This is a genomic window from Xanthocytophaga agilis (assembly GCF_030068605.1).
Lineage (GTDB): Bacteria > Bacteroidota > Bacteroidia > Cytophagales > 172606-1 > Xanthocytophaga > Xanthocytophaga agilis.
In genome coordinates, this window is record NZ_JASJOU010000022.1 from 1 (window position 1) to 115,343 (window position 115,343).

Below are 115,343 nucleotides of genomic sequence, written 5' to 3' on the forward strand. Positions count from 1 at the left end.
ATAGAAAGAGGTCAGATAGAAAGAGGTCAGATAGAAAGAGGTCAGATAGAAAGAGGTCAGATAGAAAGAGGTCAGATAGAAAGAGGTCAGATAGAAAGAGGTCAGATAGAAAGAGGTCAGATAGAAAGAGGTCAGATAGAAAAACGCTCAAACACACCTTCTTTGTATAAGGATAAGACACTATCTGTGAATAAAGAAAAACCGGGTACTGTAAACAGTGATAAGAAAGCAAAGAGTACCAAAGTGCAGAAAGATAAAGAGATGCTGTATACAGAAAATGAAAAGAATAAAAATACAAGTAGTATTGACGCAAACAGAAAAAACAACAGTTCAAAAAAAGGCATTCAGACTTCTGAAAAGACAATAAACGACAGTGAAGAGGAGCCGCAGTCAGAAATGACTGCGCCTATCAGAACGGCGAAGATAAGCAAAAGGGATCGGAGCACTCTATCAGATTCATCCCGTATTCCTGCTGCGGATAAAAAGCTTCGCCGCTTCTTTTCTCCTGAAGAGACTAAAAAGGGAAAGGTTGCAGATCAACAAGAGCCGGAGATTACTTTAAATGGACAACCTGGATCTGTAGAACCGGAAAACGTACTGACTGAAAAAGGAGACAAAAATAAAGGAGAAAAGCAAAAAGGAAGCGGTACCAAGAGAAATCAGAAGAAAACATTGATCGTGAAATCTACAAATGGACAACCTATGGACATGAAACCAGAAGAGACTTCATTTGAAGCAGATACACATATACATCGACTATATACAACTAATTACCTGGCGAATAAAGAGGAGAGATTATATCTGATACCTCTGACCGGAAAATCCATTCAGGTAAACTGGGCGAAAGGAAAGAATTTTGTGATACCGCCACCTGTAGATACTATTAGTAAGGTTGGTAATCAACCGGATATCAAACCATTAGTACCACGAAAACCTTTCCCATTGGGAATCCGGTTTGTGGTAGCACCTGATCTGACTACAGTAGGTTTTCGCAATTTTACGCAACCTGGTACAAGTGCAGGGATTATATTGGAATATAATATCACAGATCGGTTACTCATTACAGCGGGTGGGATTTATTCTAAGAAGATTTATAGTGCAGGAAAAGATGATTATCATGCTACTGGAAGATATATGGACTCTCTTTATAATGCAGGGTACTATTTAAAAAAAATTGATGCAGACTGTAGAATTATAGATATTCCAATCAATATCAGATATAATGTATTTCAAAATAAAATAATAGGAAGTAATTGGTTTGTGAGTGTAGGTGCATCATCATATTTTATGAAACGAGAGGATTATGATTTTCGCCTAACTAAATATGGACATTATAACAAGGATGTAGAGTGGGGAATCAGCAATTCCAATAATCATTTTTTTGCTGTAGGAAACCTGTCTATCGGATATGAACAACGTATGGGAGAACATTTCTCCTGGCAGGTCGAACCGTATCTGAAGATACCACTGGGTGGAGTTGGGTATGGGAAGGTTAAGCTGATAAGCTCAGGTGTGTTCTTCTCAATCAAATACCACCTGTCTAAACAAAAATAATCACCTGATTTTACTGGCGAGCAAGTATGTTTTTCATCGTTTTCGACGATGTACAGCTATCGCTTTGCCTTTTGAGTTGGGTGATTCAAATAGAAAAGTAGATAAGTAATAGAAAATCTTAAAGTAGCGCTTTAAAGTGTAAAACTATAGCTATAGAGAGTTAGATCCGGATTATGTCACACAGACGTGTGTGATTACCATTTTTAGTTTTAACACTTAATTAATTCAGTAACACCATGAAACCTTTATTTAAAAGTAAGGCATTTGCATTTTTGTTTTCTCTGGCTGTACTAGCCGGCCTGATTGTAAGTTGTGATGACAATGATAGTCCTGGCCCCAATAAGGTAACTACTCAGGTTAAGCTGGCTACCAGTAGCACACTGGGAAGTTATCTGGTAGATAGTGCAGGATATACATTATATTTCTTTACACTCGATGCTGACGGAACAAACCATTGTGCATCTGGTAATTGTATGGCTGCCTGGCCAATTTACTATAAAGCAAACCTGACACAGGAGATGCTGGGAGAGGGTCTTTTATTGGCTGATTTTGCAGAAATAACAACTGCAAGTGGAGCCAAACAACTGACTTATAAGGGATGGCCACTATACTATTATTCTCCTACATCAAATGGTATTAAGGAGCAGCCCGGAGAAACCAAGGGCGAAGGAGTGGGTACTGTATGGTATGTCGCTAAAACCGATTATACCATTATGCTGGCTAATAGACAATTGGTTGGCCAGGACGGGAAAAACTACAAGAGCGACTATACAGAAGGTACAGGCGTAACTCAGTTTTTCACAGATGGTAAAGGACGTACATTGTATACGTTTACTGCAGACTCAAAAAATACAACCAGTTGTACTTCCAGTGGTTGTAAATCTACATGGCCTGCCTTTACTGAATCACTAGCCAGTGTTCCTTCTGCCCTGGATAAATCTTTATTTGGAACCATAGATGTAGATGGGAAGAAGCAACTGACCTATAAAGGATGGCCACTATACTATTTCGCTCAGGATTCCGGACGGGGTATGACCAAGGGGGTGAGTGTACCAAATCCTGGCGTATGGCCTGTAGCCATTAAGGATGCAGTAGAAGCTCCTAACTAATCCTTCTCAGCTATATATGATTTATATGCCATTTAATTATAAACCTCTAAAACTAAAATTGATATGAAAAGATCCGAATTTCTTAAAAACCTGGGTTTAAGTAGTGCAGCCCTGATGTCTGTTTATTGTTTGGGAGGGCTTACTTCCTGTGCCTCCGAATCGCCTCAACCCAATAACAATACCGGAGGAAATAATGGCGGTGGCAATACAGTAGCCGGCTTTACAGGCAATGCAAAAACCTCAGCAGGTAAAATCAGTTTTACACTTGATCTTACTACTGACAACTTTAAATCCTTACTGACTGAAGGATCTTATCTGTATCCTAATAGTGGAGATGTAATTGTGGCAAAAGTAAAAGGAGGAGGGTTTGTTGCCCTTTCCAAAGCGTGTACCCATCAGGGAACTACTGTTACTTATCGGTTGAACCAGAATGACTTTTACTGTGACAACCATGGGTCTGAATTTTCCACTACTGGTTCAGTGGAAAATGGTCCGGCAACTGCTGGGTTGACGCTTTATGCTGCCAGTTTGGATGCTACTACCAATATCCTCACTGTTTCTGCTTAAGCTGTAAAGGGTAAAGCTTTACTGCTTTACCCTTCTCTACACTCGTTCAGGTAGTACAGTAAGTAGTAGTTTCAGCAAGTAGAAGCGTCTACATACTATTCATCAGATACAAAACAGGCAACAACAATCGCTTACCTATGAAAAAATACAGTATTTTTTTTCTTCTCCTCTTCTCGGCAATACTATCGACTCCTGAAAATGCATTGGCTCAGGATGATTTATTAGGAATGATGAAGTCTGACAGCAATACGGTCAATTATATGACAGCAACCTTCAAGTCCACCCGGATTATCAATGGCCATTCGGTGGAAACAGTAGCAAAAAACCATATGGATTTCCGTATCTCACACCGGTTTGGAACGCTCAATAGCGGTGCCTATAATCTGTGGGGGCTGGATATGGCTTATATCCGTTTGGGCTTTGAATATGGTATCACTGATCAATGGATGATAGGGGTAGGACGGAGCAATACAGATAAAACTTATGACCTGTTCACAAAAGTGAAGCTCTTGCGGCAGTCATCAGGCACAAGAAATATGCCTTTCACAATGACCTTCTTTGTCAGCAGTGCGGTCAATACGCTGCGCTATACACAGGAAGATCGGTCCTTTGTCTCTCGTTTCGCCTATACCACCCAACTGATTATTGCCCGAAAATTCAGTGAAAATCTTTCCCTGCAACTCACCCCAACACTGCTGCACCGAAACAGAGTGGAAAATGTAGGTGAGAAGAATACGGTTTGGGCCTTAGGTTTGGGAGGTCGGTATAAACTCAGCAAACGGGTATCGTTCAATGCCGATTACTATTATGTATTGCCCGATCAGTTAGATCCGCAGTTCCATAACTCACTGGCGCTGGGTTTTGATATTGAAACAGGTGGACACGTTTTTTCTGTACACTTTACCAACTCGTTGGGCATGATTGAAAAGCAATTCATTGGGGAAACAACCGGACAGTGGGGAAAGGGTGATATTCATTATGGATTTAATGTTTCCCGTACTTTTTCTTTCAATAAAAACGCCCGACGTTCTACTAAATAACAACTTCCATTTTACAACCTACGAAACATATGATGTACCAATCTGTTAGCCTCCGTGTTTTATGGCTATATAAGCCATCTTTCTTATGGACAGTATTGTTTTGTATTGGAGCATCTGTACTCACACAGGCTCAAAATCTTTATACATCCTCTTCTTCAGAGGTTAAGTTCTTTTCGAGTACACCTCTGGAAGATATCGAAGCAGTCAACAAAGCCAGTCAGTCCATGCTGAATGGGGTAACAAAAGAAATTGCTGTGAAAGTGCCTGTCAAATCATTTGTATTTCCCAAAAGTTTGATGCAGGAGCATTTTAACGAGAATTACATGGAAAGTGATAAATATCCCTATGCTATTTTTAAAGGTAAAATCAATGAGGCAATTGATTTTACTAAGCCAGGTACTTATGATGTGTCTGCAACTGGTAAATTAAATATTCATGGGGTGGAAAGAGACCAGACTATCAAAGGAAAGCTGACTGTACAGTCAGGAAAGGCCTTGCTAGATGCAGCTTTTGATGTCTTACTGGTCGATCATAAAATCAAGGTTCCGGAAGTGGTGTTTGCCAAGATTGCTGAAAAGATCGCGGTCACCACACATTTTGTCTATGTGCCGTATGAGAAAAAAGCACAATAGTATTTTGTTTCAACAGTGTGTTAGGATTTCCACATGTTCCTATTACTATAGCCTCGGGATTGGAGTAACGGGAGTTTGTTCTTCCGTTACTCTGTAGATTCAGCTTCTGAAGATTCGGTTATAGTTTCAGACGACTGATAGATCGCTGCCATGTACTGAATCTTTTGTTGAATACGGTTTTGAAGTCTTTGTGGGGCTAGTACTTTCACAGTTTCTCCAAAGCCAAGAATTTCCCGTTCCATTTCATAATTGATCTGCACATCCAGAGATATCACAACTCCATCTTCGCGTGTTTCCACTATCTGCTGACTATGATGAATGGGCTTAGTTAACACATAGGGTGCACTATAATTGTTGAGTAAAAGCAGGATTCTTTCGGTAGGTTGGCCTTGCATAATAGTTACTCCAACAATATCCCGAAAGTAATTCTCAATATCCAATGTTTCGTTATCGCAATACCATTCCTCACTGGGCTTGATTTCAAGAATACGATCCAATGCCAGCAGTGTTTCGAATCTGGCTTTGTGTCGTATTCCCAGCACAAACCAGCGGTTTCGATACTCCTTCAACAGATAGGCATGAAAGATAAATGTTTGAGCAGACTTGGCTTTAAACGATTGATAGGTAATACTCAAACATTGTTTTTGCAAAATAGCCTGATAAATCACTTCAATATATTCCAGCCCTTTGAGATTGTCATTTTTCTCAAAATCAATAATGGCACCTCTCTGAGTCTTAGCTGTACGTATTTTGTCTTCCAGGCGTTGTACCATGCCACTCAACTCCCGAAAATGATCAAAGCCTTTGAACTGCTTCAGAATCTCTGTCACTTCCTTTAATGTATGCAAATCTCCATCCGTCAGCGGAATGTTGGTAATGGAGTAGGTGGGGTCTTCATAGGTATAATACTTTTTATCAAGCACTATAATGGGTGCATTGTAGCCCAGTTTCTCACTCCGCATCATTTGAATATCCATCTGTACGGTACGACGGCTTACTCCTTTGTCAATGCCTTCATATTCATACAACATATCTGAGCACGCCTCAATCAAATCCTCCAGTGTCCATTTACGGTGACGATTGCGCAAACAGGTATCTATAGTCTGATAACGGATCAATGCATTGCGATTGATAGGCATAAAAGGATTATATATTGAGTGTTTTGAGAAAAGTTTTCAAAAAATAGAAAAAAGTTTTTACTACGCAAAAAGACTGCGCATTGGCAGCCCAACTTTGTATCGTTGATTGAATGTAAGATTTAGTACAGGTACTGTTTATGGTTTACCTCATTTGTAAAAATTGTACTAGAAAAATATCTGACTTTCTGGTAAATCAGGTTGACGACTTGAATGCTCTGAACGACGATAACTATTTTGAAGATGAAGAGAATGTATATATAAGCCTTAAGAATGGAAAGCAGGCTTACATGGGGTATCATAAAAACAGAAGTATTTCTTTTGATGGATGTTGTGGCTGTAAAGAAGATGGACCTTTAAATAGGATTTGTGCTGGTTGTGAGGTTGCATTGGGAAGAGAGGTATCAGATTGTGAATCTGTCTATCATTATATACGAATTGTAAAAACTTCAATAGATGTAATTGAAGTGACTACACAACATGAAGACAAGTTATACACTATGGAGAAATCCTTAAAATTTAATGCTGCAACAATAGAAGAATGGCTTGTCTTACTGAAGTGGAAACCCAAAGAATTTGCAAAAAGAGTAAAAAAGATTTGAACTACAACTATGGAAGCTTTATATCAGACAGTAAAACAACGCAAACGCCCTGAGGATGTGGCAGAGATGATTCTTACTTTACTGGAAGGAGAGTTGACACAGGATGAAAAGCGTATGCTGGAAAAAGCAGCGCAGGGAAGTTTGAAGAAACACTTCTATGCATATACTTCCATGGCTCAGGATTTCTTTAAGCCCATAGGTGCTGAAAAGCAGGTAAAAAAAACGGTAGAGTTATTTCGGTTAAACAATGCTAATACTATAGATGCTGATGATCCGGTTGCTGTAGAGGCATTTATTCAGGAAATCTCTCCAATGATTTATAAGGATATGGGTAAAAACCATTACCTGAATGATCGGTTAAACAAAATGCAGCGACAGGCCGAAGGGATGGATATTTCCAAACGACAATACAACAAATTGTTTCGCCGACTGCGGTTTATGGAGAAAAAGCTGAGAAAGATGAATCGTATGGCTCAGAAATCAGAGTATGAGCAAGTGGCTAAACATGGTCTGGCACACCGGTTATCGTATGAAGAGTTCATAAAGGATAAGTACACAGCTTGTTTTATTGCATACTATACTACACGATGTAATCTACGTAGCGAATTTACGATTTCAGGACAACAACGTCCCTATGATGAGATTGCAGATATGCTATATAAAAAGTGCACTCGGGAACAGTCTGTACATCAGATTTTACGGAATCATATTTTTCGAAAAGATGTATCGGCTATTGTCAATACACCTAATTACAAAGCAATTTCCTATGTATATCCGGACCCCAAGGTATTAGCGCATCTGTCGGATGTAGAGAAAGGGGAACTGTTGGGGCAATGGACTAGCGTCTTGCAGGAAATTGCAGAGTTTCTGGCTCAACTATGGGAAGAAAATACCATTAACCGTACCACCATGGTAGTAAAACGGGGAAACGATTCGTCTACCTGGAATCATACTGCTGGGGCCTGGAATAAAGCACGCGATGCCTGGATGAATCTGATTTATGCTTTAGGGTTGGAGTTTATACTGGATCAGATGTGTTTTGGAAAAGTACTGCGACTGATGGCTGCTGATGTAGTTGCCTGGCATTATCGGGCAGGAGGGAAGCTGGATCCTAATACAGAAGTTTGGAGCAAGATTCCGTTACCCTGGGAAGTGTTTCGTGAAAAAGAAATCTGTACACGATCACTAGTAAAAGAGGCTTGTCACAATGCAGGATTGGATGCTGAGCAATCAGGCTGGATTGCTCCCCGACCTCATGGAGTGGTTGCTTTTCGCCCAACACCTGAACTGGTACATGGCGTGAGTGTAGGAAGCCCATTTTTAGCCTCTATATTGAGAAAGCATGGCTATTTCTCAGGAAAGGGGTTGAAAAAAGTGGAAATTGAAGCAGGTTAATCAATAGAAAGTATAAAGGTCTTGAAAGATGTCGTAAACGATGGATACTTCGCAGCTACCCTTGGGGAGGAACGATATAGTTGACTTGTGCAGCAAAATCGTCCGGTTCGACTCCGGCTATGCAATGCCCCGCTTCCATTATTGCTTGTTACTCTTTCATGTATAGTGAAAACCAATCGGGATAGGCTCAGGGGTAGAGCAGTCGGCTCTGGACCGACCGGACGCAGGTTCAAGTCCTGCTCCCGATTCAGATTCTGAATGTAGTTCAGTGGTAGAGCTTCCGGCTCTTAACCGGTTAGACACAGGTTCGAGTCCTGTCTTCAGAATCAAACGAGATAGTTCAGCGGCAGAACGTCTGGCTCTCAATCCGGATCGACGCAGGTTCAAATCCTGCTCTCGTTGCTTATTGTTTTAGAGAGCTAACGGTAGTGGTTAGCTCTCTAATCAATGATATTAGAAAATAATGGGTCCTTCGTACTTTGTTTTTGCTACAGGAGTCAATTTCTTAACTGAGGCATCTGACAGGTTAAATGCTTTCTTTACCTGGTTGTAATCATTGTAATCAATATTTAATGCCTTACGGGCATTAGGTGAAAAATCAGCAGGAATTACTACAATACGGGCTACCCGGTCGTTCATAGCACTAGGCAAATTCTGCCCCACTGTATAAGCATAAATAAATACATCCTGATATGTAAAGTCAAAATCAATAAATGCATCTTCTACAAATGGGTCACCAGCGGGCATTAACTTCCAGATATCCACTCCGTTATCTTGTCCAGTGAGAATATAGGTTAAGGCAACATCCGAAGGCTGTATATTATCCTGGGTTGGAAAGGTATAATAGATGCCATAGTCATTGCTAGATGTCAAATCAAATTCAACCTCATAGGCAAGTGCTAGTGGACCTGGAGCACCTTGGGGGCCAGCAGGTCCTTCTGGCCCTTTACAGCCAACCAAACCCATACATAAAAGTGCGATAAATCCCAAAAAAGACTTTGTGAAAGTGTACATAGTGTGTGTGGTGTTGAACTCTTTATCTATACCAACTTAGTGGATAGTTGTAAAGAGCGTGAAACAAATAATATGTATAAAAGTGATAGGCAATAAATATGCCATTTTAAAGAGAGTAGTATCTCCAGGTAGTAAGATTATTATTTTTTCCTGACTTACCTACTATTGAATCAATGTCAGAGAGATAAAGTATGTAATAATTTGAAAAAAAATATCTGCTACGCAAAAAGATTGCGTACTGGTGTTTCAACTTTGTGCTATCAATACAACAACGAAGACTATCTACTGTTTACAGCTATGAAATTTACACCAACCGGCAATACTACACAACCAACAGTCAACTACATGGGTGGCAAAGCCTATACGCTACAGGCTGAGATGGAGCTATATACTACAGTAGTGAGTGCTATGCTACAGGATTCCTATTACGAGAAAGCAGATGCCCGACTGGAGCGAATCAAAGTATTGATTCCAAAGGTTGATCCATTGTTTGTGGCAAAATTGGCTGTATATGTTCGTGAACAAATGTATTTACGGTTAATGCCTGTAGTATTACTGGGTGAACTGGTGAAGGTACATCAGGGAGATAGTTTAGTCAGCAGAACGGTTGAACGTGTGGTACAGCGTCCGGATGAAATCATGGAGTTGCTGGCCTATTACCAGTTGACCAATGAACGCAAAGAAGCTAAAAAGCTAGGCAAGCTTTCAAAGCAGATTCAGAAAGGGTTGGCAAAGAGCTTTAATACGTTTGATGCTTACCAGTTCGCTAAATACAACCGTGAGACAGCCGTTCGGTTGAGAGATGCATTGTTTCTGGTGCATCCTATGCCTAAGGATGATGCCCAACAGGAGATCTTCACACAGATTGCCAGTGATACACTGCCTGTTCCTTATACCTGGGAAACTGAATTATCTCAGTTAGGACAACAGTCATTTGCCAGCGAAAAGGAAAAACAACAAGCAAAAGCGTTGAAGTGGGAAGAACTGGTATTGAGTGGAAAGCTGGGTTACATGGCATTGTTGCGTAACCTGCGAAACATTCTTACTCAGGGAACAGATCATGCGTTGACAGAAGCACTAAAACAGATCGCCAGTGAAGACAAAGTAAAACGCTCTAAACAGCTACCATTCAGGTTCTTGTCAGCTTATACAGAGATTGAAGCTGTAGCTAATGATACAAATAAAGCAAAGATCAAAGCTACTCAGGATGCTCTTGAAAAAGCTGTACGGTACTCGTGTAACAACATTCCTGTATCCAAAGGAAAAACTCTGATCCTGTCAGACAATTCCGGAAGTATGTTTGGGGATATGGGAGGAAAGTCAGTTGTTTCAGCAATGAGTCGTAGAACAACCGCCGATATCGCCAATCTGTTTGCTGTCTTGTACTGGGCTCAGTCTGAAGATACAGAGATTGGATTGTTTGGTGACAAGCTGGTTTTTCCGGAATTAAAGCGAAACGCTTCTGTATTCGAAAACTTTGAGAGTATCAACAATGCTGCCCGTACATGTGGACCCAGCACAGAGCAGGGAATCTTTAACATGATAGAAAAAATGATACATGAGAAAATTATGGTAGATCGTATTGTAATCTTCTCCGACTGCCAGATTGGAGCCCGATGCAACTGGTTTGATCATAAACGACGGGTAGGGAACGACTTTGGAAAGTTATTTAACGAATACAAAAAACTGAATCCGAAAGTGGTGACTTATAGTGTGGATCTGAAAGGATATGGTAATACTCTTTTCGAAGATGGCGTGATGACTGTGGCTGGGTGGAGTGAGAAGATTTTCGATATGATGGTTGCTATGGAAGAAAAGGAAAGTGTATTGTCCGTCATTGATAAAATTGAGATATAGAACCCTCTGGCCTTTTGCAGGCCAGAAGGGTTTCAAAGAAATAACAGATGCCGTAGATAAGGGATACTTCGCTGCTTATTGTATAAACCTTTAAACCCGATTTAATTTCTTTCTAATTAAAACCTCTCTTATTGCCTGTCGCTCTGTTATAACACAACTAGTCAGCACTAAACTGACTTATAAATTCCAGGTGCCGTAGAAAAGAGTTACTTCGTTTGGGACGATGTGGTCGCAGGTTCGAATCCTGCTCCTGCTTAGGCAGGATAGCTCAGAGGTAGAGCACATATGTTCTCTTTTCGCTTGTTGCCCTTGTTTTTGATCCTTTAAAATTGGTAAATCAGATGAAAGTCTATTGCAAAGCCTGTCATACAGCATTAACTCCTGATTTACGTTATTTGCCTTATGCCTCCCTAACTAATGAAGAGGATGATAGGCCTTTTTTGCCACAGGGATATTACTGGATTAGTGATGGTAAGTGTTTTGCTAATACGGGAGGCAGAGTTGTAATTCATATAGATGATCTGATTAATACAATGAGGCATTCAGATCCGGAACGATTACAAGGATGTTGTGGTGTATCGGGTTGTTATGGTCCCAACCGTATTTGTATGCAAAAACATGAAGTGGCTAGTGAATATTCAGATTGCTGGATGCCTCATGCCATCATATTTGAGAAAAATGCAGTATATACTATAGATTACTAACATCCTCCTCTAGCTCAAAAGGCAGAGCTACGGTAAACCGAAACCGTGGAGTGTTGGGAATATGCCGTTTTGACTACGCGTTAAAATGGACAGAGTTTGCAGTGCACCGAAAAACGAAGAGTGGAGTAGGGAAGCGCGTTCACAGCCCGACTGTCCTGTAAAAGGAAATCCCGGTTCGAATCCGGGGAGGGGGACAAAATGGAATTAAAGTTATGTTCAAATTTATTCAGCGCCAGGGGTGTCTCCTATCAGGACTTGGTATCGGTTTACTGGGAGGTGTTATTGGACACTTTTATACTACCTACTGGCTGATAACGTTGGGTGTATTCGTTGTTTTTAGTGCGATAAAGATATTTATAGAGGAATATCGTTCCTACAGAGTAATGATGCGATGGCTAAAAGCCAATGAAGGAAAAAGACTATTGTTTTATGCAGGTCGCAGAAAACGTCAGAAGCTAGTTGAAGATACGATTATCCCTGCTTTATCAGACCAGCTTCTGAAAGTTTATTATGATGGTCCTTCGTTGGCAGGAGATATACCTACTGATGTAGTTCTAGAGTTAATGAAAACATTTGAATGGCGTTTTAATCAGCCTGTTCTGGCTAAAGTAGTGAACAGATCAATTCGTCAGATAGAGATTCGTAGTGAATTGGGTGGGTTTGTTGGGAAAAATATAGGCGAGGAAGGATTGAATAAGCGAATAAGTATGAAGAATAAAAGCTTGGATAATTAACGATTAAGAAAATATAGTACAATTTGTTCAATAAAGTGAAAAGTCTCTATTGAGATGTATTTACTTAATGTGAATCATTTTTTGCCTTTGAATAGACGAATATACCATATAGCAATAATAAGATAAGGCTCAGCATTCCACGTACTATTCGAATCCAATTTCTACAAGGAGGACAATCACTATTCTCCAGGCAAGGCTCACATGCCATTGAGCTCGTATTATAAATCCAGAATAGAAGAATTTCAAAACATATAAAACATAGAATATGCTTAAATATTTTCTTATAAAGCCAGATGTAAACATAAATCAAAATATCTTACAAGTTACTCTATTAATAACTATCGTTAAAGCGAAAATATAATTCTAATAGCCATCAAAGTAGCTATGGCTAGGTTTATGCATATTATTCACTAGCATTAATTTACAGGATAATATTGGATTTTTTTATGCAAACATCGTAAGTAGGAATTACTGAATAAATGTAAATATCTTCATAAACTGGAGCTCTAAAATTGTGTAAATAAGTTGATTTTTGTATCTTTCAAAGATCTAACAATAAATAAAAATCAACTTTTTATATGCCTCGTTACCATACAAATTCAACAGCCATTCGTAAATTCAGATCAGAATATTATCGTCTTAGATCCTATGAAGCACGTCTTAATGAGCAACTGCATCATATGTTCAAACGCATTAAGCAGATCAAAGAAGACGAAGAACTTTCTCTTGCCAAACATATCCTTCTGACAGCGTTACTAGCTCAGGCAGAACAACAAAAAGCTGAACTCGAGGCTCAATCCGTCTCCAAACAAAGAGATAAACAACTCAAAAAAGCAGAAAAAGAGTTGAAGGAGTTGCGTGTTCAATACAAACGCATTGACCTTCATCTAGCTGTGTTGGATAGGAAGAAGGACAAAGACAATATGGCTAACTATATCCTCAAAGAAGCCAAGCGTGATCAGGTAACAGTTCGTATCCAGTCTGCTTATACTTCCTGGAAGAAAATTGAACAACTTCAGGCTGAAGAGCAACAATCTCAGGCTATATATGAAGCACAGGTTATAGAGTTGGTAAAAGCCTCTTTATCTGAGCCTCAAACTGTATACAACCTTACTATACAAAGGCTCTCAGATACATTTGTGATTACTGCTTCCAACACTTTACATCTGACATCTTCCAATACCCTACAGGTACTTTCTGGCGATGCCAAAGTCTGGCTTTTCTGTCCGGGACAAGAAGCTGCTGCTTAACCTTCTAGTGTTCTTACTAAATTCTACATTTTGTGTATTGCAGGCTTTGCAGTGCCTGCTACTGCTTTACCCGTTTATCATCAGCTTTTTATATTTGAAAGATATTTTTGAGCTTTTGACCTTTTGTGTGATACCTTTGCTTATGTAAGGTGTAGCCTGACTATATCCATCCCTAATCCCTTAGTTTCACTTTGTCATGAAAATTCAACTTATCCGTAATGCTACACTTAAATTTTACTATGGCGGTAATACCTTTCTCATTGACCCCTACTTTGCATCAAAACATAGCCAGCGTTCTTTTGCCGGTAAATCCCCAAATCCAACAGTAGAGTTACCCGTTTCAGTAGAGAATATTTTGAGTGGGGTAGAAATGGTACTTGTATCACACCTGCATCCGGATCATTTTGACGAAACTGCACAACTCGCTCTACCAAAGGAATTACCTCTGTTCTGCCATCCTACACATTTGAATACCATTCTTGGAATGAACTTTACCCGCATTACGTCAGTAGAGGATCAACTGTACTGGCGTAATCTGGAGATCATACGTACGCCCGGTGAACATGGAGTAGGAGAGATTGGCCAGCGGATGGGCGATGTAGCAGGCTTTATACTAAAGGCTGCCGGTGAACCTACTATTTATTGGATGGGAGATACAATCTGGTACCCCAAACTGGAACAAATTATTCAGACGCATAAGCCACAGATTATCATTACCCACTCTGGTGGCAATCGTTTTTCTGATGATACACCTGCCATTGTAATGGATAAAGAACAGACTATAGACCTTTGTAAATTTGCTCCTGATAGTATCATTATCGCTACCCATCTTGATGCATTGGATCATGGCAGTGTAACTCGTGACGAACTACAAGCCTATGCTGAGAAACATGGAGTGCCTGCTTCTCAATTACGTATCCCCACAGATGGAGAACTGATGGAGTTTTAATTGTTTTAGTATATACAAATAAATAAGTCTGGACAGGCCATGTATCAGTATATACATTGTATTTTATAAGACGTAATCTGGTTTATAAATTTTGTAATCTTACAAAATAGAGTTTGTTATCTATGAAAGAATTTGATAAGAATGTGGAAGGGCTTAGGGGGATTGCTGCCTTGTCGGTTGTTTATCTCCATTATATGAATTTTGACTATTTCATCAATCTGGGTTATCACCCAGATACATTCTTAAAATTTATCGCTTTCGGACATCAGAGTGTATTGATATTTTTTATTTTATCAGGATATGTGATAGGATTGACTAATAAAGTTTCTGACTTCTCTTTAGCTTTTGTTGGAACATATATGAAAAAGCGTTTGGTGAGATTGTACCCCATTTATCTGATTGCAATTGGGTTGAGCTTGCTAGCTGTGCCTGAAATACATGCATCAGTAAAGATAACTATCGCCAAGATTGGGGGGAATTTATTGTTTTTGCAATATGGGAGGTTCAAAACATTGGATGGTAATTTTGTTCTCTGGACTTTAAACTATGAGATGTTGTATTATATAATATTCATAGGAATACTATTTTTTAAGCCCAACCTCAAAAAGCTCATTGTGTGTGTCTTTCTCTTCTGTAATGGTATTTGGTTATACCCTAAAGTACCCGGACTGCTGATTAGCTATGCTGTTGGTTGGGTATTTTGGTTGATAGGCTTATATATAGCCTGGCTTTGTCCGGTAGACATACATATAAAAGTAAAGAATCAGAGAGTAATCGGATTTTTATTTTTAATGATTGCAACAGGATTATTTGCTCCTGGTACCTTATTCTTAAAGGCAGTGAATCTGGAAAGCAAATTACAATTAAAAATAGTGAATATTGTTGATCTACTATATTTACCTGTGTGTGTCCTATTGTTTATTGAGGCCTGTCAGCGTAAAGTTCCCTATAAAAATATAGTAACTGGATTGGCGTTTGCTATACCCGTTGTGACATGTCTGATATTGATAGCAAAAGGAGATTTTCTTCTCAAAGAAGAATGGATTGCTGCAGGTATAATACTACTTATTGCGATGATAGTATTTTGGCTACCTATAAAGGGTAATATGCTTGCTGCTATGGCTTTTACAGGTAGTATTTCATATGCTATTTATGTTTTACACATGCCTGTAGGATTTCTCATGCAGAAGGTTGATTTTGGACTTCCAGCACCTTACTCGTTTGTTTTTAAATTTATTGTATGTGTGGGACTAACTATCGGTATATCGATTTTATTGGAACGGGTTATGCAACCGTTAATTAAACGATTGTTTTTTAAACCAAAACAATCCGCTTCTGTCTCTGCGGGATAAGATGGATATGAATCCATCAGTCATCCCAAATTTTAGAGCTGTATTTGGTTGATATGAAATTAAAAAAGAACGGCTACGCTTTTTAAAAGTGTAGTCGTTCTTTTTTAACATACCTAAAATTATTTTAGCTTCATTTTTACCAGAATAGGAAAATGATCAGATGGATACTTACCCCGATAGGTGTCCGTCAAAACACCCCACTTGCTTACCTGAAAATCTTTGGTGGCGAATACATGATCGATGATATCATTGCCTACCGGACCTTTTCCAAATGAATTGAAAGAAGGATTGCCACTGGTATAAGGTTCTTTTACCTGGCTGAAAGTATCTTTTAATAAACCGGAGTTGGCCAGTGTCAGATACCATTCGCTTTGATGTCCGCCATTTAAGTCGCCAGTAAATAAGGTAGGTTCGTTACCTGCCATTTCTTTGATTTTTTTCAGAATCAACTTGCCGCTTTCTACACGGGCAATTTTACCCTGGTGATCAAAATGTGCATTGAAGAAATAGAATTTCTTTTTGGTCAGTTTATCCTGAAGATATACCCATGAACAAAGACGCTTACAGCAGGTAGCATCCCAGCCAAGAGTTGGTTTGTCAGGTGTTTCAGACAACCAGAAGTCTCCTTTTTTCAGTATGGTAAAACGGTCTTTTCTGAAAAAGATTGCAGAGTGTTCGCCAGCTTCTTTGCCATCATCGCGTCCTACACCATACCGTTCGTATTCAGGCAATGCTTTACTAATATCATCCAGTTGATTTTTCAGACCTTCCTGTGTGCCAAAGATATCAAATTCATGAAACCGGATAAGCGAAGCTACGACAGGGGCTCTGTTTACCCATAGATTACCTGTATCTCTTGGGTTGTCAAAGCGAAGATTAAAGCTTCCCACAATCATATCCTGAGCCCAGCTATTTTCTGTTCCTGTCAGCATTAGGAGAAATAAAATGAATAAGGTAATGTGTTTTCTGGAATTCATAAATGGTTACTTAAAAGTAATATAGGTTGTGATCGGCAATTATACTATGAAGTTTGTTGTAAAGTAAATCTGTTTTAGGCAAAACAGTAGCAAGACATAGTGAAAAGATGGAGTACTGATCTGCAATAAGAAAAAATCCGTCCATCTGCGTATCAGTGACGGACGGATTGGTTCGTGAGTTATTACCAGCCTGGATTCTGACTCAGAGCAGGATTCAGAAGCCGGTCATTTTCAGGAATAGGATACAGGTAGTGTTTTGTTTCCCATTTGCGAGGCACATTCGCCAGCCAGGTAAGTTCGCCATAGGTGTCATGGGAGAGACGTTGTGGATTGGGTCCATTGCTGATCGTCTCTGCTACATTCACATAGGTAACGCCTGCAATCTGTGTGGCTGGTTTCTCTTTGTAGAAGCATACATCCAGAATACCATCTTCATTCAGATCCATAGGCTGATTCAACGCAGGTACATAGAAACCATTCCAGGTCTGTTCCATCAGTTCACCCCGTTTCCAGCGTACAATGTCATAAAAGCGGAAACCTTCCAGTGCCAGTTCAATTCCTCTTTCTCTACGGATTTCCATTAAAACCGGATCAGTTATAGCAGGGAAGTAATTTGTCTGCATGTAAGGGTCTACTACTGTTGGCAATGTATTGGCATTGGCAATGCCTGCACGAGTACGTAGTGCACCTACTGTTTTAGTCCAGTCGTCACCTGCAAAGGTACCAAGTTCAGCTTTAGCTTCTGCATAGTTTAATAACACCTCTGCCAAACGAATCACACAGATAGAGTTGATATTGCGGTTTCCTCCATCATAATACACATCATCCAGTGTCCACTTGATTGGTTGATAGCCTGTATAGGTATAGGAAAATACAGGAGGAGCAGGTTCAGTAGAACCCCCATTTACTCGTTTGTAATCGCCCATACGGATGGTTTGTTGCAGGCGTTTGTCTCTGTTCTTTACCTCTTCCATAAACGTCATGGTTTCATACCCTGGCTTGGATGTAAAGGGAGTGCCATCAATAGAAAGATAGGTATTAACAAACGTACGGATAAAGCTTACACGAGATCCATAAGTAGCGCTGGTCCACCACCAGTTGGCATCATTGAATACACTCAGGTTGGCATCCATTACAACAGAAAGCAACACTTCTGATGTGACAGGCGTAGTGCTTGTAAACAGCTGACGGTACGATTTATCTGTGCCAAGACCATTGTAAAGCGAGTAGCCTCCCGTGTTTATTACTTTCTCTGCTGCATTTACTGCTTCTGTCAGCCATTTTTCAGCGGTAGATCCCAGATTCAATTCATCATGGTATTTGCGATAGGTTCCTTCAAACAAACACACGCGAGACTTGAATGCATAGGCAACATTTTTGGAGATCAGACTACGTGAGTTATCGTTGGCGGCTGTGATATTGGCTGCTGCATAGTCAAGATCAGCCAGTACTGAATCCATTACCAATGTACGGGAATCACGGCCTTTGAACAAGTCAGGATCATTTACCTCAAAGGTTTTATTGATCCAAGGTACATCACCAAAACGTTTTACTTTTTCAAAGTAAAAAAACGCTCTGAAAAAACGAGCTATTCCAATGTAATTGCGTCTGACGGTTTCGGATACGCGTGGGTCTGTACAGTTTTCAATGAAATAGTTAATATTGCGAAGTTGTGACCAATCCCATCCGGAACTTTGTCTGGGGCCAAATGCACCTTCCCGTAAGAAATCAGGTACCTGTGTGCGTGCTGCATAGTCAGCCATTGCATCACTCTGATGAATAGAACTGGCTGAAGGAATGATCTCGTAAAATGAATTAGTATACAGGGACAAGCCTGTTTCGTTTCCAAAAATAGCGTCTCTGGTGGCTGTATCTTCTGGTACCTGATCCAGTTTTTCGCAAGCTGAAAAAAGGATAGTCAGACCAAGAAGTAGTATCAAATATTTTTTCATGAATACAAAGAATTAATAAACAGTTTTTAATAGGGTAAATCCATAACCGAGGCTATTCACCTGTTTCTCTCTTTAGAAGGTAACAGACAATCCCATCGACATACTTTTCAGGATCGGATAGTTATTGCCATTTCCACTAGTTCCATCAGTCAATACACGGTCAGATCCATTGATACTTTCCACATCGATATCTCTGGTAATCTTATACAATGGAGACCATGACCAGATATTCTCTGCAGATAGATAAATCCGTGCATTGCTCATGTATGCTCTTTTTACCAGTTGCTGAGGGAAGTTGTATCCTATCTGAAGGTTTTTAAGGCGTACATAGGCTACATTTTGCAGGTACTTGGTTTGTGCCTGTGTTAACTCACCCGAACCATTTTGTGCTGAGTATCCTCTTAACCGTGGGAAGTATGTATTGGGATTCTCTTCTGACCAGATTTCATTCAGCTGAGATTTAGGTATTTTATTGTAAGGTCTGTTATATTGTCCCCAGAAGATTGCGGCTTCAGTACCCGGATACCAATCTTGTTTACCCACACCTTGAAAGAAAGCAGATAGGAAGAAACCATTCCAGTCAGCGCCCAGATTGATCCCATAGGTATAGCGTGGTGTTGCATTTCCTATCACTTTGCGGTCACCTGGTTTGTCAACTGTATTGTCACCATTATTGATTACATTATCACCATTCAGATCTGCAAACTTAATGTCTCCAGGCAGAAGCTGACCACTGGTAGATGCTTTGTACAAGGTTTGTTTAGGCGAGTTATTGATCTCTTCCTGTGAGTTAAAGAATCCATCTGTTACAAATCCCCAGATCTCACCTACTGTTTGACCTGTGTAGTAATCTGTCAGCCTTTTGTTGGGGTTGTTGTATTTGGTGACCTTACTGGTATAATCTGCAATTACAAATCGGATGTTATATCCAAACGGTTTATTCCGAACTTTAAACTGATCGCTCCAGGCCAAAGAGGCTTCCCATCCGGTTGTTTTCAGATCCGCATAGTTGCCTTTTGGGACATCTGTTCCAAATACAGCAGGCAGTGTCATACCAACAGTAAACATATCGGTAGTTTTACGGATGTAAGCATCTCCTGTCAGATTCAGACGATTGGACAATAAACCCAGATTGACACCCAGATTCTGAGTAGTAGAGGTTTCCCAGGTTAGTCCATCCGGAAGCACACTAGGCTGATTAGTTTTCTGAGGTTTTACTCCATTTAAGATACGACCTGACTGAGAAATACCAAACTTCTCTTGGAAAGCATATGAACCAATACTTCCATTACCTAGTGATCCATACGAAGCACGAATTTTTAGATCCGAAATAATTCTTTCAGGAATTGTCCAGAACGATTCTTTACTTACCCGCCATCCTGCGGAAACAGATGGGAAGAATGCATACCGCTGACTGGAAGGAAATTTGGACGAACCATCATAGCGGCCATTAAATTCTACCAGGTACTTATCCTTGAATCCATAATTTAATCGATAAAATCCTCCTACAATGGCCCACTGTTCATATCCACCTGAAGTAGTGATGGATTGTCCCAGACCCAGGTTAATATCTGTAGCATCCGGAGAGATTAATCCATTACGTACTACTTCAATGCGTTTGTAAGTAGATTGTTCATAGTTAAATCCTGCCAAAGCTTTGAAATAATGATTACCAAAGAAGTTCTCATACTCGCTGTAAATATTGGTAGCCATGTATTTGGTATTGCGTTGCAGGACCTGCATGTCATTGTAGTTAGTTCCCACATACTCAATTACCCCAGGTTTGCGGCTGTAAGGAACTTGTACTCGTCTGCGATTCTCATCATTGTCGGTATTCTGGAAGGTAAAATCACCCTTGATGCGTAACTTGTTCTCAAAGAAGTGACTGCTTAAGCTGGTTGTATTTCGGATTACGGTTCGATTCATGTCAATCCCGTTTTTTCCATATACAAAATCTCCCACTGTATAAGCTGCCGAGTAGGTGAGGGTACCATCCGGGTTAAACATAGGAGCCATGTTATGACCTTCGTCTGAAATGTTCCGCCAGATACTGCCACCTTCACCTACATTCAACGGGTTGTGGTACTTGATAAATGAATAATCAACATTGTTAGTTGCTTCCAGCCAAGGAGTTAACTGTAGTGATCCTTTGGCACGGAGGTTATACATTTTGTAATCATCCGAGTTGTAACGGAACAATCCATCTTGTGTATAAGCACGTCCGGATACGTAGAAGTCACTTTTATCATTACCACCAGAGAAAGAAATGTTATGCTCGGTAGAGGTTGTATGTTTTTTATAAAGTTCTTTGTACCAGTCTGTATTGGCATAGTAGACGTATTCTCCATTTGAGTTTACCTCCACCTGAGGAAGACTGGGATCTTTGGAATGTCTCTCTAACTGTGCTAGATAATCCTGTGAGAACTTTACTGTTTTGTTAATATTCTGGGGAGTCTGAGAGTAATCATTCCAGGCTGACCAGGCTTCATTAAACAGCTTGGCAAACTGATAGCCATCTGTAACCAGATCAGGCACTGTAGTAGGCGATCTGAATGCATGATTGACAGAATAGTTGATACTGGTACGTTCCTTATTGGCTTTTTTGGTGGTGAAAAGAACTACACCAAATGCACCACGTGCTCCATAAATAGCACAAGAGGCCGCATCTTTCAATACAGTAACACTGGCAATGTCATTGGGGTTAAGCCGGCTTGGATCACCTTCTACACCATCTACTAATACTAACGCACTACCACCTTGACCGATGGAAGTTGTACCACGCACATTGAAGGTGGGTGATTGAATTGGCTTACCATCCTGTGGGATAATGTTCAGGTTAGGAATAACCCCTTGTAACCCTTGTGCAACGTTAGATACTGAGCGATTTTCCAGTACTTTACCATCTACCTGTTCTACAGAGCCTGTCAGGTCTCGTTTCTTGATAGAACTATAACCCACTACCACCACATTTTCCAGCGACTGAACATTAGGTACCATAGCTACATTGATCACAGTTTTGCTGCCTACAGGAACTTCTTCTGTGTTATAGCCTATGAAAGAGAATACCAGAATACCATTCTCATCAGAAACAGTGACACTGTAATTCCCTTGTGCATCACTGATGCTGCCTGTAGTAGTGCCTTTGACGCTAACACTTACACCAGGTAATGGCTGGCCTTTTTCATCGGTTACTTTTCCTGTAACAGTATTTTGAGGTTTATTGGCAGAAGTGCCTGTACTTTTTGGTTTTTCTTTGATAAAGATATATGAGTCCGAAGATTCGTAGATAACATAATAAGGCTTGAGCAAATCATCCAGAATAGTGCGGAGTTTCCGGTTCTCGTAGGTGACAGATACTTTTTTGTCAGCAGGCAGCAGACTGGGAGAATAAATAAACTCACAGTTCGCTTTTTCGCTGAGTATGGTCAGGCTCTGGCGAAGTGTTACATTTTTTAAAGAAATTGAAATAGTATTATCCAATATGTTCTGACTAGTAGCTTTGGCATAGGAGGTAGTGGTGGTAAACTGCAAAAGCAAGGCAAACAGAGCTGCGTATCTCATAAAATATATGAAAGATACGAACCCTCGTTTTTGGGATTTTTTCATATTTTTGGGTTTGTTTTCAGGTTAAACTGAATACGAAAGGTCTCTTGGTTATTTCTTTGATGTGAACTAAGGAATACATAAAAACCGGGGACAGTCAGACCGGAGATGCTCGCAACATCTTCGGTTTTTATCCGGAATAGGTGTAGACGTAGAGTTTGACTGTTACATAGGCAATACGATTGTTGGTTTAACAGTGGTTTAGTGTATATGCATTATTGACAGGTGTTTCCTTTGATGATAATCTGATTTCCGACTTTCTTGTATCGAGCCCCCAGATACAGACATATCTTCTCCACGATTCGGGGTAACGGCTCGTTTTTAAACCGGGCATTTAGTTTACACTGACTCAGTTCCTTATTCTCCAACTGTATCGTTACATTGTATTTCCGGTTCAGGATCTGAATAATTTCAGGCAGGGTTTTGTCTTCAAATACCAGATTACCCTCCATCCAGGCTGTATAATTTTCCAACTGTGTTACATTGGTCTGAGTCAACAGTTGCTCTTTTATCGAATAACTGGCTTTCTGATTCGGTGTCAAGAATACGGTTTGTATACTATCTCCAACCTGTACCTTTCCGGTACGTACCGCAACCTCAACCTGTGGCTCATCTTTGTAGGCCTTTACATTAAAGCTGGTACCCAGGACTCGTGTGTTGATTTTTCCAGAAGTGATTACAAAAGGCTTTTTAGGGTCTTTGGTTACTTCAAAAAACGCTTCTCCCTCTAGATAGACCTGCCGAATATTTCCTGAAAAGGACTTGGGTGCTTTGATTCGGGTATCAGCATTCATATACACCAGTGACTTATCTGATAGCTGAATCACCTTCTGACGGCCCGGAGGATTGTATATCTCCATATATGCAACAGAAGTTTTCAGAAAATGACCTTTGCCGATCCATATCCCTACTCCAGCAGCCAGGGCTACCAGTAAAATAACAGAGGCAACTCGCCATACGGGAAATTGTCTGACAGGTAACGCAATAATATTCTCTTCTTCTTTAATGGCTGTATCAATTCGCTCCTGAAGGCTGGCTTTGATTCGTACTTCTTTGGTTGCTGATAAATCTTCTGACTGTGTATGCAGCGAATCAAGCCAATGTTCTACCCATTCTTTTTCCTCGTCTGTGCATTGGTCAAGTTTGTATTTCGTAATCAGATTTTTTAGTTCTTCAGGAGTCACTGTGATGGTAATGTAATGTCAGAGAATAGAGCGTTTACAATGAGGTGACGGGCGAGAATCCAAATGGTACTATGCGAAATGAAGATTTTTTTGAAAAAAATTAAAATAGGTAAAATGAAACAAATATAGCCCTCAAATACAGGCTATAGGAGTAGGAGTAAGGAGGAATAGTATATTGTCAGGTTATCTGATACTTAGGAAATCCAGATACAGAATAGAAGAATAGATACAATATAATCACTCAGACTTAAGCGAAGTCTTCTTAAGGCACCTGTAAGTTGATTTTTTACAGTCTGCTGAGACAAGTCCAGTTGTTCCGAGATTTCGGCAATGGATTGATCCTGACGTCGGCTCAGTTCAAATATCTCTTTCATACGGGAGGGCATACTGGCCAGGGATGTATCCAGCAAAGAATAGATTTCACTTTCAGCTATTTTTTCGGCAGTTGATTCCCGAAAAGGGAGAGTTGTGTTTTTCAGTGACGCCAGATAATCTTCCCGTGTATAGGTAGCAGCTATATGATCCAGTATTTTATTTTTCAGACTTTTGAACAGATAACCGGAAAGAGAAGTAGTAATAAGCAACGTATCTCTTTTGGTCCAAAGCTTTACAAAGATATCCTGTGTGATATCCAGTGCTTCATCTTCAGACCGTAGTTTATTACGGGCAAACAAGTATAGGTTTTTCCAATAGCGGTCGTATATCTCGTTAAACGCTTTTTCGTTTCCGGCTCGTAATTCCCGTAAGAGCTCTTCTTCGTCAGCAGAAAGATAAGACATAGCTTGTGTAAAAATTCTTTCTGCAAAAGTAGATTTCTGAAAAGACAAGCTTATTAAGCCAGTGTTAAATGAAAAAAAAGCTTAGGAAACATATTGTACTATACAGAGAAGTGTAATGAGTCATTGGTTTTTTAATCCTTCCGAAAATGCACCTCATTTTAGTAGTTGAAAATTACATGTCTATACTTGAACTGGCAAGTGAATAGGTTTGAGTTTCTTGTTTTTTGAGGATATTGTATCGGTTTATGTGGAATGACAAAGATGTAATTAGTTTCGGTGAAGCAGAGAAAAAGAAGCTGTTTTAGAAACACAAGACAAGATTGTTAAAGACGAAGTATGGCACTTGTTGAATCCAATAGATCCTGAAGACAATAACAAATAAGTACTTCATTCTAATTAGTTTCTAATGCTTTAGAAAGTAGATGTTTATGAGATCTAAGTTATTCCTCTTTTTGTGTTTCTTTTTTCTTGTTTCAAGTATTTGCTTTGCTCAAAAACATATAAGAGGTATACATGATACTACTGTGTTCTCTCCAAAGTTATGGAAGCAAGATACGCTAGGTAAATATGGATATAAATACAATATAGTAACACATACACAGATCATCTACGATTTATATGGTAAGACTATTGAGGAGGTTGAAAAATATTTGGGATTACCTGACTACTTCTGTATGAAGGAACCATGTGAAGAATGTATGGCATATCTTTATCACTATGAATTTTATAGTGACAACTTGCCCCGTGGATATGTATATGTTCCTAAACAGAATTGTAAAAAATACATTGATACAGGTTCTGCTTTTATCGTAGTATTTAGTGTAGAGACCAAGAGAGTTACTTCTGTTCAGGTAACAATAAAAAATTAGATTTAATTGAATCATAAATACAAATAATAGTAAAGATTTTCATACCCTCTGGGTAGATATAGGACCAGACCAACGATGAAAGAAAAAGCTGATTGATTCAGATATAGAGTAATTTAACGTTCATACTTACTAAATTAAGCAAGTTTTCTGTCTCACTTTGCTAAACCGCCTCATACCGCTATTATTTCATTTGTAAGTGATTTATCTCACTAAAGTAGACCATCTCACTCTTTTAGGAAAGTATTAAAACAGGACATTACTAAATAGTTAAATGAGAATAATGAAATCTTAAAAGACCTTAAAGAATAAAAAACTTTTCTCGATGAAAAATCTAGATCATAGTAAGATCTATCGTATACTTTCTGTTCTGTTATTAGTATGGATAGCATTTACAAAGAATTATATATTAGTTTATATTTATGCATTTACTTCGTTCATATATGCTGTAATAGTTATAGGATTTGTCCAACAGAGGCTTACTATACAGATTCGAGACCACTATCCTGATTTATACAAAAAATACCAGATGGGGATTGGGGATTTGTTGCGTTCAGATAGGTTACAGAAAATAGATTTAACAGGTTTTTCAAAAGAAGATTTAGATTTAATGAAAGATCCGGATTTGCGTACTGAAATTGAACAGCTCAAATCCAATCAGATTAATGTATTTACATTCTTTTTTCTAACAGTTACCTTAGCTATAATTATTCTCTCTATCTAAGACAATAAAATTAGTTTCTAATATATTAGGTGGGCTTTGAGAAAACGCTGATTGATTTAGCTATAGCTGATTGATTTAGCTATATAAGAATCTATGAGTTCTGGTATTTATTGAATTTCTGATAGGAGAATGAGACATAAAATTTCATTAAATACCCTAAAAAAGGCCCTTTTTGCTGGATTCGTATTTATAGTACTCAGCTATTTTCTAACCATGCTTTACCAACTCTTATATTTTAAAGCAATCCGAAATGATGGGAAAGAATGGATTTTAGTGCCTATTGCAACTACCTATACGTATTGTGTTATATCTATAGTAACATGTATATCTGTGTTTGTTATATGGATACTAAGCAATCCGGATAGATGCAGATCAATAGTATTATTTAGTCAACCTATACTGTTTTTATGTCTCGTAATAAGTAAATTTTATATCGGACTGAATAGTGGAGAATCTATAATATTAGTGACGGTTCTTTTGGCTTACATATCCGCATCCGCTTTTTTGTATTATCTGTTTGAAGGTTGAGCTATTCCGGTTTACCCATAGATAAATTACTTGGTTTAAATTTCTCTCCTCAGACAATGTCTTTTTTTCACTTGCTAAAAAATACCAGCTTTTTCAGAATTATTGTTTTACTACATTCTGTGATATCGTTGATGTATTGATTTGCAGATGAGGTATCTAAGTATGGAAAGTTTATAGAAGCGCTTGGTTTTTATTCTTTGATATTAACAGTTTATGTTACCTGTATATATGTAAATCCAGAGTCAACCTCAAAGAGAATAAGTATTTTGATAGTAGCAAATATTTTGGCAGGTTGTATATTATTTCTTTTTAGAGGTTCTCTATCCAGATTAAATGATTTGGGGTCACTTATAATTGGTGCTCCGGTTGCTCTTTTGTTTGTAGCATATATCTTGTTGACTTTTTGGGAGATTGCAAAGTGTACTTCCAGATCGTTTTTGTTCATACTTCTTATTTTTTCGTTTTTACCTGTTACTGTTTGGTTTGTTCTTAATCTCAGAGAAGAGGCTGATAATGTTAAGGATACAAGTCTATGAAAATACCTATACTACTATTTGCACTGCTATTTTTGAGCTTGGTGTACTCCTGTGCATCTCATAAAAGTGATATGTCCTCGCATACCTCTCAATCCAATGTTGCATTGAATCAAAATTCTGATTCACTTATAGTAGCTAAATATAGACTAGAACTAATAAGAGAATATATGGAAGATGATTCCCTGGTAACAGAATCTGAGATGGATAGTATTTTACAGGAAATGAGAATCATCCTATCCAGTGGAGAAGTATTTTATGCTCCTGACAGTACTTTTAAAATCTATGTTATAGAAGGCGAATCATGTGGAGGTTATTGCAATCCTTTATGGAGTTCATACATTCATTATAATCTAAAAAGTAAGCAGGTTATAAAAGAAGCTGATTTCACTAGTATTACTTCAATACATAAACTTCCTGATGAGAAATATTTAATAATGGAACATAGTTACGGACGACCTGCATCTGTAATGAGTGTTGTATGCAATCAGGCAAGAGTTATCTCTTTTCAAAATGACTCCATTTTAACACACTCAATAGGTAATAATTCAGAAGGTAAATTTGAGTTTTGCCAGCAAAATACAGTTGAACTTGAAGAGGGGCCTTATATCCGGTATGATCCGAAAAGCAAACGTTTAACCTATCTCTATGGCAATAATTATGGTTATAGCCATGACCTTGATATAGACACAATTAGACAAGGCCAATTCCAATATGTTAAAGGAAAGTTTATCCTAGAAAAGGAAACAATCACTGTTAATGACAGAAGTCAAACAGAGGATAAATGAAAACGTGAGCATACCATTAACTAATACGATAATTGTGGGTTTTGCGACTGGGGTAGTCCTAAAATCGGGATACATAGCGTATGAATGATTTTTGAAAACAGGTGAACGAAAATATAGCGTGATCAAAGAAATCTTTGTCGATTTCAAGGGAAACATGCTTACTTTGTGCTTTTACTAATTGTCTGCATTATGCAGGTCAGAGCATCAAAATTAATAGCATGATTGGAATTGACAACTTCCTGGTTTTTAGTATCACAGCCCTCATTTTTATCATGAGCCCCGGCATTGATACCATTTTCATATTAAACAAATCAATCAGTCAGGGCAAACGGGCCGGCATATTTTCTACCATTGGCACTAACAGTGGCGTACTCTTGCATACACTTTTTGCTGCCTTAGGTTTATCCCTTATTGTGGCTCAATCTGCCCTTGCCTTTTCTGTTGTTAAGTATGCAGGTGCTCTCTATCTTCTGTTTCTTGGGATTTCAGCACTTCGATCCAGAGATAAGAAACTAGATTTTGATAAGAAAGAGCCTGTCAAGGAAAGCGACTGGAAAAACTTTCGGACGGGGTTTATGACCAATATTCTGAATCCAAAAGTTGCCTTGTTTTTTCTATCTTTCTTTCCTCAGTTTATAAAGAAAGAGTATATCGAGTCACCTATTCCTTTTATTATCCTGGGATGTACCTGTGCCTTGTTGGGTATGGTGTGGTTTCTGACGCTTACATTTTTTTCTGCTTTATTCTCCCAGAGACTGAAAAATAATCCTGGATTTAATCAATACCTGAACAAAGCATCCGGGATGGTGTATTTCGGTATGGGAATAAAAGTTGCCATAACAGAAAAATAGAGTTTTAGTACCAGCAGATATGGGCTACACTCTGTAAGTCAGATCTGCTGGTCGAGCGTTTGCGCCAGATAGTTAGACCGGCTAGTTTCAGAGAAAAATGTAAGTGATTGTTAACAGGATATATCAATGAAAACAGATACTCTACCTCCTTCAAACACTAGTTTTTCAGATTCTAAAAGCCATTATGAAATATTGGATGCGCTGCGTGGTGTAGCTGCCATTATGGTGGTTGTATTTCATATCCTTGAAGCCTTCTCTTTCGGAGATCATCGGAAGCAAATCATTAATCATGGCTATCTGGCGGTTGATTTCTTCTTTCTGCTCTCAGGTTTTGTCATTTCACACGCCTACGACGACCGATGGAATACAATGACCTGGCAAGATTTCTTTAAGCGACGCCTAATCCGGCTTCATCCAATGATTATTATGGGGATGATCATTGGCGTAATTGGATTTCTATCCTATACTTTTCCGGAAGTATATACTCTGAGCCGTGACGTTTCTTTTGGGAGGGTTATGTTGGTTATGCTGATCGGGTTTACCTTATTTCCGTTACCAGTCTCAATGGATATCAGAGGCTGGATCGAGATGCACCCTCTTAATGGCCCTGCCTGGTCTCTATTCTTTGAATATATCGCCAATATTTTATATGCTTTCCTGCTGAGAAAAATCTCCAATACAGTTCTTGCTGTGCTGGTAGCTTTGGCTGGTTTTGCTTTGGTACATTGGGCTGTTACAGGTCCCAGTGGAGATCTCATCGGGGGGTGGTCACTAGACCCGCTACAATTTCGGATTGGTCTTACACGTCTGCTTTTTCCGTTTCTTGCGGGGATCTTGTTAGCCAGAGTCTCTAAACCCGGATACATCAAAAATGCATTTGTCTGGTGTAGTCTGTTGCTTATCCTTGTGCTTGCTTTTCCTCGTGTGGGTGGAGATCGGTTGTGGCTAAACGGAATCTATGATTCGCTCTCTGTAATAGTTGTATTCCCTGTGATAATCTATATGGGTGCCAGTGGTACTATTGAAGGAAAAGGTTTGTTACGTATCGGTAGATTTCTGGGAGATATTTCTTATCCAATCTATATTATTCACTATCCGCTGATCTATATCTTCACAGGCTGGGTTATTGAAGATAAAATACCTCTGGCAGAAGCCTGGCCTGTTGGATTGCTTGTATTAGTCGCTTCTTTGCTGATTGCTTATAGTAGTTTAAAATGGTATGATATACCTGTGCGAAAATGGCTCACAGAACGATTTATGAAGAAAAATAAGAAGGCCATAACGAATGCTTCCGGTTTGCCTCCAACCTCAAATCAAAATGGCTAAGTAGATAATAAATTTGTTAGTACGTAGAATATCTCTCATGTAGATACATTGATACCAGAATATACTTACTTTGAAAAAAATATTGTTTTTCCGTTTTATTTTATCACCATTGCAATCATATTGTTTGTAGAAATTTTAATGAATGTATGAAAAAAACACTGACTAAACTCCTGGCATATGTAAGTATTGCCACTTTTGTAATGATATCTTGTTCAGAGGAAAAAGTAGGCAATAACCAATTGACTGGAAAAGAAAAAGAAGAAGGATGGGTTGTGTTGTTTGATGGAAAGACTACTGATGGATGGCACTTATATAACAAAGGAAAGGTTCCTTCTGCCTGGATTGTACAGGGTGATGAATTGTATTGTAAACCTGATACCTTTGATATAGCACACGGTGATCTGATCTCTGATAAAGAATTCAAAAACTTTGATCTGAAGTTTGAGTGGAAAATATCAGAGGCTGGTAATAGTGGTGTATTTTTTAATGTGGTGGAAAAAGATAGTCTGCCCACTGCCTGGTCTTCCGGTCCTGAATATCAATTGCTGGAGAATACCCATCCTGATTATGCCATGAATCCTGTGAAGAGAGCGGGCTGTTTATATGGTTTTGCCCCACAAAAGAATGCTGTAACCCCTTTGCCTGCCGGACAATGGAATCGATCAGAAATCAAACAGGTTGATGGCAAAGTAGAATTTTATTTGAATGATACACTAACAGCTCAGCAGGATTTGAATTCAGCAGAATGGAAAGCTATGATAGCTAATAGTAACTTTAAATTTTTTCCTGAGTTTGGAAAGTCTACCAAAGGACATATTGCCTTACAGGATTGGTCCAAAGGTATCTCTTTTCGTAATATTAAAATTAAGGAGCTATAAGCACTTAATTTCTGCATAAAAGATATGGAAGCACAGCAGTTGTAAATAGGTGAACTGCTGTGCTTTACCGATCCATTATAAAGTTCGGATACCTCCATCGATCAGTAATTCACTACCAATCATAAAGCTTGACTCATCAGAAGCCAGATAGAGAGAGGCCTTGGCCATTTCCAATGGCATGCCTACACGTTTAACAGGTGCAAACTGTCCCATACCTGCTTTCATAGCTTCTGCTTCTTCTTTACTGGAAGCTACAGACTCAAAAACAGGTGTATCAATCGGACCAGGAGTTAAGACATTTACACGTATTTTTCGGTCCAGTAGTTCAGCCGAAAAGCTTCGGGCAAGAGATCGTACTGCTGCTTTAGATGCTGCATAGGCTGCATGATTAGGAACTCCTTTTTCTGCAACAGTTGATGATGTTAATATAACAGAAGCTCCATTATTTAAGTATTTCAGCGCTTTTTGAACAGTGAAGAATGTCCCTTTGAAGTTGATGTCATTTACTTTGTCAAACATCTCCTCTGTAAACTCTGACAAAGGCCCCAACACATATACGGCAGCGTTGACTACCAGAATATCTATTTTGCCCCATTTCTGAAATACTCTGGTATATAGTTGGTCCAGATCTGCTAAAGTGGTGACATCTCCCTGGACACCTAAGGCGTCATACCCGATTTCATTAACAGCATTTGCGAGATTCTCACGGTTACGAGCTGTTATAGCTACTTTTGCCCCTTGTTGGGCAAATAATTTGGCAGTTGCTAATCCAATACCGCTACTACCACCTGTAATAACGGCTACCTTGTTTTCTAATTTTCCTGACATACTCTTTACTTGTTTAAAATTTACTCTGCAAAGTTGCCAGTACTTTTAGTGGAGAAAAATGAACCAGATCAAGAAATATGATTGATCTGGTTCAACTTTTGGACTTCTTTTTTTGATTGCGGAGCCTGGAGATAAATTCTGTTGTCATACCCAGGTAGGAAGCAAGAGCATATTGAGGTATACGTTGAACAAGAAGAGGATATTGTTCTAAAAAATAATGGTATCTTTCTTCTGCTGTTTGAGTAAGATTGGCAATAAGTCTTCGTTGCTGAAAGGCGGTAGAACGTTCAGCCATTATTCTAAAAAACGTCTCAAATGTAGGGCTATACCTTTTTAAATATTGCTCACGGGAATAGTCAATCTGGGCTACTTCGCTGTCTTCCAGTGCAACGACAAACATGGTTGCAGGTTGTTGAAAAATATAACTATTATAGTCAGATATCCACCAGTCTTCAATAGCAAGTTGAATAGTATATTCCTGACCTTTGCTGTCGACGACATAAGCTCGAAATGCTCCTTTGAGTACATAATTGCGATGCGTAGCAACAAAGTCAGGCTGAATGATAAACTGACGTTTTTTGATCTTTTTCAGTTTAAAGCTTAAAAGTGTTTCTCTAAGTTCTTCAGAACTAAGAGAAACTTTTTTCCGGATATGTTCTATCAGGGGATCTAGTGTTGGCAATGTAGTTTGATCCATCTGTATAATTTTCATCAAAAGAGTTGAAAATAAAATGGACAAGTATATCAAATTTCTTTGATAGTATACTGTAATCAGGAAAATAGGATTAGCCTTATGGGCTACAGCGAACAGCTAGGCTGCAACTCGGGGCAGAGAAATTGTGAAAACACTGCCTTTGCCTACTTCACTATCAACAGAGATGGTTCCTTTGTGTTGCTGAACATACTGTTGTGTTAGCAAAAGTCCCAAGCCACTGCCTTTTTCTCCCTGTGTACCCAGGGTGGTGTGTTTCGAATCCAGATGGAATAGTTTATTCATAACATCCGGGGTCATACCAATACCCGTATCTGCAATAGCAAAAGAGATATTGTGCTCTTTCTGAATAGTATAGATACGAATTGTACCGCCGGGAAGCGTAAATTTCATAGCATTGGATACCAGATTCCGTACAATAAGCTGGATCATGGCTTCATCTGCATATAAACTTACACTTGAATCCGTATCATTTTGAAGTATAATCTGTTTCTGATCTGCCAGAGGGGTAGACCATTCCAGTACCTGTTGTGTTATCTCATACAAATTTACTTTCTGAGGCTCAAAACGGGTGTGTTGCATAGCGGCTCGTGACCATTCCAGCAGATTATCCAGCAAATGAGCTGTTTGATCAACCGTATGTTTGGAAGCTTTCAAAAATGTCTGTTGCTCTTTTTCACTGAGTGGTCTATCTTCATTTGTCATCATATCAATAAGCATACGCACAGAATGTACGGGCCCTCGCAGATCATGAGCGATAATGGAAAAGAAACGATTTTTTTGTTCATTGAGCTCTTTCAGGTGACGATTGAGCTTTTGATGGTTTTTAATGTATTTAAAGACAATAATCCCAATCTGAATACTAACCCAAATACTAGCCAGGGCCGATAAAATAATAATAATCTGAGAGCGATCAATGCTATTTTTAGCCCGATTATGTCTGATCGTTAACAGGGCCTGTTCATTTTTCTGGATTCTCTCCTGTGTTTGATAGATACCCTGCATGATTAATCGTGCTTTTTCCAGATGGGCAATTCTGGCCTGGGCATTGGGATAGTGAAATTTTCCAGTTACATAAGCCATGGAGGTATCAAACACTCCCAGACGTTGTTTAATAAGGTTACCAAGTAACCGTGCATCTATTTGTCTGGAAGGGTTATCTGCTGTAAGTTTTAGGAGTTTATCTGTTTCAGAATGAATAGTTGAGACTAATTGAGGAAAATTTCTTACAAATTCTTTATTGTGAGTAAGCGCGTATCCTCTGACATTTCCTTCGCATTGATTGATGTGTTGTACTAGCCGATCAGTGGTATTGATAACCTGATAAGTATGTTCTACCCATGTGAGATCGTAGTAGAGATTTTTGCTATGTCGGTAAGAATAGATAATAAATGCTGTCAGAAGCAACGTAGAGCAGGCTAAAGAGATTGTTAGCCAGTAAAATAGGGTGGAACGTTGGCCCAAAAAGCGAACGAAAGAATTAAAGCTTTGCACAGCAGGAAGACATAACAAATAGAAAATTGATTTTCAGGTCAAACAAAAATAAAAATTTAGCACTCTCTCAATCGTGTAATAAGAGTTTGATTCTTACATTGCTGATTCTAAGCTTATTTCATAAGGTTATAAAAAAGGAGCTATATAACTAGCTCCCTCTTAATCCTAAGTGAAATACATTCTTTTATCGAATATAGTCAGCAAGCGCTTCGTTCCAGCGTTGGGTTTTTTCCTGGTAATCATATTCGCTTCGCTTTGCTCTTGCCTCAGGTAAGAGTCCCTGTGTTACCAGAAATTCATATTTAGCCGGATTGCTGCCATAAATCAGGGAAACAATATTGTAATATCTTTGAATATCCAGTGGGTGCTCATCCGAGTACTGAATTACATTAGTTCCAGGTTGTTGATTCTGATTCTGATAGTACATAGAGAAAAAAGTAATAGCTGCTATCAATGCTTTGTCTCCCTGTCCCGTTTGTAGTAACTGAAGGGTGGCAAACTCATCTGCTGCCTGTTCCTCATTCCCCAAAGCCGGCAGGCTAAGCAGATCAATGAATGCATGTCCGGTTTCATGTAATGCAATGAATGTACTGATATTCTCAACCGCTTCGATCAGATCTTCATCGCTTAGTGGCGTCATATTATAAAGTGCATTAGCAAAGTAGGCAATTACCCAATAGTCCATGGTAATATTCTTCTCCTGTGGATTGTAATAAGCATTGTACACCTTGAGATCTTTAAAAACGACAGGTAAGTCCTGAGGCATACGAATACGTGAACTCAGCGCATCTGATAATACTTCAAGATCTTTTCCTTCTTTCACAATCTGAAAAATGGCATCACCAGTTGTGGTTTGTGCTGTTTCATAGCTGACTACGATTTTATGTCGGGCATCTACTGTATCTTTTTCAAGTAGTGCACAGGATTGTAGGCTGAAGATCAGTAGTGTGATCCATACAGCATGTTGTAGTTGTTTGTATGACATAGAGGATAAGTAAAAATATACATAGCATAGAAAGGGAGGGCAATAGCCTGTTTTGAAACAGGCTATTGAGGAATCGAAAATTCAGTTCCCATAAGGGATTTGTAAAAAGCCAGACCTTGTCGTTTCATTTGTTCCTGTGTCTTGGCATCCTTATCCTGTTTGGCTTGTTCATATAGCATATAGTTAACCAGTTGTGGGCCAACAAATGCCTCATAGATCAATTGACGTTGTTGATTAGATGTCTTCTGAAATTGTGCGTTTTTTGCCAGGCTCTGATTGATGACAGCTGCCATATCCAGTATCTGCTGATCTTCCAGATGTTTTCCGGAAGAAAGTGCATAAGTAGTTTCCATGAAAAAAGCTACTGCAAGTCCCAGATTAGCCGGGTTTTGTTTTTTCTCACGGGCTATCTTTTCGTATTGTGTTAATCCTACTTCGAGCAACTGGCTGTATACCTGTAGTCCCTTTTTCTGTTCTTCGCTGGTACCTGCTTTAGCCTTGACCATTTCAATAAACAAACGCTTGCCAGTTGGTTGAAACAGCACGGGTTTTACATTGGCCAAGTCAGTTTGTTTCTTTTGTGATTTGGTGTCAGTTTCACTATAGGCCTTCTGCATTTGCTGCATGTTTATGGTATTTGTCTGGATAAACATAGACATATTGGTATAGTCACGTATATCACTAGCCCATTCAGACGAACCGAAATATTGAGCCTGACACAACCCGGTTGTGATCAGGCATAAGCATAGAGCAATGATTTTGTTTTTCATAGCAATAGTTGAAAGAGGTTGGGAATGTAAAGGTGGTAGGAGAGTGATACTATTATTTGTCGAGTACATACACCCGATCACCCACTCCGAAAACAGTTTTGGAATCCGGATAAAAGTAAAAGAACTTTATTTCTTTTGTTCCATTATTGAAAGTATACTCAATGCTGTATCCATTGAGCTTATAGGTTCCTGCTTTGGCTTGATTGCTGTAGGCAGTCACACTGGTATTCCCACCTCCACTGGTGGACTCATAGGTGAATCTGGAACCATCAAAAGATAGGTTCTTCGCATTTACAATCATAATATCACCGCCTAATGCCGTATTGCCACCACCACTGATTGAATTATATGATCCTGTGATCAGTTCATTCTTTCCTGCTGGCAGTGCTTTGTGCCAGGATTTATCATCCCAAGTTTCCGAATCTCCTTGATTCCATGCAAGGATAATGGTACTACCAGACTTTTTCCAGGTTCCCCATTCTTTGGGTTCTTGTTGTTTGGATTGTACTACATCCAATTTTTCAGGACTGGTAGCCATGTTTTTGTATACGCTGCCATCTGTAAAGAACAGATAGGGATTATAGACAGGATAGATGCCGCCACCAACACCTGCCTCATATTCAAGATGTATATAAATACCATCTACATTACTTATACCTGCAATGGTTTCTGATGCGTTGACCTCACTGTCTCTTCGACAGCCTGCAGAACTAACTAGTATACCAATACATAGCATACTGAATAGAAAAATGATTTTCGTTTTCATAGATATGTTGTTTGGGTTTGTAAATCATACAGAGTGTAATCCTTATCTCTGCCTGTTGGTCAGAGATAAGGATAGGTCCTAGATCAGGATTCAGCTATGCCAAGGATCAGACATACCAATCCGGCAATCATAAACAACAATCCTACAATGGCTATGATAAACAGGAAGAGAAAACCTGCCCCCAACAGAATAAGGCCAATGAGTGTTAGTTTATTCAAAGCCTGAGCAGCAAGTGAAGATTGATCTTCTGTAGCCTCCAGAAACTGATCTGGGTTTTCGATACCTGATTTTTGTAACTTCTTCTCTATCTTACGCATGGCAATTTTTGCTGCTGTTTTCTGGAGCTTTGTGGGTTCTTTTACCTGGCCATTTTCTGCAGCTTCTGCTTGTTTGGCTAGTGCCTGATTTAGTTTTTCAAGCTTGCGGGCTTGCTTTTTGGTGGCATTCTCCGGAATTGCTATTTGTGGAACAGTTTCGTTTTTCTTTGGAGATGCTGTTAGTGTTTTTTCTGTAGAAGCGGTTTCTGGCAATGTTGATTCCAATGTCATTTGGGCTCCCTGTGCTGGTTGTAAAGAGTCAGCAGCTATATTTTGAGCTATACAAAGATTTGTCAGGAAAGCAGATCCCAGAATCAAAATGCCTTTCAACGTTTTGTGCGATTTTTTCATGTGTTTTGGCTGATTGTGTTTGTATTATGATTATAAATGGCAGAGATGTTTTTTTACTACTCTCTGAGGCTTGTGTACTACAGTCATTTACTCCTGAATACCAATGCCGTTTGTTGATTACAAATTTCCTTGATTGTCACATGCAAAACCATCGCTGAAAACCTGTGTTTTTCTCTACTGGTTTTCCAGTATTTTGTATAAAATCGATACAAGATTGGTTTGATTGCTGTAACTTGAACCCATGAAATCAGGAGTACATATCGTTTTCGCTATCTGTTGCTGCTTCCTGCAGAAGGGCTATGGACAAACTTTATCCTGTCTGGCAGAGGTAGAAAAATATGCTCAGGCAGGTATGACCAATACCAAAGAAACACTGCCTCAGATCAAAGTCTTTTATGAAAATCATCAGAAAGATTTTCCTGTGCCCTGTGTGATACAGCTTGAGTATACAATTGGATTTCTGGAATTACAGAATCTGCGTATTGATTCAGCCGATAGATATATGAATCGCTTTCTGGAACATTCTTTACAAACAGGAAAGGATTCTACTGTGGTAGAAGGCTATCTGTGGTATAGCACTTTCATGCGAATTACCAATCGATATGAGCAAGCCCATAAATGGCTGGATTCAACCCAATCGTATTTAAAAAGGAAACAAATTGAAGATAAATACCTGAATGGTAAATACTATACGGCAAAAGCTGATTATCTGAATCTGGTGACTCATGATGTAAAAGGAGCAGAGAGGTATTATATGCTGTCATTGGAGACTCGTAAGACAGCACATGGATGTGATGAATGTCATGTGACATTAAATAATCTGGGGTATATGTTTATGAATGAAGGATATCTTCAGAAAGCTGCCCACTACTTCTATCAGTCATTGCTTGCGACAGAAAAGATTACCAAGAGTGATGAGGAGAAAAAATACCTTCAATCCAATACCATGCTGAACTTGAGTTTCTGTTACCGGATGCTACACCGTCCGACTGAGGCTATTGAGTATGCGCAGCAGGTATTTGATAATTCCCGCAAGATAGAAAGCAATACATTTTTATTGCGGAGCTATCGTCATCTGGCAGCAGCCCTGATGGAAAACAAACAATATGATAAAGCTTTGAAATTATTAAAAGAAGCAGAAAAGATATGCCTTCGTTTTAAACAGAAAGATGAGATGGGATATACCTATCGCTATCTGGGTGAGTTGTATGCTTTATACCTGAACAACGAAACAGAAGGCAAATGGTATCTGGAGAAAAGCAAAGCATTGATTGAGGAAATTCAGGATTCTGACTCCTATCACCTGCATAATTATTCATTGGGGAGGTTTTATCTACATGAAAAAAACTATCCGGAAGCATTGAGGTTACTAACGCTTAGCCTGGAACAGGGTCGTAAGGTACATGATAGAGTATATGAGCCGGTTATACTGGAGTTGTTATACAAAGCCTGGCAGCAGGAAGGAAATTATTCAAAAGCCTTAGGCTATTATACACAGTTTGTACAGTTACGGGATAGCATTGCCAGTGATGAAACACAACTAAAGTTAAAAGAATTAGAAAAAAAGTATGACGAGCAGGTAAATCAACTGGTTATTAATAAACTTCAGAATACCAATCAGAACCAGAAAGCAGAGCTGGATCGTAAAGAACGAACTATCCTATTCATATTAGGAATTGGTTTTCTTGTCAGTGCCATACTGTTTCTATTGTATACTACACAGAAAAGTAAGAAACGTATAGCACAACAAAAAGAACAACTGGCCGCGCAGCAGTTGAGAGAGTTACAGCAGCAAAAACAGCTGGAAATTTATACAGCCATGCTGAACGGACAGGAAACCGAACGATCCCGACTGGCTCGTGATTTACATGATGGATTGGGTGGGATGCTGGCTGGTACCAAACTGTACTTGTCACAAATCAATCAGAAGGTTATGAACGGCCAGGCTGTTTATTTACAGACTGCGGTAGTTCAGATTGATAACTCTATGCAGGAGTTACGACGGATTGCCCGAAATATGATGCCTGAAACCTTAGTGAAGTTTGGACTGAAAACAGCTTTGCGGGATCTTTGTGAAAGCTTACAGAATAGCCAGTTGCAGATTCGATGTCAAACAATGGGGCTTTCTTCGGATCTTTCTAAGTCTATTCAGCTCACTATTTATCGGGTGATTCAGGAATTGATTACAAATGCCATCAAACATGCCAATGCCCAGCAGATTCTGGTGCAATGTTTGCAAAATGAAGGCAGCATCCATATTACGATTGAAGATGATGGACAGGGATTTGACACAGCTTCCATAAAGGGGAATGGAGTAGGTTTATCGAATGTCAGGAATCGGGTAGAGTATCTGAATGGAAGACTGGAAATTCAATCGGAACCTGGTGTAGGAACTACTGTGACTGTAGAGATACCTGTTTGATGTAGAGCAGATTTGTCAGCTAGATTATTGTATTATATTCTTTACTAATCAATTATTGGAATGAGTGTGATATCCGTTATCATTGTGGATGATCATCCTATTGTAGTGGAAGGGTTACGTTCACTGTTACAGCACAAGCCGGAAATTACAATTCTGAATAGTTTTATCAATGGAAAGGATGTTCTTCCTTATCTGAACGAACATCCTGCGGATGTAGTGCTGCTGGATATTAACCTGCCTGATATCAGTGGAATAGAATTGTGTCGCCAGATTAAGCAAACCTATCCGCAAACGAAAGTCCTAGCATTGAGCAATCACAGTGAGCATAGTATGATTGCCCAAATGTTACAGAGTGGGGCAAGTGGATATTTACTGAAAAATGCCCCGGCAGATGAACTGCTCAAAGCCATTGAAGAGGTAACTGTTAAAACGGTTTTCCTTAGTTCGGAAGTGCAGAAGGTATTGCTGGATGCCTATTCCAATACGCAGGATACTATACCTGTACTTACTAGGCGTGAACTGGAAATACTCAAATGGCTGGCTGATGGGCACACAACCAATGCTATCGCCGATAAGTTGTTTATTAGCCCTCTTACGGTTGAAACACATCGCCGCAATCTGATGCAGAAGTTTGAAGTAAACAATGTGGCTGCTCTTATCAAAAAGGCTGTGGATTGTAAAGTTTTGTAGTAGGTATCCAGTATCTTTGGTTACTTACATTACTGGAAAATGCTGCAAACGCCACACAATCTTTCGGATATAAAAATAGACTGGGAAAATCATCGGCACCTGTATGAAGAGATAACAGTACCAGCAAAGACTACTTTGCTGAATGAAGGTGATATATCCCGTAAAGCATACTATATCAAACAGGGATGCATACGGCTTTGGTTTAACAATCATGGAAAAGATATTACTTTTCAATTCTTCTTTGAGAACGAAGGTGTTTCATCTTTTGAAAGTTTCCGGTCCGGCCAGCCTAGTCTGTTTAGTATGGAAACGATTGAGCCCTGCACATTGCTGATGATTACAAAAAGCAACATGGAGGAGATCTTCGCCAGTGTGCCAGGCTATAAAGAATATGTGCAGGAACATATGTTTCAGCGGGTGGCACACTATTCAAAGTTGTTTCTGTCCCGTATCAAAGACAGTCCCAAGGAACGATACCTGGAATTATTGCGGACACAACCTCACCTTATACAACGGGTACCTCAACACTACATTGCCTCCTACTTGGGTATTACTTCTGTTTCTTTGAGTCGTATCCGCAACCGGATCTAGAAAAGTCATTTCTTAACAATTGTTATCGTCTAAAGGATAGCAGGCATACGACATTTGTGCCAAAAAGAAGCACTATGAAAGTCGTTATTGTTTTTAATCATCCTTATGAAGGAAGCTACTGTAATGCTATCTTACAATCTGTAGTAACAGGACTTCACAGAGCCGGACACATAACAGACCTGATCCATCTGGATAAAGAGGAGTTTGATCCTGTGATGCGGGCCAAAGATCTGGAAGCATTTGTCAAAGCAAAATACAACAGCGAGGATTCTCAGACATTGCTGGACCCTAAAGTACTTGAATACAGAGATCGTTTACAGGAGGCCGATCATCTGATTTTCATTTTCCCTATCTGGTGGGAGTTAATGCCTGCCATGACCAAAGGATTCATTGATAAGGTAATTTTTCCGGGTATTGCCTACCATTATGAAAACAATGGAAAAAAGATGGTAAAAGAATTTCTTCGCCTAAAAGGCATTACACTGATTACCACTATGAATACTCCTTCGTTTCTATACCGTTTGCTGTTTGGCAATGCCATTCGCTATGCATTTTTTACAGGTACCTTCTGGAAATTAGGGTATAAAAACAGAAAGTGGATTAGCCTGAATATGGTTAAATTTGTCTCGGATCAGAAACGGAAAAAATGGCTGACAAAGCTGGAAAGCCACTTTGAGAGAATGAAGTGAAGAAATACAACAGGAAACACACGGCTACTATAATTACTTTCAAAAGCCGTGTGTCTTAGGCTCTATATATTATTCTCTTTCAATCGATTAATGCGCATAGATGCTTCTTCTTCTTTCATGGTAGACATAATCATCCAGTTTACGTCCAGGATTTCCAGTGGGGCATAGGCATTGAGCATTTTTTCGTGTTGGAGATTTGTTTCTATCTGAGTGCCCGTTTTTCCCTGTAGGGCTTGTGTGACAGAATCCAGTTTCATCTCTTCCAGCAAGATGCTGGTATTAGACTTCTGTATCTGTCGGATAAGCGTATCGCTGTAGCCAGCTTTCCTTAAGGACGCCAGGTGCTCAGCTTCGTTTTCAATCAGTTCCCGAACTATAGAGCGTAACTTATAATCACTTCCTACTATAAATGTTTCTCCACTGTCACCCAGTCCATCTTCCCTCCATTTATTATCGCCTGTCAGAATCTGGTTGATTTTGTTGATAGGCATTTGAAATACCAGAATACCTACTTTCTGATCATTATCATATACCGGACAAGCAATGAAAGAGGCAGGAGCTTTATAGGAGGGGTCATATGGTTCAAAATCGATCAGCTTTACAAAGTTTCGGTCTGTACTTTGAACTGCCTCTTTAACGACTGTGCCAAAATTAGTAGTATGATATAGTCCTGTGGTGAGGCTGGTGGCAAAGTCCACTTCTTTGAATACACTATAAAGCATATCACCAGTTTCCGGATCAATGAGGAAGATATCATAATAGCCGAACTTTTCCAGAAAGCTTCGCATAACCGGATGATAGTGGGCATGAATGCGGCTGTATTCACTATTATCTCCTACATTGTCGAGTAGCGATTTTTGTCCGGTAGGATGGGTGTTATTGGAGATATAGTGATATTGCAGGATAAGAGCTGTTTTTTGGTCGGGGAGATACTCGCCTGCAAAGGCTTGCTGACTTGTGTTGTCGTTTAGTCTGGGAATAAATTCATCTATATAATACCCCTTTACACTTCGTTTCATTTGTTCCAGTTCTGCATCTGAAACCGTTTTCTGTATATCGTAAAAGGCTGATTTAAATTCCTTTACAGCACTGATAAGCATCTTGTTTTCGGCAAATGTCTGAATTTGGCTCCGGATAATATCAAAGTAATACTCAATGTTTCGTTTTTTTGTGGAGGTAATAGATCTCAGTTGCTCAAATCTGGATTGATAGTTGAGTTCGTGTAGTTGTTGAAACAGCGAATTATATCGTCTGCTGATTTCTTCCTGAGTAGCCTGAAGTTCTTCCTGATTTTGACGTAGTTCTTCTTCCTGTGACCGCATACGTTCGGCCTGTTCCTGTGATTCTTTGAGGAGCACTTTGGTGTGCTGATTGATGCGAAATGCAATAACAGTATGGGCAATATTTTCTCCCAGTTTTTCTACAAAGGCAATTTCGTGTTTTTCAAATTCATGGAAGGATGCCAGTTCTACAATACCTATGGTATCATTATTTACTTTGAGCGGAACCAGTAAGATATTTCTGGGATTGGCATCTCCCAGACCGGAAGTGATACGTACAAAGTCTTCCGGAATTTCTTTCAGATAGAGTGTTTCCTTTTCCAGATAGGTTTGCCCTACCAGACCTTGCCCAACAGCAATTTCGTGAGTCAGGTGCTTGGTTCGTTTATAGGCATAACAGCCTGTCATCTCAAGAATCGGCTCCTGCGATTTCTCTGTATTAAGTAAAAACAGGGCTCCCTGAGTTGCATTCAGTGTTTGAACAAGATTCTTAACAATTTCATTGGAAAGATCTTTTATATTTTCATGCATGCGTAATATTTCAACAAATTTCGCTAACCCCTCTGTAGCCCAGTTGCGCTTCAGTTCCTCTCTCTTCATACTTGCCAGATTGTCTCTCATTTTCAGTAAGCTATGGCCCAAAATGTCACTTTGTCCCACAGGAGTGAATACTGCATCACTATTTCCGTTACCAATGTTTTCTGTAAAGTGAGATGCCTGAGCCAGTTGATTGGCAATAGTATTTACAGCTATTTCAATATCTGCCAGTTCATTGTTGCCTTCAGGCTGTAATGTCTGGTTGAAATCACCTGCTGAGAGTGCTTGAATTGCCTTCTTTGTGTTTGATAATCTGTTAGTTATCTTTTTGATGTAAAAAGCAGCAATGCCAATATAGAAAATGAGGCACAGAATGGACGTCAGCATTAGCCAGTTTCCATGTTCTGTTATGAGAATACCTTCTTTATAAGAGATTAGTCCAAACCAGGTAAGCAATAGAAATGTAGGGAACAGTACTAATGCAAACCATAGTTGTGGAGAGAGTTTTAGATTACGGATAAATGAGTACAGGGTCATACATTTATAAAGCGAGTGCGTGATGAAGTCGTGGAATTAAATATAAACGATTTATAATCATTGAGTTAGTAGGGTAATTATACTAGGCGGAACTATTCTTTAAATGGATGTAAGATTTTAGGAGCTCAATGCTAAAACAGAGGAAATCACTAATATCATATAGGACAGTAGTTTCTGTTTTTTGGGTACTTCATATTCTTTTTGGTTACCTGCTGCAATTGTTTACTAAAATTGTGTTTGGGCTTCCTTCTAAAAAAGTGTACTATTAACCTCGCATAGATATTGCATAGTACTCTTCAAAAACACTACTCAAATGATAAACAAACAAAATAACCTATACCGGATTTTTTTTCTCGTGTTAGCCATTGCTCTCTATGCCTGTATGCCTGCTACCAAATCAGAAAGTGATAACAATAGTGAATTATTACAGAAAGAGAATGAGCTATTAAAAAAAGAAAATGAAATATTAAAGAAAGAGAATGACTCCAAAGCATCTGCCAGTACTCAATCAGACAAGGCTAGCTTATCTTTTTTGACAGAGCTAAATGGCAAGTATCCTCATAATATAAAACTGCTGGATAATGAAGTGTTAAAACCCCGACTACAGAAATTATTGGGATCACAATATGATTATATGGTAAGTATCTGGGAGGTAGAAACACCTATTGAAATAGAAAATGGACTGTTATATACCAGTGCCATGCAGGCACATAGTGGTGGTGATCCGGGAGCTGTGCTGATGGCTGATATGACAAAAAATGTATTGTATGTAGCTATCCGTCAGGATGGGAATGCCAAAGTGTATTCGGAAGATGGTAGCGCTGCTCCTCAACGTTTACAGGATTGGGCAAACTAAGTTGCCAGAGAGTTTGTAGAAATAGGATATTACTAACTAAAATGCCCCAGCTCTATCTGTAAGCTGGGGCATTTCTATACTAAGGCTGCAAAGAATTATGACAAAAACATCTTCTCTGCTTCTTTCCAGTTATTTACACGGGTATACTGATCCAAATGCATATTGTGACCAGCTGTAAACAGAATCGGTTTGCCTGGGAAACGAATCAGGTTTTTTTCATGGTCATCAATCAGGTAGTCTGTCTGAATCATGTATTTGTGCCCACAAAAAACAGTATGTGTCCAGCTAATAAACGGAAAGTGTTCATTTAACCATTCCAGCTTTTCTTTTAAGGAGTTGGGAAACTCTGTAGCGGCTGATACAATGAATATTTCATATTTTTCTGAAAGCTTTTTGATGACTTCCTGGCTGTCGGCAATTACTTTCATCCCACGAAAAAATCCTTCTTCAAAGAGCCACGCCCGTACGATCTCTGGTTGTACTCCTGCTACTTCTGCCCAGGTACGATTGTGTAAATCAACAGGAGCTATTGTTTTGCCGAGACGAAGCTGGGCATATTCAATAAACCGACCTGCTGCATCGGCAATTACGTCATCCATGTCAATGGCAATTCGTTTCATAAATTAAGCTAGATTTAAGAATGAAAAAAACCTCACCTGCTTGAGGATGAGGTTTTAAAAATATAATTGAAAGTGTGAATCGTTTTGCCAAGGTACTTTTAATTCATTTAGATTGCTTTGGCCGTTTTTTTCTTGAGTTCCTCTTCTTCAGGAGTTGCGCAGGCTTTCCCATTGTTTCCTCCATTAATGAGTCTTCGGGTTACGCTACCATCCGGATTGTGATAGATTCGGGTCAATAGCACATTCTCTGCCGGACGGATAACCAGCGGTACTTTCTCCAGTTTTACGGAACTGGTATCCAGACCAAACCATTTGTCATCACCTGGTGTAAACTCTTTGATGAAGAAGTATGCATTCATGATCAGGCGTTCATTGAATGGTAGTTCGTTCTCAAAGGACAGGAAGCGTTCAAATACCACAAAACGGAAGTCGCCAATCACATGTTGCTTACTCAATGACTCATAACGGCTGGTAATATCTACTTCCCGGTTACGTACCATATCTTCTACCACTTTACGGAAAAACAGGTTAATCCGCTGTTCTACCCGGAAGCCTAAACGGAAAGTAATTTTGATCAGATCTTCTGGTGCCTTGATGTCTACTGTATATTCCATTGTATACGGATCATCTGCTGTATCTACGTGAACGAACCAGTAGATATCTGCCCGTTTAGGCCTTTTCTGGAATATCGAATAAATAATCGTTTGCTCTATTTCATTTTCAGTGCGGGCATTGGTCATAAACACCAGGTGAGTGGCATATTTAGGTACACTCTGGTCAATGCTTAGCATTTGCAGTGGTTCAATATATTCATCAACCCGGACAAACTGAGTCAGACGTTGTTTAATGCGGTTAGAGTTGATCCACACATACATTACTGTGAGTAGCAGTCCACTAATAATCAGAGAAACAAAACCCCCATGTCTGAATTTGCTTAGGTTGGCTATCAGAAAAGAACACTCAATAGAGAAATATACCAGAAATACGAGCCACACTACTAACTGAGGTACATGACGTGTATAAAGCCAGTAAGTAAGCAATACAGTAGTAGATATCATCGTAGCCGTAATGGCCAGACCATATGCTGCTTCCATATTGGCAGATTCACGGAAATATAGTACAACTCCAACACAACCTAACCATAATAACCAGTTGATACTGGGTACATAAATCTGACCACGCTGATCGGTTGGGAATTTGATACGTACTTTAGGCCAGAAGCTAAGACGAATAGCTTCGTTTATCAGAGTAAATGAACCCGAAATTAATGCCTGACTGGCGATAATGGCAGCTAATGTAGCAATGCAGATACCTGGTAAAATAAACCAGTTTGGCATAATAGAGTAGAAAACACTCTTATCCAGAAACTTTCCCTCATGTGTAATCAACCAGGCTCCCTGTCCGAAATAGTTCAGTAGCAGACAGGATTTAACAAATATCCAACTTATTCGGATATTACCTCTGCCGCAGTGTCCTAAGTCAGAGTATAGTGCTTCAGCTCCCGTTGTACACAGAAATACTGCTCCCAGCAACCAGAATCCACCCGGATAGTTGACCAGCAAGTCATATGCATAATATGGATTTAAAGCTGCCAGAATATGCCAGTCTTCAACCAGATTTGCAACTCCCAGTATGGCCAGCATGCTAAACCATAGCGTCATCAGTGGTCCGAATGATCTTCCTACCAGTTGTGTACCCAATGCCTGTAACAGGAATAAGAACGTAAGGATGATGATCACAATGGTGATAATCATGTTTGACGAGATGTCGGGTTTGATCAGACGCAATCCTTCAATAGCGGAAGATACCGAGATTGGCGGAGTGATGATACCATCTGCCAATAGTGTACTGCCTCCAATGATGGCAGGTACTGTTAGCCAGCGCTTATAGCGACGCACCAGGGCATATAATGAGAAAATTCCTCCCTCGCCGTTGTTATCAGCCCGAAGGGTTAAAATCACGTATTTAATAGTCGTTTGGAGAGTAAGTGTCCAGAAAATACAGGACAGACTTCCGAATACAACGTGACTATCAATGGAATTTTTGCCGATGATAGCGTTAAAAACGTAGAGGGGAGAGGTTCCGATATCACCGTAAATGATACCTAGTGCGACTAATAAGCCTCCGGCAGTTACTTTATCGAAGTTATGTTTATTATCCATGTTTTAGGATGAAACAACCGCTGCTTGACTTCATGGATGGGAGAGAAGCAGATATGTAATTTTTGCAAAGTTACGACACTTTAATTGTAATCTACTAACTATTAACGTAGATTTTTTATGATGAATTGTGTTTATCTCATAATAAATACAATGTTTTATAGTGAGTGTGTTGTTTTTCTTATGTGGCCTCGAAGGAAGGACATTTTGTCTTAAAAAAATCTATCTTATAAAACCTTCTGTGCATAGGTATTTTCTTTTTATCTTCACGCCGTTTGTTACCCCTCATCTGTTGTGTACATGTATTACAGACTGGTAGATGGGATATGTTTTACCTAATACAAAGAGGAATATATATCCTGTCATGATCAGTATCTGCATGTATATGCAGTGTTAAAATACTAAACCTTATCGTTCATTTAATATGTCATTGAAAGAAGTTGCCCTTGGCGTGGATATTGGTGGCACCAATACCAAATTAGGATTTGTAGACCAGGATGGTGTTTGCCTGGCAGATATGTCTATTCCTACAGGAGAGGATGATGCAGATAAGTACTTGCCACGACTATACCGGGCTGTAGATAAGCTGATGTTACCCTTGCGGGATAAGATTAAAATTGTAGGTATTGGCATAGGTGTACCCAATGGAAACTATTACAAAGGAACAGTAGAGATGCCTACCAATCTCCAATGGAGCGATTATGTTCCGCTGGCGCAATGGATTGAAGACCATTATAAGTTACCATGCCGTCTTACCAATGATGCCAATGCTGCAGCACTGGGTGAAATGAAGTTTGGTGTAGCTAAAGGGATGAAAAACTTCGTGATGATTACCTTAGGAACAGGTTTAGGAAGTGGATTTGTGGTAGATGGCAAACTGGCCTACGGTCATGATGGTTTTGCTGGAGAGCTGGGACACGTTGTGGTAAACCCTAACGGACGGATGTGTGGATGTGGCAAAAAAGGATGTCTGGAAACGTATGTATCTGCTACTGGTATTCGCCGTACCGTGTATAAACTATTGGCTGATCACACAGAGGAGAGCGAAATGCGTCGTATTAGCTTTGAAGATTTGGATGCCAGTATGATTACAGATTCTGCTACCCGTGGTGATAAGATTGCGATTGAAGCCTTTGAATATACAGGACGTATTCTGGGAATGAAACTTGCCGATGTGATGGCAATTCTGAGTCCGGAAGCATTTATCCTGTTTGGTGGACTGACTCGTGCACAGGATTACCTGTTTGAACCTACCCGTCGGTATATGGAACAGTTTATGATGCCTATCTTCCGGAACAAAGTAAAATTGCTGACTTCCGGTTTGACAGGTGCCAACACTGCTGTATTGGGTGCTGCAGCTCTGATCTGGCACGAACTGGAGAATATGCCTCTACAATCATAATATGCTTTCAAGAAAATAAAAGAGGCTGTCAGAATTTTTTCTAACAGCCTCTTTTATTTTAGTGTAGTATGCTTCCAATTACCAGCCTATTCCATAATCTTCTCCATGATTGCTTGATCCTCCCCAGAACGTACCATGCTGCCAGTCAAACCAGATTGCATTGATAGGGCCGGAAGTTCTTTCCTGATACGAAAGACTATAGCCCATACGAGTCAGATCTTTGCGAACCCATGTTGGCATGGCTGAGTTGAGTACAAGTCCTCCGGGAACTTTCTCATGAGCGCCAAAACTGCTATACATTTGTAATGTTTTGAAGCTGGGCGCTTCACAGGCTTCCTGTACGGTCATATTAAACTCGACTATATTCAGGAAGAACTGTAGCAGTAACTGATCTTGTTCATCACCTGCTTGTTTGGCAAATGAAAGAAAAGGTTTGCCATCTTTGAGCGCCAGTGTAGGAGTAAGCGTAACACGTGGACGTTTACCTGGTTCTACTACATTGAACGGATTTTCTTTAGGATCTAAAACAAAGCTCTGCATACGCTGACTCAAACCAACTCCTGTATTTCCCGCAATACAAGCTGGTACCCAGCCGCCACTGGGAGTAATGGATACAACCCAGCCTTCTTTGTCTGCTGCTTCTACTGAAGTAGTTCCTGCCTGGAAGCGTTCAAAGTATTTTTCATCCAGAACAGGATTACCAGGTGTATACAACTGACTTTGCAGATTGCCCCATTTTTGCAGTACATCTTTGTATGGATTTTGTTTGCCTTCAAACGGATATGGATCTCCAGGACCAATCTTAGGATCGTTCATTTCAAAGTTGATCAGCTTGCTGCGTTCTTTTGCATACTCTTTAGATAATAATCCTTTGATAGGTTCTTCCGGAGCAAATGCAGGATCACCATAATAGAAGTCCCGATCCGCAAACGCCAGGTTCATAGCCTGATAAAGCGTATGTATGTAACGAGTTGAATTATATCCCATGCTTTTGATATCAAAGTTCTCAAGGATATTCAAGGTTTGTAACATCGCTGGTCCTTGTGTCCACGGTTGAAGTTTATACACATCAATACCCCGGTAAGATGTCATTGTTGGTTCTTCAATTTTTACTTTCCAGTTAGCCAGATCCTGTTCAGTGATTAATCCACCCTGTTCTTTGCAACCACGTGCAATTTCTTTGGCAATATCTCCTTTGTAAAAACGGTCATAAGCAGCATAAATCGCATCTTTTCTGGATTTCCCTTTTTTCAGTGCCTGTTGTTCCGTTTCTACCAGCTTCTTCAGGGTTTCCAGCAGGTCTTTTTGAACAAATACTTCACCTGCATCCGGAGCTTCTCTTTTTTCGCCCAGGTGAGGTAAGAACACCTTTTTGGAATAAGGCCATTGTTTGATCATCTCTTTATTCCGTTCAATTTGATTCGCTGTTTGGGCTTCGATGGGATATCCTTCAGCCATTTGCATAGCCGGAGCCAATACATCTTTGAGGCTCATGGTACCATATTCAGCCAGAATGGTCATTAGTCCCCCAGGAGTGCCGGGAGTTACAGCAGCCAGTGGACCGTATTCCGGAGGATATTTCATTCCCTTATTTTTGAAAAAATCAGCTGTTGCACCTGTTGGCGCTACTCCCAAGGCATTGATGGCAATAACCTTCTTGGTCTTGGGATTGTAAATCAACGCTTGAGTTTCACCTCCCCAGCTTAATACATCCCACATGGTACAGGTAGCTGCAAGCATAGCACATGAGGCGTCTATGGCATTCCCGCCTTTGTTAAATATCATAGCGCCAGCAGTGGCAGCCAGAGGTTTACCAGTGACCGCCATCCAGTGCCGACCATGTAGAGGTGGTTTCTGTGTGATTACAGGAAGATTGTTAAATGACTGAGCCAGAATTATCTGAATACAACCCAGCAAATAACCCATGAGTAGTGTAAGTTTCTTCATAATGAAAATGTTTGGTCTGTCCCTTAAAGATAGAGTAAAACACAATTGGTTAAAGCAAATGAAGGTAAAAATGGTTAGATGAAAATACAACCAAGGGTTTACAAAAATGTGGAAAGGAATATTTCGTTGATGATTGATGCCTTTTAACTGGATGCATCTGCTTCTATCTGATCAAGTAAGATGATATCAATTTTGTATAGACTAGGATGAAAGAGAAAAACTGCTACTTTTGATAGTATTCATCAACCTGATTCTTCTATGACTATGCAGGCATTGGTATTGGAACAATTGCATCAGCCTTTGTTGCTAAAAGAGGTTACTGTCCCGGTTTTACAGGAAAACGAAGTTTTGATTCAGCTGAAAGCTGCTGCACTGAATCGGCGGGACTTCTGGATACAACAGGGACAATATGCTGCTATCCGCCTGCCTGCTATTTTGGGGTCTGATGGGGCTGGAATTGTGGCAGATATAGGGGTTACAGTAGATGCAGCATGGAGAGACAAAGAGGTAGTAATTAATCCGGGTTTGCATTGGGGAAAGAATCCGAAGGCTCAGTCACGTGAGTTCAGAGTGCTGGGTATGCCAGACTCAGGCACCTTTGCACAATACGTAAAAGTTCCTGTTACACATCTTGTACCTAAACCTGCACATCTAACCTGGCAGCAGGCTGCAGCATTGCCACTGGCTGGACTTACTGCGTATCGGTCTTTGTTTACCCGTGCAGAATTACAGCCTTATGAAAAGATATTAGTTACCGGAGTAGGAGGAGGGGTAGCATTGCAATGTATGCAGTTTGCTGTCGCAACAGGAGCAGACGTATATGTAACATCGGGGTCGGATGATAAATTACAGCAAGCTATAGAAATGGGAGCGAAGGGTGGAGCTAATTACAAACAGGCGGATTGGGTTGCTTCTCTGAAGTCACAGGCAGGAGCCTTTGATGTGATTATAGATAGTGCTGCTGGAGATAGTGTGGCAAAACTTACCGAACTGGCTGCTGAGGGAGGGCGCATTGTTTTTTATGGAGGGACTAATGGGGTAATCAATGGAATAGTGCCAGGCCGAATATTCTGGAAACAACTGAGCATTCTGGGTTCTACAATGGGAACAGAAGGGGAGTTTAATACGATGGTTGAGTTTGTCGAAAAGCACAAACTGGCACCTGTAGTCAGTAAAATATTTGCTTTTGCGGAGGTGAATGAGGCCCTCCAATATATGCAGGAGGCTGCACAGTTTGGTAAAATCGTGCTGGAGATCGAATAATGCAGATTTTCTAAAGGTTAGTTAGTATCCTTACAACCGCTTATACTAATTTGTAGTATTTTAGTATTGTAAAATAGGACTTTTTTGTATTTTCGCTAAAACAGATGTTTATAGAAAAACATCACTTTTTAACCAATCTATTCTACCTGTTTCCCAAGCCACACATCCATGAAGAATTCTAGACGTAGTTTTTTGAAAAAACTGGGAGGAGCATCTGCTTTTATCTCTGCCGGAGCTTTTTCGTCTCAGGCAAAGGCAGAAGGAGATATCCGTATCTTACAATCCCGAGCCAAAGTAACAGCCAATGACAAAATCCGTATTGGTCTTATCGGTGCCGGAATTATCGGCCATTATGATGTAGAAACTGCTATGAAAGTACCCGGCGTAGAATTGGTAGGTGTTTGTGATCTATATGATGGACGACTGGTGCGTGCCAGGGAAAAGTGGGGAAGTAAGCTATTTACAACCCGGGATTACCGGGAATTGCTCAATCGCAAAGACATTGATGCCGTGCTGGTATGTACTTCGGATCACTGGCATGACCGCATTTCTATTGATGCCATGAATGCCGGGAAACATGTGTATTGTGAAAAGCCAATGGTACATCATGTAGAGGAAGGCCAGGCCGTGATTGACACACAAAGGAAGACAGGCAAAGTATTTCAGGTAGGCAGTCAGCGGGCTAGTGGTACACCGATCCTGGAAGCAAAAAAATACTTTGAACAAGGCATCTTAGGCGAACTGACCTTTGTAGAGGCTGCTATTGATCGCACGGATGCTAAGGGAGCCTGGCAATATACTGTTCCTACAGATGCATCTCCCAAAACAGTGGACTGGGATCGTTATCTGGGTGATGCACCCAAAGTGCCCTTTGATGCAAACCGGTTTTTCCGCTGGCGGAATTACAAAGACTATGGCACGGGTGTAGCTGGAGACTTGTTTGTGCATCTTTTGACCAGTTTGCATGTAATTACAAGCTCAAACGGACCCAATAAGGTATTTTCTCTGGGTGCATTGAATTACTGGAAAGACGGACGGGATGCCTATGATCTGGTGACAGCTATTATGCAATACCCTAAAGCTAAAACCCATCCTGCCTTTCAGTTTATTACACGGGTCAATCTGGCCTCTGGTACTGGTGGAATGCAATCTGTAAAACTGGTAGGAACAGAGGGGGTGATTGAGCTAGGCTGGAGTGGCTTTACCATCAAACATTTTAAACGCGCCAAGGCACCTGGAATTGGAGGATATGATTCTGTAGAAAGCTTCGCGAAAGCACAACAGGATGATGTCATGAAGGCTTATAATGCCATGTATAGTGAGGCTGACCGTGTTGGACAGAAATTTGACGAGATTAAGTTTGTAGCTCCTCAAGGGTATGACGAAAGGTACGACCATATGGTCAACTTCTTTAATGGGATTCGTGAGAACAAACCCATTGTAGAAGATGCTTCCTTTGGTTTGCGTGCTGCTGGTCCTTCATTACTGGCTAATCTGAGTGCAGAGCAGCAGAAAGCTATTGTTTGGGACCCTGAATCTATGCGAATCGTTCAGGTCTGATTCTTTCCATAATTTCTTGTGAGACTTTACATTGTCCATTTCTATGGAGAGTGTAAAGTCTTTGTTGTAGTAAGGCTGCAAGTACTATCCTTCCCAAAAGCAAATAGGAAGGAAGTGGGAGAGAAACTGTCGTTTGACTATGCTTTTTCTCCTCTTCTGCCTCCTGATGCATTGCAGAGTATAGAATGGAAATGGATTGTTCTTCCTGTTGCTGCATTTTTATCAATTGCTGAAGAGTCTGTTGAGTATATTGGATGCGTACTTGTACTTCAACTTGCTTGGTTTCTTTAAGAAGAAGTTTAGCGACATTGTCTTTACGTTTGCGTTTATAGACAACACTCAGATGCCAGCGATTGGCATACCAGCGTCCCTGAACCTTATCAATTTCTTTCTGTAATTTTTCCAGTTTCCGTTTTTGATATCTCTCTGGTACATCTTCCGTTTGGAACTGCATTTTCCGCTCTCGTAATTCAGTCAGATGTATATCTAGCAACTGTTGACGTGCCTGATATTTGGCTTCATCGACGGCAATTTTGGCAATACGCTTCTTCATCAGATAGATCTCCTTATCCAAACGGATTTCATAATCTACCAGATCATAAGACGTATAACGGTACTTGTCAATTGCTACTTCAGTTGTAAGATAATTTACCATAGCTACCAGAGGAATTAGAGTTGTAGTTATTCGCTGTAAATATAGGTAAAAAATACCTTGTTTTGATATATTTATAGTAATTTGTAATTAATATAAATGTAGATATATTTTGAAAGTGTATATGTATTTGCTGTTAAAAGGGGCTAATTATATTTTATATTGGATATTTTTTTTGTAAATAAGTTGAGGTTATTTGTGATGTATTTTTAATAAATGTTTCGATGGCCTCACTGGGACTTTGATAAAATACACGTAGTAATCTCTTTTTATAATCACAAATTCATTTAGTTGTATACTAATCCTAGCATCCTGATAGAATAACTTAGCTAACTTTAAATATCTTTTCTACTATTATAAAATCTCTAATGAAAGTGTGGTAAAATTTTCTTATTTTTGCATACGCCTTTTGGTATAAAAACTACAGGTTAAGGGGCTTGAGATCAATAGGCTGGAATGTAAAGGAAGCAGACCTGTTTTCTATGAATACATGAAAGTATCCGTTTGATTTGTAATTGTACGAAACCACTAAAATTCTAAATAAGGCCATTTATGGAACAATGGAAATTGGAAGAAATCACCCTTTTGCAGAGCGATATCGCTCTATTTCTGCAGCAATTGGGGTTAGATCCTGCACGCATTAAAACAGTATCGGATTTTGCAGAACACCAGGGGGCTTGTTCGGAGGAGGAGATTAATTTTCTGAATGCACGTTTTCACCGCATTTCACAGTTACTGACTTCAGTACAACGATAGGGGTTAATAGTATTATCAGTTCGGTTATACGGAAGCACAGAGAAATCTGTGCTTTTTCTTTGTGTAGTAATAATTTAGAAACTACTGTTTGTAACAGATTGTCTCTAATAGCTGCAATAAGAAGTTTTCATTCACCATCTTGATAATGATAATGTTCCAAATGTGCTGAAGAAAAGCTTTGAATAAACTTTGGAGTAGTTTGTTCGTCCTTTCTCCTGATTTCAAGAAAACCCTCCTTTAAAGCCCAGTCATACACCAATATATCTACTGGATATTTGGTCAATACACCCGAAAGTTTATATTTTCTGATATTCTTTTCTGCTTCCTCTTTGCTAGAGAAAACTCCCGACGGAAATGAAGTGTGTTGAGAAGTTCCGGAAAATATCTAGATTTCATTGAGTAAATTGTTCATAGATGAGCAAAATTAACTTTTCCTGAAAGATTATTATTCTATCCCATCACTATTTATTGTGATGTAGCCTGTATCAAATAAGTAAGTATCTTCTGAGAAGGTCATCAAAAGAAACAGAAGCTACAATTCCATTCGCTTTTAAATCTGCTACAGATAGTATCTGCTCAAACCTGTATGGCATGAATCTTTTATGAGCTTTGTGTAATAGTTATACTAATAACTGTACGAGTAACAACTGTTACAAAGAAAATTTTAACCGTATTTTTATAGTCATATTCTTATACTATGCAAAACCTGTTATTGATCCTGGGAGCTGTTCTGATTGTATTTTCCTGGATGCATCTAATTCGATATGAGGTTTGGTGGATTCGGGCTGCAGACTTTCCACACCTGCAACTGGCTGTTCCTCTGTTAGTTATTTTTGTTGCTTATCTTATATGGTTTGATATAGATTCTCCTAAGGAATATGTTTTTATCTATGTAACAGCAATCACTTTGATCTACCATTTATATCGCATAAGGCCTTATACCCGGTTGCATTCACATCAGGTGCTGTCTAGTGAAAAAGAGCAAAAGTCAGGAGATGGATTGAAGCTGTTGATATTTAATGTGTTCATGGATAATACAAGATGTGATGAATTTCTTCAACAAGTATATCAGTACAATCCTGACATTGTGCTGGCCGTAGAAACCAATCAGCATTGGATGAATAAGTTAAAGCCTCTGGAAAAAATCTATGCGTATCGGGTGAGTTGTCCTCTTGAGAATACATATGGAATGCTATTCTATTCCAGATTTCCCATAAAACATAAAGAGATTAACTTTCTGGTACAGGATGATATACCCTCATTGTATGTTCAGCTGACATTGCCATCCAAACGGGTTATCGATCTCTATGGGGTGCATCCAAGGCCACCTGCACCGGGTGAAAACAATCGCTCTACCGAACGGGATGTAGAATTAATCCAGGTGGGCAAACGAGCCAAGGTAGCTACTAACCCAGTAATTGTTGCAGGTGATTTAAATGATGTAGCCTGGTCACACACTACCCGGTTATTTCAACGACTCAGTGGGTTATTAGACCCTCGTATTGGGCGAGGCTTCTTTAATACCTTTAATGCCAAGTACTGGCTGTTGCGCTGGCCACTGGATCATGTGTTTGTTTCACATCATTTCAAGTTGATAGATATAGAAAGGCTGCCTAATTGTGGTTCGGATCACTTTCCAATGTTTGCACATTTCTGCTATGAGCCTGATCCGGAAGCAAAAGAGAACAAACCACAGGCAGAAGCTTCTGATTATAAAGAAGCCAGCGAGAAAGAGCAACAACTGGAGGAGGAGAAAGCGTAACCGTTTAGATGTTGCCTTTACTGCTGTGCAAATTTTTTTGAGACTTATATTTTATATACTTAGAACAGGATTATACTATAACCCTGTTCTAAATATCCTGTTACCTGCCCTAAAAACGGAAAGGAATAAAACCTGTTTCCCCACTATATGCTTTTTCCTGACCATAAGCACTTAACTCAAATCTAATAAAGATCTATTTTTTCAACTGTGGTCCTCTGTAGATGGTTTTCCATCTCAGGGGGGCTTTTTAGAGAAGTATATAGAAGATAGCTATATAAGAACAATTCTGGTAGTTTTAACGTACTGTAGTATTGTCATCTTTTCATATATCCTATTTTTACTATTCTCTAAAATGGAAGAGTTAGAAGTAACCACTGATTCTCTCAAAGCAAACTGGGCTACTTATACAGCAGTGAAAAAGCTGATAGTGAAAGGTGCCAAAGAAAAATTTCCATTAGAGATTGCTCAATTAAAGAATCTGGAGTATTTATCCATAGAAGGAGTTCCTGTCATTACTGATTCTATCTTTGAATTGACTACACTCAAAGAATTACATGTAAAAGGAAAGCTAACAGATAATAAATTTTCGAAGCCTTACCCAGATCATTTTGATAAACTTACAGTCGTCACCCGACTCTCATTAGGTAGTGCACCTGCTCCTTTTCCTGCTTCCGTATGGAGAATGCCTGCATTGAAAACACTGACCTTGACTATTGAAGACTGCCGTAGTCTACCTCCAGGTAATTTTTCTTCTCTTTCACAGTTGGAAGAACTTCATCTTATCTCCAATCATTTTTCGGATGAGGTTTTTACAGAGATAGCCTCTCTGTCAAATCTTCGTTCTGTTACATTGGATGTAATCAATGTAAATAACTATCCGCTAAAGGCAGATTTATCTGCTCTGGGAAAGACAGTTAATCTGGAAGAAATAGTAATTCGTAATGCTCAGCTGGATACTCTTCCAGTATCATTTAAAGAGCTAGCAAACTTGAAAAGCTTTCGGTTGGAGGCGACTAATCTAAGACGTTTTGAAACTTCATTAGTCCCTTATTTTGAGAATCTTCCGGAAAATCTGGAAAGCCTTTATCTGGATTATATAGGATTTGATGTAGTTCCGGACAGTATAGGTCGTTTGAAAAAACTGAAGTCTTTGTATCTGACTTCCAAGTGTATTACCAAAGGATACGAAAATTTGCTTTTACTTAGCAACTGTGAGGAAATCTATTTTCGGTTTTATCGTGGGGATAGTAGTAGCGACCCGGTGGGTGAAAAAATTGAGTACAGTAAGGATAAGAAGACAAAATACAGTGAACTACGTGATTATGTTGAAGGAAAGGGGATAGATATAGAAATGCAAAAACAGTTTATGCGATTTGTATATAAGGACCCGGCAACTGTTTTAGACAAAGAGACATTATTACACCTACTGGATTACCCCAATAAAAGAATTCGGGAAGAAACATTTGCTCAATTGGCCCCATTGATCCGAAATCCATTTTCTGATGGCTTTGTGAAAGACAAAGCTGTTATTGCATTAACAGGTAAAATTAAGCAGCGTAAGACACAGGAGTTGGCAGGTATGCTCAACGAGCAGGGATATCATTTTAGCCCGATTCTGAACGAAAGTATAACTCATCTGATTATCTCACCAACAGAAAAAACAAATACACGTTTTTTATTTTCTGAGATCATTCAGCTGGCACTTCCGGAACATTTGATGAGACTTCTGGAAAAAGAAGCAACACCTTTTTTGAAGGCAGGAGATGTAATACTGGAGGATAGTCTGATGGCATTACTGTTTTCGGAAGATGAAAGTAATATGTTACTGGCTTTGGAAATGATGCTTGAGGGGGGAATACCCACCAATCGCTTCACAGAGTTTGTCATCTGTTTTCTGATGAAACGGTTTCAGCAAAAAGAGACAAAAGAAGCTTTTCGTAAAGTAATTGAAAAACATTGCTCTGCCAGATGGCAGCACTTTCTCAGGTCCAATGTGCGAAAATCTATTCTGGAAGACTCTACTCACAAAATTATTCGTCATGAACTAATTGAGTTGGATATATTTTTGAAAAAAGGACTGGAAATTGGTTTCGCAACATCTAAAGCGTGGTTTATCTATTTTTTTGACCGCATAATTGATTTTCAGCCTGACTTGGCAGAATTACCTGTACGTTGCCTGATCACAGATCATACGTTGGATTTGATACAGCTAGATCGGTGGAGAGAGTCTTCTCCTCTGAATCTGGGAAAATCTTTATCCCGCGGATTAATCAATATGACGGATCTGACACAAATTGAATGTGTTACCATTACAGTTGGTGACTTTGCAGATCTTTCTATCTCTAATTATTCATTCTTTGCCAATCTCAAAAAATTACCCAATCTACAGGAGATTATCATAAGTGGTACTTCTGATCTGTCATGGGTAAAAGGCAGACTTACCAAGACAATAGAAAAGACTAGGAGAGAGTTGCCATCCGTAGTAATTACACAGAAGGATAAGATATGAAGTCCAGATCAATAAGTAAGATTACTCATCGTTATCTGGAAAGAAAAAGTATATGCTATATGTTGCTTTACTTTTAAATATTTGTACTTTTAATGCAAATAATTGTACGTTTTACTATAGACAGATATATGTCTTGCTTCTTAGCTTAATTGATTGTGCCTGTTTTCGCTCTATAACATACTCTGTTCTTGACAGAATGTGGTCATCAATGTAGCATCTTTTATAAAGAGTTATAACCCAGTATTACTTTTCCTGATAACTGACATTCATATACCTTTCTGCAATTGCTTCATAAATGCTTTTGATTACTAAATTTTATCCGAGATGATAAATGTCTCACTGACAACTATCTGTGGATGTTGCTGGCAGAAGTGTATATAGATCTTTTGGATATTTCTTATTACCCGGCTACCGTTTTGATTTAATCATCTGATATGAAGGACGAAAAAAATCTTATTCAAAGGTTAAAACTTTCAGACCGACAAGTTTTCCATGTAATCTTTGATTTATATGCAAAAAAGATCTACTACTTTTCCTTTGATTATCTAAAAAGTAAAGAAGATGCGGAGGAAATTGTGCAGGAGGCTTTTATACGGCTTTGGGAGAAAAGAGAAACATTAAAAGAAGAGTATTCTTTGAGTGGATTTCTTTTTACGATTACCTATCGGTTGATAATGGACTATTTTCGTAAAAGAAAGACAATTAGTGAGGCTCAAAAACAGTTATTTCATGTTCTGACAGATGAAAGTTATCAGACTGAAGAAGAATTATTATATCAGGAGTTGGAAGCTTTGTATCAGCAAGCTATAGATCAGCTACCTCCACGAAGAAAAGAAATATTCATTTTGAGCAGAAAAGAAGGACTGACCTATCAGGAAATTGCTGCTCAGCTTCAGATTTCACCCAAAACGGTAGAACATCAGTTGTCCGAATCACTCCATTTTATGCGGGAGTATTTCAAGCATTATACCTGCTCATTTGTAATGTTATTTCTAGCCTGGCTGTGCTTTTGATACACATACTGTTTAATTAGTAAATGTAGCCCTTTATCTTTCAGTTAGTAATTCCCATATTCTGATTCGCAAATCCAGATTTTTACTTCTTTAAAATATAGTTGAACCGCTTGATTTACTATTTCTCTGAGTTAAAACGCTGGCAGACAACTTCCTGTTACTATCTGTAGGCGAACAGTAGCATAGGATTGGTTGTCTCTATCAAAGTTCCAACCCCCCGGCTCTTCTTCATTGCTTTTCTGAAAATTTTTTAAAAAAAAATTGAACTCCAATAGGGGAAAGCTATCAGTTACACGTAGTACCTATAAAATACTGTGTAATGGATAAGAAATTATTGGAAAAGTACCGGAGAGGTACATGTTCAGAAGATGAACAACAGTATGTACGTCATTGGATAGAAGATCCAGCGAATGCGTCATTACTGTATCAGTGGATGCAGGAGCAGTGGTATGAAATGGATATAATGAACCGACCTGCCATTGATCTGAAGCCAGTGTGGGAGAAGATAGATGATCATACAAAGGTTTCAGCAGACATAGACTTTCCGGAATCTGGATCAAAGGTTGCACAGTTAACTGCATTCTGGAAAACAAGAATACGAGTGGCTGCTACAATAATAGCGGTACTGTTAGGAGGTATTGGAGGAGGCTGGTATTTTTTTGGACAGCACAATGACATTATATACCAGACAAGTTATGGGGAGGTGAAGCGTATTGTACTGCCTGATAGTTCTGTAGTTGTACTCAATGGTAATTCAACCCTTCACTATCCGGCTTTATGGGATAATACACATAAGAGAGAGGTATGGCTGGAAGGAGAAGGTTTCTTTAGTGTCAGACATAAACCCGATGATCAGAAGTTTCTGGTCCATACCACAGATAACTTTACTATCGAAGTAGTTGGGACACAATTCAGTGTTTTTGAGCAAAGAGGCCAAACCAGAGTGGTTTTGAATAATGGAAAAATTAAGGTACATCTGAAAGCTGATGTCAACAAAAAGACATCTGGTCTGGAAATAAAACCTGGAGAGCTGGTAGAATACAATGATAGAGACCAGCAACTGATACGACGCAAGGTAAATCCAGAAATATACTCCTCCTGGAAAGACAATCAATTAATTTTTGAAGATACTCCTCTCTCAGAAGTAGCACTGCGTCTGGAAAGATGCTATGGGTTGTCAGTGCAACTGGATGAAACCATTAAGGACAAACGCCTTACCGGACGTATGGATATTCAGAATCTGGACGTATTGCTGGAGGCTATGTCCAGTTCATTTAATCTGAAAGTCATCCAAAAGAAAGACAGCATTATTATTCATCCTAATCCATAATAAGATATGAAAAAAGTCCATATCCGGTAGGCATTTATACAGATCTGCCAGGTAGATAATTATATACCTATTTATATAAACCAACACACTTACAAATGGATTTATGAAATATACTATACACCTTTTTTTGATCTGCTGCCTCTATCTGTGCCACTGGACGGGATTGGCGGCACAGGCACAAATAATGGCATCCAGTGAAGTATTTGCAACGGGTTCAAGACAAATATCCTCACAGGGACGTTCTCTGAAATCTGTCATCACAGAGTTGGAAAACCGTTATAAAGTTGTGTTTTTTTATGATACCCAGCTGATCAAAAATGTTGCTGTTTCGCAGACTATAGAAACCGGATCTCTTGACAAAGTGCTTTCCTCACTTTTGAAGCCTTATAATCTGAAATACAAACGATTAAAAGGGAGTTCCTATGTGATTTTTTCGGATACACCTTTGAAAGATTCAGGCAATAACGATACTATCAGTCCGGAAAGTCGTAATACAGCTGATTCATTGACAAAGAATGAGGTATATCCTCAAGTTCTTTCTGTTAATCAGGAAGCTGAGCAAGCGGCAATTACTGTTAAAGGGAAGATAACGGATGAGAACAAAGAGGCTTTGCCAGGAGTGAGTGTAGTCTTAAAAGGAACAACAACCGGAACTGTAGCAGGTCCTGATGGAAATTATTCATTAAGCGTACCAGATGGGAATGGAACATTAGTATTCTCGTTTGTAGGGTATATTTCACAGGAAGTATCTATTAATAACAGGACAACCATAGATATATCTCTTGCTCCGGATATTACCGCTTTAAATGAAGTTGTGGTAGTAGGGTATGGTACACAAAAGAAAGGAGAAATCACCAGTGCAGTTGCCAGTGTCAATGCAGAACAGTTTAACAAAGGAAACATTAGTAACGTATCTCAGTTGTTACAGGGAAAAGTTGCCGGATTGTCTATTTCCCGTCCAGGAGGTGATCCCAATGGAAACTTTGCTATCCGTTTGCGCGGTTTGTCTACTCTAGGAGCCAATACCCAACCACTTGTTGTCATTGATGGACAGATAGGTGCAGACTTAAATACAGTTGATCCCAATGATATTAAGAGCATTGATGTATTGAAAGATGGTTCCGCTGCTGCTATTTACGGTACACGTGGTTCTGCCGGAGTAATTATTATTACAACCAAATCAGGTGGAGGTACTACCAGTATTAGTTATAATGGGCTGGTACAGGCAGAAAGTGCAGCCCGGTTAACTCCTCATATGTCTGCAGCTGAATTCAGAGCCTTGGGAAAAGGTACAGATTATGGATCAAACACAGACTGGTATAAAGAAATTACTCGTACAGCTATTTCTCAAACCCACAATGTTTCTTTGTCTGGTGGTAATTCCTCGGGTACCTCTTACAATGCTTCAGTGAATTACCGTAATTCCCAAGGGGTAGCCATTACTACTGGCTTTGAACAGCTCAATGGTCGATTGAATCTGATCCAGAAAGCCTTAAAGGATAGATTGGTATTGAATTTAACCTTGAGTATGACGCGTAGAAAATCAGAACTAGGCTTCAATGAAGCATTTAAATATGCAGCCATCTACAATCCTACTTCTCCTGTATATAGTACCGATCCGTTATACGATCTGACAGGGGGAGGATACTTTGAGGCAAACTTTGTTGATTATTCAAATCCGGTAGCAGTACTCAGACAAAATACCAATGAAAGAGAATTGAAACGATTCAACTTTGCTGCCTCTGCTGAATATGAAATCGTTACGGGATTAAAGTTTTTGATTCGTTATGCTCAGCAAACCGCCAGTACTTACAATCAGGTGTATCTGCCACGCACCTCCTATAATTCCCGAAACTTTTTAGGTGTAAGTGGCTTTGCCCGTGGTGGATATGGATGGAAAAACGACAATGAAAGTTTTAACCAGCTGTATGAAAATACGCTGTCTTATGAAAAGCGGATTGATAAATTACAGGTATCAGCTCTTACCGGATATTCCTATCAGGATTTTCTGGATCAAGGATTTACAGTAGGTGGTGGAAACTTTATTACAGATGCTTCTGGACAAAACCTTTCCTCTGCACTAGACTTTGCACAAGGGTTAGGAGCTATTTCCAGCTTTAAAAACGGGTCTCGATTGGTTGCCTTCTTTGGTCGTGTTAATCTGAATTATAATGGTCTTGCATTCTTATCTGCAACATTGCGCAGGGAAGGCTCAACACAATTTGGAGCAAATCACAAATGGGGGATGTTTCCAGGGGTAAGTGCCGGGGTGGATCTGAGCCAGATTCTACGTGTAAAAGCAATTGATAATCTAAAACTAAGAGCCAGTTACGGTGTAACAGGTGCATTACCACCCAGTTCTTATCTGTCATTGCGAACGCTCACTGCCGGAGGATCTTATTTCTATGCAGGTGATGGAGTATACTTACAACCCTATTCTCCTAATCAGAATGCCAACCCGGATCTGCGGTGGGAGAAAAAAGGAGAGTTTGATGTAGGTGTTGATTTTGGATTATTTAACAATCGTCTGACAGGTACAATTGATTACTATCAGCGAACTACCTCTGATCTGATCTTTAATGTAACGGTTCCAGTTCCGCCAAACCTGGTTCCTACCACCTGGATGAATATTGGTACCATGAAGAGCAATGGTTTTGAGATGAGCCTGGGCTATGATGTTATTAAAAATGATGTATTTTCCTGGAATACAGGTGGCAACTTTACCACCTTTCATGTGGTGCTATCCAAACTGGATCCTCAGTTAGCAGGTAGCTTTGTCGGGGCTACAAACCTGGGGACGCCTGGACAGGAGGCTACACAGATTACAAGAGCTGTAGAAGGGGAGAAGATCGGTATCTTATGGGGTAAGGTGTACAAAGGAGTAGGAGAGGATGGTAAATATATTTTTGAAGACCGGAACAATGATGGAAAGATCGATAATCAGGATGAGACTATCATAGGCAATGGCTTACCTAAATTTGAATTTGGCTGGAACAACACAATTCGGTACAAAAACTTCGACTTTAATTTTCTGTTAAGAGGATCTATCGGGCATGATCTGATCAACACCTATCGAGCCTTCTATGAGAACCCCAATGTTGCCAGCAGCTATAACATTGTAAAGACTAAATATTTTAATCCGAATATCACCGATGGACAAATCTTCAGCAGCCGGTTTGTAGAAAGAGCCTCCTTTGCAAAGCTGGATAACGCTACACTTGGGTACAACTTCAAACTCCCTGCAGGAAGTTTGGTAAAAAGTCTGCGTGCGTATCTGAGTGGACAAAACTTATTTACTATTACAAACTATACAGGCGTAGATCCGGAGGTGCGGTATGCGGATGAAAGTACTTCCAATACAGGTGCTGTTACCCGAAATGCGTTAGCGCCAGGGGTTGATAGAAGGGAGACCTGGGTACTGACTCGTTCTTTTACACTTGGGGTTAATGTTCAGTTTTAATCTACTTATACTACAGGTAAAAAACTGCCAATACAAGCTAATTGAGAAGGCATTGGCAGGTACTTACACTTAAATGATAACATACCTATGAAATATACATCAATTACAAAATACTGTCTGGTTGGACTGATTTTAGCTGGAGGATGTACCAATCTGGATGAGACCGATGTGTTGTATGATACGGTAATCAGTGACAACTTCTACAAAACAGATCGGGAATTTCTTTCAGCTGTTGGTGCTGCCTATTCCAATCTTTTCGGCTGGGGTGGGAACAACCATATGATACCCCTGAACGAAGTAACTACCGATGAAATGGTGGTTCCTACACGGGGAGCCGACTGGGGTGATGGTGGGCACTGGGTTCGTTTACAAACCCATACCTATACTTCACAAGACCCTACACCCACTAACGGTTGGACATTTCTGTATTCCGGTGTCAATACCTGTAATCGTTTGCTGGCTACTTTTGAGCCATTGGGGACAGATCAGGCCAAAGCGTATATTGCCGAACTAAAAGTACTGCGGGCTATCTATTATTACTGGTTGCTGGATCTGTATGGAAATGTGCCTTTAAGTATAGATTTTTCTTCAACAGAACCACCTGCCAACAGCACCCGGCAACAGGTGTATGATTTTGTAGAAAAGGAATTACTTGAAAATGTTCCTCTTTTACAAAAGACAGGCCCAACTGATGAGTCTACTTATGGACGGGTCAATTATTATACAGGATATACCGCGCTGGCAAAACTGTATCTGAATGCCAAAATCTATACAGGTACAGAACAATGGGAAAAAGCCATCGCAGCCTGTGATGAAGTAATTAACTCTGGTAAATATGCACTGGTAACCAACTACAGCGATAACTTTAAAAAAGAAAACAAAGGATCAACAGAGTTTATATGGGCTATTCCCTATGATGCAGTGTATGCCAAAGGCTTTAATATGCCTATGATGACGTTGCACATGCAAAATCAGAATACGTATAAAATGAACGCACAACCCTGGAATGGTTTTGCTACTATTCAGGAATTCTATCAGTCTTACATTGATCCTGTACAAAATCCAGGCCCACAAGGTACAGTTGTAGGAGTGGATACAAAAGGAACTACTACCACAGGTACACAAGACAAACGGTTATCAAACTTTCTGGTTGGCCCTCAGTATATGGCGGATGGCTCTCCCTTAACAGATGGAGGAGCTGATGCTGCTGATCCAAATGGAGCACCAATTACCTTTACTCCCTATATTAACGAACTACAACCTAATGCATGGCGCCAATCAGGAGCACGGATTGGTAAATGGGAGTTTTATACTGGCATGACAGCTGATCTGAGTAATGACTGGCCATTGTTCCGCTATGCAGATGTATTATTAATGAAAGCTGAGGCAACTGCCCGCAAAAATGACGACTGGAATGATCCGATTGCTTTGGCATTAGTTAATCAGATACGAACTGTACATGGAGGTGTAACACCGTTTGTCTCCATGACTGCTGATACATTTCTGGCAGAAAGAGGACGCGAAATGTTTGCCGAGACTTTCAGACGTCAGGATCTGATTCGTTTCGGGAAATACAACAGCGCCTGGAGATTCCATGCCGCAGATGCTTCAGACAATTTAGGGCCTGCAGGCATCAACCACCTGAATATTTTTCCGATTCCGGCCACACAGATCAATGCCAACCAGAATCTGAAACAGAATCCCGGATATTAAGACAGATACCTGATACCTCTGTTATAACAGTATAGTAGTCTGTTTGGGACTGCTATACTGTATTTTGATTTTAAATAATCTACATCATCCATTTTTTTTGAAAGGAGCGAATCGTGTGATGAGCAGAAGCAAACCCATACAACAGAAATTACATTCAGGATATAGCAAGGTTGTCTGGTTCTTTTTGTGTATTGTATTTTGTCTGATTAGTTCTTGTACAGATTCGCAAACAGGTACAGAGACTACCTTGTTTACTTTGCTGCCATCCTCCCGAACCGGAATAGATTTCTCAAATAATGTATCCTACACAGAAGAGTTTAATCCCTATACATTCCGAAATTTTTACAATGGAGGGGGAGTAGCTATTGGGGATATTAACAATGATAATTTACCGGATATCTTCTTTTGTTCCAATCAACAAACTAATCGATTATACCTGAATAAAGGAAACTTTCAGTTTGAGGATATCACACAAAAAGCAGGGGTTACATCATATGGGGTATGGTCTACAGGCGTAAGTCTGGTGGACATAAATGGGGATGGATACCTGGATATTTATGTATGTAAATCTGGTGATCTGAAAAAGAAAAATCGAAGCAATGAGCTATTTATCAATAACGGAGATCTGACTTTCACAGAAAAATCTCAGGAATATGGATTGGATAACAGAGGATTGTCTACCCATGCCGCCTTCTTGGATTATGACCGGGATGGTGATCTGGATTGTTATTTGCTCAATAATTCGTTTCGATCAGTGAGTAATTATTATATGATCAAGGATCAGCGTTTGGTGCGTGATTCGTTAGGAGGAAACAAGCTATATCGGAATGATCATAATCATTTTGTAGATGTAAGTGAGGAAGCTGGTATTTATGGTAGTGTAATTGGATTTGGCCTGGGGGTGACTATTTCCGATATCAACCGGGATGGCTGGCCGGATATGTATGTGTCCAATGATTTTTTTGAGCGGGATTATCTATATATCAACCAACAGAATGGAACCTTTAAGGAAATGCTGGAATCCTGTATCAGAGAATTAAGCATGAACTCTATGGGGGCTGATATTGCCGATATCTCTAATGACGGGTATCCGGAAATCTATGTAACGGATATGTTTCCGGAACAGGAAGCCCGTGTAAAGACTAAAACAGTTTTTGAGACATGGAATAAATATCAGGCTGATAAAAAAAGTGGTTTTTATCAGCAGTTTGTACGTAATACCCTACAGCTCAATAGAGGACCTGTAAAAACAGACGGTACACTGGCTTTCAGTGAAATTGGCCGTTATGCAGGTGTGCATGCTACCGACTGGAGCTGGGGAGCTTTAATCACTGACATGGACAATGATGGGTACAAAGATATTTTTGTGGCCAATGGTATTTACAAAGATATTACTGATCAGGATTATATCCAATATACAGCCAGTACAACCAATGAAATCCGACAAAAAATACTCAACAAAGAAACAAATATTATTAAAGATCTGATTGATAAGATTCCTTCTGAGGCACTGAGTAACTATGCTTTTCAAAACAAGGGAGATCTGACTTTTGTGAACCAGGCTCAGTCGTGGGGACTAAATCAACCTTCCTTCTCCAATGGATCAGCTTATGGCGATCTGGACAATGATGGTGACTTGGATCTGGTGATTAACAATGTGAATATGCCTTGTTTTATTTATCAGAACCAATCTAACCAGCTTCATCCTCAACACCAGTTTCTGCAACTGACATTAAAGGGAGAAGGAAATAACCGCTTTGGTATTGGTGCTCAGGTGGGTGTTTATTATCAGTCACAACAAGGGAAATCTTCACTGGCATTTCAAGAACAGATGCCTATGAGAGGTTTTGAATCCAGTGTAGATCAAAGACTTACTTTTGGACTGGGAGCTGCTAAACAGATTGATTCGGTAGTGGTACTTTGGCCATTGGGACAAAAGAGTATTTTGCTACAGCCTAAACCTAATCAGCATCTTACTATTTCCCAGCCTAATGCCTTGCTGGCTTCTTATAAAAGCCCTGAATCCATTTCTTCAGTCACTTCTCTTTTTCATAGTGCTCAGAAAAATTATGGAATTGACTTTCTGCATCAGGAAAATTCTTTTGCAGATTTTGACAGGGATCCATTGACTTTTCATATGCTTTCCACCCAGGGGCCTCATCTGGCCAAAGCAGATATAAATGGCGATGGCTTGGAGGATTTTTACATTGGAGGTGCGAAGGATCAGCCCGGAGCCTTGTTTGTTCAGATCCCTTCCGGAGAGTTTGTGTGCACTAATCAGGCTTTGTTCATAACAGATAAATTGAGCGAAGATACAGATGCTATTTTCTTCGATTGTGATGGCGACAAAGATATGGACTTGTATGTATGTAGTGGAGGTAACGAATTTTCACCTAATTCGACTGCTTTGATTGATCGGCTGTATATCAATGATGGCAAAGGCAACTTCAGTAAATCACCACAGGTATTGCCTTCGTTTTTGTTTGAGAGTAGTTCGTCTGTACGGGTTGCTGATTATGATAAAGATGGAGACATGGACTTGTTTGTAGGTGTTCGATTGCAACCTTTCCGGTATGGGTATGCCTGTAAAGGGTATATCCTTGCAAATAATGGGAAAGGTATTTTTAGTGATGTGACTGAACAAGTAGGTTCTCCCTTGTTGTCAGCAGGTATGATCAGTGATGGACAATGGCTGGATTATGATGGGGATGGCTGGAAAGATCTGGTGATTGCAGGAGAATACATGGGACTTCGTTTATTTGCCAATAAATCAGGTCGTTTGGTAGAAGTAAGCAAAAAGGCTGGTTTTTTGCAGAGCAATGGATGGTGGAACCGACTGAAGATCGTAGATATAAATGGAGATGGTAGAGAAGATATAGTAGCTTTAAATCATGGTTTGAACTCACGTTTCAAGGCTAGTGTAGATAAGCCAGTTTGTATGTATGTAGGGGATATGGATGGAAATGGCACAATAGAACAATTGGTAAGCTGTTATAATGGATCAAAGTCGTATCCCATGATATTGCGTCATGATCTGGTGAGTGCATTGCCTTATCTGAAAAAGAAGTATGTACATTATTCTCAATACAAAGAACAAAGCATCGAAGAGATTTTCAATGCAGGAGAATTAGAGAAAGCGAAGAAGCTCGATGCTTATGAATTGCGTAGTGGTGTGTATATTAAGGAAGAGGATGGTAAGTACCAGTTTAAGGCTTTTCCTAAGGAAGCCCAATGGTCTGTCTTGTATGGAGTCGAGAGTGGAGATTATGATGAAGATGGAAAAATAGATTTATTGATAGGAGGTAATCTGTATGAAAGCAAACCGGAAGTAGGGATTTATGATGGCAGCTATGGAGTGATGCTTAGAGGAAATGGAAAAGGAGAGTTTGAAAGTGTACCAATGCAAAAGAGTGGAATTTGCATTAAAGGAGCAGTCAGAGATATTATGACACTTCAGAAAGGAAAGAAAAAGATTATTCTCTTTGCAAGAAACAACGATACTATTCAGTTGATAGAGTATGGTAAATAAGTATTGGAGAATATTGCCCGTACTTGGCTTTGTGCTGATTGCTTGTATAGCTTGTGGCAAGAAAGAGGGGTTTGACCTTTATAAAGAGGTGATGGACAAAGAGTTGCAAAGTGGCAAACAGGCGGATAGTTTATTTTTGGGAATGTCTTTTGGAATGACTTCAAAGAATTTTTTTCTGCACTGTTGGGAGATGAACAAGAAGGGACTCTTTACAGATGGACAGAATAACACATCTGTATTGTATAAGCTAAATCATCACGAATTGAAACATGCTGCATCCATGAATTTCTATCCTCATTTCTATGATAATAAAATTTATAAGATGCAGACTTCATTTAATTATGATGGCTGGGCACCCTGGAACAAACATCTGTCTTCAGATAGTTTGCTAACGGATGTATTGGTTCTGTATCGGAAATGGTATCCGGGAGGTTCACCATTTATCCGAATCAGTGATCCACAAAAAGGAGTAATCTATGTAAAGTTGGATGGAAATCGTCGTATTACCGTTGGGCAATATGATGAGATACATGTTAAGGTAGATTATACTGATCTGGTGATAGAACAAAAAATAAAGAAGGTGGAATAGATTCACTTGCTGAATATATACGTAGAATGCAGTAAGGGCTATAACCGAAAAAATGGTAGAGTACTCCTTTTTATATCCAATAATTTCTGGTATTTATGTAAGATGATTTTTAATTGTTAGAAATACACGTATCCAATAATGGCCGAACCACAAGTAAACATGTACGCCCGAATGAATTATTTACGAAGTACGTTATGGATTGCTTTTTTGCTGATAAGCTGCCATTCCCTAACGCTTATGGGACAGACTGCTCTACCGTTTGTTCCAATATCACTTGACGATTTAAGTGGCTTTAAACCTGCTGCCGCTAACTGGAAGATTGCAGGAGATGTTATAGTTGATCGTTCTGCTGATGGAATAGTGCAAAGTTCTTCCGGTAAAGGAGTTATTGTTAACCAGCCAACAGATAAAAACAAAGATCAGTTATTTACCAGCTTTGAACATGGTAATATAGAACTGGAACTGGAATTTATGATGGCTAAAGGCTCTAATTCAGGTATCTATCTGCAAGGTAGATATGAAATTCAATTATTTGATAGCTGGGGTGTGGCACGCCCTCGTTCGTCAGATTGTGGGAGTATTTACGAACGCTGGGAAGAAAGCAGACCCGAAGGACAAAAAGGATATGAAGGCCATCCACCCCGTGTGAATGTAAGTCGGGCTCCTGGACTATGGCAAACCATGAAGATTGTTTTTCAGGCACCTACTTTTGATAAGAATGGAAAAAAGCTGACCTCTGCCCGCTTTATAAAAGTAATTCACAATGGAGTAGTAGTACATGAGAATGTGGAAGTAACAGGCCCTACCCGTGCAGCTGCTTTTCAGGATGAGAAACCCTTTGGTCCTTTGATGTTACAGGGAGATCATGGTCCGGTTGCTTTTCGCAATATCCGTTACAAACGTTATGATGAACCGTTTGTACAACTTTCCCAAGTACAATATAAATATTCAGAAGGTAAGATGTATGCAGAAGCAGATGTAGCAAAGGCTAAAGTTAAAAAGCAGGGGGCTGTACAAGAGCATATGCAACTAATTGAAGGTGCCAATGACTTTGCTCTCCAACTGACTGGAACACTTCAGGTACCAAGTATGGGAAACTATTTGTTTGAACTCAAGTGTATGGGAGGGGCCATTCTGACCATTGATGGAAAGAAAATTATTACCTATGAAGGATTTCACTATCCGGACGAATGGACAAATGGTGTTATCACCTTACAAGCCGGAAATCATACTTTTGCGTTAACATACTTCCGCAGCAAAGACCCTTGGTTACGTTCGGAAATGAGTTTATATGTGGAAGGACCAGGTGTAGCTCGTCAGATGCTTTCTTTGCCGACCTCTCTGCCTGACCCTGAATATATAGAACCTATTCTGGTGCGTGCTCCTGAAACCCGTATGATACGCAGTTTTATCTGGCACAATAACCGGAAGAAGACAAATTGTATTTCGATAGGAGAACCTGGAAACATTCATTATACAATGGATCTGAAACAGGGTGGCCTTTTGTGGATATGGAAAGGTAATTTTCTGGATGCAACAGAAATGTGGCATGATCGGGGAGAACCTCAGTTGGCTAAGCCCGCAGGTAGTATTATTGAAATGACAGGCGAACCTTCTGTGGCGGTACTGTCTGGAAAAGATACCATGTGGCCAGATTCTGTATCTGCTGATTTCCAGTTCAAAGGATACTCTGTGGATGAACAAGGCAGGCCTGCATTCCGGTATACAATAGGCAATCTGGCTGTACAGGATCAACTATGGCCGGAAGATAATAATAAAGCGTTTGTACGTCAGGTACAACTAAAAGGAAGCGCCAGTGGAAATGTGTGGTACTTACTGGCTAGTGGAAGTCGGATTGCACAATTATCTGAAGGAGTATACAGTGTGAATGACAAAGCTTATTATCTGGAAGTGGAAGGTGCTAAAGAGCTTAAGCCTATTATCCGGAAGTCAAAAAACAGGGATGAACTGCTGATACCAGTAAGCTCAACTAGCAATGGTACCACTATTAAGAGTAAGTTAATCTGGTAAAAAGAGTAGGAGAGCCCACAGATAAATAGACGCAAAGTATGATAAAGGGCTTACAGATTCACAATTTCTCATTTCTTTCTTGGACAGTAATTGATTATGAAAAAATATTCCGTTTTATCTTTTAACTCTACTATAGCCAAGTCAACCGGAAAACATTCCAGAAAGCATATGTCCGGATGGTTGAGCATGTTTTTATTGTGTTGTGTAGGAAGTGTAATGGCTCAGGAACTGAAAACAGCAGAGTCTGAGGCCGACTATTACCAGATGGTTACACTGCCTATTCCGAAAGATGTTCCTCTGGAAGTAGGTGGTTTAACTACCATGCCCGATGGTCGATTGGCAGCCTCAACTCGACAAGGAGATATCTGGCTGATTGAAAATCCCTATATGCGTAATCAGGGAGTGCCTTATTTTAAACGGTTTGCTCAGGGATTACACGAACCCTTGGGATTAGCTTATCACAATCGATCTTTTTATCTGACACAACGAAGTGAATTAACCCGCATTCGGGATACCAACGGGGATGACCGCGCAGATGATTATGAGGTAATCTATTCCTGGCCTTTATCTGGTAATTACCATGAGTATTCCTATGGCCCTGTAATCCTGCCAAACAATGACATGCTGATTACCTTGAACCTTGCCTGGATTGGGCGTGGGGCTTCACTTTCCAAGTGGCATGGCTGGATGCTGAAAGTGACACCAGATGGAAAAATGACTCCTGTTGCAACTGGTATGCGTTCCCCGGCTGGATTCAATGTATTACCTGATGGATCTATATTTTATGCAGAGAATCAGGGTGACTGGGTAGGTTCAGGCCGGATGACACATGTGGAGGTGGGCGATTTCGTAGGAAATCCGGAAGGCTTGAAATGGGCAGATGATCCTAGCTCACCTGTAAAACTTCGCTTTTCTGATATCCCTAGCACTGGAAAGCCTATGTATGAGGTTGCCAAAACAATAAAAGGATTAAAGCTACCTGCTATCTGGTTTCCTCAAGGCATTCTGGGTATCTCTACCTCTGGCATTCTGATAGATACAACAGCTGGTGCTTTTGGTCCATTTACAGGTCAGATGCTGGTAGGAGATCAGGGACAAAGTAAAATTATGCGTATCTATCTGGAAAAAGTGAAAGGACAATACCAGGGTGCTGCCTTTCCATTCAGAGAAGGATTTCAGTCAGGAATTTTGCGAATGGTTTGGGGAGAAGATGGATCTATGTTTGTGGGAATGACCAGCCGTGGATGGGCGGCCACTGGAAAAGATCTGTATGGTATACAACGTTTGGTGTGGACTGGAAAAACACCTTTTGAAATAAAAACCATGCAAGCTCGCCCGGATGGCTTTGAACTGGAATTCACCCAACCTGTCGATAAGGTTACGGCTGGTGATGCCAATTCTTATGGAATAACAAGCTTTAACTACATGTACCGGAAGGAATACGGAAGTCCTGTTATTGAAAATCAGCCATGTACCATCAAAGGAATTGCAGTAGCAGACGATGGCCTGAGTGTACGGATTGTAGTGGATGGTTTGCGTGAAGGATATATTCATGAGTTAAAAGCGGAAGGAGTTCGTAGCCAGAATAAAGCACCGTTGCTTCATAGTGTAGGTTATTATACATTGAATAATCTGCCAGAAGGAGAGAAGTTGGTATTGAAGGAAAGCCAGCTGGCTAAATCACCCCATGCAGGACATGCTGCTATGATGGGATCTGCAGCAACCACTTCCAAAACAACAGCTACTAAAACTACTGCTGCTCCTACAGCCAAACGTGTAACAAAACAGCCTGCTAGCTGGACCAACGGACCTGATCAAACCATTACTATAGGAACTAAACCCGGTTTGAAATTTGATTTGTCGCAGATTACAGTAAAGGCAGGAAGCAAGATTAAGCTGACATTCAATAATAATGATGATATGCTTCATAATTTTGTCGTTACGCTACCTGGAGAAGCGCTGTCTGTAGGAGAGATGGCTATCAAACTAGGGTTAAATGGGGCAAAAATGAACTATATTCCAAGTACACCGAAAGTCTTGTATCATACAGCTCAACTGCAGCCACAAACTTCAGAGACTATTTATTTTGTAGCTCCTGAAAAGCCAGGAGAGTATATGTATGTGTGTACTTTCCCTGGCCACTACATGAATATGCAGGGGACCTTTAAAGTAATCCCTAAATAGTAAAACGAGATTGCTCTTATTTATGAGAATACATATAAAAATGCCCAGTCACAGGATTGGGCATTTTTTGTGTTAGAACCTATAAGTCAAATTAAGGTCTATAAGCATATATAGCTCAAATACTCTTTCTATCTTTGCTAACCCATGCTGAACACTATGCTATCTTAAACCTATTCCTGTGGCAGAAAAATTTACGTATTCTTTTCGCGTAAAATGGACAACCTTATTGGGTGTCTTCTCTTTTGGAATTCTTGTTCCTACATTTTTTGTTCCTGTTATTCTGGGATCTGAAGAGCATTTTCTCTGGATCTTTGTAGCTACACTGATCAGTTTTGTAATCTGGGAAGGAAGCAAACTGATTCAGGCGTTAATTCTTTATTTCTATCCATGGGAGAAGAGTATTATCAAACACCTGAGTTATGAAGTTGCCAGCATCTTTGTCTTCTCTTCACTAGTACTGATTGTAGGGCTTCTGACATACAATGCACTGGTATCAGAAGTTTCTATTTCTATTAGTGTTGTGTTACAGAATATTTTTGTCTCGTTTCTGTTAGCCTTATTATTCATTGCTATTAACGAAGGGGCGTTTTTATTTGGTAAGTGGAAAGCATCTTTGCTGGAACAGGAACGGCTCCGTCAGGAAAATTTGATAGCAAAAGTGGAAAGTCTTAAAAAACAACTGGACCCTCATTTTTTGTTTAATAGTTTAAGTGTATTAAGTGGAGTAGTATATAAGGATCCTGTGCTGGCAGATCGGTTTATAACAAAACTAGCTCAGGTATATCGCTATGTACTGGAGCATAACGATGAAAAGCAGGTACCCTTGCAAAAAGAAATATCCGTAGTAGAGGCTTACTGTTTTTTACTGAATGTTCGTTTCTATAATAAAGTACTATTGGATGTGAAGATTAGTGAAAAACCTGTATATGTATTGCCTTTGTCTATCCAGTTGCTGGTAGAGAATGCAGTGAAACACAACCGGATTTCAGATACATCACCACTGGAGTTGAAAATATATACAACAGATAATACTGTATGGGTAGAAAATAGTCTTAACAAAAAAGATACACAGGTAGAGTCCACTGGGATTGGATTAAAGAACCTTGAAGCCCGTTATAAGTATGTGATCGGCAAATCTATTCAGGTAGAGAATAGCGGGCATGTGTTTAAGGTTGGATTACCTTTATTAACAGATGAAGCATGAAAGTTGTCATTATTGAAGATGAATTTTTCTCAGCTGAAAAGCTAAGTAATCAATTACAGCGAATCGATGATTCTATCGAAATCCTTGCCATTTTACCTTCAGTAGAAAGTTGTCTGGACTGGTTTCGGAACAACCCCGAACCAGATCTTATTTTTTCGGATATTCAACTGGAAGATCAGGAGAGCTTTGAGTTGTTCCGCCAGCTTCCAATTGAGGCACCTATCATTTATACTACAGCCTTTGATCAGTATGCCTTGCATGCATTTAAACAGAATAGTATCGATTATCTGCTCAAGCCCATTGATCTGGATGAGTTACGAAGTGCCATCAAGAAATATGAGAATCTGGAATATCGCTTGTTGAAAAAAGGACTGAAGCTACAGCCGGAAAAACCAAAAGAAGGTTTTAAAGAACGTTTTCTGGTAAAGAAAGGAAGTCAGTTAGCGGTAATACGAACTTCAGATGTGGCTTATTTTAAGAGTGATCAAAAACTAAGCTTCCTCATTACATTCGATAACCAGCGATATGTAATTGAGCAAACACTGGATCAATTGATGGATCAATTGGATAGTCGTAAGTTTAATCGTATTAGTCGCAATCGTCTTATTTCTCTCGAAGCTATTCATAAGATACATAATCATTTCAATGGACGATTGAAGCTAGAGCTGAACCCTCCTGAGGAAGAAGAGGTGTATGTAAGCCGGGATCGGGTTCCTCAGTTCAAAGAATGGCTGGATTCCTGATGTCAGTCATCCTGAAAGTTCTGCAACTCATCCATTAATTGATACCAGTCATCTGAGAGTAGCATAATAGAATAAGAGAAGAGATGGATATTTGGGGAAACTAAATACAAGATATGACCGCTATTCTTATTTTCTTCGCTATTCATTGGTATGGATCTCTATTCTTCCAGACCTTCTTCTTACATAGATATTCTGCTCACGGTGCATTTACAATGTCACGGACGTGGGAAAAAATCTTTTTTGTGCTGACATGGATTTTTCAGGGTTCCAACTACCTGAGTGCCTATGCGTATGGCGTAATGCATCGTATGCACCATGCATTTGCTGACACAGAAGATGATCCACATTCACCTTTGTATAGCAAAGGATTCTTTGATATGATGTGGAAAACCAAAACATTTTATGCTGCTGTTCGGAATCGCACAGCAGATGTAGACCCTAAATTTATGGTGAATGTTCCGGATTGGAAGGCATTTGACGACTTTGCTTCGAATAACTTTGTACGTCTTATGTGGGGAACGCTGTATACGCTATTCTATATTTATTTTGCTCCTTCCTGGGGATGGTTCCTGTTATTGCCTATTCATTTCCTGATGTCACCTATTCATGGAGCTATCATCAACTGGTTTGCTCACAAAATTGGATATACTACATTTACAGTAAGTGATACTTCCCGTAACTTAATGCCTATAGATATATTTATGATGGGTGAGGGATTCCATAATAACCACCATACCTATGGACATCGTGCTAACTTTGCTTTCAAATGGTTTGAAATAGACCCAACCTATCAGGTGATTAAGTTATTTAACCTATTGGGTATTATCAAATTACCTAAGAAAGCTGCTAAAGAATCTGTATATCTCGAAAACAAAAAGATCCGAAAAGCTGCCTGAGCTTAGTCTCAGGTGGATAGTTGTAGTAAAGTGAGATAGATAAAATAAAAACGCTGGCGGAATATTCTGCCAGCGTTTTTATTTTTTTAGATGAGGTATCCCAAACTTTAGATGTGAGTTTACTCGAGTTGAAATCGTAAAAAGGATAACATCTATGCTTTTGAAAAGCGTATGTACTGCTTTATCTTTTGCGGAGCTCTCTTACTATATATTTCTTAGATCATTTTTATTTCTCTGCTTATCAGATTTATAGGTATCTTTCCTCAAACTTATTCATTGTACAAAACATCACTCTATTTACAACTTCTCCCTTTTTTGTTTGCCCAAAAAAGTACTTTTCCCTATCGTTATCTAAGCAAAAGTTAGCTAGTAGAGAAATGCACATTGAAAACCTATATGAACACATGCAATTGTACTCTATTTCACTGCTTACATTCGTTGGGAACTCGGGATTACTATAAAAAGAAAACACTGACAGAGCATAAATCTGTCAGTGTTTTCTTTCTTTTTATAATCAAGGGATAAGCCTATCGTATAGTATTGGTGTGCAGGGCTTTCTGAAGTTCTTCTACTTCTTTATTTTTAGTATGAATTTCTTCTTGTGCTGTTGCATACAATGTAGAAAGTCGTTCTATCTCTTGAAGATAGGACATTTGCTGACGGTTCATCTCTTCCTGTGTAGAAGCTAGTTCTTCCATATTCTGACGCATCTCTTCTTCCTGGGCGCGTAAAGCTTCTGCCTGAAACTGTGAATCTTCAAGCAATTGTTTGGTTCGTTGGCTGATACGATTACTTTGGATAAAGGACGCAATACTTTCACCCAGTTTTACGATAAACTCAATTTCATGTTTCTCGAATTTTTTGAATGAGGCCAGTTCCAGAATAGCTTCTGTAGACTCATTTACCTTTAAAGGAACAATCAGTAATGCTCTGGGTGAAGAGTCTCCAAGTCCAGAGGTAATTGTGAGGTAATTTTCAGGGATATCTGTCAGGTATATATACTCTCCCTCCAGATAGGTCTGGCCGATTAATCCTTGTCCTGCCTGAAATGTTTGATGAATATGTTTTTTCCTGTTATAGGCATAACAAGCGGCCAGACGGATAACTATGTCATGGGTACGTTCTTCTTTCTCTACTATATACAAACCTCCCTGATTAGCTTGGAGGTATTTGACAAGAGTAGCAATGATTCTGTCAAAAAGTTCTGTATCGTCAGAATTGCTCCGAAGTAGTGTAGACAGTTGTGCTATACCTTCAGACGCCCACTGCCGATGATTCTCTTCCTGTCGTGCTTTTTCCAGTTGGACAAGATTAACTTCCAGATCTTTGCGGGATTTTTCTACTTCCTCATTCTTCTGATTCATAACTGTAATCAGCTGATTAGACTTTTCTTCCGAGTTTCGATTGATAACCGCCAAACCGCTAATACAACCCAATTGAAATACAGTAGCCAGTAAGGTAGTCAGAACAGCCAAAGGTCCCTCTCTCAGTACTGTGCCATCATACCCCATATCAAACTTATCCCATGCCGCAGGAAAAACGACAATAATAAAAAAGGAAAATAAGGTACAGAATATCAGAAAGCCTCTTTCCTTAAAGTCAAAGATGACAAAGGGGATAAGTGTAAAGCTTAATTCGACCAGGTAAACGCTGCTGATGGAGTCAGCTATGGAGTCACAGAAATAGGCATTGTATAAAGAAGAGAGTACCAGCAGCAATACAGGTAATACAACACGGGAATAATAAATGCCACCATAATAATTGCTAACAATAACCAGAATACACACCACTGCTGCTCCTGATGGAAAAATAGCCATCATTGGAAAGTAGATAAGTGATATACCACTGAAAGGAATTGATAAGGCAAATATTACCAGTAAGCATATAATATTTGTTGGTCTTACCCGATTTCTTAAATATTCAGGCATATCATATTGACTGCCGGCATCGATAATTCGGGTTAGTAAACTGGCCATAGTAACGTGTATAGAAGGTATGATTTAGTAGTATAACATTGGATATTAAAAGTAGTATAATTTGTTTGGATGAATATGTAGGGAATAGTGCTAAAAATGGTTTATGTAAGGTTTTAAAATGTTTTTTTACCAAAGAAAATCTGTTAAGGTCAATCTATGGTTTTATCTTTAGTGCCTGTATATAAGGCTACTATAAAATCAGAATCGTATGTTTGTCTATTTAGATATTGCTTATTTATATAATCTGTAAAGCTGAATAATATTCTCATTTCACTTATGGGATATAAATCAATTGATCTTATATTTTTTGTCTGGTTAATGCGGTTACTAACATGAGGTTATTTTCTGTTGTATTAACCGGTAGAGAAATATATCAGGTGATTTGTGTTGAAAAGAGAAGACTACTTGCTCTGGGCAGGGCTATAGTGCATATAGAATCCTTTCGCTGAAAAGAAATTGCCTTATATTGAATAAAATCTGTGTAATAACTGGTTACAATATTACCTTGATAGGTCATGTTTTCAGTTTCCAGTTTGTGGAAAGGAACCATCATTCCTGTTTTCAAAACCTTTGACAATGCCTCTTTGATAGTCCAGAGTCGGGTAAAAAATATAGTTTCGCTTTCTCGCGTGTTACAATATAATTTTTTTTCGTGTTCTGTTACTTCATTTTTAGTAAGAGCTATGACCGAAGGGTTACACACTTCCACATCCAGACTCATAGGATGTTGTTGTGGGAAGATGAGACAAGCTGCCAGCGTAGTATGATGTGAGATACTCAGATCAAGCTGGTAGTGATATCTGGTTAACAATAAGGGTTGCTGGAAGATGCCTTTGCCAATCTGTATCTCTGTAGGTTCTTCTTGTAGTGGATACGTAGCCAGTGCTTTCTTAACCAGATAGCGACTTCTGAGAAATTCTGATCTTGTTTTATCCAGTTTCAGTTGCTTCAGGTATACTATTTCTTCCGGATGTAGAAATTCTTCCTGAGTAGACTCTAGTGAGTAGGAATCTGAATCACAAAAACCAAGTATAGCCTGAAACTGACAATCCTGACGTTGTAGAATGAGAGGGTGGAGACTGATCAATGTACGAAATGAAAAGCCTACTGGCAATGCAATCATTGCCAGTAGGGATTAAAACATGATTACTATTACCTGTGGTTAGTGTGTTTGTGCTGTTGTTTCTTCCAATGCATCTGAGAGGCGTTGGGAAATGAGCTCTTTATTTCGGCTCAAGAACCAGTGATCACCTTCCAGTACCTCCATTGTGAATGAACTATTGGTATGTTCTTTCCATTGAGAAACTTCACTTGGATATACTACATCATCTTTGTCTGCAGCAAAGGTTGTAATCGGGAAGTCAAACTTCTCTCCCGGAACATATACATAACTCATAATCATAGCCATGTCTTTTCGCATAACAGGAAGTATCTTCCGCAGGAACTCCACATCATCAATATAGGACATCAGGGACAGGAGTCGTTCCTCTGAGTTGGTCAGGACTGCTGTTTCGCTAATCACATCCCGATCTTTCCATTTCTTCGTAAGTTGAGGTGCAATGGTTCCGGAGATAAAAAGCTGAATTGGCTTTTTGTTATACTGTAGTTGCAGGTACCGGATTAGTTCAAATCCTACCATCCCGCCAAAACTATGCCCAAATACGATGAATGGTTTATCCAGTAATGGTTCCATAACAGTTGCCATATCTGCCACTAGCGAAGGTACATCCTGGTAGTGTTCTTCATGTAATCTGTTTTCACGTCCAGGTAACTGGAATGCAAGAACTTCTGCATCAGCAGGTGGATTAAATATGAAGTGACCAAACATGGAAGCGCCTGCACCTACCGGGTGGATACAGAAGATACGATACTTAACATTTTCCTCTTTGACAAGTTTGTTGCGTACAAGCCATTGATTGTAAATCTCGATGTCCTCTTCTGCTGCAATTCCTGAGGTATCTGCTGAAACAGCTTCTTCCTGTACAATTTCCTGATTATTGATCTCGGACAACAGTTGAGTGGATAGTTCCACAATGCTTGGACCCTTTGCTATCTTCATTAGCGGGAAGTTGATTTCCAGCTTCTGTTGTATCCAGTTACGCAACTGGTTCAGCATTAGAGAGTCAAGTCCAATTTTGGTAATTGGAATGCCTGTGTCTATTTTTTCAGCTGATACGCCTAGAATATTCGCCAGCGATTCGGATACTTTCTGAGTCAGCAGTTCCAGTTGTTCTTCTCCTGAAAGCGTTTTGAGACTATCAACCAGACTAGACGATCCCGAACCTGTATTTTTCACGGATTCATTCATCAGGTGTGCAAAGCGCGTATCATCTTTCAGATTATAATAGAAGTCTCTGAAACGTTTCCAGTCCAGGTTAGCCAGCATCCGGGTTGGTGGTTGTTGCAGCAATACATTCTCCAATTTGCTGGTGACATCTTTCAGACTGAGCAATGTCCATCCCTGATTAATGAGGGCTTTAATCAACCGTCCTCCTTCTTTGGACATACCCGCATAGTCATCCAAAACGCCCAGGTTGGCTGCAGATGCTTTTAATCCTATTGATTGCCGATACATAGCCAATCTGTCCAGGAAGTTATTCGCTGAAGAGTAATTAGCCTGTCCAGGGAATCCGAAGATAGCAGAGATGGAAGAGAACATCAGGAAGAAATCCAATGGCAGTTCTTTGGTTGCCTCATGGAAATTCCATGCTCCATAGACCTTTGGTCTGTATACCTTCATGAATATCTCATTGGACATATCCGGAATAGACTGATCATCTAGCATCGCTGCACTATGTACAATACCTTTTAATGGCGGTAGCTCGCGTTGTATAGTTGCTACGATTTTTTGTACAGCCTGATAATCTGTGATATCCGCCTGAAGTAGGGTAACCTTGGTACCGGTTTCTTCAATCTCTTTGATTACCTGACGATCTGTATCTGATTTTGGTCCGCTACGGCTTACCAGTACCAGTGACTTAGCTCCTTTGGAAGTTAGCCAACGGGCAATTTCCAGACCAAATCCACTAGCACCCCCTGTAATAAGATAGGTGGCATCTGCTAATAGTGTCAATGTGTTGGCAGCTTGTACATATATAGGCTGATTATCAATATTTACAATAATCTTTTCTATACGTGTTGGCTTTTCTACTGCTGAAAGTGCTTTTTCCAGCTCCTGAATTGAGAACGCTTTCAATGGAGCAGACTGAAGTTGCTTGTTTGCAAACAGCGTAACTACAGCATCCATAATCCGATACACCGACTGAGGTTTAAACTCAATAAGCTGGGCTGTATCCAGTGTATGGAATGAAATATTGTTGTCCAGACGATTCTTTTCCAGAATAGCTTCTTCTGTTGAAGTTGTACTGAGATCGATGAACTTACCAAATGGTGCCAGACTTTTTAGTCCTCTGATTAGTCCAATGCCAGCTAGTGAATTCAGTACCACATCCACACCTTTGCCATTTGTCTGTTTTACTACCTCCTGAGAAAAGTCTGTATGTTGATCTGTTAATACATGTTCGATACCTGATTTCTGGAGATACGTTTTTTGTGCATCATCTGCTGCCAGAACAATTACTTTTGCACCTGTGTAAGTAGCTAATTGAACGGAAGCCAGAGCTACATCCCAGTCTGTTACCTGAATCAGAACAGCATCTTCCTTACTTAGACGACCAAGTTCGGTGAGTGCATAGTGAGATGTAATATACGCTATAGGTAAGCTTGCTGCTTCCTGATACAGAAGATGGTCAGGCTTCTTAATTAACTGATTGGCCTTAACTGTCAGAGAGCCTGCTAGTGTGTGTGTGCCCCAGGCAATTACTTCGTCTCCTTCTTTCAGATGAGTGATTGTATTACCTACCTGACGAACGATACCTGCACATTCAAACCCTAGCTGATGTCCGGCTTTATCTAATTGCCCTGTAGCTACCAGCCAATCTCTTTGAGTAAGTCCGGTGGCAACTACTTCTATCTTTACCTCATCTGCCTGGACAGATTCTTTTACCACATGCTGGAAGATGGTGCTACTCAGATCGCCTGGACGTTTTACGATCGTCTGGAAGGAATGACCATGTGCCACTACTTCCTGAGCTGCATCTTCAGAAGCTTTGGCTTCTGTAACAGGCACCAGTTTTCTGATATACGTTTGTGTATTCCGAATCGCCAGTTCTGCGAACTTGAATTTCTTTCCGGTAAGTTCTGTATACAGAATGTTACTCTCTTCTTCCGACAGACCTGATTGGATATCAATGACCTTTACGGGTATATACGGATATTCATTGATGAATACACGTGACATACCCATGATAGGAGCCTGTGTGTAGTTAATCACTGTATCCTGTTCTTCTACCTTTTCATTGTTTTGAGTCAGAAATACGACTCCTGTTTTGATGCCTGTTCTATCAATTGTCTGGAACAGATTCATTGTACCACTTATCAGTGTAGTTTGCTGCTGCTCAAATAATTCAGGAGTAATGGTAGTTCCGATCTGATTGTCCAGCGCCCATAGATAGAATAGTTTCTTTACTTTTAGACCTTTATGATGAATGGCATCAAAGAGTGCTTGTGTATCCTTTCCATCAAAAGGATTGATTATATAGGATGATGGACTAAGTTCTTTGAATGCAGTGCCTTTAATTACTTCAATAACAGAAAGGTTATCCTGGGCAAGTTTGTCCAAGAGCTTCTGTGAAACCCCTTGTTTATCTGCAAATAACAAATAACATTCATCTGAATGAAGACGTTCTAGCTCCAGATTGGTTTCATCTTCCTGAGCGAGAGGTTCCCACTGATATTCGTACATACCTGAATACAGGCTTTCCTGCTGTTCGCCACGTGAACCCTGGATATATTTACAGGTCAGTCCTTCCATTTCAGCTACCAGTTGTCCTTCTTCATTTAGTATCTGATAATTACCAATCAGAAAATCATCACTGGCTTCCAGTATTTCCACGTACGTCCATACATGCTGACCCGGTTTTTCATATACCTTGTATTTCTCAATATGTACAGGCAAATAAATACCTCGTTTGTTGTCTTCTGTATTTTCACGGGCAGCAAAGATGGTATGTAGACAAGCATCTAATAAGGCTGGATGTACATAATATTGTTCTACTCCATAGGTAGTTTGAGAACTCAGACTAATAGCACCAAGAATTTCATTTCCTTTTACCCACAGTTTTTGTACTCTCCTGAATGTTTCTCCATAGTTAAGGCCAGCAGATTTCAGTTCCACATAAAAGTCAGGAATTGAAATTTTGGTTTCCAGCTTTTCCAGCAACGGTTTAATTGTAACTGGCTCTTTTTTGATAAAATCATCAAAGTAATTGATTTTACCTCTGGAGTGTCTGATCCAGGCTGTATTATCCTGATCAGCTTGTTTACTGCAGATATAGTACTCACCTTCCTGATTCAATATTTCCAATCGGATCTCTGGTTGTTCTCCTTCTTCAGGCAGGAATAATGCTTTCTCAAAGTGGATGTCTTCCAAAAAGACAGGCTGTTCAGGAAACGAGGCTTTTCCTGCAGACAACGCTATCTCCAGGTGACCACTTCCTGGAAATACAATCGCACCATCTACTTTGTGATCAGCGAGATACGTAAATAACTCAGGATTTAGATTCAGATTCCATATCCGGTGATGCAGACTCTTCACAGAGATAACCTCACTAGCCAGGAATGGATGAACAGGTGTTCCCAAACGTGCCTGCTGATGAGTCTTGGTTTCAAACCAGTACCGTTCGTGTTGCCAAGGGTAATGAGGAAGTTTGGTATAGTGAGCCGATGGGAATAATTTTTTCCAGTTAGCTTCATAGCCTTCCATAGTCAAAATACCCAGTGAATTAATCATTGTCTTGGCTTCATCTTCTTTCCGGCGTAACGATGGTACTACCAATCCTGTGATACGATGCATTTTCAGGCTGTCTACTACACCAGCAGTAAGAACAGGGTGAGGGGCTATTTCAATGAATGTATCATAGCCATCCTGAATCATGGATTCGATAGCCTGAGTGAAGTATACTGTATCCCGAACATTCTTGTACCAATACTCAGAAACCAGGTGAAGCCCATTTTCCTGAACTCCACTCACAGTTGAGTAAAGTGGAATCGTGGTACGGGAAGGCTGAAGATGCTGCAATGCTGCAATCATTTCATCTTTCAGTGGCTCCATATGGTGACTATGGAAAGGTACATTGACTTGCAGGAAGCGATTGAAGATATCTCTTTCTGACAAACTGGCTGCCAATTGCTCTATTTCGGGAATGTCACCTGCCAGTGCAATCATCTGAGGACCATTAATCGCCGCAATAGCTATTTGGGCTTCCAGTCCTCGAATTTCTTTTTTTACAGAAGGTAAATCCAGTCCTACTGCAAGCATTTTTCCTTTTCCCGTGGCCTGATTCTGATTCCGGCTACGATGATAAATAACTTCCACTGCTTGTTCCAATGTCAATGCACCTGATGCATAAGCAGCGGCTACTTCACCTATCGAGTGACCTACACATCCATCGGCTTCTACGCCCCAGGATTTCCATATTTCAGTAAGCCCAATCTGTACAGCCATAATAGCAGGCTGAGCAATACGGGTATCACTCACACGGGAAGTTGCTTCATCCCGACTCATTTCTTCCAGTAATGACCAATCTGCAATTTTAGAGAAGAGTGCATCTATTTTGAGAATAGTATCTCTGAAGACAGAGGATTCCTTAAGTAGTTGTTGACCCATGGCAAACCATTGAGGTCCCTGACCTGAATAAATGAAGGCTATGCGGGGCTTCTTAGACTCTTTTACTATCTGATACGTCATACCCTGACGTGTTTCTCCTTTTACAAACGCCTCAAGGTATTCTGATGCATCTGTTTTGGTGCGGGCTGCAATAGATAGCTTATGTTCAAAAGATGATCTTCTAGTTGCCAGTGAATAGCAGATATCCTGTAGAGATTCTGACGTTCCTTTCAGAAATGCGATATAGCTGTTAGCTAGATCTTTGAGTGCTTTTTCATTCTTAGCAGAAATAAGGAAGAGATGAGGCATCATTCCGTCTTCAGAAGAAGAAAGATTTTTTGTGGCAGCCGGAATATATTCCTGTAATAAACAATGGGCATTGGTTCCGCCTGCACCAAACGAGTTTACACCTGCATATACAACCGGAATATTTTGAGGAATAGTTTCCAGTGTAGTAGGCACTCTCAGTTTATATGTTTCGAAAGGTATTTTTGGATTGGGTTTTTCAAAGTGGAGATTGGCTGGAATCTGTCGGTTTTTTGTGATCAAAGCCAGTTTAATCAAACCTGCTATACCTGCTGCTGCTTCCAGGTGACCCATGTTGGTTTTTACAGAACCGATTACACATTTATTATTGGTGTCCCGGCCTTTGCCAACTACATTTCCAAAGGCTCTGGTTTCTAAGGGGTCACCCACTGGTGTACCCGTACCATGAGCTTCTACATAGGTAATTTCTGCAGGATTTACGCCTGCCCGATTATAGACAGTTTCCAGTAGTTCTGTTTGAGCATCCGGATTAGGTACAGTAAATCCATCTTCTGTATAGCCATCCTGATTCACACCTGTTGCCCGAATCAGAGAATAAATCTGATCTCCATCTTCTAGTGCTTTCGATAGAGGTTTTAATAAAATAACCCCGCATCCTTCACTTCGTACATAGCCATTGGCACGGCTATCAAAGGTTTTACAATATCCATCCGGAGAAAGAAAGTTTCCTTTGGACATCAAAATAGATGTCTCTGGTTTTAACAGAAGGTTCACACCTCCGGCAAGTCCCATGCTGCTTTCTCCATTCCAGATACTTTGGCAAGCCAGGTGTACTGCTACCAGAGAGGAGGAGCAGGCTGTATTCAAACTTACACTTGGACCTTTAAGATTGTAAATGTAGGATAAACGATTGGCTACAGAAGTAGAGGAAGCTCCCATCGCCACATGCGGACTGATTTTATCTTTTTGATAACCGGAGCTTTGCATATCCCAGTAATCGGTGGTAAATACACCCATAAACACACAGGTTCTGGAGCCTGAGAGATCTTCTACTTTTACTCCTGCATCTTCCATTGCCTCATAGGTAATCTCAAGCAGCATTCTTTGCTGTGGATCAATACGTTCAGCTTCTTTGGGGAATATATTAAAGAAACTGGCATCAAACTGGTCTATTTCTTTTAAAAAACCACCTTTTCGGGATTTGATTTTTCCTGCTTTTTGTGTGTCAGGATCGTAGTAATTATCCAGTTTCCAACGATTTTCCGGAACGTCGGTGATTGCGTCAAACCCTGCCTGAAGTCTGCTCCAAAAGGAGGCTGGATCTGTTACATTTCCAGGGAACCTACATCCGATGCCAATAATGGCAATAGGTTCAAGATTGTTTTTTTGAGGAGACTCAAATGATAACTGCTCAGGCATAATAGTAGAAGGTTAGGTTTAACAAATTACATGTATGAGGTGGCGTAAGTGTTATTCTACGAAAAAAACATGCACACGGGAGTATATAGCACTCCCTGTCGTCTACCAAACTGAATGAGTACCGATGGATGAAATAACTACCTGAAAATTTACGGTTGTAAGAATTGTGGAATGATCGCTTATAAGTGATAAGCTGAAAGAAAAAGTTTGGGGTTAGAGTAAAAACTAGATAAAATTAACAGTGGTTGGGTTATGATAAAGTCTTATATGAAGTAACAATCAGATCAAACTGAAGTATTGGCAAGTATAATATTATATATGTAGGTATGTGGAGTTTGTTTCTTGTCTACAGAATTTAAAATTATATGCTTAGTTGAATCTATAAGAAGATTTATTCTGCTGGAGTGCTACTAAGGTAAAGAAATAGTAAATAAATAATCAATAGAGTAAGTATATTTTTTTTGTTGTAAATGTATTTTAAATTACTGGTGGGTTTATTTTTTATTTTTTATTGGAAAAATACTTTTTAGATGAGTAGTTCAATTGTATTTATAGATGATTGTAAGAGAGTAAATTATATAGATCTTATTAACAATGAAGAAGCTGAATTAGTAAGTAGCATGGGTTGCTTTTATAATGATAATAGGACTGGATAAATAATATAAATCCTATAAGCTGAGTTTTATAGGTATGTCAATAACATGCTTAATACATTAAACCAAGTCACTACCAATTTTTCAGAGAGACATTGATCAGAAATATTAAATTGATCAGAAGTACAAATGCGAGTAATAATATATTGTTTCATAGTATGACGGAATTTAATACAAAGGCAAAGAGAGATACTTGCTATCCACTACACCTCAGCATGATGCATCTTCTCGGCTTAGTGTGCAAAGTTGTTGGGTATTTTCCTGCCGTTTTTATTTGCTATTGAAGAATATATTTCTCAGAAACCTTTTCTGTAGCGTATGGGGCAATGATCAGTAGTATTTTAATAAGAAACGAATCTCTTAAAGGGTATTTTGGATTTCGATCCACATGGTTCTATCAACGGATTGACCAGATCCAAATCTATCAGTTATAAAGTTCTACCAGATAAATGCGGCTTAATCTTGGAATTTATAATGTAAAGTTAAATATTTGGTAATCAGTGTTTAGTGTTCTTTTTTGATATTTTTTGGAGGAAAGACGAAAGGATAACCGTTCCTTTATAGAGAATAATTCTTTCATTTTTCTGATCAGCCTATTTAACTGATATTACTTACTCTTCATCCGTCAGTATCCATGCAAACAGACTGGACTTTGATCGAAGGCTCACCTATTCCATTAGGTGTCAGCTATAACCCCATTGTAAAAGCCTATAATGTGGCATTGTATTCCAATCATGCTGCTAAAGTAAGTTTGTTGCTATATGCAGAAGAGGAGTATGAATTGCCCAGATATACCATTGTGCTTAACCCATTGATCAATAAATCACAGCGGGTATGGCATTGTTATCTCAAAGAATCAGAAATTCCAGAAGCTGCCTATTATGCGTTTCAGGTAGATGGCCCTGTTAATATAGAAGAACCTTACTGGCATGCATTCAATCCTAAGAAAGTATTACTGGACCCCTATACAAAGGCTATCTTCTTTCCTCCTGAATTCAGTCGGTTGGCTGCTTGTGATGGATTTTCCAATGCAGGAAAGGCTGCCTTGGGGTGTTTGCGATCGTTGAAAGATGCAGCAGCTCCCTTTGACTGGCAGAACGATAAACCCGTCCGACATACTGATGACCTGATTATCTATGAAATGCATGTGAGGGGATTTACACGTCGTGCAAGTGCAGGTGTACCAGTCGGACAGGAAGGTACCTTTGCAGGAGTTATTGCGAAAATTCCCTATCTGAAAGACTTGGGAATTACAGCTGTTGAACTTATGCCCGTGTTTCAGTTTGATCCTCAGGAGAATAATTATTGGGGGTATATGCCACTGGGATTTTTTATGCCTCATCTGGCCTATTCTTCAGACAAGACACCGGGTGGAGCGATGCGAGAGTTTAAAACTATGGTTCGTGAACTCCACAAAGCAGGTATTGAAGTAATTTTGGATGTGGTGTTTAACCATACGGTAGAAGGAGGCAAGGGTGGTCCTGTATATCACTTCAAAGGGATTGACAACAGTACTTATTATCTGCTGAAACATACTCCAAATGACCCTTATCTGAACTATAGTGGTACTGGCAATACGTTGCGCACAGATCATCCGGCCACACAGCAGTTCATTATGGATTGCCTGCGTTACTGGGTCACCGAAATGCATGTAGACGGCTTTCGTTTTGATCTGGCCTCGGTGTTTTCTCGTACTTCCGATGGTAGGGTAGGAGATACTCCTATTTTTGCTCAACTGGCAGCAGATCCGGTATTATCTTCCGTACGAATGATTGCCGAACCCTGGGATGCCGTGGATGTATATCAATTGGGACGGGCTTTTCCAGGAGTTACCTGGTTACAGTGGAATGGTAAGTTTCGGGATGATGTCCGGCAGTTTGTTAAAAGTGATGCCGGGTTTGTAGGTGCATTGATTCAGCGCCTATATGGAAGCGACGATTTATTCCCTGGAGATGCTTTTCATGCCTATCATTCCTACCAGAGTGTAAACTATATCAATTCGCATGACGGATTTACCTTGTATGATACAGTTGCCTACAATTCGAAACACAATCAGGCCAATGGACATAACAATACCGATGGCCATGAACCGAATCTAAGCTGGAATTGTGGTATAGAAGGTGATATGGGTGTGTCAGAGGCCGTGATGCAGTTGCGGCAACGGCAGGCGAAGAATTTCTTTACTCTTCTCATGTTATCCAACGGAACACCTATGTTTGTGGCTGGGGATGAATTTTTGCATACCCAGAATGGAAACAACAATGCCTATAATCAGGACAATGAAACCAGCTGGTTAAACTGGAATCGCCTTGATCAGTTTTCAGGCTTCCATCAGTTTATTGTAGCGTTAATTCGTTTTCGCAAAGAACAGGATGGCATCAGCCGAAGCCGTTTCTGGCGAAATGATGTAAGGTGGTATGGCGTAAATGGACAACCTGACTTTCAATCTTCTTCCCGTAGCCTGGCATTTAGTTTAAAACTATCTTCTGGCAAGACATTGTATGTAATGATCAATGCCTATTGGGAAGGTTTACCCTTTGTGATTCAGGAGCCAGGCCCCTGGTCACGTATTATCAACACCTATCTGGCTTCAGGAGAAGATATCCTCAAAGAAGGAACTGAAACCATCACCCATTCAGACTATTGGGTAGGCGAACGATCTATAGTAGTTCTGCTAAGTAATCATTGAAAAAAAGGGAATTAGAAATGCAGTCCAAAAGAAAAAAATAAAATGAAGATGCTACAAAGAGAGTTGCGATTCCTTCAATCGTGTGTGGTAGTGTAGGTGCGTTGGCAATCTTTTTCCCGCGAGGTTGGCCTTTGGCCTTGCGGGCGGAAGGATCGGGAAAAAGTGTCTTTTTCTTTTGTCACTTTTCTTTTGGACAAGCAAAAGAAAAGTGAGAAGGGCGGAAGATGAATCATTAGAGAAATAAAGGAAACACAACAATCCGAAAAATGGAGAGGCAATTGGAAGAACAATGATAGGAGTTATAAACAATAAGGTTAAAAGTAAGAAAACCAGAACCTAAATAGCATAGGCTCTGGTTTATCAAAACTCCATCATTAGAGATTACTTATGTTGTGTAAGCAGAACACAGATTACATAGAACTTTTTGCATCAAATAATTTATTCTGAACACTATTACTATACACCGCATAGTTAAAGCCTTTCTGAATAGCATACGCCCCATACTCTCCTTTCTTATTCAGAGCAAGAAAACCTACCTGAATCTTATCATATCCCGGATATTTCTTTTTAATACGCTCTACCGCTGTAACACATGCTTTCTGAGGAGACATACCCTGACGCATCAGCTCCACTACCAGATGGCTACCAACTGTACGAATAACCGCTTCACCCAGACCTGTAGAACATGCTGCACCTACTTCGTTGTCTACATATAGTCCTGCACCAATAATCGGAGAGTCGCCTACACGACCGTGCATTTTAAAGGCCATGCCACTGGTAGTACAGGCACCAGATAATTTACCATTGGCATCCAGCGCAATCATACCAATAGTATCGTGACGTTCGATGTTAATAACAGGTTCGTATTTAGCTGTTTTCAACCATTCTTTCCATGCCTTCTCTGACTCAGGTGTCAGTAGATTCTCTTCTTTAAATCCTTTGGACAAGGCAAACTGACGTGCTCCTTCTCCAACCAGCATTACATGGGGAGTATCCTCCATCACTTTGCGGGCTACTGAAATCGGATGCATAATATTTTGCAAGAATGCTACCGAACCACAGTTATCATTTTCATCCATAATACAGGCATCTAGTGTTACCTTTCCATCACGATCAGGCAGACCACCATAGCCCACGGTATTTACTTTAGGATCAGCTTCAGGTACCATAACTCCTTTTTCTACAGCATCCAGTGCCCGTCCTCCTTTGCTTAGAATATCCCAGGCCGCCTGGTTAGCCGGAATGCCGTGGTCCCAGGTAGAAAGAACGATTGGTCCACCTGCTGGTGCTTTACCTGGATTAATATGCTGATCAACTGATGTGCTATTGCCCCGTAAATACGAAAAGAATGCAGCTCCCATTGCAGAAATCTTCAGAAACTGTCTGCGGTTATTCATAATGCTTGTTTGGATAAGGTTTTATTAGGAAGTATTTTTGACAAAGAAATTCAAAATAATAAAATAATTTAGTATGTCTGATCAAATTACCGTCGAAATTTGTGTGAACTCTGCTATTTCTGCAATAGAGGCTCAAAAAGGAGGGGCGAATAGAGTGGAGTTGTGTGAGAATCTTTGGGAGGGAGGTACAACACCCAGTGCAGGAACTATTGCTATTGCCCGTAAGAATTTAACTATTCAACTATTCGTTATTATCCGTCCGCGTGGAGGTGATTTTCTGTATTCAGACGATGAGTTTGATGTAATGAAACATGATATCCTGACTGCCAAACAGCTAGGTGCTGATGGCATTGTAACAGGTATCCTGACAGCAGATGGACGAGTGGATATACCTCGCATGAAAGAACTGAAAGAACTGGCCGCTCCGCTACCCATTACCTTTCACCGGGCATTCGACATGGTAGCAGATCCTTATCAGGCACTGGAAGATTGTATTGCATTGGGGATGGACCGGATACTTACCTCAGGGCTGGAAAAATCGGCTATCGAAGGAATGGAGCTAATTGCCGAACTGGTACAAAAAGCAGCTGGCCGTATTCGTATCATGCCAGGATCAGGTATCAATGAGAAGAATGTACACAAGCTAGTACAATATACAGGGGTGAAGGAAGTGCATTTCTCTGCTATGCGAACTGTTGACAGTCAGATGGAATATCGTCAGGCGAATGTGTTTATGGGAGGGGTGATGCGGCCACCAGAGTTTTTGATAACAGTGACAGACCCTGCAAAAGTGGAACGGGTACGAAATGCGGCACAATAAAGGAGTTGAGACTAGAGTCATTCCAGATCCTGTATCTGATTTTTGAACTCTAAAAACCAGAGCCTTCGCTTTTGAAAAGATTGAAGGCTCTGGTTTTCTTTTGAATGTTTTTCGACTTTATTGTCCCTTACATCGCTCTTCTTGTGACTCCTTCATTTTTTGCTTGCCCAAAAAACAGGGCACCAAACGAGAGTTTGGTGAGCAGATCTGTGCGTGAGCAAAAAAGGGCACTTTTCTCCGATCCTTCCCCCCACAGGCCAAAGGCCAACCTCGCGGAGAAAAGATTCCCTACGCACCTACAAGACCACTCGCGATTGAAGTGGAGGTAACTCTCTTTGTAGCAGTTTTTTTACTCTAATGCAGATAACTCTTTTCTAAAAACACGTAATCTTCCCTAACCTGTCCGTTTCACACAAGGTTATGTGTTTTCAGAGACTTGGTTTCGTTCTTTATGGCGTAATCCCCATACTTTAATCTCTTGCATCATAGGAATGGTGGTCTGGCCGAATTCTGTTAAACTGTATTCTACTGTAGGAGGGACGGTTGGAAATATTTCGCGACTCACCAAGCCATCCTCTTCCAGTTCGCGGAGTTGTGAGGTAAGCATAGTAGGAGTGATGCCCGTTATTTCTCTTTCCAGCACCTTAAAGCGTTTGGGACTCTCTTTGATAAGGGCATGAAGGATGCGTAATTTCCACTTTCCGCTCAGTAAGGTAACCGCATATTCAACCGGACATGAAATTTCTTCTTTTTTCTCTCTTTTTTTCGTGCTCATTACCAGAAAGCTATGGTTTTCTATACTAATACAGTTTTTGTGTACTACTTGTAAAAATATAGTAATGGACATACGTTTGCAAACATAACTCTAATGAGAAAGAAAATATATGCAAGATATGCTCCAACGCCGGATGGGTTTTGATGAACTGGGTAAAGCCTATCCCAAAGATTCGTCAGTAAAAGTAGAACCTATTACAATTAATGGAATAAGCTGTTTCTGGTTTACACCAGAGCAGGCAATTACAAACAAAGTGATTGTGTATCTACATGGAGGAGCTTTTGCCGTAGGCTCTATACGATCCCATGAAAGCATGGCCTCTCATTTTGCTAGTCAGTTCCAGACAAAAATTCTGTTTATTGACTATTCATTGGCTCCTGAACATCCTTATCCAGGTGGAATGAATGATGTACTGGCTGTGTATAGTACCTTACAAAAGCAGTATCCTGATTATACATTTACGTTAATGGGAGATAGTGCAGGAGGAGGGCTGGCAATTTCTTCTATAGCTGCCATGTTCGATCACAACTTATCGTTGCCTCAGGTTGTAGTATTACTTTCACCATGGATTAGTCTTACTTGTACCAACCCTTCCCATCAGCAAAATGCTGACAAGGATATTATCAATACAGAATATCTGAAAGCAGCAGCCAAAGACTATATAGGAAATAATCCTATGGAAAAAGCGAGTCCAGAATTCCTCACCTTCAACGCATTTCCTCCTGTTCTGATACTGGCAGGTGAAGAGGAAATCCTTCTGGATGATAGTAAAAACTTTTACGCCTATATCCGGCAGATACAGAAGGAATCCTATTTACATGTCTACAAAAACCAGAAACATGTATGGACCTTAGCTTCTATTCAGAGTGAGGCTTCCCAGCAAGCGCTGAAGGTTATAGCAGAATTTTTGGAGAATAATTCCTAACTATTAATTCTATTTTGATGTGGTGATATGCCAAACAAGGTATTTTGAAATACCCTCTCTTAAAGAAATTCCTTTTTTGTGCATTATCACCCTTTGTTATCCTCTGAAAGGATCTATCTCCTCCCTATCCTCCTGTAAAGATATCTCCCTTCTCTGTCCTTCCGAAAGAATCCTGTGACAAATAGAGCCATGCTTGTTGTTTGAGAGAAAGAATATTCTCCAGATCCCAAGGCCGCCGGTTTTGCCACGCATGTCCCGACAACAGCCTGCCACGCCTTGGCGTGGGTAGGAATATTCTTTCAGAAGGACAAAAAGGGGGAGAAGGCTCACTGCTGAAACGAAGATCCAGCGTACCTTCCCATAGAACAGGTTTCGAGCCATGCACCATAGAACAACCTTGTCCTACAACTAATACTAAAAAGAATCAAAGGGATAAACCTCTCCATCCAGATATTATATCATCCTCATAGTGTGTTTGAAATTTGCATTGTTTGATTTTTGCAATCATTCGTTTGAAACTTGTAATCACCACCTTACCCATTCACCATACCTTTGTTCTATCAATTAAAACAAACAAAGACTATGGACAACAAAAAAGTATGGTTTATCACAGGAGCTTCCAAAGGACTTGGTTTATCCCTTGCCAGACAAGTATTGCAACAGGGAAACTTTGTCGCTGCGACCTCTCGCACAATTGATGCTTTACAAACAGCTATAGGAAAGGCCAATGATCGTTTTTTACCATTACAGGTTGATCTGAATAATGAAGATAGTGTAGCGAAAGCACTTGAGCAAACTCATCAGACTTTCGGACAAATAGACGTGGTAGTGAACAATGCCGGATACGGTATAGGAGGAAGTATTGAAGAACTGACAGACAAAGAAACACGTGATAGCTTTGATATCAATGTGTTTGGTACACTGAATGTTATTCGCAAGGTATTACCGTTTCTGCGTGATCAAAAGTCAGGGCATATTCTCAACATATCTTCTATCGCAGGCATTAGTGCCAATACAGGCTGGTCAATCTATGCGGCTACCAAATATGCTATCGTAGGACTTTCAGAAGTACTGGCAGAAGATGTAAGATCATTGGGAATTCGGGTAACTGTCGTTGCACCGGGAGCTTTCCGAACCAGTTTCCTTTCATCTGAATCACTGGTAATGACACAAAATCCCATAGCCATATATGAAGAGGTGAGAGCTTCTCATGCCAAATACCTGAAACTGGATGGCCATCAGGCGGGCGATCCGGAGAAAGCAGCCGAAGCGATGATTCAGATCACAGAGGAGAGTAATCCACCCTTGTATCTATTGCTGGGAAGTGATGCCTATCAGCGAGCTTTTAACAAGCTGGCTTCTATGACAAAGGAATTCCAGTCATGGGAGTCTCTAACCAAATCAACTGATTTTAAAAACTAATTTTTTATTTAACTATCCACAACACAATGAAAACACAACAAATATGGTTTGTGACCGGAGCCTCTAAAGGTTTAGGTCTTTCTCTAGTACAACAATTGCTTTTGCAGGGACATAAAGTAGCTGCCACTTCCCGCAATCTGGAGGACTTACGCAAAGCAGTAGGGACTCACACCAGTTTTCTTCCATTAGCGATGGATCTTAAAGCTGAAGCGAGTGTAAAACAGGCAATCGAACAGACGATAGCTCACTTTGGGAAGATTGATGTAGTAGTGAACAATGCAGGGTATGGTTTACTGGGTAGCCTGGAGGAGTTGAGTGACGCAGAAGCCCGGGACAATTTTGATATCAATGTATTTGGTTCTCTGAATGTAATTCGTCAGGTAATGCCTTATCTGAGAGAACAAAAGTCAGGACATATATTCAATATATCATCCGTTGGCGGATTTACCGGAAACTTTGGAGGTTGGGGTATTTATTGTGCTACTAAATTTGCTGTAGTAGGATTTTCAGAGTCGCTGGCAGCCGAAGTAAAAGAATTTGGTGTACATGTTACTGCCGTAATGCCAGGCTATTTCCGAACCGATTTCCTGACAGCAGGATCGATGGGCCTTCCCAAACAACAGATTGATGCCTACACACAAGTACGCGAATCTCAGGCATTCCATCAGCATAACATGAATGGCAATCAGATGGGTGATCCGGAGAAGGCAGGACAGGCATTGATTGAGGTTGCCTCTGCTGAAAATCCACCTCTGCATCTGTTCTTAGGAGAGGATGCCTATAACATGGCTTACCAGAAGATGGACGCTGTAAAGAAAGATGTAGAAGCCTGGAAAACACTGACTATCAGTACAGGTCTTGTTCAGGCCTCTGCTTCAGCAACAGTATAACTACTATATATACACTCACCAAAAGTCTGGCAGATAGTAAATGTATTCTGTCTGCCAGATACAAATATAACTTTGTGAATAACTATGAACAACAACAAATCATACATTGGCATGTGGGTAACCGGAGACGGATATATCCGACAGGAATTACTACCCAATGGGCGTTATGATGAAGCCCGTGGTAAACGGCAAAGCGCCTATACAGGCAGTTATACCATTGAAGGAGATCATATTGAATACATTGATGACACCGGATTTACAGCCTCCGGAGACTTTAAAGATGACATTCTCTATCATGGTGGGTATATTTTTTATCGGGAAAAATAAGTAAGTAGAATAGATTATATGGTGACATATAATCTATTTGCTAATTTTATAGAAACCATTTTCAGCTGTATAACCTTATAGAATCAACTAGCTGGATTATTGTACATGATGAAGTTGTTTAGGATAATCTTATAAGGCTTCAAAGGCAGATTTAATACAAGTTCTATAAGAACTAAAAATACATGTGCTGCGCCTTCTTCCCATCGTTGGTGTTATCACCAACGAGTTGTTTCCCATCGTTCAGGTTGGTGATAACACCAACCTAGGGATTGAAATTAAGGCACGCTACAAAATCTGCTCGTTGAGCTGGTTTAAAACTTATCCTAAACAACTTCAATAAAATTTGTTTTATATGATTGAGACCCTGGAAAATTTTTATCAGCAGAAGTTTAACTGGATGCCTGACAATTTAAAACAGGACATTGGACATTTCAATGTATTCAGACTGGAAGATTGTCTGGGACATGGAAGTACGCCAGTCAAGTATAGCAGAAGGGATTTTTATAAGGTTAGTTTGATCAGAGGAAAAAACAGATACCACTATGCTGATAAAAGTATTGAAATCTCAGGGTCGACACTGATATTTTTTAATCCCAGTGTGCCCTATACATGGGAGTCTCTGTCAGATGATAAAACAGGTTTCTTCTGTATCTTTAAAGAGTCGTTCTTTACAGAAAAGATGCGAGGCAATATCAATGAACTGCCTATGTTTATGCCAGGTGGAAAGCCCGCTTATCTATTAAACAAGACTCATGATAAACGGGTTAGTCAGATTTTTACCAAAATGCTGGATGAAATAGATTCAGAATATCGGTTTAAATATGACCTGTTACGTAATTATGTAACCGAACTGATTCACTATGCGCTAAAGATGGAGCCATCAGAGACACTGTATCAGCATCCTGATGCCAATACGCGTATTACGGCTATCTTTACAGAGTTGCTGGAGCGACAGTTCCCGATTGAGTCGCCTTCTCAACGGCTTTCGTTACGGTCGGCTACAGATTATGCCGAGCAGTTAGCTGTCCATGTAAATCATCTGAACCGGGCCATTCGATTGACTACCGGAAGAACAACTACTGAACACATTGCCGAACGGATTGTGAGTGAAGCAAAGGTATTGCTAAAACATACAGACTGGAACGTGGCTGAGATTAGTTACTGCTTAGGGTTTGAGGAGGCCGCCCATTTCAATAACTACTTTAAGAAACATACGCAACTAAATCCTACTTCTTTCAGGGCAATTTAATGATATTATTAAGACTACATGATAGAAAAGTAAAGTGAAAACGTCTTATTTTATATAAAAGCTAAAAGTACTTAGTAATCTGGCTTTATTCTTGTGGCAAGAAGCGAAACATTTCTTATCACAAGTATTGGTATATGACTACTGAAGAACAATCGCTATCTGCTGATAATGCAGAGCCTATCTCTTCCACACACCCTCTCTGGTGGGTTCATGCTATTGCTTTTTCTTTGCTCATTGCCTTTTTTCCAAGAGTAAATAGTATTCTGGCTCTCCTGTTATTTCTTGTAATTTTTATTCCCGGAGGAATTGGTTTTATTAATTTAATAAAAAGCTTTTTACTATCTCCTTACCGACGAGTACTACCAATTGTCGGGTGTCAGGCAATTATTGTAGGTATCTTTTTCCCTTTGATACGATATGCTAATTTAAGTCCAGTGAGTTATCTTTTTACAGTACAAGAATCTGGACCAATAAATTATCGTGGAACCGTGATGGCAGAGTATACCTATGTTTATAGTATATATACACTTGAGAACTGGGCCTACTTGATATATGCTATTGGGTCTTTCCTAATCTGGTTATATATACTTCAAAAGTACAAGCAATCCTATTTCGGCCACATGCTTTTTATCCATTATTTTTTCGCATGTTTTGCGTTTGTTGCGATTATGCTTGGGCCTATGGATAGAGCCGTGGATGTATCCGCCAACTGGTAATTTACATATGACTTGAATCAGGCAAAAATAATTTCCAAAAAGAAAATGAATAAAATACTTCCTATACGTCAAAAGCCACTTGTTCCTATCCATTTCTGGAAAGATAAGTGGCTTTTGATAGCTTAGCTAGAAGAGACTTGTTCCATTATTGCAGGTGTGCTCTCAGCATCCATGCCATCTTCTCATGCTGTTCCATCAGACTTGTCAGGAAGTCGTTGGTACCTGTATCATGAAAATTCTCATCTGCTTTTTCCAGATCTGTTCTCAATTGACGGATGATAGTTTCATGATCTTCCATCAGGTTACGGATCATATCATCATCAGACGGAACCTCTCCGTAGTTTTCATTCAGACGAGTTGTCTTTTTAAATTGCTCCAGTGTACCAAACGCAAAATAACCCAGTTGGCGTACCCGCTCTGCTACCTGATCAATGATTTCCGCCAATTCAGTGTATTGGGTTTCAAAGAACAGATGAAGGTTATGGAAACGTGGACCGGTTACATTCCAGTGATAGTATCGGGTTTTTGTATAAAGAACGAATTCATCTGAAAGCAGGTGATTCAGCAGTTGAGCTGTACCTGCGCGATTTTTCTCGTTAATTCCAATATTGGTGGTCGTTGATGGTTTGACAGTTGCCATAGATTTAAAAAGTTAAAAATGAATAATATTGAGTACCAGACAATTCAGATCTATCCAGTGTGATTTCTGTATCCGAGGCTAAAAATGCTTATTAAGCAAAAATAACCATTGTGCTGAATGTTTGGTTTGATTTCTGATAAATTATTTTGTCTGTTTAACAGATAGTTTCATAGTGTTGCTAAAACAGTATAAAAAATCATTCCCATTCCCATGCATCATCATTGATCAGTTCTGCAATAACAGCAGTCCAGCCGGTTTGATGTGAGGCTCCTATACCTCTGCTAGTATCTCCATGGAAGTATTCGTAGAACAAGAGCAAATCCTGATTCTCGGGACGACTATAAAACGCTTCATGATCCTTATGTACTGGACGATTGCCTGCTGAATCTTTTTCAAAAATATGCACCATTCTTTCTGCCAGTGTGTTTGAAATTTCTCCCAAAGTCATCCAGTTGCCTGAACGTGTTGGAAATTCGAGTTTTACAGAATCGCCATAAAACTGATGATATTTTTTCAGGGCTTTGATTAGCAGATAATTGATTGGTGTCCATACAGGTCCACGCCAGTTTGAGTTTCCGCCAAACATATAGGACGTTGATTCACCCGGATCATAGCGAATCGTATGTTCTATCCCATCCAGATGAATAAAATAGGGATGTTGGTCATGGTATTTGGATAACGCACGTATGCCCCCGGGTGCAAGAAACTCTTCTTCATCCAGCATAATTTCCAGTATGCCAATAAGCTTTTCTTTTGGAATCAGAGAAATCAGAATATAGTCGCCATCTTTTGTCTCTTCATTGGGAAGATATTTTCCCGTTTTGATGCGATAATTCTTAAACCAGGCTATCCGTTTGATAAAGTCTGGCAAAGGAGTCATTTTCTTTACATCTATGATAGAGACTGCAAACAATACACTCAATCCTACCACAGAACGCACTTTCATAGGTATAGCTTCTCCATTGGGATGATACAATACATCATAAAAGAAATGATCCTTTTCATCCCACATTAATGCCTCATTCAGTGATTCTGCTATCAGCACATAATGTTCATAGAACTTGGTCGCTACATCCTCAAACGATTTGTCATAGACGGCAATTTCCAGTGCAATATCCATCATATTCAAGGCGTACATAGCCATCCAGCTGGTTCCGTCTACCTGTTCAATATGGCAATTGGGAGGAATAGCACTTCTGTTGAGTACTCCAATATTATCCAAGCCGAGAAAGCCTCCTGAGAAGATATTGTTTCCATCTTCATCTTTGCGGTTTACCCACCAGGTAAAATTGATCAGCAGCTTTTGAAAGATTCGTTTCAGAAAATTGATATCGTGTTTGCCATGTATAGTTCGCTCAATCCGATACACAGAAAGAGCTGCCCAGGCATGCACAGGAGGATTCACATCCGAGAAGTTCCACTCATAGGCTGGAATCTGGCCCTCCGGATTCATATACCACTCACGAAGCATAAGAATAAGCTGGTTTTTGGCAAAGGCAGGATCAATCAACCCAAAGGTGACACAATGAAAGGCCAGATCCCAGGCTGCATACCAGGGATATTCCCAGGTGTCAGGCATGGAGATAATATCTTCATTTTTAATATATTTCCAGTTGGCATTGCGTCCATATTTCCGGCTTTCCGGAGGTACAGGCTGTCCATGATCACCATTCAGCCACCGTTCCACATCATACTGGTAATATTGCTTACTCCATAATAACCCGGCAAAGGCTTGCCGCTGAATGTTTTTGGCGTCTTCGGTTGCATTCAGAGGTGCAAAGTACTGATAGAAAATATCTGCCTCTTGTTTACGCAACACAAACGTTTGTTCAATGCCTGCAAAAGGATCTCCCGCCAGCTTTTCTTTACTCAGTCGGAAATAAATCTTCTGGGAAGATTTGCCCGAAACCGTGACCCGATATACAGGCGCAAACTTGGTTCCTGATAGTTTATCTTTTAGTAATGTATTGTTTCCTTGGATGATCACATCGTGAAAAGCATCTTTCACATAGGGAGACGGATTGGGTACTCCAAATAAACGTTCGAGATTGGAGTCATTTTCTGTAAAAAGTAAGTCTTCGGCAGGTTTGGGAAAGTAAAAATGATAGGTGCCTATAAATCCATGAGTTATAGATACCATCTGCCAGTCAGCACCTGCCTCAGCTACCTGTATGGTGGGTCTGGGATGCAGGTCACCAGAAAGCCATCGGTTACGACACCAGAGAGTTGGCAATAGAGTAATATCGGCGGGTTCCTCGCTCTGATTAAACACCTCGATCTCTATGCAGATATCTTCATGATCGTTCTTGGCATAGGTGACATACACATCAAAATATTTGTTTTCATTGAATATACCTGTATCCAGTAGTTCATATTCCGGATCTGATTTTCCCCGTTGTGCATTGGTACGGATTAAATCTTCATACGGGAATGCGTTCTGAGGATATTTGTATAGAAAACGCATATAGGAATGCGTTGGCGTATTATCCAGATAATAATAGAGTTCCTTACAATCTTCGCCATGGTTACCTTCCCCATTGGTAAGGCCAAACAGGCGTTCCTTTAATAGTGGATCTTTGCCATTCCAGAGAGTGAGAGCAAAACAGAGGTTTTGACCAAAATCCGAAATCCCTGCAATCCCATCTTCACCCCACCGATAAGCCCGTGCATGCGATTGTTTGAATGGAAAGTAGTTCCAGGCATTGCCATCACTACTATAATCTTCCCTTACTGTACCCCACTGTCGTTCAGCTAAATAAGGTCCCCATTTTTCGAGAGGTACAGGGTGGGTAGCGTTTTGATTGAGACGTTGTTGCTCTGCAGAAATAATTGTTTTGGCAGACATAAGCTGGGTAAAGAATAGATTAAAATGTACTTACTGACTATACTAAAGCTAACAGCCGGGCCACAACATACTAAATGATTGTCTGTATGCGGATACAGTGACTCATTTATTTTCTCAAGGATAGGTGATGTTTTGAATGGAAGAAGTAAGTAAATTGAAAAAAAACAGATTTGAAAGATGATCTACACGGTTCTGATGCTAGAGGATATACTTATATGAGGTACTGGTTCAAATGGAAAGGAGCTGGTTCGAACGTCCGTTCGGACCTATCTTGACAGCAACGTCCGTTGCGTTGAGACAAATAGAGCCAAGTTCAGGTTTGTGATAGTACCCAAACAGGATTTTAACAACCAACGCAGCGGAAGCTGTTCTCAAAATGGGCACAAGCGTCCGCTCAATGCTGTCAAGGTAAGAAAACCACTCAAACTACCATCCCTGTCCTTCTGGAAGAAACTTGTGACAAATAGAGCTGCGTTCGGTTTTGGAGAGAAAGAATATTTTCCAAATCCAAAGGCCGTCGGTCTTGCCACGAGTTCCTTCCAGGAGGACAGAGAGGAGGATTTTTCTTTATTTATAGCCCCTTTTATTAAGGTGCTAGCCTTTGTTTGATCCAGGTGTGATCTTCTGTGAGTTTATAGACAATCCGGTCATGCAGGCGGCTGGGGCGACCTTGCCAGAACTCGAGCCAGTGGGGTAGTAACCGATAACCACCCCAGTGTGGAGGGCGGGGAATGGGTTGATCTGTGCCGAATTTCTCTTCCAGTTGGTGTTGTTTTTCAGCCAGGATGTCTCTGCTTTCAATAACTGTACTTTGAGGCGAAGCCCAGGCACCAATCTGGCTTCCGCGTGGTCGACTTTGAAAATAGATATCAGACTCTGTATCAGAAACTTTTTCGATGTGTCCTTCAATGCGTAGTTGTCGTTCCAGTTCCGGCCAGAAAAAGGTCAGACTGGCAAATTCATGTCCTTTCATTTCCTGTCCTTTACGGCTTTCGTAGTTGGTAAAGAACGTAAATCCCTTTGAATCCAGCCCTTTTAGCAACACAATACGTCCGGATGGATGTCCTTCTGCGGATACTGTTGCCAGATGCATCGCATTCGGTTCGGGTACCTTGGCACCAATGGCTTCATTAAACCACTGCTGGAACTGAGCAAAAGGATCGTCCGAAGTAGTAGTTATATCCAGTTCTTTAAGGGTATATTCCTTGCGAATGTCAGCCAGTGAATGGAGGGGGGTATTCATTTGTGTGAGTTTTTTTTTGTAAAAAATGGTTTTAATAAATAAAAGTAGCACCTTTGTACTGTAGACGAAGGCAAAAGTAATATTTTTTAAGCCTTATTCGAGTATTGGCATTTGACAGAGATACTTTTTTACTAATTTTGTAAATACTCAATACCCAAAGACCGAAACTGATTGAGAATGAACACAGAACAAATTAATGCGGAGAACGAAGAATTGGATAAAAGCCAGTCGGAAACGTTAGAAGCTGAACATGAGCATGTAGAAGAACATCACATCGATTACGCAAGTTTTACAAAGAAAGACTTTGTGAAGCTGGCTGAAGATGCTTTGGCCGGACAAGACCAAAAGCAGATCGATGAAGTGATGCGGCATGCCAAGCCAGTTTTTGACGAGATGAAAGAAGTGGAAAAGAATCTTGCTCTGGAAAAATTCATTGCCAGTGGAGGAGACAAAGAGGACTTTGAGTATAAGTACGATGGCTTGACTGTACGGTTTGAGAATCTGTGCCGCCAATTGAAAGAGAAAAAAGTGAAGTGGATTCAGGACCAGGAGCGTAGCAAAGAGCAAAATCTACAGGCAAAAGCTGCCTTACTGGAACGTCTGCGTCAACTAGTAGATAGCGAAGAAAGTAACGCCAGTGTGGCTGAATTGAAAAAGATTCAGGCAGAGTGGAAAACTACCGGACCTGTACCTCAGGCTCAGGGACAGGAACTATGGGCTAACTTCAATGCCTTGGTTGAACGTTTTTACAGCAACCGAAGCATTTATTTTGAGCTCAAAGAACTGGATCGTAAGAAGAACCTGGAGCTGAAGGCTGACATCTGTGAGAAAGCTGAAAAGTTAGCTCAGCAGGATGCTTCTTCATCTGTAGTAAAAGAGCTGAACGAGCTACATGAAGAGTTTAAACATGTAGGCCCTGTACCACGTGAAGAACAAGATGCCATCTGGCAACGGTTTAAAGCTGCTTCGGATGTTGTGTACAACAAGCGTAAGGAGCAAATGGAAAGTGTGCGTCAGCAGATGGAGCAGCATGTATCTGCCAAGCTTGCTTTGTGTACAGAGGTAGAGCCATACGCTGCCTTTCAGTCTGATAAAATCAGCGACTGGAACGATAAGACGAAAGAAATACTGGAAATACAAAAACGTTGGGATGCTATCGGCCTTCTGCCAAGAGAAAAAGCCAAAGAAATAAACAAACGTTTCTGGGCTGCATTCAAACAGTTTTTTCATCATAAAAACGAGTTTTTCCGTCATCTGGAAGCTGCACGTGAAGAGAATCTGAAGATAAAAACGTCGTTGTGTGAGCAGGTAGAAGCACTGAAAGACAACGATGATTTTGAGGCTACTGCTGATAAAATCAAAGAATTACAACAACGCTGGAAAGAGGTTGGCCCAGTATCAGAGAAGTTCCGGGATGCGATCTTTGAACGGTTCAAACAAGCCTGTGATGCCTTCTTTGAGCGTCGTCGTGGACAACGGAACCAGACAGAGCGTGAGTTTGAGAAAAACCTGGAGGTAAAACTGAATATTTGTGCACAGATAGAAAAGCTGGCCGAAGAGAAGAGTACAGATGTGGCTGCTTTTGAAGCACTGCGTGAACAATATGAAGCAGCAGGATTTGTGCCTCGTAAGAATATGGATTCTATCCGGAAGCGTTATTCTGAAGCAGTGAAGAAGTTCCTGGAGAATACACAAGGGCTATCTGATACAGAACGTGCTAAGGCTATTCTTACAAGTGAACTGAAGATTTCTAAGAATAATCCACATGCAGCTCGTGATCTGCAACGTAAAGAGCAAGCTATGCGCCGTAAGATTACTCAGCTGGAAAATGATATTGCCTTGTGGAAGAATAACCTGGAGTTTTTTGCTAATTCAAAAAATGCAGATGCTTTCCGGAAAGATTTTACCTCTAAGATTGAGGCAGCAGAGAAGGAACTGAGTGATCTGAAGCAACAAATTAAACTTTTTTATGATTTGTAATGCTTTGTGAATGAATAAGTTGAGAAAAGTTTGAAAATTTTTTATAATTTTTTTTGAATCGACTCTTGACTCATATTACTCAAACGACTACTTTTGCATCACAAATCCGGTACACGGACGAAGTAAATAAAACAAATAAGGAAAGCCTCCTTAGCTCAGCTGGTAGAGCAACTGACTTGTAATCAGTAGGTCGCTGGTTCGATCCCGGCAGGGGGCTCCTAATTATCAAGCACTTAGCACCAAAAGCTAAGTGCTTTTTTGTTTTTGGTTACACAATAGTTACACAAATGCATTTTGTGTAACTTAATTCAGGATCAGAAACGAAAGTTATGGAGAGAAAAGATTTAAGCTTAGATTTGGAAAAGTTTGAATAAATGAAATGTTATATTTACATTTTATCAAACTAAGTATAAAAGGCTTAATTTTTCCATTGCATTTCTTTGTAGAAGTGCTGGTAGTTAAATTTCAAAGAGCAATTTGTATATTATACTTCGAAGATTTTCTGATACTTCCATAGATAAGTCTCATTTCCGAATAACAGCCCAAGAATTCCATTCTCTTAAAATCCCAAATAGAAAATCTTTACAGGTAGACGAGATATTTATTTTCTCAGCCATTTTCTTTTGTGATACATAGTGGCCTAACCTCTTGTACAGAGTACTACTCAAATCCCATATGTCTTGGACGCTGGTGAAGGATTATTTATCCGGTTACAAAAGATTTGTGAAATAAATAGTAGTTTAAACACAGAAACTATTTTTCATTGAATCAGATTACTGTTTGGTATCTTTAATTTAAAAACTATCTCAAGGAATTCAAGTATGTCTACTATCACCCAAGCAATCATAAAAGAATTAGAAGATAATCGCCGGGAATTATTAGATCTATCCAGTCGGAATCGTTTGATTTCTATTCCTCTTAGCTCAAAGATTGCACGGGTTGTTCAGATATTTGACGAAAAGTCGGAAGAAGTTTTTAAAAAGCTTATAGGAGAAAAAAAGGCATTTACTTTCTTGCCAGGTAAAATTGTCAAAGATTCAAAAGTAGTAGGAGAGGAAGATAAGAGTAATACCGATTTATTGGTTGAGCTTCCTCTTCCTGAAGATGATCCGGTTGATGCTACTACAGGTTTAGCCAAACGCCATGTAGACACTAAGCTTCAGACTCGCCTTAGTCCAGAGGTATTGCAACGAAAACTTTTCGATTTTTTTAACGAAAGCCAAACACTTATTCAGGAGCAAGGGGTAAATATTCTTTATCTGGCGATTGGATTTGTGAAATGGGTTGACAAATCATATGGATCGACAGAACGCTTTGCGCCTTTGCTATTGATTCCTGTTGATTTGGTCAGAAAGTCAGCAACAGAGCGTTTTGCTATTAAATGGAGAGAAGAAGACTTACAAGAGAATTTATCATTGTCGGAAAAGTTTCGGATAGAATTTGGCGTAAAGCTTCCTGCAAGGCCATCCTGAGCCATTACAGAGAAATGAATAATGGTTAGCAATACAGTCATACCAAAGGTTGCTACTTGTTTGAAAGAGAAAAGATTGTAGCATGCTGTTTTTCTTTTTAACAGGGATAAGGAGGTGAAATAGGTTTTCATAGAAAAAGGATTTATAGGGTTGATAAAAGTTTACAGAAGGTTTTCTCCCCAAGCCTTCCTGCTACCAGAGCAGGAAGGTGGAGAGGGCTGCCATCCATTACCTCCTTTAGCAACTTCGCGGCTCTACAGCACAACGAGTAGGATGGGAGCCATGTCTTTGATTTATAGATAGAAGATTTTCGAATGTTGACTATTTTCCTTTCACAACCTCCTTACCCGAAGGCAAGGAGGAGGAAAGGTGGCTTTCCAGTTCCTCATTCCCACAACCGCTGTACCTCTTCTTCACTGAAGGTCGGAAAGCCAAGATCTTCACATTCGTTTTGTATTAGCTCACTAATAGCCGACTGAAACTGGGTGCCTTTCAGATGGTTATATTCTCCAAGTATATCAGTTAATGAATCTATCAATGGAACTTTATCAGGATTGCTCGTAGCTGCTTCTTTGATAGTATCTTTTAGCTTGTGTATCAATTGCCCCACTTGTTCAAACAGATCATCACTTGTGTCTGCAAAGGATAATTCCATTTGAGTGGATTCAGGTGGTGAAGCCTCATGTTGGCTATCTACAGAATGATTATATGTAGGAGAGGAGTCAGCAAATAACTTCTTTGCTTTTATCCTTTCTGTGAAGAATTGAATGCTTTCTTGGGAATAGAAGCGAATGCCAATAATGAGATAATAACAAACAGCAATAATGAGAACTGTTATTAGATAGCTAGACCAGGTAATGGAGTGTAACATTGTCTTAACGGGTTTATTTGTTTTTGTTAAGACAAAGTTGGTGCATTGCGAAAGGGTTTATTCACAATGCGATACCAAGTTGGGAAAGATTTTTTGAGGATATTCTAGGTGATAAATCTTACTAATTCATTACTCTTGGATTTTTGTTTTTTTTTACACAATTTTACTAAATATGGATAGGTTACTTCTTACTACATAAATGTGAAATGATCATGTTTGTATAACAAAACTTGTGAGTCAATTACCTCAATTATAAGCTATTCTTAGTATACCATGTAGGATGTAATGCGGGTGAAATATATGGAAAAACAAGCACAGAATCTGCCAGGGAAAATGTCAACCTGCTCGAAGTGGGTGTATAATTATAGTAAGCTAACTCTTATTTACCTGCATACATTCTCAGACTTTTCATGATTGTGAAATGGTCCAATCTGGAGTAGAGGAGAGAAGCCTTTCTTTTTTCAGAACCACAATGGCAAAGGCGATAATCCATACCATAAAAATACCAATGTTGATTCGTTCCCACATACCCATCCAGGGAGTAGGCTTATTGGTCACTATATTTTGGGCTTGAATGCTTGTTAAAAACCCAAAGAAAATCTGTAACAATATGGAAACAAAGGTATAGATGCGAAATCGGGTTCCAAAGGCTGTAGCCCCAAAAAACATCAGGATCAGCATAATAATCACAGTCATCACCGTCCAGACAATATGAAGTGTATCTGTCAGAGTTGGTGTAACCCCACGTTGGTGCATAGGTGGCCAGTATACATTGATTATGCAATAGACAATGATCAGCCATCCTACTATCTGCAGTGAATGGTTCTGTTTGCTCAAAGAGTAGTTCTGTTTGCTCAAAGAGTAGTTGTGTTTGTTCAAAGAGTGACTGTATCTCTCAACAGCTAAAATCCCACATCCAAATGCAAAAAAGAGCAGAATATAAATAAAAGCCATACCAACCCATAACGGGCGAGTTGGGCTTCCAATAGCGGACAATTCACTAACTGTTAAATCCAATATGTTGTAGCCTTCGTATCGTGTGGGTACATATATATTCATTGTCACATACCATGCCGATGAGAGAATACCACATAGAATCAGAGCTTTACTAATCAGATCTCTATTGCTAAGAACTTGTTTCATAATGGTTCTGATTTAACGACCATTTTTTAAAGTGTATGTAGTAATATCTGTATGTATTAATTATTGTGATATATTATTCTTTTATCCAACATTATTATCTGTTTGGGGACTTTTGCTTGCGAGGTTTTTGTGGCTATTTTTATAAAAAATACCAGTAGAGAAAAGGTTGATCCTAAAAAAGTGATAGCCCACCATACTGACGGCCAGACAGAAATGGGATAAAAGTTCTGCAAAATAAGGAATGGTAGTGTAAGACTATTGGCAAAGAGAAATCCCTGAGCTAATCTTGCTGGTTTCTCCCCTGAAAAAATAAAGGCAACAAAAAATACAGACAGGCTCAGAAAGCTGTATCCAAGCATATTTACCGAATACAGAAGTGAGTCCAGTGCAGTGGAGAAATCACCTTCTACATATAGTGTAGCCAGATACGGAACAATAAAAGTAAACTGTAAACAGTAATTTATACTAATCAGAACTGTATAGATAAGTGCAAATACAAGAGCCACATGACTCCATATCTTTTTCTCTTTGGTCGTGCAATGATAAATGCCAATTATGAGAATGGTAAAAGTTATTGCCTGTAATAGAGCAGAAAGTAGCAATACCATATATTCATTAACCATATATCCGGTTCCAGTAGTGTAAGGAGCTTGCGCTGTAGCTATTTCAAAACCAAACAGGTCAAGCCATTTGGCAACTTGTCCGGTTATATAGAGTAGACTGAATGTAAATGAGCTGGCTGCTGACCAGATGCAGAACCTACGAACAGATGATGAGGGTTGTATTTCCATGACTTTTTTCCGGATTAAATAACAGAATAGAGTAGCAGAGTTAAACAACATACCTGAGTAACAGACTATTTTCTACAAAAGAAACCCTCCATGAGTGCAATTCATATGAGGAGGGGTAGTCTAAGCCATGATAGATATCAACCTCCTGATAGTTTAATAAAATCGCTGAGAAGAGATTAAAATTAAATTGAGGCCTTATACTCTTACCCCCCCCTTAAAGATGTATGTTCCCTTACGAAGAGAGTTCCTAATCGATTTTTCAAAACACAGAGCAAAAGTAGACCCTGCACCTGGCTTACCGTCTACTTTGATATCACCATGATTTTTCTTCATAAATTTCTGACATAAGACCAAGCCAATGCCTCTCAGTTAGCATCTGTAGTATTAGCTGGACAGATATCTGTATGAATACTTGTCGAAATCTATCTGATGAAGGGAAGATATGAGTTCAATTAGGCCAAGCAAATAATGATCAACCCTCCAAACAGAAGATTACTTATATGGATCATTTAATTACGATATAAGGCATATCTTTGTGATTTGTCCCTTTTATTCTGGAATCTTTAACTTATTTATCAGATGGCAGGATTAATAAGGGAACAGGGGTTCTAAATACCATTCTCCGTGTAGTACTCCGATGCAGGATCATCTCCCAGATTGACCGATGATGAGGCATCATTACCAATAAATTCGGATGGTACTCCTTTATGCTTTGTTTGATTCCACTTAAAGGCGTTTCCTCTTCCACAAAGGCATATTCATGGCTTATTCCCTGCAGAACTTCTTCCAGACGGGGAACTTTCTTTGTCCGACTTGTGTGCGCAGCATTTGTCAGAACCTCTTCAGGCTTATCTATATGAACTATTTCTACATGGGAATGAAATACCGCTGCCAGCTTTTGCAATAGTTCCAGTTTGTGTGTCGAAACAGTTTGCTGATCTTCATACGCTAGCACAATTTGGTCAAGTGGGGTAAAGCTGACATTTTCAGGTACAGCTAATACGGGAAGGGTTGTATGCTGAATTAACCGGGCGGCGGTACTGCCAAATACAAGTCTGTCCAGTTCACTCACAGGTTTAAGACCAATAATAATCAGATCTGCATGAAATTTTCTGATCAGTAAGGGAACCGCTTCCCAAACAGGTACTGCACTGGTAAAGTATTCAATGGTGAAAGAATAATCCTGTTTGATATCCTGGGCTATTTGTTTAAGATGATCCAGACTTTCTTCGATGAGTTGTTCTTCTGTTGGTATATCGATTGGAACTTCCGAGACAGGAACTGGCATAACAAAGGCATGATAAAGTACAAGTGTACTTACGCCACTGGCTGCGGCTAGTGCAGCTGCATATCGGGTAGCCTGCTGAGCACTTTCAGAATAGTCTGTGCAAACGATAAAGGTTTTCATATAGGTAATGGATAAAATAGTTAGGATGTATATGAGATAACTCAAAGCTATTTTCTCTTTCGATAAATTGTGATGACAGCCATCAGTTCGGCAGATGAGATTGGGTGGGCTATGGGATATATCTATAGAAAAGACACCTGTGAAAAAGAATATTTTCGGCAACTCAGACTACTGAACAGTGAATATAGGGTATGTTCGGGTGTATCTTCTGTTGAAAGAGTTATCAGATTCGGATACATCAACTCTATTGGAGGCTGGTAGTTGCTGCTAATCAAGTCAAAGTCAGACAAGCGTGCATCTGAGATGACATCTGTTTGCTTTTCCCGTTGGGTCAGTCTCTCTTTGATAATTTTGTCAGAAGCCTGAACTTCTATAAAGATGTAGGGAATATTTTGCTTCTTTAATGCTTGCTGGAATTCCTGACGGTGTTTTTGCTGTCCAAAGGTAGCATCTACTACTATCCCTGTTTGATTGGCAATATGCAACAGGGTATTTTGTTGTAAAGCCTGATAAACATTCTCAGTGGATGACTGCGAATATAATTTTTCTCCATCATTAGTGTGAGGACGCTGCAAGAGTGGTAACCCCACAGTTTGTTTGCGAACGACATCACTGTTTATATACTCATAGCCAAGTAGCAAAGCTACTTGCCGGGCGATGGTACTTTTTCCTGTACCAATTCGGCCACAAATAATTATAACGGAAGGTGTAGTCTCTACAGTAAGGTATTGCAGTGCCAAAGATAAATACTTTGCAACTCGTTGGCGACTTTTTTGCTGCTGTTCTGTAGGAATTTCAGATTCAAGAGAACGAATGTGCTCTACCTTAGCCCGTACACAGGCTCTATAGCATTTGTAAAAGTCAATCAGCAAGGTCATATCCGGATCATTGAGCCGCTTTGCCATTTGCGCTGTAACGTATTTTGACAGATCTGGCCGATTATGAAAGTCCAGATCCATTGCCAGAAAACCAATATCAGCAGTAATGTCTATATATCGAAAAGAATCATTAAATTCAATACAGTCATAAATGGAGATTTTCTTGTGGTAGATATGGATATGTTCCAGATGCAAATCTCCATGACAATCTTTAATCCAGCCTTGCTCCACACGTTTTTTGAACAGTTGTTGATGTTGCTCAAAGAAGGTCTCATTATACCACCGCAGTAATTGCAATACCAGGGTAGATTTCTTCTCAACAGATTTCTTCTCATCGTTTGGATTTGGTATGCTATCCAAGCTATATACGCTATCCGGATTTTCCAGACTATCCAGGTTTGCATAAACAGCCTCCTTTATTTTCACTAGATCTCCATACTGTGTAATAGCTGAGTCAGCAGGCTGATGCTGATAAAATTGCTCAAGTATGTCCAGCACAGGTTCGAGTGTAGCCACACTTACCTTATTTTCTTTGAGTAACTGATTGAGAAAATACCCATCAGCAAGTTCTTGCATCTGAAGAACATATTCAACAATCTCTTCTGCCTGACTATCTACATCTTGGCTATCTTCCTTCTGCCCAAAGCTTAACTGATTATTAATTAACCGAATAGGAACTATACCTGTATACAAATGGGCGCATAGACGGCTATTGAGTCGGATTTCCCGCTCAAGATCCTGCTTTCGCTTGCTTGGGGAAGTGAAATCAAGAAAGCCAAGATTTACACTTTTTTTGGCTTTGAATACATAAGGAGAAGCTATCACTACCACAGAGGCATGTGTCTGTTTTACCTTGACTGAAACAGGCTGATGGGGATAGGAGGTGGGCTGACTCAAAAATGAGAGTAGTTTTTCCATTGTATACAAACTATTCTCCATGAGTGTATCTGTTTGAGGTAGTAGATTTATATGCTTACTTAAAGATATATACTGATTGAAAGTTGACTATATTTTTATCAGGTTGCAATGAGTAATATCATCTGTGAGATTGATCAATACTGTGTGTAAATCTATCTGATTCTAAGCATTTTGTGCGGAAATAAGTGTTTTAATACATTTTCAGGTATTCTTTTAAAAGCCTGTATTTTTCATAAATCTGTAATGAGTATGTGATCTGTTTTTTAGTATGAAAGCGATGGTTTTACAAGGGGTATGTGATCTGATGGATCGGAAAGAGCCCCTGAATTTGTGTGATATACCTGTTCCCAAACCTGAACCTGACCAAATTCTGATTCAGGTCTCTTGTTGTGGGGTATGTCATACCGAACTCGATGAAATAGAAGGTAGAACGCCACCACCTGCCTATCCTGTCGTGCCTGGCCATCAGGTGGTAGGATATGTACATCAAGTCGGAGAAAAGGTCACACGCTGGAAGAAAGGGGACAGAGTAGGTGTTGCCTGGTTATTTTCTACCTGTGGGAAATGTGAATTCTGTAAATCTGGACGTGAAAATCTATGCCCACACTTTAAAGCTACCGGGCGGGATACCAATGGTGGCTATGCAGAGTATATGGTGGTCGGACAGGATGCTGCCTATGCCATACCAGCAATCTTTTCAGATGAGCAGGCAGCACCACTCCTGTGTGCAGGGGCGATTGGCTATCGTTCGCTTTTGCTGGCTGGTCTGACTAATGGACAAACGCTGGGATTAAGTGGTTTTGGAGCTTCAGCCCATTTGGTACTGAAGATGGCCCGATTCCTCTACCCGTATTCAGATCTGTATGTATTT

At 39.8% G+C, this 115,343-nt stretch carries 86 protein-coding genes, 4 tRNA genes and 1 pseudogene (1 of these 91 running past the window's edge); 56 read left to right on the forward strand and 35 right to left on the reverse strand.

Annotated elements, in window-relative coordinates; translation table 11 throughout:
* The 5 genes and pseudogenes from QNI22_RS36920 to QNI22_RS36940 all read left to right on the forward strand — a co-directional run.
* A pseudogene (locus QNI22_RS36920) lies at positions 1-1,554 on the forward strand (hypothetical protein); the annotation flags it as partial.
* Positions 1,555-1,790: 236 nt separating this feature from the next.
* On the forward strand, positions 1,791-2,663 hold the full coding sequence (locus tag QNI22_RS36925; RefSeq protein WP_314519234.1) for a hypothetical protein: 873 nt from the start codon (positions 1,791-1,793) through the stop codon (positions 2,661-2,663).
* A 63-nt stretch (positions 2,664-2,726) separates the two neighbouring features.
* On the forward strand, positions 2,727-3,230 hold the full coding sequence (locus QNI22_RS36930) for a QcrA and Rieske domain-containing protein (RefSeq protein ID WP_314519236.1): 504 nt from the start codon (positions 2,727-2,729) through the stop codon (positions 3,228-3,230).
* A gap of 137 nt (positions 3,231-3,367) precedes the next feature.
* Positions 3,368-4,270 carry a DUF5777 family beta-barrel protein gene (locus QNI22_RS36935; RefSeq protein WP_314519238.1) on the forward strand — a complete coding sequence of 301 codons (903 nt, stop codon included), beginning with the start codon at positions 3,368-3,370 and terminating at the stop codon, positions 4,268-4,270.
* 29 nt (positions 4,271-4,299) lie between these two features.
* Positions 4,300-4,902, forward strand: coding sequence for a YceI family protein (locus tag QNI22_RS36940; RefSeq protein ID WP_314519240.1), 603 nt, complete (start codon positions 4,300-4,302; stop codon positions 4,900-4,902).
* An 86-nt stretch (positions 4,903-4,988) separates the two neighbouring features.
* On the opposite strand, the gene QNI22_RS36945 is transcribed toward QNI22_RS36940, so the two are convergent.
* Entirely contained in the window at positions 4,989-6,041 is a 1,053-nt protein-coding gene (locus QNI22_RS36945; RefSeq protein WP_314519241.1) for a helix-turn-helix transcriptional regulator, read from the reverse strand.
* 137 nt (positions 6,042-6,178) lie between these two features.
* Here QNI22_RS36945 and QNI22_RS36950 point away from each other — a divergent pair, with 137 nt between their 5' ends.
* From QNI22_RS36950 to QNI22_RS36970, 5 genes are all read left to right on the forward strand, one after another.
* On the forward strand, positions 6,179-6,640 hold the full coding sequence (locus tag QNI22_RS36950) for a hypothetical protein (protein ID WP_314519243.1): 462 nt from the start codon (positions 6,179-6,181) through the stop codon (positions 6,638-6,640).
* Between the two features lie 9 nt (positions 6,641-6,649).
* Positions 6,650-8,035, forward strand: coding sequence for a hypothetical protein (locus QNI22_RS36955; RefSeq protein WP_314519244.1), 1,386 nt, complete (start codon positions 6,650-6,652; stop codon positions 8,033-8,035).
* Between the two features lie 175 nt (positions 8,036-8,210).
* Positions 8,211-8,283 (forward strand) — tRNA-Gln (locus tag QNI22_RS36960).
* Positions 8,284-8,288: 5 nt separating this feature from the next.
* Positions 8,289-8,361, forward strand: a tRNA-Lys gene (locus QNI22_RS36965).
* A gap of 3 nt (positions 8,362-8,364) precedes the next feature.
* Positions 8,365-8,437: transfer RNA gene (locus tag QNI22_RS36970), tRNA-Glu, on the forward strand.
* A 51-nt stretch (positions 8,438-8,488) separates the two neighbouring features.
* On the opposite strand, the gene QNI22_RS36975 is transcribed toward QNI22_RS36970, so the two are convergent.
* Positions 8,489-9,049, reverse strand: a complete 561-nt coding sequence (locus tag QNI22_RS36975) for a hypothetical protein (RefSeq protein ID WP_314519246.1) — start codon at positions 9,047-9,049, stop codon at positions 8,489-8,491.
* A 297-nt stretch (positions 9,050-9,346) separates the two neighbouring features.
* On the opposite strand from QNI22_RS36975, the gene QNI22_RS36980 reads away from it, so the two are divergent.
* The 6 genes from QNI22_RS36980 (at position 9,347) to QNI22_RS37005 (ending at position 15,895) form a co-directional block, all read left to right on the forward strand.
* The gene (locus QNI22_RS36980; RefSeq protein WP_314519248.1) at positions 9,347-10,906 is read left to right on the forward strand and encodes a TROVE domain-containing protein; all 1,560 of its coding nucleotides are present in this window, start codon (positions 9,347-9,349) and stop codon (positions 10,904-10,906) included.
* Positions 10,907-11,247: 341 nt separating this feature from the next.
* A complete protein-coding gene (locus QNI22_RS36985) occupies positions 11,248-11,610 on the forward strand; it encodes a hypothetical protein (protein WP_314519249.1) in 363 nt (120 codons plus the stop codon).
* Positions 11,611-11,822: 212 nt separating this feature from the next.
* Positions 11,823-12,344, forward strand: coding sequence for a hypothetical protein (locus QNI22_RS36990; RefSeq protein WP_314519250.1), 522 nt, complete (start codon positions 11,823-11,825; stop codon positions 12,342-12,344).
* 578 nt (positions 12,345-12,922) lie between these two features.
* On the forward strand, positions 12,923-13,594 hold the full coding sequence (locus QNI22_RS36995; protein ID WP_314519251.1) for a hypothetical protein: 672 nt from the start codon (positions 12,923-12,925) through the stop codon (positions 13,592-13,594).
* Positions 13,595-13,790: 196 nt separating this feature from the next.
* Positions 13,791-14,543 carry an MBL fold metallo-hydrolase gene (locus QNI22_RS37000; RefSeq protein WP_314519252.1) on the forward strand — a complete coding sequence of 251 codons (753 nt, stop codon included), beginning with the start codon at positions 13,791-13,793 and terminating at the stop codon, positions 14,541-14,543.
* A gap of 122 nt (positions 14,544-14,665) precedes the next feature.
* On the forward strand, positions 14,666-15,895 hold the full coding sequence (locus QNI22_RS37005; protein WP_314519253.1) for an acyltransferase family protein: 1,230 nt from the start codon (positions 14,666-14,668) through the stop codon (positions 15,893-15,895).
* A gap of 119 nt (positions 15,896-16,014) precedes the next feature.
* Here QNI22_RS37005 and QNI22_RS37010 read toward each other — a convergent pair whose 3' ends face one another.
* From QNI22_RS37010 to QNI22_RS37030, 5 genes are all read right to left on the reverse strand, one after another.
* Positions 16,015-16,872, reverse strand: coding sequence for an endonuclease/exonuclease/phosphatase family protein (locus QNI22_RS37010; protein ID WP_314519255.1), 858 nt, complete (start codon positions 16,870-16,872; stop codon positions 16,015-16,017).
* Positions 16,873-17,054: 182 nt separating this feature from the next.
* Positions 17,055-18,824: a RagB/SusD family nutrient uptake outer membrane protein gene (locus QNI22_RS37015; protein WP_314519257.1), complete on the reverse strand. Its 1,770-nt coding sequence runs from the start codon at positions 18,822-18,824 to the stop codon at positions 17,055-17,057.
* A 72-nt stretch (positions 18,825-18,896) separates the two neighbouring features.
* Positions 18,897-22,385, reverse strand: a complete 3,489-nt coding sequence (locus QNI22_RS37020; protein WP_314519258.1) for a SusC/RagA family TonB-linked outer membrane protein — start codon at positions 22,383-22,385, stop codon at positions 18,897-18,899.
* A 257-nt stretch (positions 22,386-22,642) separates the two neighbouring features.
* On the reverse strand, positions 22,643-23,611 hold the full coding sequence (locus QNI22_RS37025) for a FecR family protein (protein ID WP_314519260.1): 969 nt from the start codon (positions 23,609-23,611) through the stop codon (positions 22,643-22,645).
* 194 nt (positions 23,612-23,805) lie between these two features.
* A complete protein-coding gene (locus QNI22_RS37030) occupies positions 23,806-24,390 on the reverse strand; it encodes an RNA polymerase sigma factor (protein ID WP_314519261.1) in 585 nt (194 codons plus the stop codon).
* 524 nt (positions 24,391-24,914) lie between these two features.
* On the opposite strand from QNI22_RS37030, the gene QNI22_RS37035 reads away from it, so the two are divergent.
* Together QNI22_RS37035 and QNI22_RS37040 are read left to right on the forward strand one after the other, a co-directional pair.
* Positions 24,915-25,259: a hypothetical protein gene (locus QNI22_RS37035; protein WP_314519264.1), complete on the forward strand. Its 345-nt coding sequence runs from the start codon at positions 24,915-24,917 to the stop codon at positions 25,257-25,259.
* 322 nt (positions 25,260-25,581) lie between these two features.
* Positions 25,582-25,980 (forward strand): hypothetical protein, encoded by a 399-nt coding sequence (locus tag QNI22_RS37040; protein WP_314519265.1) that lies wholly within the window; start codon positions 25,582-25,584, stop codon positions 25,978-25,980.
* 739 nt (positions 25,981-26,719) lie between these two features.
* Here QNI22_RS37040 and QNI22_RS37045 read toward each other — a convergent pair.
* A complete protein-coding gene (locus QNI22_RS37045; RefSeq protein ID WP_314519266.1) occupies positions 26,720-26,953 on the reverse strand; it encodes a hypothetical protein in 234 nt (77 codons plus the stop codon).
* Between the two features lie 87 nt (positions 26,954-27,040).
* Between QNI22_RS37045 and QNI22_RS37050 the strand changes: the two genes are divergently transcribed.
* From QNI22_RS37050 to QNI22_RS37065, 4 genes are all read left to right on the forward strand, one after another.
* Positions 27,041-27,829 carry a hypothetical protein gene (locus tag QNI22_RS37050; protein WP_314519268.1) on the forward strand — a complete coding sequence of 263 codons (789 nt, stop codon included), beginning with the start codon at positions 27,041-27,043 and terminating at the stop codon, positions 27,827-27,829.
* Between the two features lie 218 nt (positions 27,830-28,047).
* Positions 28,048-28,680: a LysE family translocator gene (locus tag QNI22_RS37055; RefSeq protein ID WP_314519270.1), complete on the forward strand. Its 633-nt coding sequence runs from the start codon at positions 28,048-28,050 to the stop codon at positions 28,678-28,680.
* 126 nt (positions 28,681-28,806) lie between these two features.
* Positions 28,807-30,006, forward strand: a complete 1,200-nt coding sequence (locus QNI22_RS37060; protein ID WP_314519272.1) for an acyltransferase family protein — start codon at positions 28,807-28,809, stop codon at positions 30,004-30,006.
* Between the two features lie 146 nt (positions 30,007-30,152).
* Positions 30,153-30,884, forward strand: a complete 732-nt coding sequence (locus QNI22_RS37065; RefSeq protein WP_313977586.1) for a 3-keto-disaccharide hydrolase — start codon at positions 30,153-30,155, stop codon at positions 30,882-30,884.
* Positions 30,885-30,959: 75 nt separating this feature from the next.
* On the opposite strand, the gene QNI22_RS37070 is transcribed toward QNI22_RS37065, so the two are convergent.
* From QNI22_RS37070 to QNI22_RS37100, 7 genes are all read right to left on the reverse strand, one after another.
* On the reverse strand, positions 30,960-31,712 hold the full coding sequence (locus tag QNI22_RS37070) for an SDR family oxidoreductase (RefSeq protein ID WP_314519273.1): 753 nt from the start codon (positions 31,710-31,712) through the stop codon (positions 30,960-30,962).
* A 91-nt stretch (positions 31,713-31,803) separates the two neighbouring features.
* Complete coding sequence (locus QNI22_RS37075; protein ID WP_314519274.1) at positions 31,804-32,424, reverse strand: Crp/Fnr family transcriptional regulator; 621 nt, start codon at positions 32,422-32,424, stop codon at positions 31,804-31,806.
* A gap of 99 nt (positions 32,425-32,523) precedes the next feature.
* Complete coding sequence (locus QNI22_RS37080; protein ID WP_314519276.1) at positions 32,524-33,918, reverse strand: sensor histidine kinase; 1,395 nt, start codon at positions 33,916-33,918, stop codon at positions 32,524-32,526.
* 184 nt (positions 33,919-34,102) lie between these two features.
* The gene (locus QNI22_RS37085) at positions 34,103-34,903 is read right to left on the reverse strand and encodes a DUF4344 domain-containing metallopeptidase (RefSeq protein ID WP_314519277.1); all 801 of its coding nucleotides are present in this window, start codon (positions 34,901-34,903) and stop codon (positions 34,103-34,105) included.
* A 62-nt stretch (positions 34,904-34,965) separates the two neighbouring features.
* The gene (locus QNI22_RS37090) at positions 34,966-35,673 is read right to left on the reverse strand and encodes a DUF6683 family protein (RefSeq protein WP_314519278.1); all 708 of its coding nucleotides are present in this window, start codon (positions 35,671-35,673) and stop codon (positions 34,966-34,968) included.
* 52 nt (positions 35,674-35,725) lie between these two features.
* On the reverse strand, positions 35,726-36,439 hold the full coding sequence (locus QNI22_RS37095) for a hypothetical protein (protein ID WP_314519280.1): 714 nt from the start codon (positions 36,437-36,439) through the stop codon (positions 35,726-35,728).
* Between the two features lie 83 nt (positions 36,440-36,522).
* Positions 36,523-37,107 carry a hypothetical protein gene (locus QNI22_RS37100; protein ID WP_314519282.1) on the reverse strand — a complete coding sequence of 195 codons (585 nt, stop codon included), beginning with the start codon at positions 37,105-37,107 and terminating at the stop codon, positions 36,523-36,525.
* A gap of 241 nt (positions 37,108-37,348) precedes the next feature.
* Here QNI22_RS37100 and QNI22_RS37105 point away from each other — a divergent pair, with 241 nt between their 5' ends.
* From QNI22_RS37105 to QNI22_RS37120, 4 genes are all read left to right on the forward strand, one after another.
* Entirely contained in the window at positions 37,349-39,529 is a 2,181-nt protein-coding gene (locus QNI22_RS37105) for a tetratricopeptide repeat-containing sensor histidine kinase (protein ID WP_314519284.1), read from the forward strand.
* 60 nt (positions 39,530-39,589) lie between these two features.
* Positions 39,590-40,219, forward strand: coding sequence for a response regulator transcription factor (locus QNI22_RS37110; protein ID WP_314519286.1), 630 nt, complete (start codon positions 39,590-39,592; stop codon positions 40,217-40,219).
* Positions 40,220-40,258: 39 nt separating this feature from the next.
* The gene (locus tag QNI22_RS37115; RefSeq protein WP_314519288.1) at positions 40,259-40,810 is read left to right on the forward strand and encodes a Crp/Fnr family transcriptional regulator; all 552 of its coding nucleotides are present in this window, start codon (positions 40,259-40,261) and stop codon (positions 40,808-40,810) included.
* A 74-nt stretch (positions 40,811-40,884) separates the two neighbouring features.
* Positions 40,885-41,499 (forward strand): NAD(P)H-dependent oxidoreductase, encoded by a 615-nt coding sequence (locus QNI22_RS37120; protein ID WP_314519290.1) that lies wholly within the window; start codon positions 40,885-40,887, stop codon positions 41,497-41,499.
* Between the two features lie 62 nt (positions 41,500-41,561).
* Here the strand turns inward: QNI22_RS37120 and QNI22_RS37125 are convergent, their stop codons facing one another.
* Positions 41,562-43,853 carry a GAF domain-containing protein gene (locus QNI22_RS37125; protein ID WP_314519291.1) on the reverse strand — a complete coding sequence of 764 codons (2,292 nt, stop codon included), beginning with the start codon at positions 43,851-43,853 and terminating at the stop codon, positions 41,562-41,564.
* Positions 43,854-44,166: 313 nt separating this feature from the next.
* On the opposite strand from QNI22_RS37125, the gene QNI22_RS37130 reads away from it, so the two are divergent.
* Positions 44,167-44,709: a hypothetical protein gene (locus tag QNI22_RS37130; RefSeq protein WP_314519293.1), complete on the forward strand. Its 543-nt coding sequence runs from the start codon at positions 44,167-44,169 to the stop codon at positions 44,707-44,709.
* A 95-nt stretch (positions 44,710-44,804) separates the two neighbouring features.
* On the opposite strand, the gene QNI22_RS37135 is transcribed toward QNI22_RS37130, so the two are convergent.
* Both QNI22_RS37135 and QNI22_RS37140 read right to left on the reverse strand, forming a co-directional pair.
* Complete coding sequence (locus QNI22_RS37135; protein WP_313977567.1) at positions 44,805-45,329, reverse strand: 5' nucleotidase, NT5C type; 525 nt, start codon at positions 45,327-45,329, stop codon at positions 44,805-44,807.
* 107 nt (positions 45,330-45,436) lie between these two features.
* A complete protein-coding gene (locus tag QNI22_RS37140; RefSeq protein WP_314519294.1) occupies positions 45,437-47,491 on the reverse strand; it encodes a KUP/HAK/KT family potassium transporter in 2,055 nt (684 codons plus the stop codon).
* Between the two features lie 421 nt (positions 47,492-47,912).
* On the opposite strand from QNI22_RS37140, the gene QNI22_RS37145 reads away from it, so the two are divergent.
* Positions 47,913-48,890 carry an ROK family protein gene (locus QNI22_RS37145; RefSeq protein WP_313977563.1) on the forward strand — a complete coding sequence of 326 codons (978 nt, stop codon included), beginning with the start codon at positions 47,913-47,915 and terminating at the stop codon, positions 48,888-48,890.
* 78 nt (positions 48,891-48,968) lie between these two features.
* On the opposite strand, the gene QNI22_RS37150 is transcribed toward QNI22_RS37145, so the two are convergent.
* Entirely contained in the window at positions 48,969-50,837 is a 1,869-nt protein-coding gene (locus tag QNI22_RS37150) for a gamma-glutamyltransferase family protein (protein ID WP_314519295.1), read from the reverse strand.
* 258 nt (positions 50,838-51,095) lie between these two features.
* Between QNI22_RS37150 and QNI22_RS37155 the strand changes: the two genes are divergently transcribed.
* Positions 51,096-52,100 (forward strand): zinc-binding dehydrogenase, encoded by a 1,005-nt coding sequence (locus QNI22_RS37155; RefSeq protein WP_314519297.1) that lies wholly within the window; start codon positions 51,096-51,098, stop codon positions 52,098-52,100.
* 168 nt (positions 52,101-52,268) lie between these two features.
* Positions 52,269-53,660 (forward strand): Gfo/Idh/MocA family protein, encoded by a 1,392-nt coding sequence (locus tag QNI22_RS37160; RefSeq protein WP_313977557.1) that lies wholly within the window; start codon positions 52,269-52,271, stop codon positions 53,658-53,660.
* Here the strand turns inward: QNI22_RS37160 and QNI22_RS37165 are convergent.
* Entirely contained in the window at positions 53,638-54,315 is a 678-nt protein-coding gene (locus QNI22_RS37165; protein WP_314519299.1) for a hypothetical protein, read from the reverse strand. The genes QNI22_RS37160 and QNI22_RS37165 overlap by 23 nt on opposite strands.
* Positions 54,316-54,864: 549 nt before the next feature.
* On the opposite strand from QNI22_RS37165, the gene QNI22_RS37170 reads away from it, so the two are divergent.
* The gene (locus tag QNI22_RS37170) at positions 54,865-55,068 is read left to right on the forward strand and encodes a hypothetical protein (RefSeq protein ID WP_313977554.1); all 204 of its coding nucleotides are present in this window, start codon (positions 54,865-54,867) and stop codon (positions 55,066-55,068) included.
* Positions 55,069-55,195: 127 nt separating this feature from the next.
* Here the strand turns inward: QNI22_RS37170 and QNI22_RS40445 are convergent, their stop codons facing one another.
* The gene (locus QNI22_RS40445) at positions 55,196-55,453 is read right to left on the reverse strand and encodes a DUF7710 domain-containing protein (protein WP_419836270.1); all 258 of its coding nucleotides are present in this window, start codon (positions 55,451-55,453) and stop codon (positions 55,196-55,198) included.
* A 312-nt stretch (positions 55,454-55,765) separates the two neighbouring features.
* Here QNI22_RS40445 and QNI22_RS37175 point away from each other — a divergent pair, with 312 nt between their 5' ends.
* The 13 genes from QNI22_RS37175 (at position 55,766) to QNI22_RS37235 (ending at position 78,031) form a co-directional block, all read left to right on the forward strand.
* On the forward strand, positions 55,766-56,830 hold the full coding sequence (locus tag QNI22_RS37175) for an endonuclease/exonuclease/phosphatase family protein (protein ID WP_314519300.1): 1,065 nt from the start codon (positions 55,766-55,768) through the stop codon (positions 56,828-56,830).
* 352 nt (positions 56,831-57,182) lie between these two features.
* Positions 57,183-59,339: a leucine-rich repeat domain-containing protein gene (locus QNI22_RS37180; protein WP_314519302.1), complete on the forward strand. Its 2,157-nt coding sequence runs from the start codon at positions 57,183-57,185 to the stop codon at positions 59,337-59,339.
* A 434-nt stretch (positions 59,340-59,773) separates the two neighbouring features.
* Entirely contained in the window at positions 59,774-60,352 is a 579-nt protein-coding gene (locus QNI22_RS37185) for an RNA polymerase sigma factor (protein WP_313977550.1), read from the forward strand.
* A 319-nt stretch (positions 60,353-60,671) separates the two neighbouring features.
* The gene (locus QNI22_RS37190) at positions 60,672-61,682 is read left to right on the forward strand and encodes a FecR family protein (RefSeq protein WP_314519305.1); all 1,011 of its coding nucleotides are present in this window, start codon (positions 60,672-60,674) and stop codon (positions 61,680-61,682) included.
* 103 nt (positions 61,683-61,785) lie between these two features.
* The gene (locus tag QNI22_RS37195; protein WP_314519307.1) at positions 61,786-65,142 is read left to right on the forward strand and encodes a SusC/RagA family TonB-linked outer membrane protein; all 3,357 of its coding nucleotides are present in this window, start codon (positions 61,786-61,788) and stop codon (positions 65,140-65,142) included.
* A gap of 87 nt (positions 65,143-65,229) precedes the next feature.
* Positions 65,230-66,855, forward strand: coding sequence for a RagB/SusD family nutrient uptake outer membrane protein (locus QNI22_RS37200; protein WP_313977544.1), 1,626 nt, complete (start codon positions 65,230-65,232; stop codon positions 66,853-66,855).
* A 97-nt stretch (positions 66,856-66,952) separates the two neighbouring features.
* On the forward strand, positions 66,953-70,384 hold the full coding sequence (locus QNI22_RS37205; protein WP_314519310.1) for a VCBS repeat-containing protein: 3,432 nt from the start codon (positions 66,953-66,955) through the stop codon (positions 70,382-70,384).
* Positions 70,374-70,973 (forward strand): hypothetical protein, encoded by a 600-nt coding sequence (locus tag QNI22_RS37210; RefSeq protein WP_314519311.1) that lies wholly within the window; start codon positions 70,374-70,376, stop codon positions 70,971-70,973. The genes QNI22_RS37205 and QNI22_RS37210 overlap by 11 nt, the downstream gene beginning before the upstream one ends.
* 171 nt (positions 70,974-71,144) lie before the next feature.
* Positions 71,145-73,004, forward strand: a complete 1,860-nt coding sequence (locus tag QNI22_RS37215; protein WP_314519313.1) for a 3-keto-alpha-glucoside-1,2-lyase-like domain-containing protein — start codon at positions 71,145-71,147, stop codon at positions 73,002-73,004.
* Between the two features lie 186 nt (positions 73,005-73,190).
* A complete protein-coding gene (locus tag QNI22_RS37220; protein ID WP_419836271.1) occupies positions 73,191-75,188 on the forward strand; it encodes a cupredoxin domain-containing protein in 1,998 nt (665 codons plus the stop codon).
* Positions 75,189-75,366: 178 nt separating this feature from the next.
* Positions 75,367-76,392, forward strand: a complete 1,026-nt coding sequence (locus QNI22_RS37225; protein WP_314519314.1) for a sensor histidine kinase — start codon at positions 75,367-75,369, stop codon at positions 76,390-76,392.
* Positions 76,389-77,135, forward strand: a complete 747-nt coding sequence (locus tag QNI22_RS37230; RefSeq protein WP_313996021.1) for a LytR/AlgR family response regulator transcription factor — start codon at positions 76,389-76,391, stop codon at positions 77,133-77,135. The genes QNI22_RS37225 and QNI22_RS37230 overlap by 4 nt, the downstream gene beginning before the upstream one ends.
* A 113-nt stretch (positions 77,136-77,248) precedes the next feature.
* On the forward strand, positions 77,249-78,031 hold the full coding sequence (locus QNI22_RS37235; protein ID WP_314519316.1) for an acyl-CoA desaturase: 783 nt from the start codon (positions 77,249-77,251) through the stop codon (positions 78,029-78,031).
* Positions 78,032-78,558: 527 nt separating this feature from the next.
* On the opposite strand, the gene QNI22_RS37240 is transcribed toward QNI22_RS37235, so the two are convergent.
* The 3 genes from QNI22_RS37240 to QNI22_RS37250 all read right to left on the reverse strand — a co-directional run bounded on the left by QNI22_RS37240 (position 78,559) and on the right by QNI22_RS37250 (position 88,420).
* Positions 78,559-80,007 (reverse strand): GAF domain-containing protein, encoded by a 1,449-nt coding sequence (locus QNI22_RS37240; RefSeq protein WP_314519318.1) that lies wholly within the window; start codon positions 80,005-80,007, stop codon positions 78,559-78,561.
* A 373-nt stretch (positions 80,008-80,380) separates the two neighbouring features.
* Complete coding sequence (locus QNI22_RS37245) at positions 80,381-81,130, reverse strand: 4'-phosphopantetheinyl transferase family protein (protein WP_314519319.1); 750 nt, start codon at positions 81,128-81,130, stop codon at positions 80,381-80,383.
* Between the two features lie 39 nt (positions 81,131-81,169).
* Positions 81,170-88,420: an SDR family NAD(P)-dependent oxidoreductase gene (locus QNI22_RS37250; protein ID WP_314519322.1), complete on the reverse strand. Its 7,251-nt coding sequence runs from the start codon at positions 88,418-88,420 to the stop codon at positions 81,170-81,172.
* 1,287 nt (positions 88,421-89,707) lie between these two features.
* Between QNI22_RS37250 and QNI22_RS37255 the strand changes: the two genes are divergently transcribed.
* Positions 89,708-91,762 (forward strand): glycogen debranching protein, encoded by a 2,055-nt coding sequence (locus QNI22_RS37255; protein ID WP_314519325.1) that lies wholly within the window; start codon positions 89,708-89,710, stop codon positions 91,760-91,762.
* Positions 91,763-92,172: 410 nt separating this feature from the next.
* On the opposite strand, the gene QNI22_RS37260 is transcribed toward QNI22_RS37255, so the two are convergent.
* A complete protein-coding gene (locus QNI22_RS37260; protein WP_314519327.1) occupies positions 92,173-93,159 on the reverse strand; it encodes an isoaspartyl peptidase/L-asparaginase family protein in 987 nt (328 codons plus the stop codon).
* A gap of 73 nt (positions 93,160-93,232) precedes the next feature.
* On the opposite strand from QNI22_RS37260, the gene QNI22_RS37265 reads away from it, so the two are divergent.
* On the forward strand, positions 93,233-93,979 hold the full coding sequence (locus tag QNI22_RS37265; RefSeq protein ID WP_314519329.1) for a copper homeostasis protein CutC: 747 nt from the start codon (positions 93,233-93,235) through the stop codon (positions 93,977-93,979).
* A gap of 418 nt (positions 93,980-94,397) precedes the next feature.
* On the opposite strand, the gene QNI22_RS37270 is transcribed toward QNI22_RS37265, so the two are convergent.
* Positions 94,398-94,754: a winged helix-turn-helix transcriptional regulator gene (locus tag QNI22_RS37270; protein WP_313996061.1), complete on the reverse strand. Its 357-nt coding sequence runs from the start codon at positions 94,752-94,754 to the stop codon at positions 94,398-94,400.
* Between the two features lie 109 nt (positions 94,755-94,863).
* Between QNI22_RS37270 and QNI22_RS37275 the strand changes: the two genes are divergently transcribed.
* Entirely contained in the window at positions 94,864-95,679 is an 816-nt protein-coding gene (locus QNI22_RS37275; RefSeq protein WP_314519331.1) for an alpha/beta hydrolase, read from the forward strand.
* Positions 95,680-95,803: 124 nt separating this feature from the next.
* On the opposite strand, the gene QNI22_RS37280 is transcribed toward QNI22_RS37275, so the two are convergent.
* On the reverse strand, positions 95,804-96,067 hold the full coding sequence (locus tag QNI22_RS37280; protein WP_314519332.1) for a hypothetical protein: 264 nt from the start codon (positions 96,065-96,067) through the stop codon (positions 95,804-95,806).
* A 194-nt stretch (positions 96,068-96,261) separates the two neighbouring features.
* Between QNI22_RS37280 and QNI22_RS37285 the strand changes: the two genes are divergently transcribed.
* The 5 genes from QNI22_RS37285 to QNI22_RS37305 all read left to right on the forward strand — a co-directional run bounded on the left by QNI22_RS37285 (position 96,262) and on the right by QNI22_RS37305 (position 100,283).
* Positions 96,262-97,101 (forward strand): oxidoreductase, encoded by an 840-nt coding sequence (locus tag QNI22_RS37285; protein ID WP_314519334.1) that lies wholly within the window; start codon positions 96,262-96,264, stop codon positions 97,099-97,101.
* 26 nt (positions 97,102-97,127) lie between these two features.
* Positions 97,128-97,991 carry an oxidoreductase gene (locus tag QNI22_RS37290; RefSeq protein WP_314519336.1) on the forward strand — a complete coding sequence of 288 codons (864 nt, stop codon included), beginning with the start codon at positions 97,128-97,130 and terminating at the stop codon, positions 97,989-97,991.
* 84 nt (positions 97,992-98,075) lie between these two features.
* A complete protein-coding gene (locus QNI22_RS37295) occupies positions 98,076-98,318 on the forward strand; it encodes an Atu4866 domain-containing protein (RefSeq protein ID WP_314519338.1) in 243 nt (80 codons plus the stop codon).
* 352 nt (positions 98,319-98,670) lie between these two features.
* A complete protein-coding gene (locus QNI22_RS37300) occupies positions 98,671-99,567 on the forward strand; it encodes a helix-turn-helix domain-containing protein (protein ID WP_314519340.1) in 897 nt (298 codons plus the stop codon).
* Positions 99,568-99,701: 134 nt separating this feature from the next.
* Positions 99,702-100,283: a hypothetical protein gene (locus tag QNI22_RS37305; protein WP_314519342.1), complete on the forward strand. Its 582-nt coding sequence runs from the start codon at positions 99,702-99,704 to the stop codon at positions 100,281-100,283.
* A gap of 145 nt (positions 100,284-100,428) precedes the next feature.
* Here the strand turns inward: QNI22_RS37305 and QNI22_RS37310 are convergent, their stop codons facing one another.
* The 3 genes from QNI22_RS37310 to pdxH all read right to left on the reverse strand — a co-directional run bounded on the left by QNI22_RS37310 (position 100,429) and on the right by pdxH (position 105,011).
* Entirely contained in the window at positions 100,429-100,923 is a 495-nt protein-coding gene (locus QNI22_RS37310) for a Dps family protein (protein ID WP_313996079.1), read from the reverse strand.
* A 196-nt stretch (positions 100,924-101,119) separates the two neighbouring features.
* Positions 101,120-103,768 carry an MGH1-like glycoside hydrolase domain-containing protein gene (locus QNI22_RS37315; RefSeq protein WP_419836268.1) on the reverse strand — a complete coding sequence of 883 codons (2,649 nt, stop codon included), beginning with the start codon at positions 103,766-103,768 and terminating at the stop codon, positions 101,120-101,122.
* A gap of 586 nt (positions 103,769-104,354) precedes the next feature.
* The gene (gene pdxH / locus QNI22_RS37320) at positions 104,355-105,011 is read right to left on the reverse strand and encodes a pyridoxamine 5'-phosphate oxidase (RefSeq protein WP_314519345.1); all 657 of its coding nucleotides are present in this window, start codon (positions 105,009-105,011) and stop codon (positions 104,355-104,357) included.
* A 177-nt stretch (positions 105,012-105,188) separates the two neighbouring features.
* On the opposite strand from pdxH, the gene QNI22_RS37325 reads away from it, so the two are divergent.
* The 3 genes from QNI22_RS37325 (at position 105,189) to QNI22_RS37335 (ending at position 108,463) form a co-directional block, all read left to right on the forward strand.
* The gene (locus QNI22_RS37325; RefSeq protein ID WP_314519348.1) at positions 105,189-106,991 is read left to right on the forward strand and encodes a DUF349 domain-containing protein; all 1,803 of its coding nucleotides are present in this window, start codon (positions 105,189-105,191) and stop codon (positions 106,989-106,991) included.
* Positions 106,992-107,135: 144 nt separating this feature from the next.
* A tRNA-Thr gene (locus tag QNI22_RS37330) sits at positions 107,136-107,208 on the forward strand.
* Between the two features lie 604 nt (positions 107,209-107,812).
* Positions 107,813-108,463, forward strand: coding sequence for a DUF4011 domain-containing protein (locus tag QNI22_RS37335; protein WP_314519349.1), 651 nt, complete (start codon positions 107,813-107,815; stop codon positions 108,461-108,463).
* A 385-nt stretch (positions 108,464-108,848) separates the two neighbouring features.
* Here QNI22_RS37335 and QNI22_RS37340 read toward each other — a convergent pair whose 3' ends face one another.
* The 5 genes from QNI22_RS37340 to QNI22_RS37360 form a co-directional block, all read right to left on the reverse strand.
* Positions 108,849-109,334, reverse strand: a complete 486-nt coding sequence (locus QNI22_RS37340; RefSeq protein WP_314519351.1) for a hypothetical protein — start codon at positions 109,332-109,334, stop codon at positions 108,849-108,851.
* Between the two features lie 408 nt (positions 109,335-109,742).
* Complete coding sequence (locus QNI22_RS37345) at positions 109,743-110,477, reverse strand: DUF998 domain-containing protein (protein WP_314519352.1); 735 nt, start codon at positions 110,475-110,477, stop codon at positions 109,743-109,745.
* 56 nt (positions 110,478-110,533) lie between these two features.
* A complete protein-coding gene (locus QNI22_RS37350; RefSeq protein ID WP_314519353.1) occupies positions 110,534-111,268 on the reverse strand; it encodes a hypothetical protein in 735 nt (244 codons plus the stop codon).
* A 568-nt stretch (positions 111,269-111,836) separates the two neighbouring features.
* On the reverse strand, positions 111,837-112,676 hold the full coding sequence (locus QNI22_RS37355; protein ID WP_314519355.1) for a universal stress protein: 840 nt from the start codon (positions 112,674-112,676) through the stop codon (positions 111,837-111,839).
* 122 nt (positions 112,677-112,798) lie between these two features.
* Positions 112,799-114,472, reverse strand: coding sequence for a bifunctional aminoglycoside phosphotransferase/ATP-binding protein (locus tag QNI22_RS37360; RefSeq protein ID WP_314519357.1), 1,674 nt, complete (start codon positions 114,470-114,472; stop codon positions 112,799-112,801).
* 268 nt (positions 114,473-114,740) lie between these two features.
* Here QNI22_RS37360 and QNI22_RS37365 point away from each other — a divergent pair, with 268 nt between their 5' ends.
* On the forward strand, positions 114,741-115,343 hold the 5' portion of the coding sequence (locus QNI22_RS37365) for a zinc-dependent alcohol dehydrogenase family protein (RefSeq protein WP_314519359.1). Its footprint extends 426 nt past the window's final position; only the first 603 of its 1,029 coding nucleotides appear in the window; the start codon lies at positions 114,741-114,743; the stop codon falls past the right edge of the window.

Bases quoted from the DNA above. Each gene is read 5' to 3' on its own strand.
- QNI22_RS37100 (WP_314519282.1), bottom strand. From the start codon at position 37,107: ATGAAAAAATCGCACAAAACGTTGAAAGGCATTTTGATTCTGGGATCT.
- QNI22_RS36945 (WP_314519241.1), bottom strand. From the start codon at position 6,041: ATGCCTATCAATCGCAATGCATTGATCCGTTATCAGACTATAGATACC.
- QNI22_RS37180 (WP_314519302.1), top strand. From the start codon at position 57,183: ATGGAAGAGTTAGAAGTAACCACTGATTCTCTCAAAGCAAACTGGGCT.
- QNI22_RS37140 (WP_314519294.1), bottom strand. From the start codon at position 47,491: ATGGATAATAAACATAACTTCGATAAAGTAACTGCCGGAGGCTTATTA.
- QNI22_RS37095 (WP_314519280.1), bottom strand. From the start codon at position 36,439: ATGAAAACGAAAATCATTTTTCTATTCAGTATGCTATGTATTGGTATA.
- QNI22_RS37020 (WP_314519258.1), bottom strand. From the start codon at position 22,385: ATGAGATACGCAGCTCTGTTTGCCTTGCTTTTGCAGTTTACCACCACT.
- QNI22_RS37005 (WP_314519253.1), top strand. From the start codon at position 14,666: ATGAAAGAATTTGATAAGAATGTGGAAGGGCTTAGGGGGATTGCTGCC.
- QNI22_RS37105 (WP_314519284.1), top strand. From the start codon at position 37,349: ATGAAATCAGGAGTACATATCGTTTTCGCTATCTGTTGCTGCTTCCTG.
- QNI22_RS37115 (WP_314519288.1), top strand. From the start codon at position 40,259: ATGCTGCAAACGCCACACAATCTTTCGGATATAAAAATAGACTGGGAA.
- QNI22_RS36975 (WP_314519246.1), bottom strand. From the start codon at position 9,049: ATGTACACTTTCACAAAGTCTTTTTTGGGATTTATCGCACTTTTATGT.
- QNI22_RS37305 (WP_314519342.1), top strand. From the start codon at position 99,702: ATGACTACTGAAGAACAATCGCTATCTGCTGATAATGCAGAGCCTATC.
- QNI22_RS37070 (WP_314519273.1), bottom strand. From the start codon at position 31,712: ATGTCAGGAAAATTAGAAAACAAGGTAGCCGTTATTACAGGTGGTAGT.
- QNI22_RS37315 (WP_419836268.1), bottom strand. From the start codon at position 103,768: ATGTCTGCCAAAACAATTATTTCTGCAGAGCAACAACGTCTCAATCAA.
- QNI22_RS37050 (WP_314519268.1), top strand. From the start codon at position 27,041: ATGAAAATACCTATACTACTATTTGCACTGCTATTTTTGAGCTTGGTG.
- QNI22_RS36935 (WP_314519238.1), top strand. From the start codon at position 3,368: ATGAAAAAATACAGTATTTTTTTTCTTCTCCTCTTCTCGGCAATACTA.
- QNI22_RS37295 (WP_314519338.1), top strand. From the start codon at position 98,076: ATGAACAACAACAAATCATACATTGGCATGTGGGTAACCGGAGACGGA.
- QNI22_RS37075 (WP_314519274.1), bottom strand. From the start codon at position 32,424: ATGAAAATTATACAGATGGATCAAACTACATTGCCAACACTAGATCCC.
- QNI22_RS36930 (WP_314519236.1), top strand. From the start codon at position 2,727: ATGAAAAGATCCGAATTTCTTAAAAACCTGGGTTTAAGTAGTGCAGCC.
- QNI22_RS37170 (WP_313977554.1), top strand. From the start codon at position 54,865: ATGGAACAATGGAAATTGGAAGAAATCACCCTTTTGCAGAGCGATATC.
- QNI22_RS37190 (WP_314519305.1), top strand. From the start codon at position 60,672: ATGGATAAGAAATTATTGGAAAAGTACCGGAGAGGTACATGTTCAGAA.
- QNI22_RS37335 (WP_314519349.1), top strand. From the start codon at position 107,813: ATGTCTACTATCACCCAAGCAATCATAAAAGAATTAGAAGATAATCGC.
- QNI22_RS37285 (WP_314519334.1), top strand. From the start codon at position 96,262: ATGGACAACAAAAAAGTATGGTTTATCACAGGAGCTTCCAAAGGACTT.
- QNI22_RS37260 (WP_314519327.1), bottom strand. From the start codon at position 93,159: ATGAATAACCGCAGACAGTTTCTGAAGATTTCTGCAATGGGAGCTGCA.
- QNI22_RS37215 (WP_314519313.1), top strand. From the start codon at position 71,145: ATGAATTATTTACGAAGTACGTTATGGATTGCTTTTTTGCTGATAAGC.
- QNI22_RS36980 (WP_314519248.1), top strand. From the start codon at position 9,347: ATGAAATTTACACCAACCGGCAATACTACACAACCAACAGTCAACTAC.
- QNI22_RS37265 (WP_314519329.1), top strand. From the start codon at position 93,233: ATGTCTGATCAAATTACCGTCGAAATTTGTGTGAACTCTGCTATTTCT.
- QNI22_RS37010 (WP_314519255.1), bottom strand. From the start codon at position 16,872: ATGAATTCCAGAAAACACATTACCTTATTCATTTTATTTCTCCTAATG.
- QNI22_RS37220 (WP_419836271.1), top strand. From the start codon at position 73,191: ATGTTTTTATTGTGTTGTGTAGGAAGTGTAATGGCTCAGGAACTGAAA.
- QNI22_RS37235 (WP_314519316.1), top strand. From the start codon at position 77,249: ATGACCGCTATTCTTATTTTCTTCGCTATTCATTGGTATGGATCTCTA.
- QNI22_RS37280 (WP_314519332.1), bottom strand. From the start codon at position 96,067: ATGGTGCATGGCTCGAAACCTGTTCTATGGGAAGGTACGCTGGATCTT.
- QNI22_RS37150 (WP_314519295.1), bottom strand. From the start codon at position 50,837: ATGAAGAAACTTACACTACTCATGGGTTATTTGCTGGGTTGTATTCAG.
- pdxH (WP_314519345.1), bottom strand. From the start codon at position 105,011: ATGAATACCCCCCTCCATTCACTGGCTGACATTCGCAAGGAATATACC.
- QNI22_RS37270 (WP_313996061.1), bottom strand. From the start codon at position 94,754: ATGAGCACGAAAAAAAGAGAGAAAAAAGAAGAAATTTCATGTCCGGTT.
- QNI22_RS37000 (WP_314519252.1), top strand. From the start codon at position 13,791: ATGAAAATTCAACTTATCCGTAATGCTACACTTAAATTTTACTATGGC.
- QNI22_RS37250 (WP_314519322.1), bottom strand. From the start codon at position 88,420: ATGCCTGAGCAGTTATCATTTGAGTCTCCTCAAAAAAACAATCTTGAA.
- QNI22_RS37185 (WP_313977550.1), top strand. From the start codon at position 59,774: ATGAAGGACGAAAAAAATCTTATTCAAAGGTTAAAACTTTCAGACCGA.
- QNI22_RS37135 (WP_313977567.1), bottom strand. From the start codon at position 45,329: ATGAAACGAATTGCCATTGACATGGATGACGTAATTGCCGATGCAGCA.
- QNI22_RS37060 (WP_314519272.1), top strand. From the start codon at position 28,807: ATGAAAACAGATACTCTACCTCCTTCAAACACTAGTTTTTCAGATTCT.
- QNI22_RS37175 (WP_314519300.1), top strand. From the start codon at position 55,766: ATGCAAAACCTGTTATTGATCCTGGGAGCTGTTCTGATTGTATTTTCC.
- QNI22_RS37125 (WP_314519291.1), bottom strand. From the start codon at position 43,853: ATGACCCTGTACTCATTTATCCGTAATCTAAAACTCTCTCCACAACTA.
- QNI22_RS37200 (WP_313977544.1), top strand. From the start codon at position 65,230: ATGAAATATACATCAATTACAAAATACTGTCTGGTTGGACTGATTTTA.
- QNI22_RS37045 (WP_314519266.1), bottom strand. From the start codon at position 26,953: ATGAACAAAAACGATCTGGAAGTACACTTTGCAATCTCCCAAAAAGTC.
- QNI22_RS37090 (WP_314519278.1), bottom strand. From the start codon at position 35,673: ATGAAAAACAAAATCATTGCTCTATGCTTATGCCTGATCACAACCGGG.
- QNI22_RS37155 (WP_314519297.1), top strand. From the start codon at position 51,096: ATGACTATGCAGGCATTGGTATTGGAACAATTGCATCAGCCTTTGTTG.
- QNI22_RS37340 (WP_314519351.1), bottom strand. From the start codon at position 109,334: ATGTTACACTCCATTACCTGGTCTAGCTATCTAATAACAGTTCTCATT.
- QNI22_RS37255 (WP_314519325.1), top strand. From the start codon at position 89,708: ATGCAAACAGACTGGACTTTGATCGAAGGCTCACCTATTCCATTAGGT.
- QNI22_RS36940 (WP_314519240.1), top strand. From the start codon at position 4,300: ATGATGTACCAATCTGTTAGCCTCCGTGTTTTATGGCTATATAAGCCA.
- QNI22_RS37290 (WP_314519336.1), top strand. From the start codon at position 97,128: ATGAAAACACAACAAATATGGTTTGTGACCGGAGCCTCTAAAGGTTTA.
- QNI22_RS37240 (WP_314519318.1), bottom strand. From the start codon at position 80,007: ATGGCCAGTTTACTAACCCGAATTATCGATGCCGGCAGTCAATATGAT.
- QNI22_RS36990 (WP_314519250.1), top strand. From the start codon at position 11,823: ATGTTCAAATTTATTCAGCGCCAGGGGTGTCTCCTATCAGGACTTGGT.
- QNI22_RS37065 (WP_313977586.1), top strand. From the start codon at position 30,153: ATGAAAAAAACACTGACTAAACTCCTGGCATATGTAAGTATTGCCACT.
- QNI22_RS36985 (WP_314519249.1), top strand. From the start codon at position 11,248: ATGAAAGTCTATTGCAAAGCCTGTCATACAGCATTAACTCCTGATTTA.
- QNI22_RS37160 (WP_313977557.1), top strand. From the start codon at position 52,269: ATGAAGAATTCTAGACGTAGTTTTTTGAAAAAACTGGGAGGAGCATCT.
- QNI22_RS37055 (WP_314519270.1), top strand. From the start codon at position 28,048: ATGATTGGAATTGACAACTTCCTGGTTTTTAGTATCACAGCCCTCATT.
- QNI22_RS37195 (WP_314519307.1), top strand. From the start codon at position 61,786: ATGAAATATACTATACACCTTTTTTTGATCTGCTGCCTCTATCTGTGC.
- QNI22_RS37145 (WP_313977563.1), top strand. From the start codon at position 47,913: ATGTCATTGAAAGAAGTTGCCCTTGGCGTGGATATTGGTGGCACCAAT.
- QNI22_RS37355 (WP_314519355.1), bottom strand. From the start codon at position 112,676: ATGAAAACCTTTATCGTTTGCACAGACTATTCTGAAAGTGCTCAGCAG.
- QNI22_RS37015 (WP_314519257.1), bottom strand. From the start codon at position 18,824: ATGAAAAAATATTTGATACTACTTCTTGGTCTGACTATCCTTTTTTCA.
- QNI22_RS36950 (WP_314519243.1), top strand. From the start codon at position 6,179: ATGGTTTACCTCATTTGTAAAAATTGTACTAGAAAAATATCTGACTTT.
- QNI22_RS36925 (WP_314519234.1), top strand. From the start codon at position 1,791: ATGAAACCTTTATTTAAAAGTAAGGCATTTGCATTTTTGTTTTCTCTG.
- QNI22_RS37300 (WP_314519340.1), top strand. From the start codon at position 98,671: ATGATTGAGACCCTGGAAAATTTTTATCAGCAGAAGTTTAACTGGATG.
- QNI22_RS37210 (WP_314519311.1), top strand. From the start codon at position 70,374: ATGGTAAATAAGTATTGGAGAATATTGCCCGTACTTGGCTTTGTGCTG.
- QNI22_RS37030 (WP_314519261.1), bottom strand. From the start codon at position 24,390: ATGTCTTATCTTTCTGCTGACGAAGAAGAGCTCTTACGGGAATTACGA.
- QNI22_RS37230 (WP_313996021.1), top strand. From the start codon at position 76,389: ATGAAAGTTGTCATTATTGAAGATGAATTTTTCTCAGCTGAAAAGCTA.
- QNI22_RS37085 (WP_314519277.1), bottom strand. From the start codon at position 34,903: ATGTCATACAAACAACTACAACATGCTGTATGGATCACACTACTGATC.
- QNI22_RS36955 (WP_314519244.1), top strand. From the start codon at position 6,650: ATGGAAGCTTTATATCAGACAGTAAAACAACGCAAACGCCCTGAGGAT.
- QNI22_RS37120 (WP_314519290.1), top strand. From the start codon at position 40,885: ATGAAAGTCGTTATTGTTTTTAATCATCCTTATGAAGGAAGCTACTGT.
- QNI22_RS37130 (WP_314519293.1), top strand. From the start codon at position 44,167: ATGATAAACAAACAAAATAACCTATACCGGATTTTTTTTCTCGTGTTA.
- QNI22_RS37310 (WP_313996079.1), bottom strand. From the start codon at position 100,923: ATGGCAACTGTCAAACCATCAACGACCACCAATATTGGAATTAACGAG.
- QNI22_RS37350 (WP_314519353.1), bottom strand. From the start codon at position 111,268: ATGGAAATACAACCCTCATCATCTGTTCGTAGGTTCTGCATCTGGTCA.
- QNI22_RS37275 (WP_314519331.1), top strand. From the start codon at position 94,864: ATGCAAGATATGCTCCAACGCCGGATGGGTTTTGATGAACTGGGTAAA.
- QNI22_RS37345 (WP_314519352.1), bottom strand. From the start codon at position 110,477: ATGAAACAAGTTCTTAGCAATAGAGATCTGATTAGTAAAGCTCTGATT.
- QNI22_RS36995 (WP_314519251.1), top strand. From the start codon at position 12,923: ATGCCTCGTTACCATACAAATTCAACAGCCATTCGTAAATTCAGATCA.
- QNI22_RS37245 (WP_314519319.1), bottom strand. From the start codon at position 81,130: ATGATTGCATTGCCAGTAGGCTTTTCATTTCGTACATTGATCAGTCTC.
- QNI22_RS37360 (WP_314519357.1), bottom strand. From the start codon at position 114,472: ATGGAAAAACTACTCTCATTTTTGAGTCAGCCCACCTCCTATCCCCAT.
- QNI22_RS37110 (WP_314519286.1), top strand. From the start codon at position 39,590: ATGAGTGTGATATCCGTTATCATTGTGGATGATCATCCTATTGTAGTG.
- QNI22_RS37165 (WP_314519299.1), bottom strand. From the start codon at position 54,315: ATGGTAAATTATCTTACAACTGAAGTAGCAATTGACAAGTACCGTTAT.
- QNI22_RS37325 (WP_314519348.1), top strand. From the start codon at position 105,189: ATGAACACAGAACAAATTAATGCGGAGAACGAAGAATTGGATAAAAGC.
- QNI22_RS37040 (WP_314519265.1), top strand. From the start codon at position 25,582: ATGAAAAATCTAGATCATAGTAAGATCTATCGTATACTTTCTGTTCTG.